Here is a 115,343-nt window from a genome sequence, read left to right as displayed (position 1 = left end):
GGTAATCATCAGAGTCAAAGGTGTGTGATGATGGTTCTTTGCGTTTCATTGATTGACCGTTTTTAGCAACAATAAGTCACTATAGCTCAATACTGCAAGTAATTAGAAGCGTAAGCTAGCACACTTTCTTATTACGGAGGTGACGATTATGTCGTTTTTGCATTCTTCTCGCATAGTCAACAAAGCACTGTTAGTGCTTGGCATATTATTAATCGCTATCAGCTTACGTAGCCCTATTACCGGTGTGGGACCACTACTTGATGCCATAAGAGCTGAACTGCACCTCTCGGCTACACAGGCGGGAATGCTAACAACCTTGCCGTTATTGGCTTTTGCATTTTTCTCACCTGTAGCGTCAAAGTTAGGCGGAAAATTAGGCCTCGAGCAAGCATTAATGCTGTCTTTACTATTTGTCGCAAGTGGACTGTGCGTGCGTTCATTTGGCTCTTCTAGCACATTGTTTCTTGGTACCATTATTATTGGTGCCGGCATTGCCTTTGCAAATGTGCTGTTGCCTAGCCTAATTAAACGCGACTTCCCAACCCAAATTACCACCATCACCTCAATATATGTGTTAATGATGGGGGCAGGTTCTGCTATAAGCGCCAGCTTAGCTATCCCACTAACAGGATTTGCTGAACGCTTGTCGATTAATGTGATCCCTAGTTGGGCCGTTGCACTTGCAAGCCTAGTCGTATTTCCTATTATAGCGATGCTAGTATGGCTACCACAGTTAAAAAATCATACCGCACCAAGCAAAGACACTCTGCAACTGGAAAGCCATAGTTACCTTTGGCGAAACTGCAGCGCATGGCAAATAACGCTCTTTTTAGCTCTGAATTCGTTCCTCATGTATATATTTATCAGCTGGCTGCCAACGATTTTGCTCGACAAGGGCTACAGTCATCATCAGGCAGGCGTTATTCATGGTGTACTACAGCTATTTACTGCCGTTCCCGCTTTAGTGCTTATTCCATTTATGGAGAGAATTAAAGATAAACGTTTACTTAGCTTAGCTCTGACTCTGATGGCGTTTGTCGGCATCATAGGGCTGTTGCTGATACCATCTCAAGCTATGATCTGGGGAATGTTGTTTGGCTTTGGGGCTGGCGGCGGTTTTATTGTTGCACTTGCTTTAATTAGTCTACGCACCTCAAGTGCCTATCAGGCAGCAACATTATCGGGGATGGCACAGTTCTTAGGCTATCTGGTTGCAGCGACAGGCCCAATGATAATGGGAGAGATTCATGAGCAAACTGGTAGCTGGCAATTACCTTTAATGATTTGCGCTGTATGCAGCTTATTCTGGGGTGGTTTTGCCTGGCTCGCGGCAAAAGACGAGGTCATTACCTCAGGCAGAAAACCGCTATCGTTAACGGCATCTGAAAGTCTCTTGTAAATTTTTGAGCAATAAAAAAGGAAGCCGAGGCTTCCTTTTTCTTACTACAAATTAGCGATCAAAAACTGTACATCACTGACACACCGATATTGCGAGGGTCAACAATTGCTGCGTAACCATGATCATAACCACGCCCCGGCGGCTCATTAACTGTCAGTGCTTTTTCATCGAACAGGTTGTTTACAAAGGCACTTATACGCCATTGGTCGGTTTGATAATCAATATTTAAACGGCTTATGATGTAATCTCCTGCAACTCGCTCTGGGGTATTGGCAATATCTGCAAAATACTCATCAACATAATTGCCTGATACACCGAAGGTGATTTCATCATTAAACCAATATTTTAATCCTAAATTGGCGGTAAAATTAGGCGCAGAGTTTAACTCGTTGCCAATAATGTCACCATAACTTGGATCGGCTTGTTTGATTTCAGACTCTAACCAACCCGCTCCAGATACCAATTGCCAATCACTGCCCAACATGGCAATAAATTCTAGCTCTAAACCATAGGTAACGGCTTTATCGATGTTAGTGATCCGACGTAAGCTGTTTGAAGCTTGGTAACCGTCATAGTCGTTATAAAACAAGTTAGCATTCAAGCTGATATTGCTATTATCAAAGCTACTACGCGAACTAAGTTCATAGGTATCAACCGACTCTTCATCGTAATAGTAGTAATCACCACCACCCGGCGTCAGTGCTAATGCACCACCACCAGCGTTATAGCCTTGGCGACCACTTAAGGCTAACGTTGTGCTATCACTTAAACCGTATTGCAGCACAAGTTTAGGTAAAGCAACGGTTTTGGCTTTATCTAAGATCTCATCAACGCTACTGCCGCGAAACTGCATAGCAAAGTTGCGAGTTTGTTCGTCGCGCATAACACGACCACCAGCGGTTAACCACCATTTATCAGCCAGTGCAAACGTCAACTCACCGTAAATAGATGATGAAGTGCTGCTGTCGTCACCACCATAACTAAAACCGCCGACACTGCTAAAGTCTTGTTCCCGCTTGTAATAAGCAAGGCCAACGAAACCATTGAAATCTCTATCATTTAATCCAAAGCTGTACTTACCATCAACCGTGTAGCTTTTATCATTCATTGCCACGGTAGCTTCGTCTGTGGCAATAGGCTCGTAAGAATCAAAACCCCAATCGTAATCCATATAAGCGACAAGCAGATCTAATGCTTGGCCCTCGCTAAGCTGGTAATCAAAGTTGACTGAGTGGGTATTTGATTTAGTTTTAATATAACGCTGAAAAATTGGCTCATAAGCCCAAGGGTCGTCACCTTTAAAGTAGTTACGCCCAGAGTCACCTTGTTCATCGTTATATGCAAAGCTGTATTGAATGCTGAAATCTTCAAGACCTGCCGGCTGCCACAGTAGCTTGCCGCGCCAACGATTGGTGTTCAGTTCGTTTTGATCAAAAGTCTTTGGATTAGTATCGTACACTTCACCTTTGTTATAAGTGTTGCCAGTAACATTTTGCCCTGTAATACGAAAAGCCAGTTGCTCCTCCAGAATCGGGCCCGACAACATCACTGCGCTATCTACAAAGCTATCTTGATCGCGGTAACCTATACGAGCAGCACCTTGCCAATCAAAGGTCGGGTCGGCGGTTTTGATAAACACGGTACCACCAATGCTATTGCGGCCATTAATGGTTGACTGCGGGCCGCGAAATACTTCAATCTGCTCAATATCCCAAAGCCCTGTATCACCAGTAAGGTCAGCAACAAAAGGCTCAGCGACGCCATCAACTAAGGTCGAAACACGCGCTTTAGCACCACCTGTAAAAGAGTTAAAACCTGTCGCACTACCATTACCCGTTACGCCGCGGACATCTGGAACCGCACCAGTGGTGACCACAATATTCGGCACTTCTGACAATGCAGCAGAAACAGACTGATATTGGCCACTATCTAAGGTCTCTTTATCAATAACCGCAACTGATGAAGTGGTATCTTTTAAGCTACGCTCAACCTTTTCACCATATACAGTAATCACTTCAATCCCTGAATCAGGCACCATATTGTCAGCATAAGCTGGCGCAAAAATTGGACTACATAAGATAGCTGTGACGACAAGATTTCTTTTAAACACCCTTAATTCCATGGGTTACCTCTGGTTACAGTTAGTATCAATTTGTTGCGGCAGTAATTTACAGTAAATGATAATAACTCGCAATTGCGAACAATTCACATTTACATTACCATTTACAAAAATCTGAAATATTGATCACAAGAGAGGAAACAAATGGAAGGGTTTCAACTGGCCGCACTCATTCTGACGGCGATTGGTAGTGGGTTGATTTATGCCACCAGTAAGCATCAACGCTTGCTGCGTAAACCACAACCTAAAGTGCTCGCTTGGCTAGGCGCTTGTCTGTTGTTATTTGCACTATTAAGTTGGTGGCAACTACTTACTCCCACAGCGGCAATCTTTACTTGGTTATTTACAGCCGTGACTTTGTTAATCGCTCTGCCGCTTTCTACTTTGTTTGATAGTCGAGAAGAGTGCTAATGCCAAGTGTTCAGCAACACAAGATTCAGCCTCATTGGTGGCGTAAAAGCTTTGTAGCTATCTTTTTAGGCTTAAGCTTTGCTTATGGTAGCGTCGCCCTGTTTGCATGGTTCGGCCCAGGTGGTATCGATGCCCCTGTAAAAGTGCAGTTCAATATGTGGATGATCAGTCTGATCTGGTTACCCATTTTGGCAGGTGTATTTCTCTTTCGCAGTGCGAAAACCGCCTTTATAACGTTATTAGGTGCTAATGCACTGGTTTATTCAATTTTTGCTTGTTTGTGGTGGTTACAATGAAAATTCGCTCAGATGTATTGCGAACTTACCAATCGATTCATACTTGGACAGGGATCACCACAGGACTGCTATTATTCATCGCCTTTTTTGCCGGTGCACTCACCATGTTCAAGCCGCAAATTGAACAATGGGCGACGCCACCTCACACTCAGCTAAGTCCAATTGCGATACAAGACTACGATCAATTGATCGCCAAAGCCGTTAATCAATACGACAAAGCTGCTGATGGCTTTAAGGTAAATTTTGCTGCGGATTTATCGCCACTCACTTGGTACGAAAAAGGCGGAGGGCGTGGCTTTAGACTCGATGATAGCTTACGCCATGCAACATTAGATGATGATGGCAATATTACGACTCAACTAAGTACTAGCAATGAGTTAGGCGAGCTTATCGATCAGCTACATCGCACAGCAGCGATCCCCGGCAAGCTTGGTCATGAAGATATTGGCGTGTTGATTTTAGGACTAGCGGCGCTACTTTACTTTATTGCTTTGGTATCGGGAGTCATTGTATTACTACCAACATTAGTTAAAAGCTTATTTGCGTTACGACAGCATAAAGGTGCCAACCGCTTTTGGTTAGACAGCCACAACCTTGTGGGTGTGGTTAGCTTGCCGTTTCACCTCATTATAGCTTGGACTGTGGTCGTGTTTGCTTTTCACGACCCTTTTTATGGTGGGCTGCAGCAAGTTTATGGTGAGCAAACCATGTTTGAGCCAAGAGCCAAGTCAGACATAGAATACTCCGTCGCTCAGTTACCTTCGATTAATGAGCATATCGAACGGATTAATCAGCTAGCGAGTGATTACCAAATTAAGAGCATGGAATACACTAAATTATCGAGTACCGCTCCCTCCCTCGCTGTCGAAGTTGTTGCCAATGATCGCATGATGCGTGGTGGCTATAGCGATTATATTTATCTTAACCCTTATACCTATAAAGTAGAATTTAGCACCGTTCATCAAGCAACTGATGGCCTATATGGCGATATCGTGAATAGCTTTTTTGCGCTGCACTTTGGTAATTATGGCGGCGGATTTACTCGCTGGATTTACTTTAGCCTTGGTTTACTAGGGGCATTTTTATTTTACAGTGGCAACCTACTTTGGCTTGAAAAGCGGCGCCAAAAACAGCCCCTACAGAAACGTTCTGTGCGCTTTATGTCATCACTCACCATTGGCATTTGTTTGGGCTCTATGCTTGGGGTGAGTAGCGCGATGCTTGCGACTAAGTGGTTGTATTTGTTCAACGAGCAGATTAATCAACACTATTTAAGCTGTTATTACCTGATTTTCTTTGCCGCGCTTATTTATAGCTTTGCACGGGGGGCTGCTGTTGCAGCAATTCACTTACTCAAACTGCTGGCACTGAGCTGCCTATTAATCCCAATAAGCTCGCTATTAACCCTGTGGGTTCCGGGATTAACATCTTGGGCACCTGCTGACTTTAATGGCGGATTAATTGAGCTAATGGCTTTACTGTTTGCAGGGCTCTTTTACCTCGCAGCAATCAAAGCTCAGCGCCGCACGGCACTGGGGGAGCCCAATAGTATTTGGGCTATTGAACCTAAAGTAAGCAGCAAGCTCATGGTTAATGAGATCTAATTTATCTTAAGGTATTAGCCGCTTATCGTGTTACCGAACTAGCGGCTAATGGCTTATACCTGATCACCCGTACTAAAAAGTGGTGCACCAGCCATATCATTAGTGAAGTCACCACCACAGCGACAACAATAGAACTAAAGCGATAGCAGATAGAGAAAAAGGCATCTTGTTGCTCAGGCACAAAACTACTGGTTAATGGCACCGTGAGTGCAGACATTGCCGAAAAGCCAATTCCCGCTTTTATCCCCCCCATCGCCAGCCAACGACAAAAAATCGCCGCAGCAATAGCAAAGCCCAACAAAAACAAAATCATATTGTTCGCTAGGCTATATAAAGTCAGCTGTAATATCATCCCAGCTAAACAGCCTAGAAAAGTGCCTAGTATTCTAATTCTTGCCACTGCCATAGAGCCGATAAACGTCATTGGCGCTAACACTATCAATATTGAAGCTTGCGCTGATAGCGAGTCATTTAGATCGGCTACCTGAAACAAAATAAATGCCGCCATGGCGACTATCCAACCAAGCGCAGCTTGCCTGACCATGCCTAAATGATCTTTACGCTGATTGTCATTATGGGTTTGCGCTTGATTTTGGTTTGCTAAATTCGACAAAGGCTGAATGTTGCAAGGCTCAGGAAATAGGTAAAATGCCAGTGCGACAATTGGCCCAGTTAACAGCGCCGATGCCACCAGCCCCATCACAAAGTCTTCTAAATCAAAGCCCTGATAACTGCCATAGTTGAGCAGAATTGAGCCCATCAGTAATCCAATATAACCAAAAAGATAACTGCTTTTATGGGTCATAGCGATGCACTTACACAACAGCAAAATCGCCACCACTAGCGTCATTAACAAGGGGAATGGCTGAAAAAAACCTATAATGAAGGTCACTTGAATACAGACCCAAATAACAGCAATCACTAACTGTGCTATTAAACCGCTATTCCACCTATCAATTTGAGTTAACACAAACATAGGCAGCAATGCGGCAAACATGCCATTTGACCAGCCAAACACTAAAGTGACCGCGAGCCCGAAAACAGTACCAAACCAGATCCGCTTAGTCTTTAATAAGGTTTCTTGCTGCACAACAACCTCCTTCTCCAACTAAAATCATTAGATTAAGCAATGGATTTAATAGATATAGTGCAGCAGGCTAACAAGATGAATTTGCACTTTAGCAAGCAAGCCCCATAGCCCGTTTTCACTTGGGTATAGCACCACTGTCGCGCGCGATCCGACAAATAGTGGCTTAGGTAACGCATGCTCGCTAGCAAGATTAATTCTGACTCGCTGAGCATCTCTGACCCAACGATTATTGACCTCTACCTGAGTCAATTGCCCATTTGGGCTTTGCTGCGCCGCCGCTACACCAAAGTCTCGACTTTGCACATTAAAAGCAAATACTTCCCCAGGAAAAGCATCAAATACCACTAGTCCGTTTGACTGTTTATTGATCTTAGCCACCGCCTTTTCTCGAAAATCAGCCGCAACCCACAACGAATCAGTAGGAATGAAAGTCAGTAGAGGCATGTTAGCGTTGGCTGTGCTGCCAACTTCAAGCTGCAGGTTAGTCACCACGCCATCACTTGGCGCAAACACTTGTGTATGAGCAAGATCCAGCTTGGCCTGCTTGAGTGCATTTTGCGCCGAAAGAACGCCGTTACTTTGTCCCGGCGCGCGACCAAGTTGCACCTTAAGTGCTAGCAGTTCTTGCTTAGCCGCATCGAGGCTTGAACGTGAGGCATTATTGTCGGCTAAGGCATTATCCAACATAGAAACAGACACCAACTGCCGCTTAGCTAACTGACTAATACGTAAGTACTCGCTATTGGCATTATCAAACGCCGCTTTACTGGTTGCCACATTGGCTTTTGCTGCAGAGACTTTTGCGTACATGGCCTGCTCTTGCTCAAAAGCTTGTTCCAGAGTGAGCTGTGCTTTCTCCACTGCTAGCTGGTATTTCTGCTTGTCGATGCTAAAGAGCTTATCGCCCTTACTGACCTGTTGATTATTATCAACCTGCACGGCAACAACCGTGCCTGTGACCTCAGAAGCTAATTGAATGACATAGCCCTGCACTCTGCTTTCAGTGGTTAACGGCGCAAAACGATCTGCAATCACGATATAGCCGACCAAAATAACAAAAAGAAAAATGAGGCTTTGCATCCAACGACGAAAAGCATGTTCTGCGGTTTGCATGAATCAATCCAAGGTCAATCTGAGGGCTGTGTAGTATAGATATTACTAATTAGATTAAATAGAATGATAAATAGACCACTTGCAACCTATAGGTAGGACAATGAATATTAGTATGGATGACTTGCATCTATTTGTACTGACTGTGCAGCATGGCGGGATCAGTGCAGCAGCTAAACAGCAATCCCTACAACGTTCAAAAGTCAGCAGACGCTTACAAGAGCTAGAAAAGTCATTAGGTTGCCAGCTACTCATTCGCACCACTCGTAAGATAGAGCTCACTGAAAATGGCCGTTTACTGTATCAGCAAATCAATCAACCTTTAACGGGTGTCGCCCAAGCAGCCAAGTTACTGAGTAATCAACAAAAGTCGGTACAAGGCGTGTTAAGAGTGGCGGTACCTGCTGCACTTATTACCTCAAATATGTTCGCTCTCTTATTAGAAAAGTACCTTGAGCAATTTGCAGACGTACAGCTAGAGGTTCTGCATTGCCAAGAGAGCATTGATCTTAAGAGACAAAACGTCGATATTCAGATCTTACCCGATGGGGTAAAAGTGCAGAACGAGGACTATGTGCAGCAAACACTGCTGCGTTTTCCCAGCAGTTTAGTTGCCTCACAACAATACCTGCAAAGTCATCCAAATATCACAGAGCTTAGCGAGCTTACTCATCACCCACTGATGGTTAGCCGTTATAACCAGGCATCTCTACCTGATAACCTTACCCTGAGGTTATGTTCCGATGATCTACGCTTAATTCAGCACATGGCAACCACAGGCAAAGGTGTAGCCTTACTACCGACCATCTTAGTCAAAGATGCCCTTAAGTCTGGCGAGTTAAGCCAAGTCTTAGTCAATGGGCCATTACCTGAAATTAAACTGACACTGATCTACCCTTCTAAGCAGTTTTTACCAGAGAAAACTCGCGCGTTAATAACCTTACTCAGAGACTCTTTTACTGAGAACAATATTAGTTAATAGCTACTCTTAAAACCTAACTTATAAACAAAAAAGCCAGTAGCGATTGCTACTGGCTTTTATCATTCGACTCTTTTTTGCTAGTGAGTTATCGCTAACTCAAATTAAAGTCTGTAGTTTGCACCTAAGAAGAATGCACGACCTGTTGTATCGTAGTAACCGTCACCATCATATACATATGGGTTACGTGGCGGCTCTAGGTCAAATGCGTTCTTGATACCAAAGCGTAATGTAAAGTCATCAGTGAAGTCATATGATCCTGTGAAGTCCCAAACTGTGTGCGATGGAATATCGTTATAGTTGTTGTTCTCAGGCTTCCACTCATTATCAGCAACAGCTGAATGACGGTAGTTAGCGCGTGCTTCTAGATTTAGCGCGTCATACTGCCAGCCTAAGCTAAACATCGCTTTCCAACGTGGATCTTCATATTGACCAACTTCAACTTGTAAATCACTTTCAAATCCAGTTGGGTTAAACTCCCACTGCTCTAAGTACGTTGCGATTACATGAACACGGAAATCACCAAAGCTATCAGTTGGAATGTTGTACTGACTCTCGATATCTAAACCTTTAACGTCAAATGATGCTGAGTTCACAGGGCTTTGAACAAAGTCAACGATATCACCTGAAGTTGCATCACGAGTAAATAGGTCACAATAGATATTGTCTAGTGACTCTGAGTCATAACAATATTTAACAGCAGTACCAACTGTGATGTAGTTAATTGCATCTGAAATTTCAAATGCCCAGTAATCAACTGTAAGCGAGAAACCATCTAGGTAGCTAGGAGTGTAAACCGCACCAATGGTGTAATCGTTTGAGGTTTCAGCTTTAAGATCTGGGTTACCTGCGTTGTATCCAGGGTGGTTACTTAAGTACCAAGAATCGCTAGGGTTCCAACCTTCAGGTAAACCTGCAGCTTGACAGTTTTTCTTACGATTTCCATCGGGACCTAGCTCTACGTTAATTTTGTCACATACATCGGTAAAGCTAGCAAAAGTTTGCCCTTTAGGACTAAATAGCTCGCCAATATTAGGTGCACGTACTGATTTTGATTTAGTCGCACGTACACGTAGATCTTCAATTGGTGCCCAGTTCAAGCCAACTTTCCAAGCATCATCTTGACCAGCAGTGCTGTAATCCATCCAGCGATACGCTAAATCAAGACCTAGGTCGTGTGCTAGGAACATGTCAGATAGTAGCGGGATACTAAATTCAGCTGCAAACTCAGTTACATCATACTCACCGCGCATAGGGTTAGCAGTATTACCAAAAATAGTGCCATCAATTAGCTCTTGATCTGGATTTGTTTCAGACTCTTCTTTACGGTAATCAGCACTGAATGCAGCACTTACATAACCTGCAGGTAAGTCAAATAGTGCACCACTAACAACTAAGCCTGCACTAGTTTGTGTAGTCTTAGCTGTTTGGCCAGCACTTGTGCTAACCCAGTTAATCGCTTCTTGACTCGCCTGGTTTTCACCAAGAAGATTTAATGGTACACAACCTGCTGCACGTGCATCAGCATCACGACATACAATGTTTCCAGCATCATCGAAGATTGCATCTTTAGCTTGATCATAACGATCTGCCCAAATCTCACCTTTCCAAAGACTTGTTTCTTCTAACTGACCGCGTTGAGCGTGGAAAGAGTAATCCCAATCATCATTGATAACACCTTCAATACCAACAAGGAAACGCATAGTTTCACGATCTTGGTTATAGGTACGGTTACCAAACTCTCTATCAATACGGTAAAGGTTTAGCGCGCCCATTCCTGTATCAGCCATTAATTGCTTAGTTTCCTCAGGAAGGAAAGCATTATCAGCCATGATAGGGTTATAAGTGTGGAATACAGGCGTGCTTTCACCGTTTGACTGATAATCTACATAAGTAATTTCAGTGAAAATCTTATGATCATCGTTCAGCTCATAATCAGTATTTAAAGTAAATACCATACGCTCTAGCGGCGTACGAATAAAGCCATAATCTACTGGGTCGTAACCTTCACAGCTTGGACCACAGTAGTTACCATTGTTACCAGGACCTTCGATTAGACCTTCACCATAATCAAACTCTCTCATGGCACCATCGGGGCCGAAGGTATATTGTTTACCGTCCCCACCAAAGAAAGTACCCGCTTCATTAATCCAAGATAGAGGCTTGCGACCTTCATAAGGAATACGTGTTGGTGCACCTTCAGAAGTATCAGGGTTGTAGATACTGCCTACAGGATTATCTAGAAAGTCTCGGTCTGTTGGACGTAATTCTTTTTGCTCAGCATAAGTAAAGTTAAATACTGTTGATAACTTATCATCTAAAAAGTTACCGCCTGCTGTAATAGAGAACTGGCTTTCTTCACCACCACTTTGCTCAGGCTGCGTATAAGATGCGTCAAGTTCAACACCTTGCACATCTGTACGAGTAATAATGTTAATTACACCCGCAATAGCATCAGACCCGTATACTGCTGATGCACCACCAGTAATGACTTCCATACGAGCAACCATTGCAGTTGGAATCGTATTCAAATCGACCGCAGAGTCACCATTTGAACCGGCAACAAAGCGACGACCATTTACTAGTACTAGAGTTCGATCAGAACCTAAACCACGTAAGTCAGTTTTGTTCAAACCACTTGCAAAAATCGTATTATTTGATGTTTCTGGTGAAATACCAACAGTTGACGATGGAAGCTTGTTAAGAATATCAGCTACGTTAGTGATACCCATATCCATCATTTGCGCGCCTGTAATTACTGTTACAGGTGTAGGTGATAACTCACCAATACGCTTAATTTTAGAACCTGTTACTTCGATTCTTTCAAAGCCTTCGTTTTCTTGCTCTTCAGCGTAAACCCCTGTACTTGTCATTAATGCTGCACCGGTAGTTGCTAACAAAGCAACTCTAACAGCTCTAGATAAACTACTTATGCACGTCATAATTATCATTCCCTTTGTTGATTTAGAACTCAATTTCTTTTGATTGAGTTTCTATTTTTATCCAGCTTTACCAGCCAAATACAGCAATGAAATTACAACTTTATTACTACAGCGTCAACATTTAGTATTAATTTACAACAAATTTAAAACATATCTCTCAAGGCAAACTAGATGGTTATGTTTTGAATAATGCTTAGGTTAGCATTCGTAATTCAACGTCAACATAAGCAAAGCTTTAAGTAAACTTTAGTTACGTCAAAAAAAAGACCGCACTGATATTAGTGCGGTCTTTTAAAGCCATAAGATATTTTAAATACAGCATTAAGCCAAAACTAAGAAACCAACAAATGTCATACCCGCTGCAATCAGTGCATAAGGCAACTGAGTGACGGCGTGGCTAACTAAGTTACACCCTGAGCCCTGAGCAGCTAACACTGTGGAGTCGGAGTAGAAACAGGCCTGACTACCAAATGATGATGCCGACAATAACGCGCCAATAACTAATGGGATATTGGCATCAACAGATTGCGCCAACGGCATCACAATCGGAATAGAAACCGCAAAAATACCCCAACTCGAACCCGTTGCGAATGCCAAAATAGACATGCTTAAGAACACAACTGCTGGTAGCAATTGCGGCGTCATAAACGGACTCAAGCTCTCAATCACATATTGAGGTAGCATTAATTTGTCGCACACATCTTTAAAAATAAACGCAGCGATAACAGTACCAATAGCAGGCAACATGCTCTTAAAGCCGTCAATCATCTGATCCATCATTTCTGATAGTGGCATCAGTTTTTGCAAACCATAGTACGGCAATGTAATTGCTAACGTTGCAATCAAACCTTTTAGCACATCAATATCGAAGTACACAGTAAAGCCGACTAACAATAAAATTGGCACAAAGAAGTTATGTAACTTACCGCCGTTATCAGCTTGCTTGAACTCATCTTCAATTGCTTTAAGTGCGTATTCATCTGAAGTTTGTACTTCATCTAAATCCATTTGCTTAATTGCTGGCTTACCTTCAGCCGCAGCAATTTGCGCTTTTTTCATTGGTCCGAATGCCGGCACTATGCCAAAAATAACCAGCAATACCATAGCAACGGCAAGCCATGCATAAAGCATATAAGGGATCGCTTGCATATAAACAGCAATGCCTTGGCCTTGTCCCGCAATGCCGTTATCTACCAATAAACCACCAAAGAATACCGCCCAAGTAGATAAAGGCACTAATACACACACAGGTGCAGCAGTTGAGTCGACCACATAAGCAAGCATCTCACGAGAAACTTTGAATTTATCAGTTACTCGCTTCATGGTTGAGCCAACGGTTAACGCGTTTAAGTAGTCATCAATAAAGATGATTGCGCCCAAGATAAAGGTCATAAATAGTGATGACTTTTGGCCGTTGGCAAACTTTAGCGCATAGCGACCAAATGCCATTGAACCACCAGTACGTACGAGGAGTGCGATTAACGCACCAAAACCACCACATACTAAAATCAACCAACCGATAGTTTCATCGGTCATCACAGATAAAGAGGTATCAGCAAAATTGGTCAGTAAGTTTTCAGGCTCATACATGGCCAAACCAACTAACGCACCGATAATCAAAGAGAGGATTGGGCGGCGTAGCAAAATTGCTAACACCAAAACCACCACTGGTGGAATAAGACTTAATGCTGTCGGTTCAGACATGCGTTAACGTCCTTATAAATAAAGTGCCAAAATGGCAATTAATCACCAAACTCGCGCAATTATTTGCGAAGTTTAATTGCTGCTCTACCGTTGAGATACCTGCCGATACCTTGAATTTTACGGGCTATTTTTAGCGCCCTAGTAAAAACATCGCGCAGAAAATAATCCCCATTTGCCCCTGAGTCAATAATAAATATCCCTTAAGGTTGAATTTTTATAAGACCTAAGCAAACGAAACAGCCAAAACACTGAAAATATTTAAATAAATTTAATTTTATTTGATCAAAAATTATAGGCCATTCTGAGTAAAGTTCACCAAAATCACCGTCTATTTGTATGGTTATCAATCAACAGCAAAACTAACCTATTCGTTGTCTTCCACTTTAGAAATAAACATACGATTTAGGTCTTTATTCCACAATTGAATAATTTTGCGGTTTTTGGCTTTATTCCAAAAACACTTACCGAGCAAAATAATACCTGCTCCTTCAAAATCTCGTCGCTCAGTTAACCCAAAACGCCGCTTTAATTGCTCAGCAAAACCATCAATTGGAATGCCTACATCTTTACTGTCAGCCGGATTAAGCCAAAGGGCGTCTTTATCTGTGTGAGAGATTGTTCCCCAATACATTCTAGGAGCACCTTTTTCTGTTGGCTCTGCATCAGCAAAATTGACGAATAGATTTTTAGCTCGCCAGCGATACTTACTGTCTGTATACACCCACAAATCCGATGTGGCCAACTCACTGCCACGCATCAAGCTACTTAAAATTTTCTCGAGCCCAGTATTAGCAACACGCTTTTCGCTCGTCAGCGGTTGTGAATCAACGTCAATTTCTATGGCCCCCTTGTTCGGTATCATTCCAGCTGCAGATATTGCGGTTTCAAGCTCGGTTTTAGCATCTGCTTTGGGAGCAATTACTGGTTCGGGCTTGTTTTTGACCTCAGGTTTACTGTTGACGAGTGCTTGTTTATTGCGAGGCTTTAGGCGTGAAGCTCGGCTAAAATCAATCATCATTGCATCGCTATCAACAATAAGCTGATTAACTTCAATTGCATGTAACCCTTCACGCGCTTTAGCTGCTGATGGTTTAAATTCAATGCAGTCAGCTTGGTGATAGCGAGAACCAAAACAGGCAGCTTTTCCATCTTTAGAAGCTTTACGGTAATAAGCCTTACCCTGACATGCAGGACAGACTAGCGCTTGACGAAAGCGCTCGATATCAATTTCACTGAGCTTTTGAAATTTAAAAACTGAGTAAGTCTTAGGGTTCAATTCATCGAATAAGCATATCGCATCAAGCATGATAACTGCCTCAAATACATTGTATTTTTATCATAGATAATATTATTTACGACAACAAGGCCAATCAAAAATAGCTTATGTTTACACCCTTAATTAAATTTATTTCGGTATTTATCGAAATTATTTATTGACTATTTTTTTGATAGGTCTATTATTTGCCCAACTTCGTTATTTCGACGATTCTAGAAATAACAAACAAGAGTATTGAGGTAAAGATTATGAGTCCTGAAATCATGGCAATGGCAAAAGACACTGCCGGAATGTTTTTATTCCTTGCTGCCGAACTAACCCTACTATTCATCGCGATTAGCTATATTGTTGGATTGCTGCAGGAATATATTCCACCTGAGAAAATACAATCCATTTTGAGCTCGAAAAAAGGCAAAGGCTATGTCATTGCTGCACTACTGGGATCTATAACACCGTTTTGTTCATGCTCAACAATTCCTTTCTTAAAAGGCTTGTTGCGTGCAAAAGCAGGTTTTGGCCCTATGATGGTGTTTTTATTCTCAAGCCCATTATTAAATCCAATTATCATAGGTCTATTTATTGTGACCTTTGGCTTTAAAGTTGCGTTGTTCTATTTTGCTGTAGCTATGGTGGTATCTGTGACTGCCGGTTATGCACTAGAAAAACTAGGGTTTGAGCGTTACGTTAAACCTGAAGCTTATGAAGCAGCAGATAGTTCAAGTTGTGGTACTAGCTGTGGCGATAAACCAAAAGTAGCGGTCAAAGCTGAAACTAGCTGCTGCACTACAGCGCCAAAAGAAGTGGCTCCTGTAACAAATACAAGTTGCTGCTCAACGCCAGCAGAAGCTGTCACTAGCTGCGGCACAACAAGCTCTTGTGGTTCAACTGCAGTAGTAAAAGAAGACAGCCGTTGGATGCGAGTATGGCGCTCAACTTGGAAGGATTTTAAACAAGTACTGCCTTACTTAATGATTGGTATTTTGCTTGGATCGTTTATCTACGGCTTTATTCCAACTGATTTAATCGCTAAATATGCAGGCGAAGGTACTTGGTATGCGATTCCAATTGCAGCAGTTATTGGTATCCCACTTTATATTCGTGCAGAAGCGGTGATCCCATTAAGTTCAGCTTTAGTGGCTAAAGGTATGGCGTTAGGTTCGGTGATGGCATTGATTATTGGTAGTGCTGGTGCAAGTTTAACTGAAGTTATTTTGCTGAAATCTATCTTTAAAAACCAAATGATTGCTGCGTTCCTTGCTGTGATTTTAGGTATGGCGATTGCTGCAGGCTACCTATACACCATTATCTTCTAAGCCAAATCGAGTTTGACTTAACTAAGCGACGACACTGAAGATAAACTGCAGCTAACTAGCAACACTATTAGTTAGCTGCAAAAAACAGCGTATAATGTAACCTCGACAAAGTATTAAGATTACTTGGTCGGGGTTATTTTTCTATTGTGAATAACTTCAAGGAGCTATTAATGGCTAAGCATCAAAAACTGCTGCAACCACTTGAACATGAAAGTGGCCGAGGCAGCATAAAAGACAACGCTTTGAAAGCGATAGTAACCAGTTCGCTATTTAGAACGCGTACTGAAAAACCTAAAAAAGGTAAAGGGTCATATAACCGCAAACAAAAGGGGCAAACGCTTAAGGGCATTGCCCCTTTTGACTATCTTCAGCTTGTAATCAAGATTCATTAACTTGCAGCTTGCTTTACCTCCCTCTTGGCACTTTTAGTTCTCGACAACTTTCCAATCGATTTGACCTTGAATAATACTCATATTAAAAGCGCTTTCAGCTAGCGTTTATTTAGTCATTGCTTATTGACTATAGTGGGCAACAATTAGACTATTAAGCCTTCGATAACTTCCTATATATTTAAGCGATACATGACACTTTTACAGCTCTCTAATTCGTTAAAACATTGCCTAACACTGCGACTTAATCGCTGTGTGCTTTGGCTATGTTTATTAGCGGAGAGATAAGAGTCGTTTAGTTAGTTCTCGAATCCATACCGCAAAGTAAGCAATGCGGTATGGTTCATCCCCCGCCTTGCTTGCTTTCGGTTTAACTATAGCCATCATTCAGACAGCATTTATCTGTATACGAATGGAGCCGCTCATGGACGATCGTGAGCATTGCAAGGAGGATAATATGTCTACCGCTGCGTTACCTAAATTAGTTCCAATAGCGTTCTTAACCGTTGTGTTAGTTTGGTCTACAACGCCATTAGGTATTGTTTGGAGCAGTGAAACCGTGCATCCAACTTTGGCGGTGTTATTGCGCATGCTGATTGCTCTGGTACTTGGGATCGGTATTTTATTGCTCGCCCGCATCAGGCTCCCTTGCACAGCTACTGCTTTTAAACTTTACTCATTTTCCGCCATTGGTATTGTTGGTGGTATGTCATTGAGCTATTTTGCCGCTCGATATTTACCTTCGGGGGTGATGTCGCTTATTTTTGGCTTATCTCCGCTACTTTCAGGGTTAATCGCCCAACGACTGCTCAATGAAGCCAAATTTAGCATGATGCGTATATCGGCATTTGTATTGGCGTTTATCGGCCTAGCTATAGTGTGTTCATCAAAATTATCAATAGATGGAGGTAGCTGGATAGGACTAGTACTAGTGCTTATTGCTGTCGTGCTATTTAGTCTGAGTGGCGTATTAATAAAAACCGTAAAAATTAATATTCACCCTTTAGCTAGCACAGTTGGAGCCTTGATTGTTTCAACGCCATTGTTTGCATTGATTTGGCTGACATTCGATGGCAGCTTTTCTATTACTAGCTGGCAAGATCGATCAATTGTAGCCATCGTTTATCTGGGCGTATTTGGCTCTTTACTTGGTTTTATTGCTTACTTTTATATTTTGCAGCATCTAAATGCCAGCACGGTAGCCTTAGTCACCCTAATTACCCCTGTATTTGCAATGATATTAGGCGCTCTACTTAATAATGAGGCTATTAGCCAATCGCTAATAATTGGCGCTGGTTTTGTACTAGGTGGCTTAAGCTTATATCAGTTTGGGGAGCTGTTGCTCAAGCAATTGCGGCTGTCACGGCATAGTCACTCGCTACAAGATCGCAGCAATAAATAGTCAAGGGAAATATCCGAGTAACACTTGAGGTTAGCTTAATGCAACGCTCGCTTTAACGTTTGATATGTTTAGATGAGCAATAAACAAAACCACCTATTGAAGTAGGTGGTTTTGTAAGCGGTAAGAGCAACTATTGGTAAGTTTTACCATTATGTTTTAACCAGCCGCCAATGTGTCTGCCTGCGGGGTCATGATGGGTCCAGTGCACAACACCACCGCGCTTATTCCACTCGTATTCACCAAAAAATGTTACCGTATCGCCAATATTTAAAGCAGGGATCCTTGGCGCTAAATCAATATTGTGAGCGATTAGAATGGTTTGGCCATGAGCCAGCTTAACAATGAACTTTTGATGACGACTGCCTTCATTGTCATCGGGTAAAATTCGAGTCACAACCCCAGATGCCTGAACTTGCTGATTACTTTGTTGCTGCTCATAGGCTTGTTGTATTGTAAGGCTAGCAGCCATAACACTATTAGTCGCAAAACTGGCAATAGCCAGTGCAACTAACATCAAAATAATGCGAATAAGCACACCTTTAACGGCTTTGCTGTGCTCAGTATTTGCTGACGTTGCTAACGCACTATCGGCAGGTAGCGCTTGAGAAGATGCTTGCAGAGCAGCGTGTTGATCTATCTGCGCAAACTCAGCCCTTGGACGACCACTATTATCAGAGCAAATATTAAACTCGATAACATCACCTATCAGCGGTCGGCGTTGCTTATTTTGCAATGCTGATACATGAATAAACACTTCGGTATCAGCTTGTGTCTTAGCGTCAGTCTTAGAGTCTGTTTTTAGGTGAATAAATCCAAAACCTTTAGCATCGTTCCATCGTACTAATTGGCCTGTATATCGCATTGATTGGTTCCTTGTAGTCATACGACTTATTGTTATTTTGGCAGCTGTTATCTGCTGCAGTATTTAGTGCTAAGCAACTTTAAAAATCAAACCCAGTTAGCAAGCTAAAATGAATGATGAGAGTTGGCAAATAAGCTTAACAGCCGAGCTCAGCTAAGCGCTGAGATAATGATTTTGGCCATAAACTTTTAAAAGGTGCGATTTGCTCAATCAGCCCATGCAAAATATCTAACGCCACCAATGTATCGGCAGCTGCGTATTGCAGTTGTAATTCGGTTAATGGCTCAGATAAGGGTTTAGCCCAATTCGATAGCGTCACCTTTTTACTTTTCGGTAGCTTTAAGCCTATAACTGTCGCAGCCATCTGCTGGGTACCTAATTGCTTAGGTGCGCCAAGTTGGTTCATTAGCCAATTTAAATCCAGTATATGGCTAATACTGATCCCATAATCACGCTTCATAGCGTTAATATCACTGCGCAAACCTATACCAACTTTCAATTGTTTATCATCACTCAAAATTGGCTTTAATGCCGCTTTGAATACCTCTATATGTTCAGCTTGCATTCTAAACAGGTAACAATGAGTCACTGTGGCAATTTGGATTAATGAAATCGGATTGCTATTACGTCGCCCCTTTTCGAACGTGGCGGCGGTTTCCGTATCAAAACCTATCCAAGCCTGGCTGCTAATATCTTCAATTGCTGTACCTAATGTCGATAAATTTACCACCTCTACCTGGCGTAACTGACCATTGAGCGACGGAGTAACGCTTTGGATGCGTGTTATATCAAAATCATCAAGGCGAGCGAGATCACTATCATCGATACGCGTGATTAAGCGGCTCCGCAATTGCAACCAAGCTAAAGAGTGTTGGTTCTGCTCATTGGTTATTTCAGCGAAAAAGGCTTGTTCAGCAACTTGCATAGCTGCAAAGTATGCCGCGGCATTTTTACCTAACTCGCGCTTAATCATCGCGGATTTATCTGCGCTTAGACCGAACTTAAATAAACTCATGCTGTAACCCTACTGTTCAATCGATTCACTTTACTGCGTTACCCACATTAATCCCAAATCCTGTTCAACCGCTTGAGAAATGCCAAGTTTAAAGCGCTGATAACCTTGCCATAGCTGCTGATATTCTATTGCTTGTGGCTGGTAATCTGGATTATGGATAAACAGCCATGCATCGAATCTATCTCGCACAGTCTGCTCATTTAACTCTGAGAGTAATTGCTGTAACTCAGGTAAAACATGGCTTTTAAACGCAAATGACCCATTGGCTGCATCCATTTTAATTGCGTCGTGATGACTGATATCTAGCCAAGTTTGAAACACACTGCCAGCGCCCTTTACCCGCGCCTCAGTATTATTAACAATATAATGGTGTAAATCGACATTGCGATGATTAACCTCTGGGCCAATCATAGCTATATTGGCTAATGGCCACTCTTTAGGAATCGTTTGCTCAATACCACCTTTAAATAAGCTAATCACTTTACTGAATAAAGTTTGATGTAGCTGAGTAACATCAGGCTGCAGCCCTTGCAAATAAGCATCCAGCATTTGTGGGTTCGCTTTTAAAAATCGAATGTGCTCATTCGGCAATAAAAACATATTTAAGCACAGCGCCATTAACCCTCTCCAATAAGCTTAATCACTATTTAAGTTCAGTGATATAACACTTAAAATTTATATACCTTTTATCATTTGGATAGTAAGGCTTAGCCAATAAAAATGCGAGCATACTCGCTCGCATTTATATGTAAGTGCTGCAAATTATCACTCGTTAATTTGGCCAAAGCGCCCCATTTGATAATCTTCGACTGCCTGACGGATCTCAGCTTGAGTATTCATCACAAACGGTCCCATATGCACCACAGTTTCATTAATCGCTTGGCCTGTTAATAGTAACAACCCTGCACCATCACCACCCGCTTGCAACTGCAGCGGTGTTTGGCTATCTACTACCAGTAATTGCCCGGCTGGAAACTCAACATGTTGCTGGTTTGGCTCACGACTAGTTAACGATGATTGTTGCAATGCGCCGCGGTAAACATATACGCCAACAAACTGATTATCATTGTTATCAGCACCGAGGTTTAAAGCAACTTCAGCATTGGCTTTAAATGTAATATCAGCGATTTTTGCACTACCAGCCAGCTCAGATAAAGGCGATATCAAGGTTTGCTCGCCAAAGTGCCAACTACCGGCCAACACTTTAAAGTGCACACCCGCTTCAGTAAATTCAGGCAAAACTAGCTCGCCAGAGTCTTGATAACGCGCTGGGCGCATTTTGTCTTTTGCAGGCATATTCAACCAAATTTGAAAACCATGCAGCCCATCATTACTGTCGGCAAGTGGCATCTCAGAATGGACCACTCCGCTTCCGGTGCTCATCCATTGCACGTCACCAGCGTGAATCGAATTTACATTGCCAAGTTGATCTTTATGTTCAAAGCCTCCCTTTAAAATATAAGTAAAGGTTTCAATACCACGGTGGGGATGCGGCGGAAAGCCACCGATAAAATCGGACTTATCATCTGATTTGATTTCATCAATCATCAAAAAGGGATCGAGCCCTAGCTTGCTGAAATCGGCGACACGGCGAATATTCACGCCATCACCATCCATTGCTTTATGCGCTTGATGTTGAGTAAGTAGTTTCATTGTTTATGCCCTATTGATTGCAATAACCACAGCATAACAACCACTAATTAGAATAAATAACGCAAAATTGTACAATTAACATTCTAAAAAATAAGACTGTTAACCGCTCAACTGCGGTAATGGGTAAGTATTGGCTGCAAATTACAGTTATTTAATCACTCTCTCGTTATATTTTCGTTTAATAAAAATCAGCTTTCACTACCTCAAGAACCAATAAAAAAATCATCAGATTAGCCAGAAATAAGTAATAGATGTGCGATAACTAATCCCTTAGTTGCTAGAAATTAATCCTACAGCTTCTGAACGTAAACGACTCATTTTTAGGTCTATGCTTAATGACACGCAGCGAATGACACCCAGCGTTAGCAACAAGCACTGCACTTAACCTTTAGCAATTTATATCGCAATAAAAGGATTTAAACCATGACTCGGAACTTCAAGCAATCCACGACACGATTTTTAACATTACTTAGCGCAATCTTGGTCTTATTGGTGTTTAGCCCTATAAAACCATCAGTAGCACAAACTGATGGTGAATATAACGGTCAGGTTGTGATGCAGTCAGGGCAATCTATGGCTTGGCAAGCACAAACCCAACAATGGCTAACTCTCGATGCTTTCTGGCAAATGTGGGCCAATAGCCGCGGTGGAGTGACTTGGGGCAAAAGTCAGCATTACCCGCCTTACGACAAAGTAAAAGAGCAAGACACCTTTTTAGTCGAAATTGATGATGGTAGTTGCATGATGGAGTTTTGGCACGGACGCTGGCGCCGCGCCAATGATGTTAGGCGTTGGGATGAGGCTTTTAATGATTACTCAGCCTGCCCACGCGTATTCGATTGAGGCAGGTTTAATAAACTACTTCCAAAACAATTTGGTTAACAATTTCGCAACATCTGATATATTAAATAACGACATCCGCAGCTTGGTCTGCGGAATTTTTTAATGTCTAACATTTTGTATAAATATGAGTTTATTTATATGTTGGAGGCCAATTTTGACAATATCATTTTCACCTAATCTCGATTGGGATTCACTAAAAAACCAATATAAAAAAGATGATCGAATAAAAATAAGTGATATTTGGCTTCCTGAAGACGCAAACAAAATTAATCAATGCCTTACATCCGAAACAGAATTCTCTCATGCCTACACCCAGAATGGCCGCCCCCTAGTTTCTTCAGATAAAGAACTTAGGGATATGACCAGTAACGCCCAGAAATCACTATTTCAAAATCTATATCAAGATGCATCAAAAGGAGTTGGCTTTTGGTATGGTCGTCACATGGTTACCCCCTCTAGCCCTAGATTACTCAATACTGTTAAAAGCTACTTAAACTCCGATAGCTTGCTAGAAAATATTAGATATATTTCAGATAGACCAGATATTAAATTAGCCAGTGCTCAAGGTACGCGATATACACCAGGAAACTTTCTAACCAGACATCGGGATGTGGTTGAACGAGAAGGTCGAATTCTAGCCTTTGTGCTGGGTTTTACCCCTAAATGGCATCCAGATTGGGGAGGACTGCTACAGTTTTACCAAGATGACGGTACTCCCAGAGATGCTTGGACACCGGAATTTAACTCAATGACACTGTTTGACGTAAAGCATGTGCACGCTGTGACTTATCTAACTCCATTTTGCCCATCGCAACGTTTTTCTATTACAGGCTGGTTCCGTTCACGCTAAAAATAAGAGTGTAATTGTGTAAATTACACTCTTCATTACGCTATAGCTATCCAGCGATTAAAATTAGAGTCGCTGATAACTCTTGCCAGTTCACACCTTTTAACAACTGGACTAGCACTGTTAGTTTGAATGATTAATATTTAGCACCCCATCGCCAGTTTATTGAGTAATGCAACACCATGACTGAAACATCTTTTGCGCGAGTTAAGCACGCTTTTATTAATGCTATTTGGGCAACTCTCGCCAGCGTTTCACTCGGCTTAGCATTTAAGATCTGGCTGGCGCAGTGGGTTGCCAAAAGCGATCTCGCCTTGTATCACACTGTTGTCGACATTATTTCTATGTCGCTGATTCTGCTTAGTGGGTTTAGAGCATCTATGGTGGTGAGCTTTTCACAAACTAAAAATGATGCCGACATTACCAATATTTTCCGTTATTCACTGATCACTATGGTGCTATTTACTTGGGGATTAGTACTGCCCTACATTAAACATCAACTCAATATTGATGTGGAATATATTCAGTTAGTGGGTGTGATTTTGGGGATGGGCTTCAAGGTATATTTTACCAATCAAATTGGTATGTACCGCCTTTATGATATCGCCAATAAAACCACTTGGTTGGAGCCATTACTGCAAGTACTACTGTTTTTAACTTGCTATTATGGATTTGGACAAACAGCGGTTGCCTCTTTGTTTTACAGCTTAATTTTATCTAACTTTGCCGTTGCAGCGTTTATGTTTATTCAGCGCAGAAAACAGATAGCGACAACGCCATTAGCACCAGTGCAACTAGACCCTGATATGCGCAGCTTTGTCAAAAAAAGTGTGATGTCGTCGCTTGAAATGGGCGCTAGTATTTTAATGGTTTACATTACTGTGCTACTGACCATTGGCTACTTTACTATTGATGAGCTTGGCGATTTCCAAGTGGTTGTGCGCCCTATGCTTGCCTACTTTACTATGCTATTTGTGTTCCCAGTTTATCGCTATATTTTACCGGAACTAGCGCAATGTATACGTAATGCTGAGCACCTGCAAGTGGCCTTAATTCGTCGCTGGTTTTTCAAATTAAGCTTTGTAGTTAGTCTAGTATTTTTCTTGGCATTACTGTTATTCAGTGATGAATTCGTCGGCTTTGTTTTTCCTGAAACCTATGCCAACGCTGCACCAATTTTACTCCACTTTGCTATATTCTTTATTTTTATGATGCTTAATGCCTTTCAAATCGCCTACATCAAAGCTCATGGGCAATTTTTACAGAGTTTAGCGATTCGCTTGCTTGGAGTGGGAACATTAATTGTAATGTTCTACATTTTAAGATTGTTTACCGACAACGTAGTCGCTGTGATTTTAGCCTTTGGTTTTGGTTACTTAACCATGTTTATCGCTTCAAGTATTCTTGAACGAAAGTTGCTCTTACAGCATAAGTCAAAGCAACAACCGCCTATTGCTACACTTTAAACTGGTATTTGCTAGCTCAGCCAATAAGCCAATATTTAGACGGCTAATAGCTCGGCTAGCAGCAAGCAATATTCCCCCATATCAGCACAACACCTGCAGCGCTATCAAATCTTACTGGCGTTTTAGGTATCACTTTAGCCAAAAGTTAATTAAATGTTTATTTTTTGATCTGAAAAATTTCCCACTGCGTAATGCTTGACGAACCCAATCAGCAAGGAATACGAAAATGAAATTTTCAGTCCCATTTTCACGATATATATTTATCGCATCTGTTTCAGTATTAGGCCTTACAGCTTGTAATGACGATGATGACAATGTTACCCCGTCTAACCCCATTGAAGTTAGCGAGTCTCAAATAAGGGTAATTCATGCAGGTAGCGACGCGCCACTAGTCAATATTGTGGCCAACGGTAATAGCTTTATCGATGATGTGGATTACGCCGTTTCTAGTGGCTTAGCGACTGTGCCAAGTGGCAGCTACGCTATTGCTGTCGACGCACAGCTTGCAGATGGCAGCACCACAACTGTACTTAGTGCAGATCTTGAAACCGAAGCTGACACAGAGTACACAGCCGTAGCACTTGGCAATGTTGCCGACGACAGTTTAATGCTCAAGCTTATTGCTAACCCAGAGCAAGCCATTGCCGCTAATTATGCTCGCGTTCAAGTTCTGCATGCCTCTCCAGCTGTTGGTTTAGTCGATGTCTATGTCACCGAACCTAATGCAGACCTCAGTGCTATCCAGCCAACATTGTCAGCAAACTATATGGATGCTAGCACGCAACTTGAAGTAGCCGCTGCTGAGTATCAAATTAGAATTACCGCAGCAGGGCTTAAAGAAGCCGTTTATGATTCAGGCCCGGTAACGCTCGATGCTGAGGTCGATTACTTTATCACAGCAATCCCTAATACCTGGTCAGGAATGTCGCCTGTAGCACTATTGGTTGCTTTACCAGAAGGGCAAGTGTTGCTAAATGATGTATCAAGCGGCAGCGACATTCGCGTTGTCCATGCTGTTGCTGACGCTCCGGCTGTGGATGTATTTTTAGATGGCAGTAGCACTGCAGCAGTCACTAACCTAATGTTCAAAGGTATTGCAGGTTACGTCAATATCCCTGAGGGTGAGCACACTGCAACCGTTGCAGCTAGTGCAGATAACAGCGTTGTAGTTATCGATAAAGCACCATTTGAACTCGCTTTAGGTGCTAGCTATTCGATTCTGGCAACGGGTTCTTTAACAGACAACATGATTGAGCCATGGATTATTACTGAAGCGCCGCGCATGGTAGCAACTGAAGCTAAGCTGACTGTTTCACACGCCGCATATTCAGCGCCAAATGTCGATGTTTACTTAACTGCTACAGACGATATTTCATCGGCTACTCCAGCGCTAACTGACGTTCCGTTTAAAGCATCATCAGGTAGCTTGAGTGTTGCTGCGGGCGATTATGTTGTCAGCGTCACTGTTACAGGCACCAAAACTGTTGCCATTGGTCCACTACCGATCACAGTTGAAAACGGTGGAGTTTATGGTGTAGCAGCGGTTGATAGCACAACCAGTGGAGCATTCGACGTCATTCTTTTAGATGATTTCGTGATGGCGAAATAATAATTTGAAATACTAGGCCTTCCTACCAAGTATTGCGACCGTTGTTACTGGCGGTCGCATTTTTGTATGTTGGCCAAAGTTGGACTGCTTAATATCCTAGACGTTAAAAAGTTCCCGATTACTGCATTTTTAAAGTCAGATTGTGAAGTTTGGCAAAATTTAAAATGAAAACTGCTGTTTCCGCTTAAAATCACGTGATAGGTCACACTCTGGCGCATGTATTAGCGGCCGAATTCAGTCATAATTAAGCAATTGGTTTTATTCTTAACAACAATGTAATTTGCTGTAACGGATGAATAATATTTGTATTATTCGTTATCGCTTGACTACTTATTAGACGTCACTTAGAGGACAAAAGTTTGATTAAACATATTGCTTTAGCGTTAACATTAGCCGTTGCTCCATTGAGCAGCTTTGCCGCACAATTTGTTGAAGGTAAGCACTTCACAGTCGTGTCAAATAAAGCACCAAGCACTGAACCTAAGCTAACTGAATTTTACTCTTTCTATTGCGGCAACTGCTTCAATATGGAAAAGATGTACATGGCAGACATCAAAGCCAACCTCAACAAAAAGGTTACTTTTGACAGCAAGCACGTAGATTTTGCTAACACTGAAATTAACACTGAAGTTATGCGCTCTCTTGCGGTTATTCAATCAATGAAGAACCAAAAGCCAGTAACTGACGCTATGTTTAAAGTGATCCAAGGTGAAAATGGCGAAAAGCATGACCATAGCGCACCGGGCCACAAGCATGAAGAACCAATTAAGAGCCGTGACGACATCAAAGCAGTATTTGCTAAGTTTGGTGTTGATTCAGCTCAATACGACAAAGTTGCTGACAGCAAAGAGACTGATGCTAAGCTAGCACTATGGCGTACACAGCAACGTGAATTTAAAGTACAAAGCGTACCTTCTTTCATCGTTAACGATAAATACCAAATCAACATGGGTTCAATCCGCACTTTAGGTGAATTGATTGACCTAATGAACTACCTAGCCCTAGAGCATAAGTAATCTTTACTTGTCAGTTTGCTAGCAAGCTTCCGGCTTGAAAATAGTTAAAGAAAAGGCGCTAATCAGCGCCTTTTTTAATGGAAATTTCCCACCTTAAATAACTCAACAGTTAAGCTAGAAGCGACCCTGCCTCTCAACTTAATCTCTAAACTTATAGGCTTCACTAGTGATTTATTTATGCGTTGCAACCACCTGTTGCAGTAGTTGCTTCCAGCTATCTAATACCGATTCCCATACTCTTTCGCAATATACTCTCTGCTCAGAAGATACTTGTAACGGCTCACCATTAATAACTTGCAAAATAGCCTGTTCAATACCTGTAACTGATAACTCGTCCAGTAATTTAACGACTTGTAGCTCTTTAAGTTGACATGACAAAGATGGAGTAAAAGTTAGAGATGGCGATAGTGAATGACACCGCAAAGCTTCAGCCTGATCAGCTAAGCCATCAAGGTTAGCCACAATTACCGGCTTGCCAGCCGCCACAGCTTCAATACAAGTTAACCCAAATGGTTCCCACCTCGATGGAATAACAACTAGATCTCCCTGAGCCAAAAACCGCGGTACATCTTGCACCTCCCCCACAAGCTCAACATGGCTAAGCCCCTTGGCAAGTTGAACAAGCTCCTCACGCTGCTCACCATCCCCCGCAATAGAAAGCTGCACTTGCTCAGCAGGTAGCTTAGCCATAGCTTTAATCAATAAATCAAAGCCTTTTTGCTTACTTAAACGGCCATATGCCAACAGTTTTATAGGGGGTTTATGCGATTGGGCTGTTGCTAGAGCCGGCGCTTGAGTTGACACTTCCACCGGCTCTGGTGTTATCTCTTTAGCTATAGATTTAGATAAGCTCTCTGCATCAACTTTACTCGGTAATGCAATAAAAGCACTTAACTCTTTACCTTGACCTACCAACACCATTTTATCAGCAGCAATCACATCAAGCTCAGTTAACCACTCCTGCTGAGATTGAGACACCAGCAACACCTTGTGCATTAACTTATAAGTCAGTTGCAACATAAACTCGAAACGAGTTGAAGACTGCACGCAATGACGAACAAATTCTCTACTGTAATGGTGCTCTTGATAAAGTATTGGCGTGCCGATATTGGCAAGTTTCAACGCTAGAAATGCAGGCAGTTTGCGCCAACTAGCAGCCGCATGCAGCACAATAACATCGGCTTGGTAACGCTGAAAGGAACAAGAATTGAATTGACGGTATAGAAGCTTAAAACTAAACGATTGTTGCAATGCGGAGGCAGCAAGACTCTCTAGCGCTAAATTAACGCCGCCGAGCTTAGTATCATCAATTAAATGAACTATGGTTGGCCGCAAAGCAACTCCTTAACTCTAATCCCTTATCTATTAAGTTAAAGACATTACAGCCAATTTAAAAGAATTGTTTTGCGTAAACAGCGCTTAGTTGCGGATAAAGTCCAGTAAGTGCAAACAGGCAAAGACAGCATGTAGCATAATAAATCCAATAAAGCCGTGTGCTGCATCGATATGATAACCGCGCCACATTAATGCAGCACTTGTGCCTTGGGTTGCAAACCAGAGCAGACCTGTCATGCCAACGGCAACAAACAGCAGCATGCCAATGCCTTCGGTAATACTGAATAAACCTCTACCACCTGCAATTGGCACTTTACCTTTAGTTAACCCTACAAGGTCTGCTTTTAACTGCGAGAAATCTGCTACCAGCCAAGGAAAGTACTGACGCCACTTACCTTTAAGGCTGTTAGAGATAAGAAATGTGATAGATAAAAATGCGCCAACCTGGCCGAGATATACATGGCTGGTATCCCAAATACTGGCATTAACCCTAAGACTACGGCCAATAAGCACCCAGCTACTGGTAAAAATAAGATAAGCAGAGGTTAGGATGATTAAAACATGTTGCAAATCAATATATTTTCTCGCCAAGCGTTTAAACATAGACTGCGCCATATACTCTGCCTTTTACAATTTAAGCCGTTAAGTGATTAATATTATCAGCGTAAGCATCAACTTTCTGCCAGTCCGTATACTCAACATTGGTATCGGCGGCAGTAGGACCTTTGGTGATCCACATGATAAAGCGAATGATATTTCTGTCCATTGCGCCATAACTTGGATAATTTAGACTACCACCAAATACTTCAGCAAGCTTAGGAACCCAAGCCGACTTTTCAAAGAAAGCTCGCATATATGGGTTGGTATCTGCGGTATTTTTTAAGGGCTTACGTGCCACTAAGCTAACCGAAAAAAAGCTACTTGGCTTTTGCTCTAATAATGCCTGATTAGCTTCGATAAAATCATAAACAGCTGGATTATGTTTACCATGACGAATGCTGGCACCAATAATCACTTTATCAAACTCAGCCAAATCCACTTTATCAGCAATACCTACAGCGGTGACACTGTTACCCGCAGCCGTTAACTTATCTTCTAGATAAGCGCTAATCTTGCGCGTCTGGCCATGTACACTTGAATAAACAATAACAATTTTGCTCACCAGACATCTCCATGAAGTGTTAATTTTAAAGCGAATGAATTTAGTAAATAAATCATAGGTTATTTAGTTAAAAGATTACATGAAACAGATCACGAGGTTAGGTGTAATAATTCAAATTTGCTTTATCTACCTCACAAAATTAACAGCGGGACTCCTCAAAAGAGGTAGCCCCGCTGTTTTTACTTTTTTTATCAATCTCAGTTATGCATTTTTCAATTACAGTGACATCAAAAAATCAATAACTTGCGTACGTTCCTCAGCAGTTAAAGCCATAAAATCTTGCAGACTCTGCTCCGCTTCACCACCATGCCACAAAATAGCTTCTTCCAATGTTGCTGCGCGGCCATCATGTAAAAATCCAGCTTGCGGATTAACGGTTTGGGTTAAACCTATGCCCCATAACGGTCGAGTGCGCCACTCGTTACCACTAGCTAAAAAGTCTGGTCTACCGTCAGCGAGTCCATCTCCCATATCGTGCAATAGCATATCGGTAAACGGATAAATGGTTTGCCCCATATGACTCGGACTCATTGGACTGCCACCAATATTACCCGAAGTTTTAGTCACAAAACTTGGTGTATGGCAGCCAGTGCAATTGAGCTGCTCAAATAACCTAGCGCCCTCTCTTACATTACTATTAGCAACGTTACGCCTTGCTGGTACTGCTAACGTTTCGGCGTAAAATACCACTGAATCACTAAATTCTGCACTTGCCTCTGGTTCACCGTCTACACCACTGCCCGTGTCAACAAATCCAGTACGAGTCAGATAAGAATCATGCAGCGCCGTACCTGCAATGCTTTCATTCGGAAATAGCGGATTAGTTACACCAATATCACCTCGCAGCGCCCCTAGAGACTGCACTCTTACGCTTGGAGTATTGGCCTTCCAACCAAAACGCCCCAAGGAAACGGGCTTTGCTTCACCCGCTTGCGCTTTAACCGCATCAAACACATAGTTAGCGCGGCCTGATATGCCATCGTTATCAGTATCATTTTCATCAACATTGGCAAGAATATCCGCTTCAGGTATCGCCTCGAGTAATCCTAAACCAAATACCGGCATACCATTACGCCATCCCATCAATACATCATCTTGCAACAAATTAGAGGTGATGTTCGCACTGGCTATCGTTTCGCCTGGGGCGTCATAAGGGTTTTCCACTGCGAATAACGGCTTTTTCAGGGTAACACTGGTGCCATCGTCGTAGGTGATCACTTTAGTTTCATAGGATAAATAAACATCTGCTTGGCCAATAAACTGATTTTGTTGCCAATCAGGGCGGGCTTGTAGCACGCCTCGATGAAATAGTTGTCCACCAAAATCAGGAACCGGGATAGGTGCGCAGTAGTCGTTGCTTAAAGTGCCAGTCACACAAGGCTCTGTTGGTGCCATGCTGATCCGCAAAAAGATGCCTGCGTCAGAGCCAAGCTTTACTCGGCTTTGACCTGCTGGAATTATCGGCGTGGAATTACGCCCATCCCTTTGGTGGCAAGAGTTACAGTCTGCGTTATTAAATACTGGGCCTAATCCATCAAGTTCAGGATGAGCGCTATTGGGCGCCGTAGTAAAGGCGGTCTCAAAGCTTAAATCGCCCTCTAAATGCTGCGCTAATTCTGTATCAGTTAAATTTGGTGCTGGAGTTGAAAAACCGTGACCTGATTCAGATGCATCAAAGGTCGTGGTATCGCCACCACTGGCAGTAATATCGGTATAGTCTGGATAAACTTTCTGTTCAGGTATTGGCGTTTCATCATTACCACTACCACCACAAGCGCTCAAACTTGCAAGGCCCAAAACCAATAAACTCTTGCTAAAGTTAACGACTAATTTTTTAGTGAAATTAATTTTAAAACAACTCTTTGAATGCACTACGTTAATGTCTGTTTTAAGTACGATTGCCATATGCTGTTCCACACTTATTTGTAGATCCCTAGCTCTCAAACATTGAGTTAAAAGTCTATAAAGGTTGATAAACCATGTTAAATACAAGGTTTTTAAATGAGAAAAAGGAGGTCAATTTGACCTCCAATCTATTGAGTTGCTAGATCTTCCACTCTTTTAGCAGTGGCAGTACGTCAGACTCTAAACTGGTTTGCAATGTTGATAATGAGTCAACGGCAGTTTGAATACGCACACGGCCATCGGCATCGCTAATCGCTTGACGGAACGGCATATCATTATCGCCTGCTATCGCTTGAATCTTGCTAATCGCATCATCAATTTCAGCTTTTACACGGGTCGCTAATTCTGGGTTCGCAGCATTTACAAAGTCGATAATCCCTTGCTTGTCTGCCCCCCCTGCAAACTCACCCAAATAGACATTGCGCACACCAATAATGTTATCGCTAAAGTCAGTCAATGAGTTCCACGAATATTGTGATTCCACTTTTGAGGTATCGGCTTTATCGAGTGAATCTCCAAATGGATCAGCAATTTTGCCGTTACCCACTTCATCTACAATACCAATCATGCCGTTAATCAGCTCTTCAACTACACCTACTTCAGAGCTATAAAATGTATTGCCATCAGCGCCTGAGTTTTTCAGTAATTCGCCATAAGCTTTGCCACTTTGGCCGTCATAACTAATTAACCATGCGTCATCGAGTGTTTTTGCATAATCACGGAACACTTCAGCAAGCCCCATTAAATAATCACGTTCATTTGCTGTTAACTCTGAAATATCCTTACTGTTGTCAGCAACACCGTCGCCAAACAGCAGGTATTCCATAGTGTGAAAACCTTGCACATCATCATTCCAGCCCTTGATTGTGTCAGCATCAAATCCGCTGTTGTTCGCTAACACAGTGGTTAAATCAGTGGTGTTTAGTGGCCAGCTATCTAAATGCGGATCGATACCTAAAGAGTCTACCGGACCAAAGATATGCGACTCTCCCTGCTCCCATGGCTGGCGAGCAGCCTTCCATGCTTGTTGCGCGGCGAGCAAATTAGCTTGTGTTGGCGTATTAACTAAGGTTTGAGTGGCCTGAAGCATGGCTTCACCACTGGCAGCAAGATCAGAGTAACCAGCCACAATCACCTCATCGGTCAGATTGGTGATCATCTCAGTGGCTGCAAAGCTAAACCCAGTATCAGGCTCAACGGTAGGTGTATCGTCAGAACCTGAACCTCCACAGGCTGACAGGGCTGAAATTAGGGCAATAGCAAGCGCAGAATGAGTAAAGTGTTTCATAAAAACTCCATTTATTTATGTCTTATTATTTAAAGTGAAAATTGGTAACCAACGCCTAAAGCAAAAAAGTTGGTGTCAGGAATTGCCGAAACGGCAACTTGATGCACACCAGCTTCAGCTTTAATGACAATCTCAGGGATAGGGAAATAGTTAACACCGGCGCTAATCCAGGTATTTTCATAGCGCTTAGTTGCGACACCAGTTTCTACCTCTTTCAATGGATTGGAGTAATCGATGTTGGCAAAAACCGTAATAGGCACAGCAGTGAATTGGCCTAGGTCGACTCCAGCCTCAACAAAAAAGGCTTCTGATTTAGAACCAACTTGCGCAAAGTTGCCCGGCTTAAGTCCTGGAGTGGTTTTATTCGCTTGAGTAATGGCGTCGCTGTCACTTAATGTGCCATATAAGTATTGCCCACGTAGGATCCACGGTCCTTCAACAAATGCACCAGCCACAGACAAAATTTCTACTGTGCCGTCTGCGCTTAATTTGTTGGTCTTATGACGATTCCCACTGGTATTACCGTAATAGTAAGATGCTCCTAACGCAGAGCCTGTTTTAAAGTTGCCATAATCAAGCCGAACAACGTAAGCAAGGTCGTCAGCATTAACATGCTCAAAACGCTTTTGATGACCAGATGCCACCCAGTCATAGGTTCGGAAGTATTCTGAATTTAAGCCACTAACCACTTGCGCTTGATAATGAAAATCTGCGACTTCACCAAAGATCCCTATACCGTTTTCATTCCATACTGCAGGTAGCATGGTTGCTTCACTCTTATGGCGTTGCACCGTAAGATATTGACTGGGTTTGTGTAGCGTACTGCTAAGGCCGACTGGCAAATGGATATTACCGAACTTAACGCCAAAAGCTGCGCTTGGACGATAGCGGATCTCGGCTTTCTCGATCATCACTTCACCGCCAGCTTCAACCTCAGCTTCAAACTCGCCAAACTCATCAAAACCGTCATATTCAAGCGAGGTTCCTGTGCCACCATGCTCATACTCGATTTCGACCTCCATATCCCACTGATCATTAAACTGGTAACCAAACTCAGTAACAATCCGCTCTAGATCGAAACGATTACGTCGCTCAGGGCTAGTATCCTGAACATTGTCGTAATACTCATCGCTGGTATAAATCACGCTGCCATAGGATTTAAATGAAAATTTATCCCAGTGACTTTTTGAAAGTAATTCAGCTTCTTTCTGCTCTGCTGCAATAGCAAGCTGTTCAGCTTGGCTATCAGATAAAGCTTGCTGCTTTTGCTGCTCTGCCAACTGTTGTAACTGGATTTTCAAGGCCGAAAGCTCTGCTTCCTGTTTAGCAATCGCTGCCGCTAAAGCTTCTGGATCGCTTGCTGATAACGCGTTCGAGCTAAATACACTGGCAATAGCTAGCGCTAGCATGTTCAGCTTGGCATGCTTTGAAATGGACTTCATAGATGTCTCTCATTTTTGATTCTGCGCTGTAAGCCAATTAATAAAGTGTTGAAAATAAAGTAGTACATATACTTTCAGGCGATCTCAGCACTCTATAAACCAACTTAAACAGCTCCCCCTAAATTCGCAGACAAACTACACCCAATGAGAATGACTTACATTATCATTTACAGAAAACTTACATTTAGCACAAGAGTACTACTTAGGTATCAAGGCAGGAGGCAATTCAAGACCAGTGACAATCAATGACTCAATAATGACGAGGGCTAAATGGCGAAATATTTCAATCCGTACAGTCTTACTATTTAGCTTATAAAAAGGGGGATCAAACAACTGATGCGTAAATTGTTACTATTGCCACCAGCTTCATTGCTACTCAGGTCTAATAATAAGAGATGACTCATGTATACTGCTCTTTCGCCTAAATCCCCAAGAAAAAGCAGCACTGAAATCAACCGGTTTGCAAGTGACTGATAGGAACTCCAATGAGAAATGATCCTCAAAAACTACTCCTATGGATGACATTTATCATGTCACTGGTGTTTGCTGTATGGCAGGCATTATTAAATAACTTTGTAATCGAACGAGCGCAATTTACCGGTGCTGAAATAGGTATTTTGCAAAGCCTACGCGAAGTACCGGGATTTCTCGCCTTTACCGCTATTTTTGTTTTATTGCTGATCCGAGAGCAGGCGTTTGCGCTATTATCTCTCGCCGTTTTATGTATCGGTGTGGCAATTACTGGCTTTTTCCCTCAAGTATTAGGTCTCTATATCACTACCGTATTGATGTCGGTAGGTTTTCATTATTTTGAAACCGTAAACCAATCTTTGACTCTGCAATGGGTAGATAAACAAGACACCGCAGCGTTTATGGGCAAGGCATTAGCATGGCGCAGCGCCGCCGCTCTTGGAGGCTATGGCAGTATTTGGTTAGTAATGAGCTGGCTAAAGCTCGACTATCAGTGGATGTACGCCATTATCGGCAGCTTAGGGTTATTAATGGTGCTAACGATTAGCTATTACTTTCCTAACTTTAACCAAGGTGAGATGCAGCATAAGAAAATCATCCTAAGAAAGCGCTATTGGCTTTACTACATGCTGACTTTCTTTTCAGGGGCGAGGCGACAGATTTTCATGGTGTTTGCAGGCTTTATGATGGTTGAAAAGTTTGGCTATAGCATCACCCAAATCACTTCACTATTTCTCATCAATTATGTTATTAACCTACTGTTTGCACCTGCTATCGGCCGTTTTATTGGCCGCATTGGTGAGCGAAATGCGTTAACTATTGAGTATGTTGGTCTTATCGCAGTCTTTATTAGCTATGCACTTGTTGAACAAGCTGAATTAGCTGCAGCCCTCTATGTAATCGATCACTTGTTATTTGCTATGGCCATTGCAATGAAAACCTACTTTCAAAAAATTGCAGACCCTAAAGATATTGCAGCAACTATGTCTGTTAGCTTCACCATTAATCATATTGCAGCAGTCGTGATCCCCGCGTTACTCGGTTTTTTATGGTTAACGTCATCGCAAATGGTATTTTATATCGGTGCAGGGTTTGCTGTTTGCTCACTGATTTTAGCGCTTAACGTACCGCGCCATCCCGACCAAGGTGAAGAAGTTGCCCACTTTGGTAAAGTGAGACCAACTGCAGCAAATTAACTGCTATCAAGAATTAATAGTGATGGCCGATAGTTTAATTAGTATCGGCCATAGTTAGCCGAGTATGAGTTAACTGTTTTTAGATAACACAATTGGCGTGATAACAATTATTGATAATGGCGAATGGCTTCATGGTTGAAACAGCAACAGACGGCGCGGTGGCGCATGCAACAAAAGATAGTAATAAAGCCACTGATGCATCAGCTCGAAAAAAGGCTTTGCTGCTAGGGCGAATGTTAGGGTTAGCAAGTGAAGATGACTACCGGGCAAGCAATGCATCGATTGCTGAACGGGCAACATTTCGCGCGCAAAAGTTAGCCTGCCAATACCAAGAAAACTTAGAAACCATTTACAAAATTGCCATTAGCCATACTCCATCAGATGTCACTGGTGTCGATCTTGATCCTGACTGGGCACACCAGTTTTTCCAGCTAGCAGAGCAAATTCATAATCGAAAAATGCAGGAGTTATGGGGGCGAATTTTAGCTCATGAGATCACTTCACCGGGAAATTTTAGTCTCCGTACATTAAGCACGCTGAAACAACTAACCCACAAAGAAGCGCAAATTTTAGAAAAAGCCTTAGGTATGTCAGTGCTTATCAATAACGAAAGCCGTTTAAAGCTCATTATAGGCTTTAGGCATGCAGGTGGATTTGGGCAATTATTTAAAAAAGCCACTTCGAGGAATATTGGTTTATCGCAGTTTGGCCTCCCTTACTCTAATATCCTCACCTTAGTAGATGCAGGCCTGCTACATCGCAGCGAACTAGAAACCGGGCTCCTTAGCTGCAAAACGCCAATCCATTTTGCACTTGGCGACAATAAACTCAAGCTAACGCCTAAAAGCGGTCAACTGTTTTTTAGCTATTATCGCTTTACCCCTATCGGCGATGAACTGGCTCAATTAATCCATTTCAACACAGATAAAAGCTATATAAAGGCAATGAAAGCCCTGTTTTCACATGATTTTAAGATTGATTAACTTCATTCAAAGCGCATAAAAAAGGCTGCATCGATGCAGCCCTTTTATTTTAACTTCTATAAATCGCCGTCTAAACGACCGCTTTTAGCTTTTCAGAATCAATCACTTGAATCGCTGCTAAATAGTCAAGCAATGCTCGTACCTGATTGGTTAAATCACCTTTACTGGTGTCAATCGTAAGCTCCGCAGCAGTCGGCACTTCGTAAGGTGCAGAGATCCCGGTAAAGTCTTTGATTTCACCAGCACGCGCCTTACTGTACAAGCCTTTTGGATCACGCGCTTCGCACACTTCAATCGGCGTAGAAACATGGACTTCGATAAACTGGCCGTCTTCAAATAATGCTCTTACACGCTCACGCTCTTCACGGGTCGGTGAGATAAAGGCCGACAGCACAACTAAGCCTGCATCTACCATCAATTTAGCCACTTCACCTACACGGCGTAAGTTTTCATCTCGGTCATCCAAGCTAAAACCTAGATCTTTGCATAAGCCATGGCGCACATTGTCACCATCGAGCAAATAAGTATGAAATCCGGCATCAAACAGTGCACGCTCAAGTGCGCCAGCTAAGGTCGATTTGCCAGATCCCGACAGCCCTGTGAACCATAACAAAATAGGGTTCTGCCCTTTTTGCTCCGCACGCGATTGCTTATCGATACTATGTTGGTGCCAAACAATATCCGACATAAAAACTCCCAAAAATCTTATTTATAAATACAGGCTATAAAACTCGCTAAGATCCATATTTAATGTTCAAAACATCACTATCTACTGCACTTAACTCAGCCCAGCTTAGCGTTAACTAAAAAGGAAAAAATACTGGAACTAATAACACTACAATGGCGGAATAAAGCAGTGACAAAGGCAATCCCACCCTAACAAAATCACTAAATCGATAATTGCCCGCGTTATACACCATCAAGTTAGTTTGATAACCGTAAGGTGATATAAAGCTAGCACTTGCACCAAATACTACAGCTAAAATAAAAGGCCTAGTATCTACGCCGTAACTCATTGCGATAGCATAGGCGACCGGGAAAGACAGTGCCGCCGCGGCATTATTAGTTATGAGCTCTGTCAGCAATAACGTCATTAAATACACTGCGACAAAAGCAGCAAACACACCGTAGCCATTTATTGAACCAAGAATAAAAGTAGCAATATCATCAGCAAGTCCTGTTGATAGCATCAGATTTGCCAAACTCAGTGCGCTGCCCACAATGACCACCAGCTCAAATGGAAAACGACGTTTTAGCTCAGACAAACTAACCGCACCAATCGCTATATAGCTCATAAGCAGCAAGATAAGCCCTTTCACTAACGGAAGCAGGCCTGTCAGACTAGCTAAAATGGTAACCAGAAAGCCAGCAAGCACAAATTGACTGCGACGAGGATCAAGCCTAACGCTTAAGTCCAAACCACTTACCGCCGCAAACTCAGATGCCAACTTAGTATTGCGGCTAAAGCTATCACCAGGTGTAATCAACAACACATCGCCCGCTTGTAACTCTATATCGCCTAGACCGCCTTTAAGCGGATGATGACCGCGACGAATGGCCAGTACTGCACCATCAAATTTCTCTCTAAAGGTCGATTCTTTTAACGAGCGACCAACTAGGCTAGAGCTTGGTGCCAGCACAGCCTCAATCAGGTTTTGCCCTTTAGCTTGCTGCTTACCAAACCATTCTAAACCATCAAATTGGTGGAGTAATTCCACCGATTCTACCGCGCCACTAAAACGCAATATATCTTCACTTTGTAGCACTAAATGTGGCGGCACTGGGCAGATACGAATGCCGCTGCGCTCAAGCTCTACAAGATACAACTTCTTCAGTGCGCGTAAGCGGTTATCTTGCACACTGTGACCAATCAGTTGTGACTCTTTCGCGACTCTTGCCTCAAGTAAATAAGGTAAGGTTTCATCAGCCGCTTCTTCACGTCTATCTGGCAACCAGTTAGCAAGCAAAACGAGCAAACCAACACCAGCGCTAACAATAACGATACCTATCATCGAGAACTCAAAAAAACCTAGCGGTACAAGGCCGGCGTTTTCAACAAACGAGTTAACGATAAGGTTAGTTGAGGTACCAATTAAGGTTAATGTACCACCTAAAATTGCCGCATAAGACAGCGGTAACAATAATTTAGCCGGTGCATGTGCTTGGTTTCTTCTCACCACCCCAATAAGCGACGCAACCACCGCGGTATTATTGGTAAAAGATGATAATAACGCTGTTGAAACCCCAAGCTTTGCCATGGTTGACGCTAAAGAGCCGCGACCAACCATTTGGCTTAACTTACCCAGTAAAGAGGTTTTCTCCAGTGCTGCTGTCGACATAATTAGCAGCACCAAAGTGACTAAACTGGCATTAGTAAAGCTTGCAAGCGCAGTTTCTAGCTCAACCATGCCTAATAGGTAAGTTGTTAATGAAGCAATAAAAAACAATGCAGCAGGTGTCCATAGTCCCGCCATTAAGGCGGCGACTAAGGCAAATAATATGCACGACAACACCCACAAATCAGCCATGATTAACGTTCAACCTTGCTGATATCGATTGCTTGCCAGTGTGGATATTGCTTACGAATAAGCGCGTTAAGCTCTAACTCAAAATCACTGTATTGTTGAGTACTGCTCTGCTGTCTCGTAGTCGACACGGCCATAACTGCTGCAACTGTGGCATTTGATAAACGGTCGATTAAGATCATACCGCCGGTATCACGTACTAACGTATAAGGATCAATTGCTATCGACTCATTAAGCTCAAGCGTCACCCGCGCCATATCGTTTAAGCCAATATCATTGCTTTGATTGCGTTCAAGCGTATTAATATCAACTACGTAATCAACTTTAGCTACGCTAGCTTGTAATTTTTTACCCGCCACTTTTAAATCGTATAGCTGACCAACCTGTAATGGCTTTTCATCCATCCAGGCAATGTCTGCGGTCACTTGGTTAGCTAGTTCAGGTGCATTATCAACTTGTGATAGTAAGTCACCTCTTGAAATATCAATCTCATCTTCAAGAGTCAAAGTTACCGCTTGCCCTGCAATCGCTTGTTCAAGATCACCGTCAAAGGTCACTATGCGTGCAACCTTGCTGCGCTTACCCGATGGCAGCGCCACTAACTCATCACCGACATTAATTACGCCAGATGCTAATGTGCCAGAAAAGCCACGGAAATCTAAGTCAGGACGCTGGACATATTGCACAGGAAAGCGCACTGGTAGTTCGGTTAACTCACGACGTGTATCTATGGTCTCTAAAAGGTGTAGCAATGTACCGCCGTCATACCAAGGCGTGTGCTCACTACTATCAACAATATTGTCGCCTTTAAGTGCTGATAGCGGCACATAGCGAATATCCAAGTCACCTAATTGTTCAGCAAACTTGGCAAATTCAGCTTGAATGTCGTTAAAGACTTTTTCGTCAAAATCGAGTAAATCCATCTTGTTTACAGCAACAATAAAGTGACGAATACCTAGCTGTGAAGCAATAAAGGCATGGCGACGAGTTTGAGTTTGTACACCATAACGCGCATCAACCAAGATAACCGCTAAGTCACAGGTTGAGGCGCCGGTTGCCATATTACGCGTGTACTGCTCATGGCCTGGCGTATCGGCAATAATAAATTTACGCTTGTCACTTGAGAAGTAACGGTAAGCAACGTCAATGGTAATACCTTGCTCACGTTCAGCTTGTAAACCGTCAACGAGCAGAGCTAAGTCAACTTCTTCACCTGTGGTACCAAGTCTAGCACTATCACTTTTTAAGCTTGCTAACTGGTCTTCATAAATTTGGGCGCTGTCATGTAATAAACGGCCAATTAAGGTGCTTTTACCGTCATCAACACTACCGCACGTCAAAAAGCGTAATAGGCCCTTATTTTGCTGTAATGACAGGTACTCTTTAACACCTAAATCTTCAAGTTCTGCCGCTAAGCGGGCGTTATTGGTTACTGCTTGGTTCATAATGATCCCTTAGAATTCTTTAGCCACATCCCTTACGGGATATTAGAAATATCCCTGACGCTTTTTAAGCTCCATAGAGGCACTTTGATCAGCATCGATAAGACGTCCTTGACGCTCACTTGAGCGAGTCAACAGCATCTCTTCAATAATCTTTTCTAGCGTGTTAGCCTCTGAATGCATAGCCCCCGTTAGTGGGTAACAGCCTAAAGTTCTAAAGCGCACTAACTCTTGCTTTGGTTGTTCACCTTCAGCTAATGGCATTCTGTCATCGTCTACCATAATCATCATGCCATCACGCTCAACAACTGGGCGTTTTTGAGCAAAATACAGTGGCACTAACTTAATATCTTCTTGATAGATGTATTGCCAAATATCAAGCTCAGTCCAGTTTGAAAGCGGGAATACACGAATACTTTCGCCTTTATTCACTGCACCGTTATAAGTACGCCATAGCTCTGGGCGTTGATTCTTTGGGTCCCAAGTGTGGTGCTTATCGCGGAACGAATACACACGCTCTTTAGCACGCGACTTTTCTTCATCACGGCGTGCACCACCAAAAGCGGCATCAAAACCGTATTTGTTTAGTGCTTGCTTTAATCCTTGAGTCTTCATTATGTCGGTGTGCTTAGCACTGCCGTGATCAAATGGGTTAATCCCAAGCTCTAAACCTTCTGGATTTTTATGTACTAACAGATCAAAGCCAAACTCTTTCGCTTGCTCATCGCGAAACGCGATCATCTCTTTAAATTTCCAATCTGTATCGACGTGCAACAATGGGAAGGGGATTTTTCCTGGGTAAAATGCTTTGCGAGCAAGATGAAGCATCACAGAAGAGTCCTTACCGATGGAATACATCATCACAGGATTATCAAATTCAGCCGCCACTTCGCGAATAATTTGAATGCTCTCAGCTTCCAGTTGTTGCAAATGGCTTAACTCTTTTGCGCCCATGCTAGTTCTCCGTGTTCTTCAATCAATTATTTAAGTTGTGCGGCTAACTCAGGGTTATTGAGTTGGCTATTATCTGGGGTAAACCAATTTAGGCTTCCGGCAAGCTCTACGACCTCGCCAATCACCATTAAGGCTGGCATGACTAGGTCTGGATGATTGGCTAATTCATCAATATTGTTTAGGGTGCCAATAAAGGTTTGCTGCGCCGATGTGGTCGCTTTCGATACGATAGCAACAGGAGTCTGAACACTTCGCCCGGCCCCCATCAGCCCTCGCTGAATAAGCTCGGCGTTAAGGATCCCCATATACACTACTAAGGTATTGTTAGGGTTAGCGTATGCTTGCCAGTCCATAGGACGACTTTCAAGCTTGCAGTGCCCAGTGATAAAACTGACCCCTTGAGCATAATCTCTATGGGTCAATGGGATCCCTGCATAAGCAGCGGTACCGCTAGCTGCGGTGATCCCCGGGACAACTTCAAACTCGACACCAGCAGCAACAATAGTTTCAAGTTCTTCGCCGCCGCGACCAAATATAAAGGGGTCACCGCCTTTTAAACGAACCACATTTTTACGAGTGTAAGCTTTGGTCACCAACAGTTGGTTAATTTCACTCTGGGCAGCACTGTGCTTACCCGCTCGCTTACCTACTGCTATCTTTTCTGCATGTTTTGGAATAAGCGCGAGGATATCTTCACTGACTAGCGCATCATATAGCACTGCATCGGCACTTTGCAGAACTCTAAAGGCTTTAACTGTCAGTAGATCAACATCACCAGGCCCCGCGCCAACTAGCCAGACTTTTCCTGTGGCGGCTTGACCGGGTAAAGCTACAATCTCCATAACGCTTCCTCACTCTTATTCGTTATGCTGAAATATAGCCGCCTCCTTATTCCATAATAAATAGAAAATTATTACTTTTTATAACTTTTTGTTATTTAGCCTACTGACATTAATTCTCTACAACACATAAAAACCCCATAACTAACTGTAAAATAAACACTTAACTATTTCTGTTATGTATCATAGTTAAGCCATACCCACTAATTTGTGTTTTTTAGCACTAAGTTATCGCATTTCAATCTAGTCAAAACCGGATCGATTACTACCGTTCAACAACTCAAATACCTAGGCATAAGTGTTACTAACTTGCTTAATCACTGTTAAAGCAACTTGTTGCTAGGTAGAATCACTTACAAACAATAAAAGCTGTAATTCAACTAAAAATTCAGGGAATGTTATGAACAAATCAGCTGCGCTATTGTTAGCAGTAGGTTTAAGCTGCGCGTTTAGCCTACAGGCGCAATCTAAAACAGAATCCGCCGCAACAGAGATAGAAGTTTCGCCAAAAAAGCCGCAATCATTAGTAGATGAGCGGATCTCCGATGAAAAAGCCACTGGCGATCTGCCCTATGTGATTACCCCACATAAAGTGAATTATATTCTGCCAGTAACCTACAGTAAGTCACCAAACATGGCGCCGTTTGAGGAAGAAGCGAGTGAGCAACCATTTACCTTAGATAACATGGAAGCTAAGTTTCAAATCAGTTTTAAATTCCCGCTTTGGCACAACGTATTTGGCGATAATGGCCACCTGTTTGCCGCGTACACCAACCAATCCTACTGGCAGGTATATAACAAAGATATCTCTTCGCCTTTTCGAGAAACCAACCACGAACCAGAAGTATTTATGGTCTTTACCAACGACTGGCAACTAGGCCCATTAACCAACTCGTTTTGGGGAGTCGGTGCAGTACACCAGTCTAATGGTCAATCAGGCTCGCGCTCACGTAGTTGGAATCGATTATACGGCATGATGGTATTCGATAACGGCCCATTCGCATTAGAGGCTAAAGCTTGGTGGCGTATTCCTGAAGATGAGAAGGAAACGCCTGAATCACCACGTGGCGATGATAATCCGGACATAAACGACTACATGGGCAATATTGAATTCACTGGGGTATATGGGCTCGATGAACATAGGTTTACGTTAATGCTACGTAATTTTATTCAACATCCAAGCCATGGTGCAGTGGAGTTTACTTGGAGCTACCCTATTTTGGGCAACTTACGTGTATATACCCAGTACTTTAATGGCTACGGTGAAAGTTTAATCGACTACAATGTACATAACCAACGAATTGGTATCGGCGTGTCGATTAACGACATTTTGTAATAAATATTAAGTTGTGGCGCATAAAGCTCGATATCAACAACATCTAAATCAGGTCTGAATATTTTTTAGCGTTAAAGCTGAGCTCGCAAACATATAGAGCCCGCAATAAGAGATACGCTATAAAAAGCACCTAAAAAAGTGCAACAGAGCTGATTTTTAGGGTGGATTATGACTTTGAGCTTTAAGGGAACCATTTGCGCTTTTGCGGTACTCATTTGCATGAGTGCCGCTCAGCTTCTTTACCTGTCAATTTCGCCATCCGGCATAAAAACCGAGTTAACCAAGCAGCAATACCAGCAAGATATCGCATTGTTTTTAAATGCCATTAATCAGTACTCAGCATTTGCAGCATTAAAGCCAGCAAGCTTAGAATCTATCACTCGAGCAAGTCAAAAGCTTGCTAAAACAGCACCTCAGCTGAGCCAAACTATAGAGCTAGAACACGTATTACAAAGCATTATCAGTCAACTCAATGACCCAGGGGCCAGCGTCACACGCCCAGCGGTAAATGAGTCAGCTTTGCTATTACCGTTAACCCTGCGCTTTGATGGTCAAAACTGGCATGCCTTATCAGTTAGCGGAAATGAGCCTAGTGAAATAAACAAATCAGAGAAGATAAATGAATTAGATAAAGCAAATCACTCAGCTATAGCCCAAGAGTTAGATCTCGACTTTCCCTACATCACTCATATCGACGGCCTTCCGCTACAACGCTGGGTAATTGCTAGTCAAGCATACCTAGCAGATTCAGTGAAACTCTCTAGTGCGGCTCAGGTACACTGGTTACAACAAATCTCCAAGCTAAGACAAGATATAGGCCTCCCCCACAAAACAGACAGCATCATTACCTTAAGTAACGGTGATAATCATATACAACGTACCGTTAAACTGACTCGCGCCATCACTCACCCTGCAGCAATAACTAAGCAGCTGCATTCACCAGAGACTCGTTCACTTGAATCCCAAATAGCTCACAAGCTCATCCACTTAAACGACAATATCGCCCCTTCCACTCTTAATGTACTAACCGAATTATTAGCAAAACCTATTGCGCCAAATACTCAGCCTTTAGCTATAGATATTCGCGCCATTAAACAGCCGCAACCACAACTAATGGCGTGGCTAAAAATGCACTTTGGTCAGCCCAAGCAACAGCAAACAATTGGGGTACTGCAATACAAGCGCCACTCACATTCTCGTGCTGAGCAATTACCCAAACATTTTACTGCGCTTAATAAACTCAACTTTTTTGAACAAACTAATCTTATTAATCAAGGCTTTGATAATCAGCTCAAACAATCCACGGCATTGAGTGACTTTCAGGCTCGTTTGCATATTGCCCCTAAAAAAAAGACTAAGCCTAAAATAAGTGCTCAAACTAAAGCAGCCACATCAGAGCAGGTTCAGCTTAGTTTGTTAATCGATAGCGACTGCGAACAAGAGTGTGAATGGATAGCCCTAGCGGCTCAGAAATGGCCCAATGTTGAACTTGTTGGCAGCACCACTCGCGGCAGCTTAAGCCCACGTTATAAAGTAACATTGCCTCACAGCGGCATTGAGCTCGAATTAAGCACTGGCATAGTGTATGGCGCAGATGGTCAACTGATCTCGGGCATTGGTATAGCGCCAGCAATTCAGCTGCACCAATTTGCTTTTGAAGACAGTAATGTCGGGGCTATTATTTTGGCTCAGAAACTTAACCGCTCACTTGCGCCACTAAAAGGTACTGTAGCCGTTGCGACAACCGAAAAGCGTTAACAAAATCCCCTTAGTATTAGCGATAAATACCCTTTTTTTCAGCGATAATAATTCAATCCTTTCCATCGCTGGGCCAACTAAGGTATAAGAGCGCTATGAAAACCCCAAAACGACTCCAACCTCTGGTTGATGAAGGACTAATTGACGAAGTAATTCGTCCATTAATGAGCGGCAAAGAAGCCGATGTATACATTGTAAGATGTGGTGATGACGTTCGTTGCGCCAAGATTTATAAAGAAGCAGATAAACGCAGCTTTAAAAAAGCGGTCGAATATAGAGAAGGACGCAAAAGCCGTAACTCTCGCCGTGCAAGAGCCATGGAAAAAGGCTCTAACTACGGCCGACAAGAACAAGAACAAGCCTGGCAAAGTGCTGAAGTTGATGCGCTGTTTAAACTTGCCTACGCAGGTGTAAGAGTACCGACGCCTTACGGCTGTTTTGACGGCGTATTGCTAATGGAGCTCATTACCGATGAAGCAGGTTACGTTGCGCCGCGACTAAACGATGTCACCCTGACGCCAGAAGTCGCTATCGCTCACCATGCAATGGTAATGAAAGATGTGCAGCGAATGCTATGTGCAGGCCTTATTCACGGCGACTTATCTGAGTTTAACGTGTTGCTGGATCATAGCGGCCCTGTGATTATTGATTTGCCGCAAGCCGTTGATGCTGCCGCAAACAATAACGCTAAGCGAATGCTGCTGCGTGATGTGAATAATATGACCCAATATTATGGTCAATTCGCGCCGTCGCTGCGCAACAGTAAATACGCGCAAGAGATGTGGCTTAAGTTTGAGTCAGGTAAGTTAACACCTGATACCGAGCTCACTGGTGAGTTTGTTGAAAGTGAACACAGCGCAGATATCGATTCAGTGCTAGCTGAAATTCAAGCAGCATTCGAAGAAGAACAAGAGCGTAAAGCCCGTGTTCAAGGTGAAACTGAAGACGAGTATTAAAAATCGACTTAATTAGCCGCAAGAGAAGCTAATACCAAACAGTATAAAGCCCCGTAATAGCGATATTACGGGGCTTTTTGTTGTATATTTCAAGCGACTAGCTGCAGAGCTTGTTCAACTTGAGGTTTTTCAACTTGAAGTTTTTCAACTTAAGTTTATTCAACTTGAGCAGTTTCACTGTTGTTTGGCTCTGACTCTTGTTCAGCCTTTTCGATATTTAGCTCAGCTAGAGTTGCCGCAATATCTTCAGCCGCAGTTTTGGCGTTGATGTCTTCATCAATCTTTAAGATCTTGCCATCTTTACCGATGTAAAATGTCACTCGGCTGGCAACACGTACAAGGTTGAGCACATCGTAAGCCTTAGCAGTTTCTTTAGTCGGGTCGCTCAGCATTGGGAAATCTGCTTTTTGCTCACGAGCAAATGCTTGATTGTCTTCTAAGTCGTCCACGCTAGCCATCATGTAAACCGCGTTATATTCACGAATAAGATGACCCTTTTCCACTAGCGACTTACACTCTAAAGTACAGCCTCGGGTGTTTGCCATTGGATACCAAGCCAGTACTAGGTTTTGCTTACCTTTGTAATCACTCAATTGATAAAAGTGACCATCAGTTGCTTGCAGTTTAAAATTGGGCGCATCATCGCCAACTTGTAAATCAGTTGCTTGAGCCACTAATGGCAATAACAAAAGCGCCATTAAAGTAAGTTTTGAAAGCTGTTTGATCATTGTTTGCCACCTATCCTTTAGAAATTTATCCATTTTGTCTTAGCTAAGCTCTTTAAACACTAACGCTACTCTCGCGAGCTATTTGAGCAGCGGTTATTTATGTATCAAGTCATTTAGTAATAAAGCACTTGTTATTAAGCCCATATTTTAACTTGGATACGCGGCGCATCCTCAATGGATCATTATTTTAATTGGCTAAAGATTCAAATGCCAAGTCAAATGCTTTGCCTAAATCGACGGTTGTCGGCTTAAGAGATTTCAATTCACTACAACGTTTATCTGTGGCTCTAAGGGTTGCAGGGTGAACAAACTCTACCGCAACATCAATACTGGCCAAGATCGCCCCTTCCATTAAAAACGTCCCTGCACCGCCTGCGCCCTGCCCAGTCGTTGCTCGTCGGTTCAACACCACTTTCTCAACATTATGTTCAACCAAATAAGTTTGTAGCTGGGCTATAAACTGTTTTACATCAGCCTGTTCAGGGTTTTTAAGCAAACTGAATTTATTCACTTTAGGTGCAATAACTTGGTGCTCGCCACGGCTGCCTGACAAGCTCACTACTCTCACTTCATTGGCTTTTAAAAATAAACCACTTACTACTTGTGCCACCATCTTTGCTCCAACCAATCACCGTGCTTAAAATGTAAAACGCCAGCCTCTTAGGGCTGGCGAGTAAGCTATTATGACATAAGCTTTTTACTTAGATGAACGTGAATTCATATGGGTGTCAATTTCAAAGCCTTCTGGAGCAACATCGACAGTGAACTTAGTGCGAATATCATAGTTCTGCATCGCCTCTAGCTCTTCAGGAATTGGCTCGCCAGTCATTTCGATAAAGGTTAACAGTGGATCGAACATTTTCATGTAATCAGCTGAAACCACCAACATACCATTATTAACCAGTTGCTCACTGGCTAGGCTGTCAGCAATTGCCGCGCCTTTATCACCCGAGAACAACACCAAATGCTTACCTTTTAACGCCAACTTAGGTGAAATATTCATTTCAGGCGGAATAGGCAGTATGGTTTTTAAATCAATAGCATCACCATTTTCTGGCAATTGAATACTGGCCATTTCTGGTACAAAAGACTTCGCCATATTAAATAGCATGGCAGGGTTATCAGCTGATAAGCTCACTACTGCATCTAAGCTTTCTAGCTGAGGAGAATTGACATCATCGCTAATTTTATAATCAATGAGCGAGACACCTACGCCTTTAACGCCATTCGCCATACCAGTAAACATACCTAGCATTGCCGGGCTTTGCTGGCTCATCTGCATTTGCATTGAAGCTAGCGCAGCACACTGATATTCAGGCGTAAGCATATCGTCCCAAATAGCAGTTAAAGATGGCACCATTTGAGTCACATCAATACCTAAACCAATATTAAACACACTATTGTCTACATCTTGAGTATAAGCAGGTAGGAAGCCGCGCAGCTTTTGATAAGCATCAAGTAGCAGTTTGTTTTCCCCCTCAATTACCGTTCTAAAACCAAACGAACTACTGTTTTCTGTAACGTTTAGCTCGTCATAACCGGCAACGGTACGTGGCCAGTTGCTAGCAATGGCAGCAAGCTCCGAACTACATGCCGGCGACTTTAGATCTTGAATAGGATCTTCACCCATGATGCCATAAAGCTTTGATAACTGACCCGCCAGTTGGTTACCGTCGGTACTAGTTAATCCAGTAACAATCTCTTGATGATTAATGTAGGTAACACCGTCATTTGTGAAGCCATGTTTTTTGATGATGCCGTCAATAATTTTGGCATCAACAATAGAGTTATCTACCGGGGTCACTCCAAGTGCATTCTCAAGTACGCTGGCATCAATAAACGAGGTGCTGAGAGTGGTAGTAAACATACCATCGTGTACTGCAAACACTAAACTAATCTGTTCCCGCTCTTCTGGGTCAGTAATCAGATAACTGCGGTAATCCACACCTTTTAAATTAGCTGGGGTATGAGCTAAGCCACTTTCTGCTTCAGCTTTATCAAGTAATGCCCAAATTGCATCTGCATTTTCAACCTCGATTTTAAGCACTGGCATAGCGCCGAGAGTATAAAAATAACTGCGAATATCTTCAGCAAGACCAAAGGTTTTAATGAAAGTGTCGCCGTCTTGCATCGAGTCTGCGTATGATTTTAGTAAGCTAACAAAAAACTGCGCTCGCTCATCAGGTTCATTTTCCAGCTCGCTAAACGCACCTGCTGGGTACTGTCGATAAGCTTCTGATAGAGAATTGATATAAGACTTAATAGGAAACGGCTGTAATTGCGCAGAAAATACAGGGGTGTCAGCCGGTACGTAGCTAAGGACTACGTCATCGCTTGTCGACAATGGTGCCGATTGCTGGCTATACCAATATCCACCAGCACCTGCAGCAACAACTGCTGCCGCGATAAGCATCTTATTCATTCAAAACTCCATTTATAATTCAATTAATCCAGTAAAAATAAAAACAAGCCATTAGCGCTGCAATACTACAACATTATTCCTACTTAATACCAACTTAAGCAAAATCACATTTAGCTTTTCAGTATCTACACAGTGCCAATATAAAGCACCTAACATACATAGTCGTTAGCATGGGGGAATGGGTGACCACCAGCTAATGCTATAGAAGGAGGATAATCGCGGGGGAGGCATACAAATTCGCATGAGGAAGCTAGCAGCCCTATAAAACAAAACCCCAGGTAACTCTGCAACTGCGAGTTACCTGGGGATAGTTTGCTTGAAAAGCTAGCGCCAGCAAGCCAATCAATATGTTCGATTCTAACATCTGGTTACTGCCAAAATGTGACGTTTACAATCGAACTTGGTTTATTCGATACTGACAGCTCTGCCTGTAATTTCTAGCTGATTAAGCTTGTATGACTTAATCAGTGGAAGACTAAAAATTACTGAATCTATTTAGACCTGATACAGAACAGTTTCCTAAAACCATCTACGGGAACTTTGAACTATAGCCTAAAAAAAACGTCTGTGCATAACCTTGTGAGTAATAATGTACAAAAATAAACAAAGATTAATACTTAAGAACTAAACTTATTTTATTACAAAAACTTACAAAGCAACTTTAAATGTCGAAAACGCGAGTAAAGCTTAAAAGACAAACCAACTTAAGTAGCACATTGGTACTACTTAAGCATTACTGAGTAGGCTTGTTTCTAAATCATAAAAGAACAGAGTAAGCTTTCGTTAAATATCAAAGTGCAAACCACATTCACGCTTTAAGCCGTTGAAGCGCGTCTCTTCCTCACTCATACCCAACTCAAGCGGTTTGCTTGAATGGGTATCGCCTACAGAAACGTAACCTTGATCCCATAACGGGTGATACGGCAACTCAAATTGAGTTAAGTATTCGTGTACCTGCTTATTACTCCAATCAATAATCGGCAGAATTTTATAACGCTGACCATGAATCGCTAATACAGGTAAGTCTTCACGGGTACTCGACTGCGAACGTCTCAACCCAGCAAACCAAGTGCCTACTGCTTGCTCTTTTAAAGCTCGCTGCATCGGCTCAACTTTATTGATCTGGTTATATTTATCTAACCCATCAATATCTTGCTCCCATAGCTTTCCAAAGCGCGCTTCTTGCCAAGCAGCACTAAAAGGTGAAGCATACACTTTAAGGTTTAAACTGAGTCGCTCGGTAAGCTCATCAATAAACTGATAAGTCTCGCTAAACAGATAACCAGTATCGGTTAGCAACACCGGGATATCGGCTTTTTCAGAACTCACCATATGTAGCATCACCGCAGCTTGAATACCAAAACTTGACGATAACGCATGATTACCCGGTAGATACTGCAACGCCCACTTCACTCGCTGGACAGGAGTCAACGCTGCTAAAAAAACGTTAACCCGAGCAAGTTCAGCTTGTTGCTCAACTTTAGGTGCGCTGAGTAAGGCTTGCAGCTCATCAGCGCTAATCACAGTTTCTGCTGATTCAGCGTTAACTATGGGTTCAAAGTTAGCCATGAAAGTCCTTAGCAGCATCAATGACTGCCGTAACCACACCACTTCGTACAGTGTAATTACCAAAAGTTTCGCCACTTTCGCGCTCTTTCACATATAGTGCGAACAGGGCATCTAGTTCCGCAAGGATCTCCGCTTCTTGGATATTCTCACGGTACAATTTATTCAAACGTGTACCTTCAAAACTTGCGCCTAAATACAAGTTATAGCGACCAGGTGCTTTGCCCACTAGACCAATTTCGGCAGCAAATGGTCTAGCACAGCCATTAGGACAACCCGTCATACGAATAACAATGCCTTGGTCTAAGAAACCATGCTTATCTTGCAACGCTTCAACTTTACTCAAAAAGTCAGGGAAATAACGCTCAGCTTCTGCCATTGCTAACGCACAAGTCGGCAATGCCACACAAGCAATTGAGTGACCACGGGTTTCAGTAATAAGCTTACCCATTAGCCCATGTTGTCTTGCTAATGCTTCAACTTGTTCTTTATCTGCAGCGGGAACGCCTGCAATAATGATGTTCTGGTTAGAGGTCATACGGAAGTCACCTTTATGGATCTTGGCAATTTCTCGTAAACCGGTTTGCAATGGCTGACCTGGTAAGTCTTTAACACGGCCGCCTTCAATAAATAGCGTTAAGTGCCAGTTATCATCAACACCTTGCTTCCAACCGTAACGATCACCGCGATCGCCGATCACCACATCACGCTTTGGCTCAAACTTGATCCCTGTGCGGGCTTCAACTTCCGCTTTAAACTTATCGAAACCATGTTTAACTATGGTGTACTTAAGACGCGACAGTTTACGGTTTTCACGGTTACCCCAATCACGCTGAATGGTCATAACTGCTTCAGCAAATTTCAACGTATCTTCGGCTTTGATATAACCAAAGTCATCGGCTAAACGCGGGAAGGTAGCCACCTCACCGTGGGTTGAGCCCATGCCGCCACCAGCAACCATATTAAAGCCAATTAGCTCATCACCATCGGCGACAGCAACAAAACCAAGGTCATTAGTGTAAACGTCTACATCGTTATCTGGCGGTACTGCAACGGCCATCTTAAATTTACGTGGCAGGTAAGTTTTACCATATACAGGCTCAACTTCTTCACCTTCGGTAGTAATGAGCTTTTCATCATCTAACCAGATCTCAGCGTAGGCTTTTGTGTGCGGCAGCATATTGTCTGACAACTGCTTTGCGTAAGCATAAGCCTGCTGATGTAGCTTAGATTCAACCGGATTTGGGTTACACATTACGTTACGGTTAACGTCACCACATGCGGCAATTGAATCTAGCGCTTCACGATCAAGATCTTGAATAATGGTTTTTAGATTGCGCTTTGGAATGCCATGGTACTGAAACGTTTGACGCGTGGTTAAACGAATACTGTTTGAGCTAGTAAGGTTTGACGCAATTTTATCAACCGCTAACCACTGCTCTGGCGAACATACACCACCTGCAACACGGGCACGCAACATGAAGCTATATAAAGGCTCTAGTTTTTGCTCTTTACGCTCATTACGTAAATCGCGGTCATCTTGCTGATAAAAGCCGTGGAACTTAATTAACTGCTGATCGCCTTCACTAAAAGCACCAGTCACGGCAGTATTTAAGCCCTCTTGAATCGTGCCGCGCAGGTAATCACTATCGGTTTTTAAATATTCGTTTACTGCTAACTTTTGCTCACTCATAGCAAGGTACTCTCTTAAAATTCTTTTTGTATTGCGCCCGCTTTTGCATGGCGTCACTCATCATTGCGCTTCAGCTACAAGCTGGCCTTAATAAACGTCTTTTTGGTAGCGTTTAGCAGCTCTTAAATCTTCTAAATATTGCTCGGCTTGCTCAGGGGTTTTATTACCAAACTTAACCACCACATCTAGCAGGGCTTGGTGCACATCTTTGGCCATGCGCTCTGCGTCACCACAAATATAAAAATGCGCGCCGTCTTCTAACCACTGCCACAATTGCTCACCTTGCTCAGCAATCTTGTGCTGTACATAGACCTTATGTTGTTGATCTCGAGAAAACGCTAAGTCGATACGCGATAACTCACCGCTTTGCAGGTATTGTTGCCACTCAGTTTGATACAGGAAGTCTTGCTCAAAATGTGGGTTCCCAAAGAACAGCCACGCTTTACCTTCAACACCTTGCGCCGCACGCTCTTGCATAAAGGCTCTAAATGGCGCCACGCCGGTACCCGGACCAACCATAATCACTGGTGTGTCTGGATTTTCAGGTAAACGGAAGTGATTATTTGGCTCAACATACACTTGCACTTCTTGACCTTCTTCTGCACAGGCAAGGAACTGCGATGCGCCGCCAAAACGAGCTACGCCGTCACGCTCATCTTCAACCAGCGCCACAGTTAAGTGCACTTCTGATTCAACTTCTGACTGGCTGGATGCAATTGAGTAGAGTCTTGGGGTAATGCCACGCAGCAACCCAACAAACTGCTCAGCCGTTGCTTTTGCTGGATATAAACGTACTAAATCGGCAACTTGATGGTTATTTACAAACTCGCGAGTCAATGCCTTATCAGCACTTAAGCTTAATAGTTCTGCGTTTTGGCTTAGCTCAGCCCAGCCACTAACCAAACCAGGATACAGCTGGGTTAGCTCTTTTTTATTGGTTAACGCATCGCGTAGGCTTAATGACTCCTTCGCCACCGTTACTTGCTCGTTTTCATCAAGAGATAACGCACTGATAAGCTCTGAAACTAACGCTTCAGAGTTGGTAAACCATACCCCTAGCGCATCACCCGCTTGGTAATTAATACCTGATTCGCCAAGCTCTATTTCCACATGGCGTACATCACGGTCAGAATCTCGACCCGTTAGTTTTTGGCTCACTAACAACTCGGCTGTATAGGGCTTTTGTTTGGTGAAGCTTGATGTTGCCGCTTGGCTGCTAGCTATAGACACCACACTCGCACCCGCGCTTTGTACCAATGGCTTAACCGCCTCTAGTACATCAGCTTGCCACTGATCCGCTTGCTCTTGATAATCGACATCACATTCAACAATTGGCGCAATCGCTTTGGCACCTAATGCGCTTAAGCGAGAATCAAAGTCTTTACCTGTTTGGCAGAAAAACTCGTAACTTGAGTCGCCCAGTGCCAACACTGAATAATTTAAGTTATCCAGTTTAGGGGCGCGTTTAGAGCTTAAGAATTTGTGCAGTTCAATAGCATCATCCGGCGCTTCACCTTCACCATGGGTACTCACCACTAACAACAATAAGCTTTCTTGCTTCAATTGACGAGTCTTGTAGTCTCCCATCGAAGTCAGATTAACCGCATAACCCTGTGCTTGTGCTTTTTCAGCAAGCTCAGTTGCTACACCACGGCCATTACCCGTTTGGCTGCCATAAAGAATCGTAATAACTTGCTCTGTACCCGCCTCGTTGCTTCCCGCAACTTGAGGTACACCTGCCGCCCCCTGTTCAGACGTTGCAGCAAGATAGCCGCTAACCCAAGCAAGTTGAACGGCACTCAGCTCTGCAGTGAGCTGCTTTAACTTGTCCACTTGACCAGCAGAAAGCGGTGAAGCGAGTGATGAAAGCTCTTTTAACAACATGGAAACGGCCCTGTATCAGTGTAATGTTGCCAAGCTTAGCCCCTCGCTAGATAAAGAAAAAAGAATAAAAGATAATTTTTAATTCGATTTAGGAATATACAAAGCTCAAAAATTAAGCTACAAAAGTAACAGGCGAATCAATAAATCCGTTTGCTGTAGGGTTTGCTAGCGCAAACTTCTATTCAAAAGTGTGGCGCAGCGCAAACTTTTCAGTCTGACCAGTCCAGAAAACAGGATATTGAAAAATATGCACTTGTGTCTGAATTTAGAGTCGCCACAATAAGCACCCTGACAAATTAATGACATCTGTTCATACGAATGTCCTCAACTGAGAGGTTTACCTTTGTGAAGCTAGGTCTACCCAAAGAAAGTCATGCTGGTGAAAGTCGCGTAGCGATCATCCCAGCCAATGTGACTCGACTGCTTAAAAATAACTTACATGTTCTTGTCGAAAGTGGTGCAGGCAGCAATGCCGGCTTTACTGATGAGGATTATGTTCAGGCTGGCGCCACAATTGTGAGCCGCGAACAGGTTCTCAGTGACGCAGACATCATTACAGTTGTAAACGCCAAAGACGAGCAACTTGCAGAACTATCAGCAGCGATTAAACCGCAGCAAATCGTTATCGGCATGATGGACCCATTGGCGCACCCAGAAAACGCTCAAGCGATTGCAGCAACAGGGGCAACCGCTATCGCGCTTGAACTGGTGCCACGTATTACTCGTGCGCAAAGTATGGATATTTTGTCATCAATGGCGACAATCGCTGGTTACAAAGCGGTGCTGTTAGCCGCCCATAAAGCGCCGCGCTTATTCCCTATGATGATGACAGCAGCCGGTACTTTAAAACCAGCACGCGCCTTTATCATGGGTGTGGGGGTTGCAGGCCTGCAAGCTTGTGCGACAGCTAAGCGCTTAGGTGCTGTGGTTGAGGCTTACGATATTCGCCCTGCCGCGCGCGAGCAGATTATTTCAGTAGGTGCTAAGCCTGTTGAGCTCGATCTTGAAGCTGAAAACACTGAAACCAAAGGTGGTTACGCTGCCGAGCAGTCTGATGATTTTCTAAAGCGCCAGCAGCAAGCTATGGCTAACGTGTTAGCTCAGCAGGACATTGTTATTACTACTGCGGCGATTCCAGGCCGTAAAGCACCTATCTTGATCACCAAAGAGATGGTTGATGGCATGAAAGCCGGCACCATTATTGTCGACCTTGCAGCAGAAACGGGTGGTAACTGTGAACTAACCGAGCTTGATAAAGAAGTGGTTTACAACGGTGTGACGATTCTTGGTCCATCAAATGTACCAGGATCGGCTGCAAATCATGCTAGCCAAATGTACGGCACTAATATTGAAAACTTGCTCAAGCTATTAGTTAACAAAGACGGCGAGCTAAACCTCGACTTTGACGATGAAATCGTTAAAGACACAGTCGTTGCTCACCAAGGTGAAGTGACCAGTGCCCGTTTGCGCGACCTATTAGGCTTGCCAACACTTGAAGTGAATGAGCCAAGCGCAAGTGCTGATGACTCAAACACGACTTCGGAGGCTAAATAATGGAAATTCTACTGCTATTAACCCTATTTGTGGTTGCAGTGTTCTTAGGCGTTGAGATGATCACTAAGGTGCCACCAACCCTACATACACCATTAATGTCTGGCTCGAACGCTATTTCAGGGATCTCCTTAGTTGGTGCACTGCTGTCAGCGGGTTCTGGCGCAGGTATTTGGGTCAACGTGCTGGGCTTTATTGCCGTAGTACTTGCCACCATTAACGTTGTGGGTGGTTACATGGTAACTAACCGCATGCTAGCCATGTTCAAAAGGAAATAAGCCACTATGAGTATGACGATTATTTACCTCGCCTACCTTGTGGCTGCCAGCCTATTTATTTTAGGTATTAAAGGGCTAACTAAGCCTAGAACCGCAGTGCGTGGTAACCAGCTTTCAGCACTGGGTATGTTTATCGCTGTAGTTGTAACCCTGTTTGACCAAAACATTTTAAGCTATGAATGGATTATTGCAGGTGTGCTACTTGGTGGTGCCATTGGCGCAGTAATGGCAACCAAAATCCAAGTAACATCAATGCCGCAAATGGTAGCGATGCTTAACGGTTTTGGTGGCGGTGCGTCACTATTTATTGCACTAGCTAACTTCCTTGATCCAAGTTCAGCGACTCATACCGTTGCGCTTATCTCTATCGCAGCAACAGTGATTATTGGTGCGGTGACACTATCAGGTTCGTTTGTTGCTTTCGCTAAGCTGCAAGAGCTGATCTCAGGCAACCCAATTAAAGTACCGGGCAATAAAATCCTTAACGCGATTTTACTTATCAGTGCCATCGGCCTTGGTATTGCGATTGTTATGGATCCAAGCAACATCAACCTCATCTACGCTTTAGTTGCGGTATCGCTAGTTCTTGGTTTGCTATTGGTAGTGCCAATTGGCGGCGCCGATATGCCAGTGGTTATTGCACTACTTAACTCATACTCAGGTATTGCAGCTGCAACAACAGGTTTCATTACTGGCAACACAGTACTGATTGTATCGGGTTCACTCGTTGGTGCATCAGGTATTATCCTGACGCAAATCATGTGTAAAGCCATGAACCGCTCACTGTTTAACGTACTATTTGGCGTAATGGCTGAAGGCGGCGAAACAGTTGATGCTGATGAAGTTTACGCAGGTAAAGTAACCTCTTCATCACCTGAAGAAGTGGCAATGCTACTAGAAACTGCAGAGCGGGTTGTCATTGTGCCGGGTTATGGTTTAGCTATGGCGCAGGCGCAGCACGCGGTGCGTGAGTTGGCTTCTGTGATGGAAGCGCGCGGCACTCAAGTATTGTACGCAATCCACCCTGTAGCAGGTCGTATGCCAGGTCACATGAACGTACTACTAGCCGAAGCTGAAGTGCCTTACGAGCAGCTCATCGAAATGGATGAAATCAACCCGCAGTTTGAGCAAACAGACGTGGCAATTGTGATTGGTGCAAACGATGTAACCAACCCAATGGCGCGTGAAGATAAAGGTAGCCCGATTTACGGCATGCCAATTCTAAACGTTGATAAAGCTAAAACTGTGGTGGTAGTTAAGCGTTCATTGAGCCCAGGTTTTGCTGGATTACCTAACCCATTATTCGCATTAGATAACTCATTAATGTTATTTGGCGACGGTAAAAAAGCCATTGTTGAATTAACTCAAAGCTTAAAAGAAGCTGATTAATCCTGAGTTGATAACCTTTAAAGGTCGCGAATGCGGCCTTTTTTATTGCCAATTTTGTCTGCTCAAACTGGCCACTTGCATTCAATGTTTAAGTCCTGCTTAACCCGTTGTTGTTAAAATTATGTGCCTGATGGTTAAAAAGCAGTATTCTTATCTCTAGTACCCTGCGCTAACAAGAAAATAATATGACACTTAAAGTACTTACTCCCCTATGCTTGAGCTTAAGTTTGAGCTCACTCATCCCCCTTGCCAGCTTGCAGGCGGCAGAAGATCAAAACCAAATGCCACCGCCTCCAGTAAACCTTGGCGAAGAAGTCGTTAGCTCATGGCCTAATAATTGGGGCATAGGTATTGGTGTACGCCGAGGCGATATTCCTTATGCTACAGAACAAGATGAGGTCTACGATACCTTACCGCTGATTTACTTTAAGAATGACTATTTCTATATCAATGGCATGGAAGCTGCTGGGCATATTTGGAAAAACGACAACCATCAAGTCAACCTCTACACTCGCTTTCGCTTTGTCGATATTCCCAAAGAACTGCAAAATGAATCCCAAAGTCAGGCCTTTGATTTTGGTTTACAGTACCGCTTTGTAAAAGATGATTGGGATTTCGATATCGCCTTTTTATCTGATTCAAACAAGCGCAGCTATGGTTATAGCCGCACCCAATACCATTGGCAATCTGGCGATTGGACTCTTAAGCCTTATGCAGAGTTTCAATGGAAAAGTGCAGACTTTAATGACCACTATTACGGCCTAGATAAGTATGATGTTGGTGGCGGTATCGCTTTTAATGCAGGCGTCAAAGCCCGTTATCATGTGATCAGTAACCTATATTTACTCGGGCAATTTGGCGTCGGGCGTCTTGAAGACGACGTCTACCACTTACCGACAATCAATAACCGCTTTCAGTATGAATCATTCTTAGGTTTCGGCTTCTATCCCGATCCCAATAAAGAACAGTATTCAGCGCAGCCTGTGTCGCCAAAGCGTAAAACAGGTAGCGAGTATTTGCGGATTGCCCATGGTTGGGCAACACCGTCGAACCTCAACGCCATCTTAAAGTGGCAAACAAAAACTGACCCTTACAATAACCAGTTTACCTCTGCATTTTACGGTACTCAGTTAACCGACAGTCTGTTTAACCTGCCCATCGATTTATACCTCACTCCCGGTGTGGTGTGGCACCACGACTCAGAAGTACAGGACAATTTAGCTGAAGCGGTTATTGCGATTAAAGCTTATTACACCTTTGAGCTTGGGCCGCGCTTCAGATTAGGTGTTGCAGAAGGTTTATCTTATGTCAGCAGCGTGACTCATATTGAAGGCTCTGAGCTTGATGTTAAAGGATATAAACCATCTAAATTACTTAACTATTTAGACTTCTCCCTAGATGTAAACTTAGGCGATGTATTCAACTCAGCCAAGATGGATAACCTATGGCTAGGTTACAGCATTCATCATAGGTCAGGGATCTTTGAGTCTAGCTCAGCCTTTGGCCGTATTAGCGGTGGCAGTAACTACCAAAGTGTTTATCTGCAATGGCACTTTTAACTCATAACTAAAAGCACACAAAAACCACAAAGGCCGCAATTGCGGCCTTTTTAACGAATATCAATCGCTTAATACTAACGCGCGACTTTAAGCTCTTGCGAGTTAAGCATGGCTAAAATCGGGTTGGCTTGCATAACTTTCTCTTTCAAGCCAAAACCAATAATTAAGCCAGCAACAAAACCAGCGATGTGCGCCCAGTAAGCCACTCCGTCGCCACCGACGTAAGCACCAAATAGATTCATCGCTAACCAAATCGCAAAAAAAGCCATTGGCGACAGCTTTTTCTGGTACACGATAAACATAAAGGTCAGGCTTGCATGCCTAAACCACAGTAAGTACATACCAAACAGACCCGCAATCGCGCCACTTGCGCCAACCATATAGATTGATGAACTTGGCTCAGAAATAATGTGCCCAGCCGCTGCGGCAAAACCACATATAAGATACAGCGCCAAGAAGCGATTGTGCCCAAGTGCATCTTCAAGGTTGTCACCCACAACGTATAAGAAATACATATTGCCAATTAAATGCATCCAGCCGCCATGCATAAACATATGGCTAACTAAGCCAGTAATGTTCTGGCCTTGCATTAAATCTACTGGCTTAAGTGCAAAGGTTTCATAAATCCACTCAGTTGCACTAGGCTGCAATACTGTAGCTAAGAAAATCAACGTATTGATGACAATCAAACTATAGGTCACCCAAGGCGTGGTCTTAGGCTTTAAGTTGTATTCCATTGGCATCTGCATCAAAAACTGAAATACCCAAGTTTTAACGTTAACCTTTTGGTTCAAATGCTCTAAAGCAGCTTGGATCTGCGGAGACTGCACCACTTTTTCACGCTCATGCTCATCAATCCATACGCCTGTACAAGAGTGACAAACATCAACCTCAACCTGAAAACCATCCATCAAGTTGTAATGCTCTAACTTTACGTCACAATGACTACAGCTTTTATCTGACGCGCCTTTGTGCGCGCCTAACGAGTTCTCGATAACGACACTGTCGTTACCATTATCGGCAGCTGAAAGCGCCGCATTTAATTCGCCACTGTCAAACCAAATACCACCGCAAGATGTACAACTATCGACCTCTTCGCCATGGAAAAAAGATACCCGCACCTCTTCGCTAGCGCATCCTGGACATTTCATACTCATCGTTGTTCCTTACTCGACAATAATGCCGTTTTCTTTTAGGTGTACAGCTAAATCTTCAAAACTCTTTTTTAGCTTAGGCAAGGTATTGGTTTCGACTTCTGCAGTCAGCTCTGTTAACTTTTTAGCGCCCAATTTACGGCCGTAGTATCGTGCTTCTAACTTTTTAACCAAGTCATCAGATAGCATATAAAAACGGCGAGTTTCGGTGAGAATTTCAGTGGGGGTTTCTAAGGTATTTTGAGAATAACGCATGTTTTCCCAAACAAAAGTTGAGATTGTTGGCCGCACATTTGCTAAGTCATAGGCACTGACTGTGCTATTGGCGATAAGCTCTGCGTACTCATTTATCGTCACAATGTTATCTTTAACTTCATCATATAGCGCATGACGCAAATAATAGTTATTTTGTTTGTTGTTTAAATCGTCAAACTTAATTGCCTGACTTAAACCTTCTTGAGCCGCCAAATAAACACCGGCAACAGTCGCCACAATCATAAAAATCTGACTGATCCAAAAACTGGTTTTAACCAACTCTTGATTATCTAATTTGGGTAAACGCTTAACTGATTCTGCCGCAGGGGGCGTTTTAGGGGTGACATCCATTTCGTGCTAACTCCTTATTGCTGCACAAATTATGACTTCAGATATAGCAGGCCTGCAAAACTTCCACTGATTGCAGTGACCATATTAAATTGACTATACCGAATTGATTTAATCGAGTTCATACCAATCAGTATAAACATTTGGTCGCTCAGCGAGAATTTAGCGGCTTTGAGGCAAGGCAACGAATGAAGAGCATAGTTATTCTACGTTCAAGTTCGTTAACACAGCATCAAAGTCGCTAAAAATCGCCATTCTGGAGCGTTTTTGGCTGCCTACTTCAGCGTTGAATAACTTTAAAAGGGAGCGACCATTCTTTCAGTTATTCGCCTTGAATTAGTTTGCCCAAAACGCTCTGAGTAGATCAAATTCTTATACTGATTGGTATAGTTTGTATGTCCGGATAGTCCGAAGCAAAGGAGTGTACAGCGATAAGAAGTGAGTTTCTAGAGTGTTATGTAATTTAATTACATAAGTTAACACGCATAAACAGGTATAATTAAACCGATATAAAACAAACAAAGAGGCAGCAGCCTCGATGTTTATTGGGTTATATAGCTAAGCGGTTTGTTTGGTAGTTTATTAACTTGCAGCTTAATTTAAATCACTGGTCAGCCCAGCACTTCGCCTTCAACCACACCACAAAGCACTAACGCACTTTGCCCCACCAAAGCGTTCACTAATAAGCGCCCTTGATCGCCCATTTTGGCGAATGCGTTCTCACTGGCTAAAGAGATTGCTTGATAACGATTAATATTGATTTTCTGCGAGCCACACAAAGAAAAGAACAAACGGATAATCGCCCTAAAATTGGCAAGTTCAAGCGACTGTTTCCAAGTGGTTTGCAGTGCTTGCACCGATGAAAAATCTAAGCGTTCAATAAAGACCTCGGCAATTCTGCTATCAAGCCGAGTAAGAAAATCAATCTTACGTGGAAAGTGATGACTAATACCGGTGCGGCTAATGCCTGTTGCGGCAGATAAGGTTGAATAGGACATAGCATCATAGCCATGATCCAAAATTTGTTTCATCGCCTCGTCGAGGATCTGCTGCACTGTTTGCTTAGTTTGAACTTTTGAGCGCTTCGCCATAACTACACTTAACCAAAATCACCATGCAATGACTGTAACAAATGCCTAGATTAAAAGCCTTAGCATGTCAGCACTATCTAAAGTTCATTCAGGAAATATTCAGCAAACAAGTGATGATTGTTAAGGCCTGTTAGCAAATCTCCTTATGCTCGCTAATAAAGGCTCGCTCCTTTAAATCTCAGTTGCCATTAATACTGACCACTAATACTGGCTATTAAAAATAGTCTGAGCCTGTCGCACCATCCATTTGCTGCTGCGCCAACCATTTTTTAGCCGCGTCTTGGCCCATTAAAGCAATTAAGGTCGGCTTTAAATACTCGCCAAGTTTAGGCTTACGCCAATACATATACCCCGGCAAAGGCTGCACCGTTCCCGCACCAAAAGTGCGTTGGATTAAACTAGAAAACTCACTGAGCGTATCTTGATCTTGTAGCTCGAGTTTTACTGAGACATCGGCATAAAATTGCCTAAAGTTTGAAAATCCAGCCAATTGCTCAGCCGAGTAAAGTGCCAACACCTGCGCCAATACAGGTACCGACCAGTGCGACATAAACTCGCTATCTGCCATCATCGCTATATTACGCCTATGATATTGCTGCCAAGCAAGTTCAGTACTTTGAGTCTCAACGGCAATTCGCCACACAAGATACAGATCCGCCAACCATTCATGCTGATACTGACTTTTAATGACTTCACCTTCCTGACTGAGTGCATCAATAGCGTACAGATGACCAAGCTCATGCCAGTAAGTAAGCTCTGCTTGGCGCTTAAGTGGCAAAGAGAAATGTCCTACGCCCCAGTTGATTGTTTGCTGGCTAGGTAACTGTTTGAAATCGGTGAGCACTACTCCTGCGACTTGAGCATGGCGCAACGGCAGAACCATTGCGCCGCGCTTACCAAGCAACTGAGTGTAGTGTGAAGCAGGAAGTGGCAATAAAGCCCTAGCAGAGTCGGGCAACTGCGCTAAGCAAAGAGAAAACTGATGAAGCTCGCACACTAAGGCTTTTTTAGACGCTATTTCAGTCCAAATAAAGCCGTTATTAGTGCCGGCCTGAACGCTATTAGTTAGCTCATCCGTTAACTCATCAGCTAAGGCTGCCCTACTAAAAGTCAACGTCAGTGCGGTTGAAAAAGCTAGTGCAAAAGCTAATACAAAAGCCAATGTTAGAGCGATTCTCAGCATAAGCGAGCTTATCATTTCAGCTAAACCTTTACTGAGTCGCCCTATCGGCTAACCACTACTGATTAGCCATAATATTTTGAATAATTGCCGTGGTTGAAATGCCATCTTCAAAGCAAAGCACTTTAACTTGGCCACCAGCAGCAATCACCTCTTCGCCACCAGCAATATCTTCCACTTTGTAGTCGCCGCCTTTTACTAATAAGTCTGGCAGTAAGCGACCAATTACTCGTTGTGGTGTATCTTCACTGAACGGCACCACCCAGTCTACAGACGCGAGTGCAGCAAGTACTGTCATACGGCGATCTTCAGAGTTAACAGGACGACCTTCGCCTTTTAAGCGTTTAACCGAGGCATCAGTATTAACCGCCACAATTAAGCGATCACCTAGAGCACGAGCCTGCTGTAAGTAACTCACATGGCCTGCGTGCAAAATATCAAAGCAGCCATTAGTCATAACCACGCGCTCACCGCGCAGTTTTGCTTGCTCAAGTGCGTAAGCGAGTTGATCTTCACTTACAACGCCAAAACCCGACTCACCGTGATTAAGTGATAATGCTTCAATCAATTCAAGGCGCGTTACAGTTGAAGTACCAAGCTTGCCAACAACAATACCTGCCGCAGTGTTAGCAATAGCGCAGGCTTGTGGTAAATCACTGCCCGCAGCAATAGCAGTGGCTAGTGCCGAAATAACCGTATCACCCGCACCAGTTACATCATAAACCTCACGGGCAACCGTTGGAATATGCAGTTCAGGCTGATCGCGCGTAATCAAAGTCATGCCTTTTTCTGAGCGAGTGACTAGCATGGCGTTGAAATCATAAGCTTCAAGCAAACCTTGGGCTTTAGCCACTAAGTCGGCTTCTGATTCAATTTTACCCACAACGACTTCAAACTCACTCATATTTGGAGTCAGCAAAAATGCGCCACGATACTTAGAAAAATCGCTGCCTTTAGGATCGACCAGAACTTTTACGCCTTTAGCATTTGCTGCAGCAATAAAGCTTTGTGGTGAAATAAGCGCGCCTTTGGCATAGTCAGATAATACCGCCACATCGACGTTATCTAAACTCGCTAGGCTTTGATTTAGCAGCGCATCACTTTCGGCTTGCGAGTAGCTTTCTTCAAAATCTAAACGCAGTAACTGCTGGTTGCGCGACATCACCCGCAATTTAGTGATGGTTGGCTTACCCGCCACTTTATGCCAATTTGGCTCAACACCTAGAGTTTGAATACCCAAAGTCAGTGCGTCAGCGGTTTCGTCTGTCCCCACAATGCCAGCAAGACTCGCCGCACCGCCCAAGGTAGCAATGTTAATAGCCACGTTGGCAGCGCCACCGGGTCTATCTTCCAATTGCTCGACCTTAACAACAGGAACTGGCGCTTCAGGAGAGATGCGCGCAGTCGGCCCCGCCCAGTAGCGATCTAACATCACGTCACCTACAACAAGAACCTTAGCTTTTTCAAATGCTGGCAGAGAAATCTTCATAACGTCTTATCTTTCACAAAATTTAATAGTGATTGTACCTAATTTTAATCGAATTTGAGTTAGAATAATGAGTAATTTTTCAATGGATTCGAGAATTACGTGGTAGAAAAAGCTCAATTTTCATCTCACCTTTATCATCCTAAGTACTGGCTATTATGGTTAGGCGTGGGATTTATGCGGCTGACGCAAATGCTACCGCTAGCCATTCAAATGAAACTGGGCGCAGGACTTGGCCGACTGGCAATGAAGCTAGTAGGTAGCCGAGTGAAAACCGCCAGACGTAATCTCGAACTGTGTTTCCCCGATATGCCTGACAGTGAAATACGGCAACTGCTCAAGCAAAACTTTGAAGAAACAGGTAAAGCAGTATTCGACACCGCAAACGCTTGGTGGTGGTCGGATGAAAAAATCCAAAAGCACATGACCATTAAAGGCAAGGAGCATGTGGAGCAAACATTAGCCAATGGTCAAGGCGTTATTTTGTTTGCCGTGCACTGTTTACCACTGGAAATGGGCGCTCGAATTTTTGGACAATTCCAACCCGGTGTTGGGGTTTATCGGCCCCACAATAATCCGCTAATGGAATACCTGCAGGTTAAAGGTCGCCTGCGTTCAAACAAGGCCTTAGTCCCCAAACGCGATTTACGCCAAATGGTGCGCAGCCTACGCGAGCCCAATGTTATCTGGTATACCGCCGATCAAGATTTTGGCCGCTCAAGCGCTATTTTCATTCCTTTCTTTAATGTCCCAGAAGCTGCCACCATTACCGGTGCAACTACTCTTGCCAAACTAGGCAAAGCCAAAGTGTTACCTTTCTTTGTTGAACGCAATAGTGATGACTCCGGCTACAATATCGAGATCCAACCTGCACTAGATAACTTCCCAGGTGAAAACGAGGTGGAAGACGCTAAGCGTGGTAATAAGATTATTGAGCAGACCATTAGCCGTAATATGTCACAGTATATGTGGTTGCATCGACGTTTTAAGACACGGCCTAATAAAGGTGATGCTTCGTTGTATCGATAACTCTTGGTTACCAAGCTGCGCTTGAGTTTGGAGTTAGACTTCGTCTAACAGTTGAAGTAGTGGCTTTGCCACATATCAGGCTGCGCCTGACTAGGGTCGTGAGCTTCCAGCTCACACTCGGGCAAAAGGGGGACAACAGCTTTCCCCTCTTGGCCATTTCTTTCATAAAAAGTCCGAGCCGCCCCGACGAAGTTGTTGATCCTCATACTTATTCAAAATCGTCTAACGCTTCCGATGGGACATCTGATGTGAATGGATTCACAAATGCCATGGTGGAATGGATGCCAAAGAGCGGCCAGTCCCGTGAAAGCTATGCCACATCCATGATAGTTCTACTGCATTATGTGCAATAAAGAGTTACCTACGTACTTCGGCAACTTCGATGGGGAATAGGTGTTTTCTGTTAGCCTACGAGTTCATCCTGCTTTTGATGTGATAACGAAAGCCAGTTCCAACTCACTTTTGGACAGAAATTGGTTAGAGGCAAATAATAACTGGCTAAAATTGGCAACGCAGGAGCAACAGCCAGTTGTTGTTTGTCCTGCTTGATTGACTTGTTAGCAATATTTTAATCCGATGAGAACGTTTTTATATGCTTCATATTTTGTATCGAATCATTAAACTCTTGAAGTGATGAGTCAAGTTTATACATGCTAAGTGTTTTGAGGTTATATCCGGCTTCAAGTTGTTTAGGGCTAGGAAACTCAAACTCCATCTTAAAAGCATTATCTTTTTCTGAGATGTAAAAAAACTTTAAATCATCAAAACAGTATGCCGCATTATCAATAATTAAACTATTTGAAGTTAAATCAAATATAAATGATTTAGGGTGTTTTAATACTTTATAAATGCGGTCAACTAACCAAATTAATAGGAACGGTATCCCCCCTATAAAAAAAATAACTCTCCCCCACTGGTCATCAGGAATACTATCTTTAAAGAGCCAAAATGGAATACATAAAAACAGACATAATAGCGGCTCAATCAACGGACGAATATAATAATGTTTTTTAAATTTATATAGACCCAACTATGCCTCCAGCAATATTGTTAACGCCCGCTTAACAGGTAAATACTGGTTGGCTATAATCCGAAGCGCAGTGAAGGAGCCTACCAGACTTTGTCCTTGTTGAAGTCCTTGTTAGCTTGCGATATTTAAGATTTACTAACCTTTGAATTATTTACTTTATTTGCAGTAAATAAAAAGCTAGCAGTTGTTGCAAAAACAGCAAAAGAGAAACTACCAACTAATTTGATAAGAGGTTGCACCTAAAATTATTGCAGTAAAATAACTAGCTGCAAATGTGTTACTAAAAATACAAAAAACAAATAAAACCTTACTGGTTTTGAACATTGATTTATACATTTTTCGCAAATTCCTTTTACTTCCAACTTCCTAAAGCAAGATAACGCCCTGCTAATAAGTGAGCCTAGTGCTGGCGGGCGATTTGCTCAGCAAATGGCATGACAGCCTTGGTGAATCTGAATTTAGCAGCTTGTTATGTTTACAGTCGACCGATAACTATCGGGGCAATAAATGCAAACAAAACTACCAAATATCCGCCAATTAACAAAACTCTTAGCAAGTTACCCTTCTTTAATAAGGTATAATCATTAAGCGACCTATAGTCGGCTTTTAGTATAAATACCATAAACTTAAAAGAATTGCTGATAGTGTTATTTTTGATAATTTGAAGCTTTCCAAGTTCAAGCCAAACCTGTGGGTGATTGGACTTAATGAGCTCCAAAACACTTCTTGCTTCCACCAAATACCAGACTGATAAAGGAAGCATCGAAAGACAGAGTAATGGCCAAATTGCGGTAATAATTTCACTCAAACTGTTCCATCCTTAGAAACATAACAGTATATTAGGCTGAATTCCGAATAAGAACGGTCTTAATAAGAACGGGTCCCCAATACTTTAATCACTCAAGACTAACAGCAAACTAGTTTGTTAACAATTAGTTGAAACATGGGAGAGCTGATTCCTTGTTTCTTTATCTGAGTGAAACAAAGAACCTCCTACATTACATAAAGTGCAATGTTCACACAGGAAGCATACATAAGGGGTCGGAACGAATTAGCGACAGATACGGATAATAAACTAGCATCATAGCCATTACTCCGTGCCACCAGAATCATGCTTGCCTAACCTAGTGCAGATACGGCTGAAGCCGTCGAAAACAAGGTGAGAGATAACGAAGTTATCAAGCTATCGAACGAGAGGCATGGATGCCGAACTGGCGTTTAAATAGGGATGTTGTTTGTTTTCGTTGAGCCTACACGGCCAATTCAGTTCCATACTGAATTTGGCATTCCCTCCGTCCATGGAGGTCAAACGTACTTGCGGCGAGCTTCAGCAGTATCTGCACATACCCAGCCGGAGGCGATTGATAGCTATGAAGCTGAAACTCATAACTTGCTATCAGATAGCACTCCCCAAAAAAATGTAATCAAGCTTCATTCCAAAGCTAAGTCACTTTGGGGGATTTCCTAGTCAGAAACCAAACTCAATAACCTAAATGAGTACACCAATTACTCTGTGTAGATACGGCTGCGGGCTTCGATGACATGGATGTCATCGCAGAGCATACAGGGATTGTACTTGCTGCGTCTCGCAGCAATGTCTGCACATACGCCCGCTGCAGGTGATTGATAGCAATGAAACTACTAGGCGCAGCCGCTGATAGTGATACAATCTTCGCATCAGAATTACCGAGAAACGTTATGTATATCCATCATGTTAACGGCATCGACTGGCTAGTGATTACCGCTTTTGAAGAATTGAAGCCTATGTTTATCGAGGATGCTGGTGCGATCCCTTCTTGCTTCTCTAGAACTAGTGAATTGAGCCTGATTGATCAAGCCAAACGCACTTATGGATACTTGCCTGCACTCGACGGCGTCATCACAGATACTGGAGTTTTTCAAAGTCAGAATAACGCAGAAGATTTGAACCCACAGCTTGCCTGCGTAGTTGAGGGGCGTGGCCGGATATTTATCTATCACGGCGGCTTTGTGGCTTTTGTGGATGACGAGCAAACCTTTATTACCCAAATGAACGGATAATTATTCAGTAAGTTAACACCGGAAAATGAGTAGCAGATAACAAACTCTTTAAAGCGATCCCCATAGGCTGACTTAACATTTTTGCTTATATGGTCATATGTCCATTTGAAAACCATCGCATAAATTCAGAAGAATAACGATTGCCCTAGATTTATAACGATCACAGCAACAAAGCCTAACTTAAGTGTCCACATAATTAGCGGCGTTGTGATCAACAATAAACCTATTTCAAATCCTACCCCATGCCCCACACGCAACAACAAACGGCGAGCAATCCGGTTCGAGCCAAATACCTTATCAAACCCCAAGTTATAAATGTAAATTCCAAGTCATCGCGCTCAATGAGAGCATGATAGTCAAACCACCAACTGATAGTGAGTTGTAATCACTCACGACCTGAGAAAAGCCAATTAGTAAGGTTAAGGCAATCTATCTTTATTTATGAGCATAGCGAGTAAGTTAGCATCATTTTTGGTGATATACGTATAACCTTGAACAACTAAAAATGTTCGTCTTCTCTACCAAGCTTGATTCTAGAACCAAAAATAATGCCAATCAGATTAACTGACTGGCATTATCAACTCGATTACTATTGGATTAACGCATCATGCTTGTTACTAGGTTTGAGCTTTTACGCGGAAGAACATGGCGTAAAACAGTGGAATCACCACCAGAGTTAAAATCGTAGCAAACAGTAAACCAAACATAATCGTTACTGCCATACTTTTAAAGAATGGATCTATCAGCAATGGAGCAACACCTAAAATAGTGGTGAATGCCCCCAGTAGCACAGGGCGGGCACGGCTCAATGCTGCGTCAATGATAGCGTAATAAGGCAGTTTCCCATCTCGAATCTCCACATCAGCTTGATCCACCAATACAATCGCGTTCTTCACCATCATGCCGATCAAGCTTAAGAAGCCGAGAATAGCCATAAACTCAAACGGCGTCTGGAAAATAACCAAACCAATGGTCACCCCCACGATAGCAAGTGGTGCCGTCAACCAAATGACTAATGGCTGACGAATAGCGTTAAACATAAAGATTACAGAAAGAATCATCGCCGCAAAACCATAAGGAGCAGAAATGACCAAGCCTTCATTGGCATCTTTTGAAGCTTTATATTCGCCATACCATTTTAGTTCATAACCTGATGGTAGTTGTATCGCTTCAATCTGGCTTCGTATTTGATAAAACGCATCAGCCGTTAATATACCTGGCGCGGGATCCGCTTGCACAAGAATGGTTGGCGTTCGGTCAATTCGACGAAGAATGGCATCTTGATACACAACGTCTACTGTTCCAACTACTTGGCTCACTGAAATATAAGCACCGACTGTTGGACTAAATACTTCTGTATTTTCGATTGCACGTTGATGGTTACGCTCATTTTCTGGAGAGCGAACCACAATCGGGATCAGATCGTCATCCTCACGATACACGCCAACATTACGCCCAGTTAACGTTTGTGCAATCGCTTGGTTAATCTCCATCGTTGTTAACCCATAACGTTGTGCTTCTTCTGCTGAATACTCTGGACGAAGCACTGGAACCTGTTGACGCCAATCGTCTTGGATTGCAATCAAATTAGGATCGGCGAGCATTATTGCTTTCGCTTGCTCTGCCAGTTGTCGGAGCACTGCACTATCAGGTCCTTTAAAGCCTGCCTCTATTTTTTTCCCGCCACCACGACCCAGCATGAACTTCCAGACTTTGATTGAGGCATCAGGATATTTCGTTTCAAGTTCGCTTTGTAACTCACCTAGTAAAGGGGCGATCTTGATGTAGTCATCAATATCGATGAGCAATTGGCCATAGCTAGGATTACGAGCTTCCGGTGCATAGGTCAGCATAAAGCGTAAACCACCGCCGCCGATGAAGCTGGTAATATTCGTAATTCCCTCTTTAGCTTTAACGTCCTGCTCAATACTTGCTATTACCGATTCGGTGCGTTTAATGTCTGAGCCTTGGGGTAAGTAAACATCCACCACAAATTGCGGACGTTGAGACTCTGGCATAAAGCCTGGTGGCACAAACTTCACCCCCCAGATAGCTACAACCATCATGCTTAACAGCAAAACACAGCTAATGATGCGATATTTCAATACCCATGATAGCAACGCTTTATAGCCGCTAACCATTCGGCTTGGCTTTTCATCACCGCTTATTGCTTTTACTTTAAGGAAATCATGGCAAAGCATTGGCGTTACCGTAACCGCAAATAACCAACTTAAAAGCATCGAGTATAAAATTACCCAAAATAGCGAGCCTGCGTATTCCCCCATGTCCGAAGGTGATAAACCAATGGCACTAAATGCACAGATACCAACTATGGTGCCGCCTAAAAGTGGCCATTTTGTTGCATCAACCACTTCTGACACTACCACTTTGCGGTCTGCTTGTGGCTCTTGCTGCAAGCGAACTAAAATGCCATCAGTTACCACAATTGCATTATCCACCAACATGCCTAGCGCGATGATCAGTGCCCCTAACGAAATGCGCTGCATAGCAATATTTTCAATCAGCATAATGCATAGCGTACCAGCCACTGTTAGCAGCAGTACAAAGCCGATAATGACGCCTGAACGTACCCCCATGAATAAAAGCAAAACAATAAATACAATCCCAACTGCGGCGATCAAGTTATCGATGAAGTTCGCTACCGATGCCCGAACAGAATCTGACTGCATGGAGATAATATTTAATTCCATCCCCAAAGGACGCTGACTATCCAATTCAGCCAAACGTGCTTTTACTGCATCCCCCATATCCACCACGTTACCGCCAGAAACATTGGAAATACCAAAGCCAACGGCTCGTTGATGGTTATAACGCATCAACATTGTTGCCGGAGTTTGGTAACCACGAGTGATGTCAGCAATGTCTCCTAAGCGTAAAACGGTATTATTGCTTCCTAAACCAACTTGTAGATTTTTAAGATCCGCGACAGAATCAATATTCGAGATTGGGATTACAGGAATACGCATCTCATTGGTTTCGATACTGCCAGCTACGGTCACTAAGTTCTGCTTTTGTAATACTTGGAATACTTTTTCCGCCGAGACGCCGAACTCAGCTAAACGCTCACTGGAGATCTCAACAAAAATAGCCTCTTGCTGCTCCGCTAACGTTGCAGTTTTAGCCACGCCCGGTACCAAAACGATCTCGCGGCGCAAGGTATCGACATAATCTTGCAACTGCTTATCGCTGAAGCCCTCTCCTGTAACCGCAAAAAATAGTGCGTACACATCTGCAAAATCATCATTTACAATGGACGCCCCTGCTCCAGGCGGGAGCATTCGCTGGGCATCAGCGACTTTACGCCTCAGTTTGTCCCAAACCTGTTGTAGTTCTGCAGCACTGCCGGCAAACTCGAGTTTAACCTCGACCGTGACCTCCGACATTCCCTGCATTGAGACAGATTTGACTTCTTTCACTTCTTGCAGAGCCTGCACGGCTCCCTCAATCACATCCGTCACTTCATCAGATACTTCCTGTGCGGTAGCCCCAGAGTATGGTGTCGCGATAACGGCCTGACGAATCACAAATTCAGGATCTTCAAAACGACCAAGCTTTAGATAACTAATATACCCACCGAGCAAAATAAGGGCGATAAGCACCCAAATGCTAGTGCGCTTAGCAATGGTATAGCGTGCAATATCCATCATTTATGCTCCAGTACGATGATCGGTATAAGGGCGCACTTCCATCCCCTCTTTTACACTGGACACCCCTGCTATGATCACTTTTTCGCCTGGCAATAGATGCTCTGTCACTATGATGCGGTCTTTGTTTAATGCACCTATTTCGACATAACGTTTTTGTGCTTTATTGTCATTGGTCACCACCCAAACAAATTGCTTACCTTGATTGTCAGGCACAATTGAAGTCAAAGGTAAGGTAATTTGCTGCGCTTGCGTAGTATTCGTACTCATGACGGGTAATACCTTTACCGCCATTCCGGGTAATACGTGGAAACCATTTAGGTTTTCAAAGCCTAGTACTACCGGATACGCCTGAGAAATAGGATCGGCTACGGTTGCAACCGTACGTAATCGCAGTGGAAAAGATTGCCCCGGTATAGATGATATTTCAGCAACCGCACGCGTTTCATCTTTACCAGACAGCATGACTTTATGAGGAATATAAATAACGACCTCAAGATCATTAAGATCATGTACGGTCAATATCGGTGCATTTGCTTGTACTTGAACATAGTTATCAACGAGTTTACGTCCAACTATACCGTCGAAAGGTGCAAAGATCTGAGTGTATTCCAAGCGGCGTTTTGCATCTTCAACCCGATTATGTGCAAGGTTGTAACGCGTGCTTATTGCATCAAGATCAGCTTTCGAGATAGCTTGGCTTTTCTTGTAGACAGCCTTTGCACGCTCATATTCAAGCGAAACATTTTCAAACTCTAACTGCGCAGAAGTCAGTGCATTTTTTGCATCTCGAGCATCTAAAGAAGCTAAAAGTTGACCTTTAGTTACTTCATCTCCTTCTTTTACCGCAATATTGGTTAATTTACCTGCCACCTGAAAAGCTAAATCAGCGCGTTCAGCTGCACGTACAATGCCATTAAAGCTCAGCTCCGCCTTTCGTTGCTTTGATACCACTTCAATAAGTGCTGGTTGCACGACTTGTGCAATCGGTACTTGCTGAATTTGGTTATCACAGCCGTTCAGGCTAAGAAATGAGATTAAAAGTGCTGATATTAAACTCAATTTAAGAGTTTTTTGGCCAACTTGTACTAAGACCATATAAATTCCGCTCCAAGTATTTGTTCGCTTATTTTGCCGCACACAAATAATGAACAATGATGCTAAAGGGTAAACTATTGAGTTTATTCTAGGCTTTGTTCACCAGTAGGTAAACTGGTAAGTTTACCTACTGATGTAAATTTGTTAGATTGCGCATAGAATAGTTACAGTTTATCAATTTCCTTTGGAGTAGCCTTTGGCATTCATAGAAGAAAAGCGCCTTGCGATCATCGCAGCCGCAAAAGAAGAATTTATTCAGTATGGGTTTACTGGGGCCAATATGGATCGGGTTTGTGTCTCAGCTGAAGTATCAAAACGTACTCTATACCGCTACTTTACAAGTAAAGAAGTGTTATTCGAGTCCATACTTAGCATTATAAAATCATCGATTGATGAAAGGCACTGCTACCCATTTGACAAACAAAAAAGCATACGTGAACAACTGATTGCGATTACCCGTAATGAAGTTGATATCCTTTATCATACATACGGTATCCCTTTCACCCGTGTCATCATGTTTGAGTTTTTGCGCCAACCCGCAATAGCACAACAAATTATCGCTAAGCTTTATCATTCTAAAGTGTTGACGCTATGGTTTGAACAAGCTCAACAGTCCGGTGCAATAAAACATATTAATATCAACTTGCTTTCAGATACCTACTCCAGTATTTTCAACGGCTTATTCCTGTGGCCATATGTCTTCAACATACAAGAGCAGCCATCAGAGGCTGAAATTGAACAAAAAATAGAACATTTAGTTTTTGTTATTACAAGTACTTGTGAAATAGCCAACGCTCAGTCAAGCCCTGCTACAAATAATTAATCGATTTGGCATAGAGGCTGTTGTCGAAAACTCAGTGAATCGACGATACTTAATATGTTTGAAAGTTATGCTCGCTCTATGCCACGCGCCGATTCTCGCACAGCAATCAGTTTGGAGCACTTAATACGCTTCATCGCAAACTTAAGTTAGATAAATCAATGTAAGCACATGGGATTATCCACTCAAAGATGAACCTTTATTAAATGCCACGCTTTAAACTAGCTTAAAAAGACTATTAGGCCCATTGCTAACAGCCCATTTAATAACGACAACAGTCTTAAGGCTATAAATACTGGCTTAACTCTTTTGTCGCTAGCAAAAATCTATTTTGATGGTTGTAATGGCGGTAACATCCACGAACCATTTAAAATCGCTTCCCGTGGTTGATAAAATCTTGCCACAAAATTCCAGCCTGGCTCTATCGCTAGACAATTTTCTAGTCTTGTGTCACAACCACCAAAATAAATGGTAAAGCTACCATCTGCATTCGGCTTAGCTGTCACACTATTGATATTAGAAAGGCCATGCTTTGACTTAAAAAAGTAGCCATCTTTATTATATAAACTGAAAGACCAAAAACCGTCAGCAGGGACATCTTTTAAAGTCAGCTCATACTTATCGCCTGTTAGCCCCGGACTGACGTTAGCATAAAATGCATCTTTTGCAGGTAACCCCCCATAGCCTCCGGCGGTACCCAGCACAAAACGGACCGGATCAACTTCACCCTTGGAACCAAAAGCATTGTCTGCATTGGGTAACATTTTAAATAAGCTCGTCAATGCTACATAGATATTGTTATAGCTTTTTTCATCCCACTGTTTAATTTCAAACAGCTTGTCACGCTTAGCTTGAATATTAAGCTCATCTTGTAACTGATTAACTTGCTTAACATCTTCTGGGTCGTTAGCGTCAACAAAAGTACGAACCAACACCAAAGCATAATCACTACCTACGACCTCTGGTGTGAGTTGATAAGTCCCCTCACCATACCAAACTTTATTGGTATAGCCATTTTCGTTTACTAACATCAATGATTGGTAGCGGCCATTAGATTTAGGAAGTGTAATGCTTGCCCCTGCTGATGCATCAACAACCGCAAAACTATATAAAGTATCTCGGTTCATTCTGATGGTTGGTTGTTTATCGATAGGTGTTGGAGTCCGAAAGTGAAGCCATTTATTCACCCCACTTGCCAAACCTTGATAGCGTTCGATTTGCTTAGAGGACTCCACATTTGAAAAATTATCAAAGGTAACGATGTTGGTTGTTTCCTCTGCTTTCACGCAAAAAATACCTAACGCCATAAACGGTATCAGACTTAGCGTAGATAATTTCATAACATCTCCTTGTTTAACTAAAATTGTTACAAGTTTAAGGTACAAGTCATAAAGTACCTGTAACGACTATCAGGCTATTTATGCTTCATTATTAGTCTAGTTCGTCAATTTAGAAATGGTCTTATTTGATAACATTTGACATGGGATATACTGATTTTTAATCATATAAATTGATTACAAGGAGTGGTTAACCCGATACTTAAACAAATTTAAAAGGAGGATAGTTTTAATTGTGAAGAAAATTAACATAGGTTATCTCGACAGAGCGGCATTAAAGATGCTGACTATGCTTTGTAGCCTACCTATATTAGCTTTCTCTATTAATGCATACAGCAGACTTGCATTTGAACCCTGCGACCTCAATGCACTAGTAAAACCGCTTTATGATGCGGAGCAGCAAATTCAATATCGCCTGCTTGATAACGGCCTTCAAGTGCGCACTTTAGCCCTTGAAAACACTCAAGCGGTATCAATCGCCAGCCAGTTTGATGTGGGATCTCGCAATGAAGTAAAGGGCCAAACCGGTTACGCCCACCTGTTCGAGCATATGCTATTTAAAGGCAGTCAGCACGCTCCCGGTGACAGCTACACGCAAACCATGAGTGCTATCAGCGGCCAGTTTAATGCCAGCACCTTTTTTGATTTCACTAACTACTACCTGACCATTCCTTCACAAGCGCTCGAACTGAGCCTGTGGCTAGAGGCCGACCGCTTTCGTTATCCTGTGCTCAACCAAACCACAGTAAAAAATCAGCAAGGCGCGGTGCTCGAAGAGATGGCTACCAGCATAGATAACCAACCCTATGTGCGCAAAGCGATGGAGTTTTTATTAGCACAGGTTGAAGGTACGCCCTATGGCCATGCTGTAATCGGCAGCGTTGCCGATGTTAAAGCAGCCACGCCTGAGAGTTTAACTGCCTTTCATCAACACTATTACCGCCCAGATGCGATGCAGTTGAGCCTAGTGGGCGATATTCCAGAGCAAACCCAAACATGGATAGATAACCAGTTTGGCGACTGGCAAGCACCGGAGTTTGAGCAGCCTAAGCTCAGCGATCTCCTTGTTGAGGCAAAATCGCTACACAGTGAAATTATTGATGAGCGCGGCCCATGGCCTGCGGTATTGCTCGCTTGGCATACGGCCGGCAGCGGTTCTGCCGATGCTGCAGCCCTAACCTTACTTGAGGCATATCTGTTTCAAAATAAAAGCAGCTTACTCAAGGCAACCAGCCTTAACGATCCTGATCAACTTCTCAGTTACTCCATTCCGCTGACGATGACTCACCATGGTGTCACTAATTTACTACTTGTGCCTAGAGCGCGAACGTCACTGGATACCCTCACTAAAAACGCAGAATCCTTAGTGGCTCAAGTCGGTAATAATCAAATCACCGAGCATCAGCTTTGCCAACTTAAACAAATATGGCTAAACCAAGCCTTAGCACGATTAGATTCACCCTCCTTGTTATCAAGATACCTGTCTGCCAGCCAACCCCGCGATAAGATGCAGCCATTAACAGGTCCTTGGCAGCGGATTAATGCGGTAACAGCTGCTGATTTACAGCGAATAAGCCAACAATATTTTATTGGTAAAACCGTGCGCCTCGATCTGCTCCCCCCTTGGTATATTCGCGCCACTAAATCGATTTTAGAGTTCTTGCCTAAAGGCATGTCAGATAGCCTTGAAGAGAGCGTAATGTAATGCAAACAATGTTCATGTTTCGACAAGCTCAACCAAAGCAAATGCCACAAACTCTAAGCTATCAAGCAGTGTTTCTTGGATTGTTATTGGTCACTCTTTTTGGCTTACTCGGCTGCCAGCAAACGCAGATTGAATTTACTGCAGCAGCAGAGCCAAGCTTACCGGTTTTTAACTCGCTGCAAGGCGCTCCTATTGTTACCCCTTTAACATCAACTTCAGCGACCGCTTTATCAAATGAGGCTTTATCGATTGAGTCGCTAGAAAAAAGCCCATTTAACTCTGAGTTAAAGCGGTATTCACTCAATAACACCTTATCAGGGCTTAATCACATCTCATTAGTCGCCTATAGCCAACAACCGCTGCAAAATTTAGATGTGCTACTACAAGCATTTATAGAGAAAACTACTTGGCTAGCGCAGCAATCAAACCTTGCCTGTAGCGAAAGCTTGCGCATTAGAGCAAGCATGCACAGCCTAACGATGAGTATTGATTGCCCTGATTCACCGGAGCTCGCAAGTTCGCTGTTACTCCAGTTTTGGCAAGCTAACAGCTTTAATGAAATAGATATTGCCAATGTACGCCGTCAGCTTAAATTAGCTAAACATATTAATGCTTACAGCGGCGCCGAAATTGATGATGTATGGGCGAAGAAAATTCTTGGTGAGCAGCATATTTATAACCAAGCGCTAAATGACACATCACTGGCTGCCGAACTAGACTTAACCAAGCTTAATCAAGTTAGAGATAAGATTATCAGCCAGTCTAAATGGGCGCTGCTAACCAACCAAAGCTTGGCTAAAAATAATGAGTTTAGTGCAAAACTAGCACAAGATTTAGCGGCATTAACGGCTAAATCTCAACAAGTTGCCCCCCAACCTTTAAGCACATTCAAGCTAAAAGTGCCTGCCAGTAATAGCCAAAAAACCTTGTTTATTATCGATGCTCCCGGCAGCGTACAAACTCAAGTCCGTATTGGTTATCCTTTAGCTGTTGACGAGCCAAACCAGCAACAAACAGCTGACGATATTCAAGACTGTAAGCTACTTGCCAGCTGGCTGGGGCGCAGCTTTTCAGGACGCTTGTATCATGACTTACGCGAAGTTCGCGGCTTAACCTACGGCATTTATGGCCGCTGTTTTGATAATCCATTATCACGCACACTAAAATTTTACGGCAGCACTAAACTTGAACATAGCGGCGCATTTATCAGTGGCGTACTAGACCACCTCGCATTAGCCACAGAGTCCAGTGCTTCAATTGATGAGGTAAACGCATTAAAAACTTACCTCACTAGCCAAAAGATCCTCCGCCAAGCCAACTATCGCGCCATCGAAGCCGATACGATTAAACAACTTATTCGTGGCAGCTCTACCGAGCAACAACAGGCGCAAAATCGACGGCTCGATGCATTAACACCAGAGCAATTACAAGGCATTGCGCAAAGCGTATTTTTAAACACTCCGTATATTGTGATCCGCGGTGACAGAGCCAAGATTGAAAGCGATCTGAAACAAAAACTACCAGAGTGGACGTTAGTAGCTGTGTCAGCTGATGACTAAAGCAAAATGACCAAATAAAAAAGCAGAGCTTAGCGCGAATAAATCGGCCTAGACTCTGCTGTTTTGTATTGAGCGACTATTAAAATTAACTAGCTGATTGCACCAAGTATTTCGCCATTTCAGCGGCGGGTACCATTCCGCCGCCCGTGGCCCATACAACATGAGTTGCATTAGCCATCATATCGCTCGTTAATCCCATACGAACTTGGTATTGAGTATCTCTACTTACTCGTAAAGCGCCCGGCATACCCGCAAGTGCAGATGGCTCGAACTCAATAGCTTCACTCTGAGCCAAGCTGTTTGTAGATTGGCTAAAACAACAAGCAAAAACAACAAGCAAAAACAACAAGCAAAAACAACAAGCAAAAACAACAAGCAAAAACAACAAGCAAAAACAGCTAAATGATAGCCCGTTTTCGCTTTTGAGCCATCGGACTTGATTAATTCAACAACAAATCTATTGCTTGCAATAAGCTTGCGGCATAATAGCGGCAATGACATTACAGAGCAGTAAAAATGGAAAACCAGCAAGACAGCTACATGACTGAAGAAACCTTAATTGAAACAGTTGAAAATCAAATTGCCGATGGCGAGCCGAAAAAAGTCAAAGAAACGCTAATGCGTTTAGTGATGACAGGCACGCCACGTGAAGAAGCGATTCAATGGATGGCGTGCGCCCTAGCTATTGAAGTCAGTGATGTAATGCTAAATGGCGCATCCTTCAACGAAAAGCGTTACAACCAGCATTTAGATGCCATGCCAAATTTAGATTGGATGGAAGATTGATCGTTAGCTTATCTCGGCTGTTAATTGGCGCCGCAGTCGCCATGTTGCTCGGGCTTTCTACTACAGAAAGCTCAGCTCAAATAACTGAAATCACTGATATAACTGAGCCTAAGGCACAAACAAAGGGAGAATTGATCGTGAGCCAGCCGCATATACTCACATTAAAAGATGTATCTTTCGATAAAGAGCAAGGCAGCATTGATGCCTATAGGGGCAAGCATAAACACATTATCATCCCTGATAATTTTGACGGTATCCCCGTCACCGAGATCTGGGATTATGCTTTTTCAGAGGTTGAAGACTTAAGCGAAGAATTCGAAGAGGCCCCACAGAACCCAATAGCCAGCGTGGTGATCCCTAATACTGTCACCGAAATTGGCGAAGGTGCCTTTCAGCGTAACGCCCTTACCGAGATAGTGATCCCAAGTTCTGTGACTCGTATTGGTTACAATGCCTTTGCTGAAAACGCCCTTACCAGCGTTGATATCCCAGATTCAGTGGTTGAAATTGTCGAAGGTGCATTTCGTGATAACGCTATTGAGCAGCTCACTCTCGGTAAGTCGGTGTCGATCATTGAAGACTATGCCTTCGCTAACAACGCCATTAACAAGTTAAACCTGCCAAGCTCATTGAGTGAGATTGGCAATGAAGCCTTTGCTAACAATGCCATCACTCAGGTGTTAATGAGTAAAAACATCACCTATATCGGCTATGACGCTTTTGTTGGCAACCCACTAATTGGTCGACCAATAAGGCAATTTGGTGAGAAAAAGCCCCCAAGAGAGCTGACTGATGAAGAGTGGCTCGAAGCGCTTGGTGACTTGTAAGCTAAAGCATTGCTGCGCGCACATCTAACATCTGATTGCGCCTAACCTTGTGAGCTTACTGCTCACAAGGTTTGCAGCAGAGAAGTAACTGTACTCCCCTTTTATATAGCCTAAATAGCTTCGAGTTAATCGTATTCAGCAACGAGCATGACTTTCTTTAACTCTGGCTGGTAAAACACCATAAACTCACCGGCAAAGCCCAAGTACTCACTATCTCTAACCAAGTAAGCTTCATCTTTAAAGCTGCCTATGAAGGTATATTCTTTATTGTCTTTCTCATCCACATAAACAATATCGCGAGTGCTCATATGTTCAAATTCAGGATGATTAAGGCTGCAGGTCACTTCATAGTAATGATCTAACTCTGGGTTCTTTGCCAGTTCATTATATAAACATGAAGCCCAGTTCTGGCCAAATCTAGGTTGGCCACCCAAAGTGATTAATGGCAGCTTTTTGCCACGACGCATCAAACACTGATTGGCAGCAAATTCGTCCTGCGCTTGCTGGTAGTTGTCTAAGTACTCGTCTTGTTCCTCAAGCGTATCATCATTGGCGTACTCGTCATCTAAGCACCAGCCTTGTTGCTCATCAATATACGAATAGGTGATAGGACCATAATCGCCATCGGGAATGCCTTGCAGATTAGGTAGTGCAATGAGTATTTTATCGTCAACGCCTGCATCAAACATATTGAATGACAACAACCCAATTGGAATTAATTTCTCACGGTCAAAAGTCACCGACTCCGCAGTTGGAAATGCAGCATAACCAGCTTCATCATGGAAAATATCGGTTTCAGCCACATTTAACTTAGTATCTTTAATTACAAATGCCATATCTAATAATACTTTCCTGTTTATTATTAATGCTTTAGATTTTATACTTTGCAAGTTTGCTATAAGCTTATCGGCCAGCAGTATACTCTGTTTCAATCGTAAAATAGTAATGGCACAACTGATTTAGTGACATGTAACAGCTTCCCAATATACCGCTGCTAGACAATAAATAAGACCTATGTTCCTTTGAATAATGGTCAAAAAAAAGGAACGCTTAGGCGTTCCTTTTCTAAACCAATCGATAAAATATTTAATCGCTCTAAGTTGATTAAATTCTTATGCTAATTGCTATTAAACCTGCTCGCTCGGGTGTCCCCACATTAATGGGTTAGCGTAAGGTCCGGTAATACTCGATGTCGACTCACCAACGCCATCAAGCGCGCCAGGTGTTAATGCCTTAGCAAACCAGCATTCCAATGGCGCTTGAGTGCGTACAGGTGGCAATACCTGATGCGGCGTATTGTAACGATTACCATAATGGAACGGCTCACCCATTACAAAGATCACGTCGGCATCTAATTGCTTTTCAGCTTCATCCATCAATCTTGATGCGTAACGCTTACCTTGGTGCTCAGGCAGTACCGCTAAAGGCGCTAGCACATAACACTTAAGGTGCGGCGCTGCATCAATAGTAATTGGCGTGTAGCACGCATGGGCTACGTCCTCAAAAACGATAGAAAAGCTACCGTCACTAATCAAATCGTCAGCTAGGCTTGCATAAAGTTTGGCGTGGCGCTCGTCATAAAGTCCACCAGCAGCAGCGAAAGCTTGATATTGAATTTCATAAGGTGTTTTCACTTGAAACACTCCTGATTAAGTTTTCTGTTTCAGATTAGCCATGCCAGCTATAAGCCTAGCAATAGCAAATACTTATTAATAAAACGTTGTTTAATTTGCGCTAGAGGATAATCCTCTCCTGCAAACAAATAGTTCAGTGCAATGCCGTCGATTTCAGCAATAAGCATATGGCTATCGACGGGATAATTAGCGGTTGGGATCTCAGTCAAAATCACTTCAAAAGACGCCATCATTAGCTGGTAGCGCTCATCTAACAGATCTTGCAAAATCAATCTCATCGAAGGCTGACACTTAACCTGATAATCAAACTGGTAAAACAGCTTTTGCTTTGGATCAGCCATAGATACAAAGATATGTTCAAACAGATTAATCAATCGTTCTTTTACCGATAAGCCTTGGTTAGATGCATCGACATTACTCCCAACTTCGCTAATGATTTCAGCCATACGAACAAAAACTTGCCTGAGCAAATCATCTTTATTTTTAAAATGATGAAACACCAAGCCCTTTGATACGTTGGCGGCTTCACACACTTGTGCAATAGATGTTTTTTCATAGCCTTGTGTAGCAAACAGCTCTATCGCCGCCTGCATCGCTTGTTGTTTTTTGTCCATATTGTTCACCTAAAATTGATCACTTCACCCCGACATACCGACCGTCCGGTCTGTATTTTTGGCGATAATATAGATCATCTATTTTGATCGCAAGATCTTTTATTAAGCAGAGTAAAATTTTGCTGAAATTTGCAGAAGAAGTGGGAGGTAATAGCTCAGGTAAGTAGAGCCCTTGCTCCCAATCGCAGCGCTTCAAGTTCCTCCACAGTAAACATCATGGGCGGTAAATCTGAGCTAGGCTTTAAAATGTAGCCAACGCCAGCCTCTCCACGAATGTCAGCCCTTTGCGCCTGTAAAATCGCACTTCGAGACATTGCGGATCCAAAAAATCAGTTACACATTGCGAACGATAAAGCTGTCACGGTTTGAGGTCATCTGCAAATACATCAGATAAAGGACGGGTATTAATACTAAAGAGAACACCACCAAAGCCACAATCAAAAACAGGTGCATTGTTGGTTTGATAACAGCTGTGTTGGGATTACTGGGTTTATAGTGGACTAAGATCTTTTTATCACGAGGAAACTCAGCCACCAAAGCTTCGGCTTCTTCCAAAGAGTAACCCGGAATAGCGCCTGTAATATCGGTCTTATTGCTCTTGTGGTAGATTTTGCCGTCAACAGCATAAAAGTACTCAATAGCCACTTCGTAATGCGATTCAGCGCTGCTTCTTTCATGATAGCGCTCAATGAGCCAACAATTTACCACCATGCCTTTAGCCGTAGGCCAATTAAAAGCAGCATGAGACTGATGCACAGCATAGGTTGCCACTCCTACAGCAGTGGAGAACATGGTAAACATAAACCACATTAACATTGAAATCTGCGACAGCTTAAACCGCTTCACTATTATCACCCTTTGTATCCGCGTAACTATTCATCAAGGCTTGATAGCCTTTCACAAGTTTTATCAATGGCCATATCATGCTAATAATCAGCAACACCAACGCCAACAAACCTAAGCCAAGCAGATAAAGAAAATCATCACCTCCGCCTCCGGAAAACAGCCCGCCACGATTAAATATGCTGGCTCCCCAAGCTGAGGCAACAGCCGCCAAATTCAATGCTAGATGTAAGCCGAATGATTGCAATATTACCCAATAACCTTGTTTTAAAACCGGCGATTGGATGCGGTACCAGTTAACTCCAACCCAAGCAAGCCAGCCTAGCCATAGTGTCGCCGCAGGCAGCCAAAGCACGCCAAGAATATAAATCACCGGCACAGCAAAGTAACTGTAGCGCAGCTGCGTGAGTTGAGAGTGTCTTGATAAGTCCATTTTAAATCCTTATTTACAGCGACTTTAGATAAGTGGGTATTAGACTCAAGCGACTCTAGTTAGTCTTGCTGTAATACATCTTGGTTTTGTTCAATAAGCAGAGCTAAATGTATGCCAATTACCTTGAAAAACACCTAGTCAATCTCAGGCCTATTTTTTATAACTCCGCTAGCCTGTTTGTTTAGATTCGCTAGGTAATGGACATAAATAATCTGGCCGATTGCCGCTGCGGTAACTGACACAGGTAATAACCAGTCTTCAATGCCTTGAACCAGTGAATATACATATCCGCCACACCAGTCAGCAGGTTGAGGCCAACCGCAAGAATAGCTATTGACGTAATAATCGATAGGCTCCCAAACCGTATAAAAGAGTAAGCCGAGCATATAGATGCCGTAACACGCCAACAGGCGATTAAAGGTCACCCCTTTAGTCCACGCTTTGCCATACGCAATCTTGTCGTGGATCAAGGTAAATAGGGCTGGAGCAGCATAGATAAGGACAACAAAAAAATAGTAGATCATGCAACCTCTTTGCTTGGCAAAATACATATTGGGAACCACCCCCTTAAGCAGCCCCTGATGTTACATGGAGCCAAGCGTTAACGGTATAGAAATTAAGATTATTTTAAGAAAAGTAAGAACTAAGGATTGTACATTGATATCTACAGTCGTTTGGCAACTGCGATGGGGAAGTGGTGTTTATGTCAGTTCATTCGCACCAAATTAGCGATTGAAATATACAATGTGTTTAACAACAATAGAACCAGTCGATGCCCATGAATATTTAAACAGGAAGTTAATTGATGAGAAAACGGCATATAACTTTGTTTGTAACTCTCATGGGGCTTATTAGTTACATGATATTCAATTCATTAACTAGTAAAGCTGTGAATTTTGAGCAAACTAAAAATGACGACTATGAAGAACAGGTACTAACAGAGTCAATAAATACACAATCAGTCGCTGCGAAAAAATCAACTGCCGCAGAAGCGGCAATAAAACGTTTTGATAGTGGTTGGTGTGTAGAGGATTTAGAACTCAGTTCAGCAGATCGCTTACTAGCCGAAAGTCAAATAGAAGATTGGGATGAATATCGAGGGCGCGCAAGAGTAAAAACGGCAAGCTCGATCAACTTAGATGATGCTGATTATCCAAATAACTTTTTTGTTGCCCCCTATCAAGAGCTAGCAATTTCGGAGCTAGAAGCACTTGCTATGAGCGGGGACAAATGGGCTATGGTAACCCTAGTTCAAGTATCTCAAGGTGACCTAAACCTTAAGCACAAAGTAGCCAAGCAGTTACTGATACAAGGCGCATCATATTACGCACTTGAATATTTAGTCATTGAAGCATTAAGTGCAGCAAAAAACAGTTACCGCCAAACAGGAAACATAGAACAAAGCCATGAACACATCATTGATGCCTTGAGCTATGTGTACTTTGGGTTAAACACCTATAGCACCGCAGCGCTAACGCCTTATTTAGCGATCACGTCATCAGGATATTATAAAGAGAATATTTCGTCATATATCGATATTAAAGGTTTACAACCTCAAATAGAAGGCCGTTATTTAGCATTATCTAACAAGGTTAAGCGTGACCAAAATAACCTATCCATTCAAACTGCTCAGCCTTCACGTGCCATTAAAAACGAGTTTTACAGAAGTATCGCCATCCATGAATTATCTTACGATAAAGTACTCGCGGAAATTGCTTTCTCGCCTATTGGTGATACTGCAAGCATTATGAGTGCTCCCTGCTTAAAAGAGAATTCAGCGAAGTTACAGCAAAAACTACAACAGATGTCTATTGACACTAAAAATGTAAATTAACATTAACGCTGCCAACTTTAAATGCATTCATTTAGCTAGTTACAACAAGTCTGCAAAGATCAAAAAAGCCGAAACACTTACATGTTTCGGCTTTTACGTGCAAAAGACCATAGTAAAAAGTTGGGTCATAAAAAGTTGGGGCAGGGGAAACTTTCTACAAGACTCACAGAAAACACCAATCCCCATCGGAGTTACCGAGGTCATTGAAGAACTCTTGTAAACATTAGCCGCTTGAGCGAGTCAGGGATGGCGAATATGAGGCGATAGCGATTTTCGAAAATGAATGAGAATAAATCGGGTCAGGGTAAACTTTCCACAAGACTCACAGAAAACACCAACCCCATCGAAGTTGCCGAAGCACGTAAATAAAAATGCCGTAGAACCATCATGGATGATGGTTCAGGCTCGGGGGGACATGGATGTCCCATCTGAGCCGTTAGGCGATTTTTATTGGAGTATGAGGATCAACAACTTCGTCGGGGCGTCATGGTGGATGCAAGGAGGATAAGGACGAGCAGTCCTCCTTGCCCGGGTGTGGGATGGAATCCCACGACTTTGGTCAGGCACAGCCTGATGCATTACCAATGTGGGGCGAAGCGCCACGACGTTAATTGTTAGACGCAGTCTAACTTAAAGCTCAAGCGCAGCTTGGTAAAAACAGTTTTTAGACAGCGTCTAAATAAACATCGCAATCATGCCACCAACCGTGGCCGCGGCTTTCACATATTGGCCAGCCGAATACGATGGGTCGCCGTTCTCATCAATCTCTTCAGGATGGTCTAACCCTAACGCGCCAAATACAAACGATTCAATATCACCGCCGTCTTCATCTGCAGCCTTTTCGGCTTTTGCAGGCTCTGCCGCTTTGTCAGTGTCTTGCGCATTATCGGCTAAAGCAGGAGCTACAGGCGCCTTAGCCGTGCCTTGCTCGGCTGCTAACTTATCTTTAGCTGTGTTAGATAGGGTAACCGTTGTGCTATCACCAGTATTAGGCAGTGGCTTACTGCCAGCATCAGCGGCAACTGCTGAAGTTGAGCTGGTGCTAGTGGCACTTTGCTGCGCCGCTAAATCTGTGGTTTTGGGAGCGATATTTGCTCCGGCACTCATATTAGTACTATTGGCTGCACTGCTAATAGACGTCATCGAACAATCCCCTAATGAATCCCATTACAACATTGGGACATACTGCGCTGATATTAAGCAGTTTTTGGATTTCTACAAAGCAGTATCTGCTGAAAACATGATACAAAACGTATCAAAAGTGAATCACGATTAAGCGTTAAAAATCATACTGCGCTCGCTGTACCCATAGCGGCTCATAATACTCACCTTGCATGTAAATTATGTCGACTTGTAATTGAGTGAGGTTTTGCAATAACCCGATAAAGTCGCCGCCAGCGTGGCTCTTAGTTAAGTTAGTGGTATACAAAGAAAGCTGGCTATTAGGTGTAAATTGCTGAGCAAATGTGGCGAGGCTATGCTGATGCTCAAGCAGGTAATCTTGATCGATCCAGCGGCCGCCTAAGTAAATAGCAGAGCTTGATGCCTTGGCAATAATAGTGACTCGAGAATACAGCGGCTCGCTTGCTAGCACTTGGTTTATTTGCGCAAAAGGCTCTTGATCTTCTTCTAGAATAAGTAAGTGCAACTCGCCTGTAAAATCGGCCAATAGCGTGTCAGCATATGCTACTGAGCGGTCGACGATGACCAAGTCTGGTGTTTGTTCCGCACTTTGAACAAAGCTTTGTTTTGAGCTTACGGCAGTCGCTGTTAACTTATTTAGCTGAGCCTCGGCTGACGTTGCAAACAAACAATTGATAACCAGTAATAAACCTAAAAACGCGATCCAGTACCAAGGGAATTCATGACAGCGCCCCAATTTATACTGCTTAGCGTTAGCCCGCACGCCACGCAAACGGCAAATGCCTGCTAGGAAATTCTTAATCGTTTTGTCACAGTAACTGGCTTGTTTAAAGTTCATAGTTACGCCCTCTACAACGCTGTGCTTAATGCCGCACTTAATGTGAACTGTGCATATAACGAACCATATTGAGCTATCGATACAAATTCAAAGCCTTACAAAGCAAATAAATCACCAATCTTTGCCTTATCTTTGCTGACTCTAGATCTGCAGTGCATTTTGCATCTATCAACACCAACAACATAGAGTGGCGCCGCTAATAAAAAGGCCTGTTCACATTAAAATGTAAACAGGCCGATTTTAGCTATTAGCTATAGCAAACAAGCAGGGGTGTTTATTTACTCTTGATCTTACCCTAACACTTGCTGGTAAATCATTTCGACTAAGTGGGTATGCGCCTGAACATCTTCAATCGGCACCACTGACTTTTTCTGCTGCAGGGTTAATCTATGGCTTTCATCGCGCAGATAACAATACGCTTGAGTTAGCGCCTGCGCATTGGCTAGTGGCAGCAATTCTAATTCAGCTAGATCGGCAAAGATCCGCACATTATCCGACCAAAACGATAGCCGTTTATGCTCATGGCTATTCGCCAGCACTAGGTATTGCGCGATAAATTCAATGTCGGCAATACCACCACTGCTTTGCTTAAGATCGAACATTCCTTGATCGACTTTTAACAGGTGATCGCGCATCTTAATTCGCATTTCACGTACATCTTTTGCTAACGCGGCTTTATCCCGTGGGCTTTGTAAAACTTCGGCTCTTAGCTCATTAAAGCGCATAGACAATGCTGTATCACCAAACATAAAGCGAGCACGCACTAGTGCTTGATGCTCCCATGTCCACGCCTCATCACGCTGATACTCACCAAAGTTTTCAATCTCGCTCACTAGTAAGCCCGATGCTCCCGAAGGTCTTAAGCGCATATCCACTTCATATAACTCGCCCGAGTTAGTACGGGTTGAGAAAAAGTGCAGCACCCGCTGAGCCAGCTTTAAGTAGAAATGGCCGATATCAATAGCTCTATCGCCATTGGTTTGCCCCGCTTTGCTGCCGTTATGCAAAAACACTAAATCGAGATCTGAGCCATAGCCAAGCTCAATACCGCCCGCTTTGCCGTAACCGACAACCGCAAAGCCCATTTCATTGTCTTTTAGGTTATCTGGTACACCGTGGCGGGCACTCACTTGCGCCCACGCCTGATGCACAACTTGCTCAATAATCGCTTCGGCTAAGAAGGTTAAGTGATCGCTCACCTCCATCACAGGCAGCACGTCGGTGACATCGGCTGCTGCGATCTTTAGCTGCTGCGATAACTTAAATTGGCGCAGTGCTTCCATCTGCTGCTCTAAATCATCTTCAGGCACTCGCAGCAAGTATTGACGTAGCTCACTGCCATAATCGTCTAGCGATGTGGTGTCATATAACTGCGCCGGATCAATCAATTCATCAAGCAGCATTGGGAACTTTGCTAATTGCTGACCTATCCATGGGCTGGCAAGACACAAGCTCACTAGCTGTTGTCTCGCGCCAGGGTTTTCACACAACAGCTCTAGGTAAGTTGTACGAGTTAAAATCTGATCTAATACCTTTGATACTGGCTCAAATGCTTTAGAGGGATGAGCAATATTGGTAAATTCACACAACAGCTTAGGCATTAACTTGTCTAAGGTTTCCCGTCCCCGCGGACCAATGGTGCGGCGAACAACCGTGCTATGCCAGCTATTTAGCATCGGCCATAGCTTTTCATCATCTATGCCCTGCTCTTCTAGTATCGACTGTGCATGGTCATCTTCATAGGCATTCCACAGTTGCTGGGTCCAAGTTTCGGTTTGCTCTTCTTCGTTGTTACCACCCACGGTTTCTTCAAAGTGGCGATGGATCTGCTGCATTGCTGTGGCGATCTGCTCGCGCAGATCCATTTCAGTATCGGCGTTTAACGCATAACATAAGCGCTGCCAATCTAGGGCTTCACTTGGCAGGGTTTGAGTTTGCTCATCATTTATCGCCTGCAGTAAATTCTCTACTCGGCGTAATAATAAGTAGCTGTTTTTCAGCTCATCTACCGCCAGATAATCAAGCTGCCCCAACTCGAGTAAGGTTTTTAGCGATGCAAATAGGCTTTGGCTGCGTAGCGCTGGCTCGCGGCCGCCGCGAATAAGCTGGAAACTCTGTACGATAAACTCAACTTCACGAATACCGCCTGCACCAAGCTTAATATTGTCGGTGAGTTTTCGGCGGCGCACTTCCTGAGTAATTAAGCCTTTCATCTTTCTTAATGATTCAATTGCCGAGAAATCTAAATAGCGACGATAAACAAAGGGTCTTAATAAGTCGTGCAGTTCGTCTGATTCTGCAGTCCATGGCCCAAGTGCGCGCGCCTTGACCATGGCGTAACGCTCCCAATCTCGCCCCTGCTCTTGGTAATAATCTTCAAGACCACTAAAACTGACCACCAGCGGCCCACTTTCGCCATAAGGGCGCAGACGCATATCGACGCGATACACAAAGCCATCAACGGTGACTTGATGTAATAAGTTGACTAACCGCTGACCCATGCGGATAAAGAATTGCTGATTTTCTAATGAGCGTCTGCCGCCAAGGGTTTCGCCATGCTCTGGAAAGGTAAAAATGAGGTCGATATCTGAGGAAAAGTTAAGCTCGCGGCCACCGAGTTTTCCCATACCTAAAATAAGTAGCTTTTGCGGCTTACCTTGTTTATCACTTGGAGTGCCAAGCGAGGCGCACATTTCACGATATAGCCAATCGCGGCCAGCAATAACTAACGCTTCAGCCAGTGCCGATAAATCCAGTAATGATTCCTCTAACTGGCTGTAACTAAGAAAGTCGCGCCACGCCATGCACACCATTTGCTTGTTACGATATTGGCGTAATATCCGCTTAGCAACTTCTTCGTCGGTAACTGGCTCAAGTAAATCAGCGAGCTCTTTATCAAATACTTGGCGATCAAAATTCTGTAGGTTCTGACTAAATAGCTCAGGGATCCACTTGCTATGGCGACAAAGCTGCGTGGCAATAAAATCACTAAGGCCAAAGACCTGTTTTAACTCTTGTTGCTGCTCATCAGTTAAAGATGCAACTAGCTCGGCGGCATTATCTAACAGCCTTTGCCAATACAAATCTGCCGTTTCCAGCATTTGAGAACTAATTTGCTTATTACCCTGTGTCGCCGTGCGCATAATAATCCCTAACAATTTAGTACATCGACATATTATGTCGTTAATGATATAGATAGAGCGTAATAAAGGTGAGCAATTTTTATCACGGATGTTGAACATTTAGATAAATTGACCAAATCAAGGCCTTATAAACAGGATCCTTGCTTTTTTTATGCTCTAATAGGCAATACTATACTAATTACGCCGCAGCCAAATAATTTCTCTTGCGAATTCAATGTTTCAGCAAGCAATTGCGCGGTATAAGCCTAGCAAGTATTTTGGCTATATTTAGTATTTGTCGTTTGGCTGAGAGCCACTAAAAGTAACATAACCGATTTTGGAGAGACTATGGCAGGAATGCTAATGCGCGTTCTCACCGTCTTAATGGTATTCGCCCTTGCAGGATGTGGCGATGATAGACCAGAGCAAATTGCCAAGTATCAGCAGCTAACACAGCAGCGCTTAGATACCCTGAGTAATATGCTTAATGACGGGCAGGTACGTAATGCTAATTTGCTTAAACAATACGTCCAAGTATTAGAAAAGCAAAAGCCCGAATTAAGCCCGTTACTTAATGAGCTAGCGACCGACGCCACTAATCGCGGCCCGATGTTTACCTCGTTAACTCGGCGCTTAACCGATACCCAAAATGCGGCGAACTATGTCGATCTCGATCAGCAACTCGCTGAAGTCGAAAACCTCTACCAAGCCGCTGACCCAAGTCTTTTCAACGATATGTTGTCGGATCCACTTAACGTGGTCGCCGATATGTCTGATGGTGCACTCGCAAGAGTTAACTCTATTAGCCGTGAAGCTGCAGCACTTGCCAACGGTTCTGAGGACTTTGGCGCAGGTAGCCAGTTAGTCGGTAACCCTGCTTACGGTAGCTGGCAAACGGGCTCTAATGGCATGTCGTTTTGGGCATGGTACGGCATGTACTCTATGTTCTCTAATCTCACTCGTGGCCCAATTGGTTATGACAGATGGTCGAGCCGCCGTAATTACAGTTACTACAACGACGTAGGCCGTTACCGCTATACCTCGCCTAAACAGGCACGCGCGCAGACCCAAACCTACGAGCGCACCAAAAAGCAATTTAGCTCTCAAGGTAAAAAGTTTGATAGCCCGTATGCAAAATCGCGTACCGGTTCAACCAGTCTTTCAAGACAAAGTAGCAGTACCCCAAAAGCTAGCTCAACAGGACGCACTGCGAGCAGTAAGAGCAAGTTCCGCTCAAACTACTCTAAGGACAGCAGCTTCCGTAATTCCAGCAGTCGTACTACTCGCGGTGTTCGCCGAGGCAAATAATTAAGGAACTTTTATGACATTTTTAGACAACTACGGCCTCACTCAAGAGCTACTAATTATTCTGGCAATCGATATCGCCATTGCAGTGTTACTGCTAACACTCATGCGTTATTTGCAGGGGTGGACGGTAAAAGTAAACAGCCGCCATGAACTGGCTGAAAACGATAACTTTGCTTTTGGTATTAGTACTGCTGGCGCGGTAATGGCGTTAGGTATTGTATTAACCGGCGCGATTACAGGCGAAGCGGCAGAGTCTTATTTGGTCGAAGCGATTGGCATGAGTGCCTACGGCTTATTTGGCCTAGTGCTGATCAAGCTTGGACGCTTTTTACATGACAAAATTGCCCTAAATAACATTGATAAAAACGCGCTAATTATTAAAGGTAATGTATCGGTAGCTATTGTTGATGCGGTTGCAGCTATTGCCACTGCGATTATCATTCGCTCGGTATTATTGTGGGCAGAAGACTTAACCATTTATACCTTTATCGCCATCTTTAGTGCTTTTGCGATTTCACAACTGATGTTGGTGCTACTGACTCGCGCTCGTGAAAACCGCTACGCGAAACGCAACCAAGGCGCGTCAATGCAAGATGCATTAGCCCAAGGCCATACTGCGTTAGCGATTCGTCACAGCGGTTACATGTTAGCAATGGCGTTTAGCTTTAATGCTGCTAGTCACTTCATTATCTTTAATCCAGAAGCTTATATCGCCAACTTGATTGGTTGGTTAACCTTCTCGATTGTGATGTTAGTGTCGTTGTCACTGTTGATCACTTTGATCAAAAAGCTGGTGCTTGCCAATATCAACTTATGCGAAGAAGTTGAGCAGCAACACAATATTGGTCTTGCTGCTGTTGAAGTGGCGATTAGCGTCTCTATCGCCATCATTCTGGCCGCATTAATGGCTTAATGGTTATAAGGGAGCACTTTACAGGCTCCCTTTTTCTTCACTGTTTACACTCTTTTATTACTCTCTAAGCAACAGACACTCAATGCAAACCGACTCTAATAACGCCGTTAGCGACAATCAATCTTTGCAGCAACAACAAGCTGCAGCCAAGCACACCACAGCCAATAATTCCGGCACCGAGCAAACTATCGAGTCAGGTAAACTTGGCTGGTTTGATGATATTTTGCTGCTCGGCATTATGGCGGTACTTGCTGGTTGTGGTCTAATTTATGAATACCTTTTATCCCATTATGCTGGGCGTATTTTAGGCGCGTTAGAAGCGGCGATTTATACCATGATCGGCCTAATGATCGTCTCTATGGGTTTAGGTGCATTTGCCGCGCGTAAAATCCGCTGCGCCTTTACTGGCTTTGCAGTTTTAGAGCTGTGTGTGGCTTTATGTGGCTCACTCGCGATTTTAATTACCGCCGCTGTTATCGGCTTTGGTCAGCAGTTACCACTGATTATTGCTAACACCTTAGGCTTGCCTGCTGATCAGCTGCCCGATGGCGGCTTTATTGGCACCCTGCAAAAGCTAGCCGAATACTTGCCATACGTATGGGGCGTTTTACTGGGGCTAATGATAGGTATGGAAATTCCACTTATCGCCCGGGTGCGCCAAGCAATGTCTGAAGCTCACCTAATGCATAACGCTGGCACCATTTATGGCGCCGATTACATTGGTGCGGGCATTGGCGCTGCGATTTGGGTTGGCTTTATGTTAGCCATTGATATTCAACTCGCTGCAGCATTAACCGCCAGCTTTAATCTGCTGGCCGGCTTTATTTTTATCTGGCGCTTCTGGCAGCAAATTCGTCACGTAAAACTCCTACTCGTTGGCCATGTTGTGGCCAGCGGTATTTTAGTGTTGCTAGCTTTGCACGGCCCATCTTGGGAGCAAAACTTCAATAACCTGCTGTATAAAGACAAGGTGGTTTATGCCAAGGCGACTCGCTTTCAGCAATTAACCTTTACCGAGCGTTTACGCGGTAATGGCTTAGGGCCGGTGCATTCCTTGTATATCAATGGTCGCTTGCAATTCTCTAGCAGTGACGAGCATATCTATCACTCATTTTTAGTACACCCAACAATGGCCGCTAGCGCACGCCATGACAAAGTATTAATTATTGGTGGCGGTGATGGTTTAGGCCTAACCCAAGTATTGCAATGGCAACCTAAGCAAGTCACCTTGATGGATCTTGATGAAGAGCTCGTAAGGCTATTTATGGAGCCTGCCAGCGATATGCCAGAGTATTTAAGTGATGCATTACTGGCGCTTAACCAAAATGCACTGAATGATCCTCGAGTACGCATTATGTATGACGATGCCTTTAATGGCGTGGACAAACTGCTAGCTAAAGAAGAAAAGTTTGATGCGATTATTGTCGACTTGCCCGATCCAAGCCATCCGGATCTTAATAAGCTTTATTCCGACGCTTTCTATTTGAAGCTTAAGGAACTAATGAGTAACGATGCTGCCTTAACCATACAGTCGACCTCGCCTTATCATGCACCAAAAGCATTTATTTCGGTGGCGAATACACTGGAACTGGCAGGCTTTAATGTGGATCAATACCACCACAATGTGCCAAGTTTTGGCGAGTGGGGTTGGAGCATTGCCACCTTAAGTGGTAAAAGTGCACGTAATAGATTAAACAATATGCAACAGCTACCAGTGAATGATCCTTGGCTAACTCCAGGACTTATTCACGCAGCTTTTGAATTTCCGGGCAATTTCTACCAAGATAAAGCCCAGATTAAGCCCAATGTTTTAGGTTCAAGCCAGCTGTATCAATACCATCAGCAAGCTTGGTTAGAAAATCAGTAGAGTTTATTTTTGAATCGTAAAGATAGCCCTTGACATATTATGTCTCGGTGTTATCTTTAATCACAGACATAATATGTCAATAAGGACAAATATGAATATCCACACAATTGCCAACCACCTAAATGCGCTTGGCGACAACAGCCAAACTGGCTTTCAGTTCGATTGTTATCCAATTGCTGGTGACGTGGAAGTCTTACAAGTTAATGTTGTTGGCCGAGAAGAAATCCCGGTATTTGTATCGGTAACGGACAACCAAGTGCTTTGCATCAGCTATTTATGGGGCGAAGACGAAGTGAATCAAGAACGTCGCGCTGAAATGTTTGAGACCATGTTAGAGCTCAACATTCCAATGCCACTCTCATCATTTGCAAAAATCGATGACAAGTATGTGGTTTACGGCGCGCTGTCAGTGCAATCAAGCATGCTAGAGATTGAGCAGGAACTGTCTGTTCTATCTGATAACTGTCTCGAAGTGATCGACGAACTCGTCGATTACCTAAAATAAAGGAGCCACATTATGGGTATTCTAAACAAAATTCTTACGGCCTTCCGTGGCGGCGCTACTGAAGTTGGCCAAGGCATCGTAGATGCAAACGCAACACGTATCTTTGAGCAAGAGATCCGTGATGCTGAAAAGCACCTCACTAAAGCTAAGCGTGACCTAACTGAAGTCATGGCGAAAGAGATGCAAGCAAGCCGTGAAGTGGACCGCTTAAAGCGCTCTGTTGCTGAACACGAAGGTTATGTGACTCAAGCACTTGAAAAAGGTAACGAGCCACTAGCACTTGAAGTCGCTGAAAAAATTGCAGAGCTTGACCAAGAGCTTAGCGATCAACAAGCGGCAAACGAAAGCTTCAGTGCTCATGCGACTCGCCTAAAAGAGCTAGTACGTAAAACTGAGCGTCAAGTCGCTGATTACCAGCGCCAGCTTACTATGGTGAAAACCACTGAAAGCGTGCAAAAAGCCACTGCGACAATCACTGATTCGTTTGCAGGTAGCAACTCTAAACTGCTTAACGCTAAAGATTCACTAGAGCGCATCAAGGCACGTCAGCAGTCATTTGATGACCGCCTAAAAGCGTCTGAAACGCTAGCGGAAGAGAACAGCGACAAGGCACTGCACGACAAACTTGCTGAGGCAGGTATTGGTGAGCAAAAGTCTAACGCTAATGCGGTACTTGACCGTATTAAAGCACGCAAAGGCTAAAGGAGACTGACGTGGGATTTCTAAGCAGCCTATTTGGCAAAAAAGAGGAACCTAAACGTCAACTCGATCACCCAACAAAACTCAATAAGGGAGACATGATCTCCCTTGATGACAGTTTTGCTTTGCCGCCACAACTGCGTGGGCAGCAATTGCGAGTTGAAGCAGTGAATACATACGAGTATCAACGCAAACAACAAACTGAGTGGGTGTTAAAAGGTCACGGTAACGACACCATCTTTCTCAGCCTTGATGAAGATGATGAAACTTACCTTGGCCTCTCGATTAAACTTAATCGAGGCCTAGTTGAAGCGCTGTTCGATTTAGATCAATTTAGTGAGATCTTCGAAGAGCCAGGTAAAGCAGAGCTAACGACTAAAACATTGTCGGCTGACTTGCATGATTATGAGCAGTGGTTATCAGCGCACTACCATCAAGTGAGTTCAGGTGATTTTGGCTATTTCCACCGCCAAGACTACCGTGGCCAAAAGCCACCTCAAGATGCCGATGGCGCAACTGGTGATGCCTTTGAGGCATATCAATTACTCGACGATGATGAAGATAAAGCCATTGACGTTGAAGTCTATGAAGGCGGCGAAACCGATGTGATGTTAACCATCTATCGCCCACTTTCAGATATCAGAGATTATTGGCCTGGCGCATAAATAAATGGTTTTAATACCAATAAGTATAAAGATTTGGTCGCTCAGCGAGAATTTAGCGGCACTGAGACAAGGCAACAAGTACAGAGCATAGTTGCTCTACGTTCAAGCTTGTTAACGCAGTATCAGAGCCGCTAAAACTCGCCATTCTGGAGCGCTTTTGGCTGCCTACTTCTGCGTTGAATAACTTCACAAGGGACTAACCATTCTTTCAGTTATTCGCCTTGAATTAGTTTGCCAAAATCGCTCTGAGTAGATCAACTTCTTATACTAATTGGTATAACACACTATTGTTTTAGAACCATTTTTGTTTCAGCTCCTATGAGTGGTAGCATGGGGCATATTCCGTTCGTTCGATGACGGATAAGTAAATTTTAGGTACCGCACGCATGACCAAACAAAAAAATCCCTTACCCGCGCAATGGCAGCAAAACCAGAAAGCCGCCAAGGCAACTCAAATTGCTTTTGATATGGATGAAAAATTCCAATATGCAATCCGTAAGGCGGCACTTGATGCAGGCGTGAGCCCTTCTGATCAAATTAGAGAAATACTGGGTCTGAGCGTAACCAAAAGACCAAAGCGTCCACGCTTAACCGTGTCACTCAGCCCAAGTGATTACGAGATCTTAGCTGAAAAGTATCAGTTAACTGCCGAGCAACAGCTGGAAATTAAAAAGCATGTGCTAGACGACTTGATTCAATTTAGCGCCGAGAAGTAACGCCACTAGGTATTTATTGAACCAATAAGCTGCACCGACAAAGATGGACCGCGATAATGGCAAATACTAAGCGCTGGTTAATACAACCTGATACTCCCCCCACGCCACTGCAATTGGCGATGATGTTGCTATCGCTGCTATCTGTAATTCTGGTGTTGGTGATTACATTCGGTCGCATTGATGGCGAAACCCGGCGCTTACTGTTTTTTATCGACACCTGCATCTGCTTGGTGTTTATGTCTAATTTCTTCTATGAACTATTCAAAGCCGGCAGTAAGCGCGAATACCTCAGGCACCATTGGATAGACTTTGTAGCTAGCATTCCCGCCATTGAAGCACTACGAATGGCACGCCTGTTTCAAATTTTACGTGTTGTTAGGCTTATTCGCACCACCCGCTCGTTGATTGTGCCCATGCTAAAACAACGGCGCCAAGCTACCGTTGCAAGTTTGCTGGTAGCATTAATCACCATTTTGACCTTTGCCTCTGTATTAGTACTGATAGTTGAAAGCGGCGTTGAAGGTGCCAATATCGACTCCGCTGAAAGCGCTATTTGGTGGGCCTTAGTGACTATTTCTACCGTGGGTTATGGCGATTACTACCCGGTAACCACTGCAGGGCATATTATTGGTGGCGTAGTGATTGTGTGTGGCGTGAGCTTCTTTGGTGTGATTTCTGGTTATATGGCGTCTGTGTTTGTTTCGCCCGATGAATCAGAAAAACTTGATAGTCATGCCGAGGAGATCCGCTGTGAGCTAAATAATAGTCTGCAGCGAATGGAAGCCAATCAGAAAAAGCTGTTGGCTGAAATCGATGAGTTAAAACAAACTATTGAAGAAAAGATCGAAGACAAAATTGACGACAAGCTGGAAGGTAAATTAGAGAGCCACCTAGAAAATAGGCTTAACGCAGATAAATAGTTAAATACCCTTAGAAGAACTGACAGTAAAAAGCCCACAGTGATGTGGGCTTTTACGTTTATATTGCTGGGTGCTATTAACAGCTAACGCCAGTAAGGCTCATTTTTCAATGCGCTGTGGCGAGAAAACTCCATCGCTTGCACTAAGCTTTGCTCTTTATTCTCTAACCACTGGCTTATATCTAAATAGGCCAGCTCGCTAATAGTTTTAAGTTGACGATATGCAGCCAAGGTTCTGATTCCTAGCGCTAAGTCTTGCCAAGGCGCTCTGAATTGATCCCGCGATTTTTCAGGATAGAGACCACCGTAAGCCACACCAACAAAAATACTGTCATCCAGCGCTTTAGCTACTGACAGATAGTCAGAGGTGCTGAGGTCATTATCTTGTGGCATCACATCTAGAATCTTCTGCCAGGAATTTTCTTGCATTTGATCGGCGAAATGTTTCAAATCTAACTGTCTATCAATCGCCACAGAGCCATCAATCAATTGGGTTAATAGATCAACTAAATGCACCTGCAGTCTGCCATAACAAATATCGGCAATGAGTTGCTCAACCTCGCCAACAATATCGAGCTGCTGCAGTTTATCTACGGCCACATCCACTAAAGCTTGATACTGCGGCAGTTTCGAGACTAAAGCCGCTCCCTCATCAATAATGCCAAACAAACTTAGCACTTCTTCAATAAAGTTAAGTTGCTGCTCAATGTAATCAAAATCGGTTTGAAACGACTCTTCAAGTAAACCAAATTGTTTGAGCGTGTTTTTAAGCAAACGAATGCATGCTCGTAAGCGATAACTCAACATAGGTAGCGCGAATGGATCTTGCTCAGGATCGAGCAACATAGACTCTATGGTTTGCCAGCGATCTAGCCCCAGTGTTAATAGGTTAATCGCTACCTGCTTTAAACTTTGCTGCGGCTCGATTTCAATAAACTTAAGTGGGTCTATGGTATCTGGCGTATATTGCCCAGCCAATCGATAACCTCTTTGAGCTTTACTTGCTTTACCCAAACGCACAGGTATTTCGCGGCTAACAATTCCCGCAAGCGCCAGTAACGCACTGGTATCACCGGCTAATAATTCAAATTCGAGTTCGCAAATGGCATCAACCGCTTCATCAACTCTTATCTCACCAATGTCTAACGCAACCTCAACTAAACTATCTTCAACAAATATATGCCAACGCTGACGAGTGAAGTCGGTATTGAATAAACAGTATAAATTTGCCTGAATTTGCTCCACATTGGCATCATCTGGCCAAATATCAGTTGGGAACAAATTTAATTGCGGGAAATTTTGATCTACATCAACATTGTATTCAGGACGTGAATGGATCCCGCCAACAACCTGACCTTTTGTCTTAATTGTCTGCTCTAAATGCTGATTAATCCCTCTAATTCGCAACCCCATGTCTAACTTTCTTAACGCTAAATCAGCGGTGTCAAAGTAACCATTGGTGAGTTCCTCTGTACCTTTCGCATCACAATTAGGCAAGCTATCTAATAGTTTTATAAGGCTTTTCTTGTTATTTTCGTTTAAGAAAAGTTTGAGTTCGATCTCAGCTTCCATCGATGCACCATTCACCTTGTCATCAAAAATTAATCAATCTGTCATCAAAGTTACATACTGTAATATTTCTGCAATAATATCCCCGTAGGATCCGCTTTGCAGTTAGGATATAACTAGCTAGAATAAAAAACTGTCAATTTAAATCGTAAAACACAGTTTTAATACGCGGCCGCTTGAGTTAACATGCGCCCGCTTTTTCCAATAGTGGAATAACCAAAATAGGTACACGGCAATGCCAGTAAACTCTATTTTAGGCGTGTTTGCAAAATCGCCAATTAAGCCTCTTCAAGAGCATATCGACAAAGTATACGACTGTGCGTCATTACTTGTCCCATTTTTTGAAGCTACTGTCGCAGGAGACTGGGACAAAGCCGTTCAATTACGTAAGCAAATTAGCCTTACAGAGCAAGAAGCTGACTCACTAAAGCGTGAGATCCGTTTAACTCTGCCAGGTGGCTTGTTTATGCCTGTTGAGCGTACTGACTTACTGGAGCTACTTACCCAGCAAGATAAGATTGCTAACAAAGCAAAAGACATTTCAGGCCGTGTTATTGGCCGACAACTTGAGCTACCTCAAGCTATTCAAGAACCATTTATCGCTTACTTGCAACGCTGTATCGATGCAGTTTCGTTGTCAAAAGAAGCAATTAACGAACTTGATGATCTGTTAGAAACAGGTTTTAGAGGCCGTGAAGTGGATCTTGTGGCAAAAATGATCGGTGAACTCGATTCTATCGAAGAAGATACCGATGATTTACAGATTAAGATCCGTAGACAGCTTTACGCTATCGAATCGGAACTCAATCCGGTAGATGTCATGTTCCTCTACAAGATAATTGAGTGGGTTGGTGACTTGGCAGATCTTGCTGAACGAGTCGGTTCTCGCTTAGAGCTAATGTTAGCTCGCGTCTAATCAAAAGATTATCAAGGTAACAAAATGGTTGATGTATTAGTCACCAACGGCCCATGGCTTATTGGTATTGCGGCTGTATTTGGATTTTTAATGGCATGGGGTATTGGCGCAAACGACGTTGCTAATGCTATGGGAACCTCTGTAGGTTCAAATGCTATTACAATTAAGCAAGCGATTATTATCGCTATGATCTTTGAGTTCGCAGGTGCGTATCTTGCTGGTGGTGAAGTTACCAGTACTATTCGTAAAGGCATTATCGACTCAGCTTACTTTATTGATTCACCAGAACTACTAGTTTACGGCATGATCTCTGCGTTACTTGCTGCTGGTATTTGGTTGATCGTTGCGTCAGCACTAGGCTGGCCTGTATCTACAACTCACTCTATTGTTGGCGCTATCGTTGGTTTCGCGGCAGTGGGTGTTGGTACCGATGCAGTTGCATGGGGTAAAGTTGGTGGTATCGTAGGCTCTTGGATTGTAACACCTGCAATATCTGGCTTTATCGCCTTTATGATATTCCAAAGTGTGCAAAAGCTTATCTTCAACACAGATAACCCATTAGAAAACGCTAAGCGTTATGTGCCTTTCTATATGGCTCTTGCTGGCTTTATGATGTCACTAGTGACAATCACTAAAGGTCTTAAGCACGTTGGTCTACACTTCAGCACAGCTGAGGCGTATGGCTTAGCAACATTGATTGCCGTTACTGTTGGTTTTGGCGGTATGATTGCGATTAAGCGTCTTAAAATGGACACTAGTGCAGACCGTCAAACTCAGTTCGGTAACGTTGAGAAAGTATTTGCTATCTTGATGGTTGTAACTGCATGTTGTATGGCATTTGCTCACGGTTCTAACGACGTAGCTAACGCGATTGGCCCTCTAGCAGCAGTTGTTTCTGTTGTTGAAAGCGGTGGTCAAATCAATAGCACTGCAGCACTTGTTTGGTGGATTCTACCTCTTGGTGCTATCGGTATTGTTATGGGTCTAGCTATCTTTGGTCAGCGCGTAATGCAGACTATTGGTAAGAACATTACTCACTTAACGCCAAGCCGTGGTTTTGCTGCTGAGCTTGCAGCTGCATCAACTGTTGTTATTGCTTCTGGTACTGGTCTACCTATCTCGACTACACAAACGCTTGTTGGTGCGGTATTAGGTGTTGGTATGGCGCGTGGTATTGCAGCAATTAACATTGGTGTTGTACGTAATATCGTTGTTTCTTGGGTTGTTACCCTTCCAGCTGGTGCTGGTCTTTCAATCATGTTCTTCTTCATGATTAAAGGTATCTTTAACTAACACCTAAGCACGATGAGTACCTCTGGTACAGCGTGATGATGAGGGAAGTTTGATATTTTTTGTATCAAACTTCCCTTTTGCGTTTTATCCCCCTTTTTGCTACTTGCATTAGCCCCCTGAAATCCCTAGCATGTGGGCTAAATTTCGTAGAAGAGAATAGATTAGTGTTAAGAATTCTAGTTATTGTGGGAATGATGTTGCTTTCCCCTTCTTTACTTGCTGCAAACCAAACGCGCTACATCTCTGATGATGTTTATATCTACCTTCATGGTGGACCGGGAACTCAATTCCGCATATTGGGTAGTATTGAAGCTGGGCAACAAGTGACTTCTCTTGAAGAAACTCAAGGCGATTACAGCAAGATTGTTGATCACAAAGGTCGTGAAGGCTGGATCCAATCAAAAATGCTCAGCAAGTCGACTAGCTTGCGTGTTCAGCTACCAGCAATTCAAGCTGAGCTTGAGCAAACTAAAGCTAAACTTGAAACAGCACTAAATACTAGCGACAACAATGCTGAAGAGCTAAGCCAAGTGAAGTCTCAATTGGCAGCAGCAGAAAAAGCACTTTCAAGCGCTAGCTTAGAGCGTGACAACGCCAAAGCAACACTGGCAAACATGCAAAAGAATGAACGCTTTGAAATGTGGAAACAAGGTGGTTTTATTGCGGCTGGCGGTTTACTTCTAGGTATTATTTTAGTGTACCTACCAAAGCCACAGCGTAAGCCTAAAAATCGCTGGTAACCCCATAGAGTGACTGCCAGAATAATTGGCTAAATAGTCTGAAAATGAAAGCCTGTGTTGTTAACATGGGCTTTTTTATTGCCGCTAATTAAGCAGCGAAACAAACTAACAACAAGTCGTTACTAACGAATCTTAATTCAAAGCGCCCTTTTGCTCGTATTAAACGCCGTAGAAAATATCAATCCAGCTCGACCACAGCTAAATATTAGTAAAACCACTGATAAAAACCGCAAAATTCAATCGTTCAGCATTTTCGTTAACATTAGCGCAACCCTTTACACAACTGGGCTAGCGCACTTTTCACCCAACAAAAATCAAACGTTAATCACATCGGATGTCACAAAGGTGTCCCCCGTCACATTTTGTATGTATAATCGCCGCGAGAACGCCTTAGATTGTATACAAAAGAAAAACAGTCAAGGCCAATCGACACAATTATTCAAGCAATTTTGCCCATATGGCCTAGATGGAAGTGATTAATATGTTCAAAGCGAGTGAAGTACTAACTGGGCGTTATGACTCAGCCGATCTCAACGAACTGTTCCAAGCGATCAGCGATAACTATATTGTCGATGAAGAGCAATATTTATCAGATTTGATCAAGTTGGTTCCTTCGAGCAATGAAGAGCTCAATCGTGTGACTAACCGTGCACATGAGCTAGTTAATAAAGTCCGTCAATATGACAAAAAAGGCCTAATGGTCGGTGTCGACGCTTTCCTGCAGCAATATAGTTTGGAAACCAACGAAGGCATTATTTTAATGTGCCTAGCTGAAGCCCTATTACGTATTCCAGATTCTGATACTGCCGATGCACTTATCGAAGATAAACTGTCGGGTGCCAAGTGGGATGAACACATCAAGAAGAGCAACTCTATTTTGGTGAACGCTTCAACTTGGGGACTGATGTTAACCGGTAAAGTGGTTAAACTTGATCATGATATTGATGGCAAGCCAAGTAGTCTGCTTAATCGCTTGGTCAACAAGGTCGGTGAGCCAGTTGTAAGAAAGTCGATGTTAGCTGCCATGAAGATCATGGGTAAGCAATTTGTACTTGGGCGCACCGTAAAAGAAGCGCTTAAAAACAGTGTCGATAAGCGTAAGATGGGTTATACCCACAGCTATGACATGTTAGGCGAAGCTGCGCTCACTAAAAAAGATGCCCAGAAATACTTTGATGAATACTCGAATGCGATTGCAGCCTTAGGTAGCCAAAATTACGATACCAGTAATGCGCCGCGCCCAACTATCTCAATTAAGCTTTCAGCTTTACATCCACGCTATGAAGTGGCCAATGAAGATAGAACCCTGACCGAGCTATATGACAGCTTAACCCGTCTGGTTCAGCAAGCTCGCAGCCTAAATGTTGGCGTTTCAATCGATGCTGAAGAGATGGATAGATTAGAACTATCACTAAAACTCTTCCAAAAACTATATAACTCAGATGCAGCAAAAGGCTGGGGTCTGTTAGGCATTGTAGTTCAAGCATACTCAAAGCGTGCATTACCCGTTCTATGTTGGCTAACGCGCTTATCAAAAGATCAAGGTGATGAAATACCTGTACGCCTAGTAAAAGGCGCGTACTGGGATAGCGAGCTAAAGTGGTCGCAGGAAAACGGTGAAGCTGGCTACCCACTTTATACTCGTAAAGCGGGTACCGACGTTTCTTACCTTGCTTGTGCAAGATACTTACTATCTGATGCCACAAAAGGCGCTATCTATCCGCAGTTTGCCAGCCACAACGCGCAAACTATTGCCAGCATCACAGATATTGCAGGCGATCGAGATTATGAATTCCAGCGTCTACATGGCATGGGTGAAGAACTTTATGACACGCTGCTAGCAGAGAGCGGCGTTAAAAAAGTCCGTATCTACGCCCCTGTTGGTGCCCATAAAGACCTACTTCCTTACTTGGTTAGACGTTTACTTGAAAACGGCGCTAACACTTCGTTTGTTCACAAGTTAGTCGATCTAAATACACCAATTGAGTCGTTAGTGGTTCATCCTTTAAGAACCCTTAAAGATTACAAAACCTTAGCTAACACGAAAATTGTATTGCCAGAGGATATATTTGGTCCTGAGCGTAAAAACTCTAAAGGGATCAACATGAATATCCTTTCTGAGTCGACGCCGTTTTTTGCCGAGCTAGATAAGTATAAAGATGTCACTTGGAATGCAGGTCCTTTGGTTAACGGTACAACACTAACCGGTGAAACTAGAGAAGTTGTTAGCCCATTTGATACCGACCGCTTTGTTGGCAATATCGCTTTCGCTGATGAACAAGCCGTTGAGTTGGCGTTTGCTAGTGCTCAGGCCGCTTTCCCAGCTTGGTGTAATACCCCAGTAGAAGTGCGCACTAACGCACTATTTAAACTGGCTGATTTGTTAGAAGAACACCGCGAAGAACTGATTGCACTTTGTACCCGCGAAGCAGGTAAGAGCATTCAAGACGGTATTGATGAAGTCCGCGAAGCCGTTGATTTTTGCCGTTACTACGCAGTCAATGCTAGAAAGATGATGGAAAAGCCAACACTGCTACCTGGACCAACAGGTGAGCGTAATCAGCTATTCCTTGAAGGTCGCGGGATCTTTATTTGTATTAGCCCTTGGAACTTCCCACTGGCAATCTTCTTAGGTCAAGTGACAGCCGCGCTAGCAGTGGGTAACACGGTTATCGCTAAACCTGCCGAGCAAACTTCAATCGTTGGTTACCGCGCCACACAGCTTGCCCATGAAGCAGGGATCCCGAAGGAGGTATTACAGTTCCTACCGGGCACTGGTGCTACTGTTGGCGCAGCAATTACCTCAGATGAGCGTATTGCAGGCGTATGCTTTACCGGCTCTACCGCCACAGCAAAACAGATTAACCGCACACTGGCTATGCGTGAAGGGCCAATCATTCCGATTATCGCAGAAACTGGTGGTCAGAATGCAATGGTGGTGGACTCAACGTCACAACCTGAACAAGTGGTAAATGATGTCGTGTCATCCTCATTTACCAGTGCAGGCCAGCGCTGCTCAGCACTGCGCGTATTATTCTTGCAAGAAGATATTGCCGATCGTGTACTCGATCTGATGAAAGGTGCCATGGATGAGCTCACTATTGGTGATCCACACTTTATAAAAACTGATGTCGGCCCAGTGATTGATGCGACAGCTGCAGCTAACCTAAATGCCCATATTGAGCATATTAAGCAAGTCGGAAAGTTGATCAAGCAAGTCGAATTGCCTGCTGGTACTGAAAACGGCCACTATGTTGCGCCAACAGCTGTGGAAATTGACTCAATCAGAGTATTAGAGAAGGAGCATTTCGGTCCGATTTTACATGTGATCCGTTATAAGTCTTCTGAGCTAGAAAGGGTAATTGAAGAGATTAACTCGACCAACTTTGGTTTGACCTTAGGGATCCATAGCCGCAACGAAGCTTACGCCTTAAAGCTAGCAGCAAAGATCCGTGCTGGTAACGTTTATATCAATCGTAACCAAATTGGTGCGGTGGTTGGTGTTCAACCATTTGGTGGTCAAGGCTTATCTGGTACTGGTCCTAAAGCCGGTGGCCCTCACTATTTGACTCGCTTTATTACCGAAAAGACTCACACCAATAATATTACCGCTATTGGTGGTAACGCGACGTTATTGTCTTTAGGTGATAGCGACGAGTAACCAACATAAACCATAGGTTAATAACTCAAGCCGGTTACTTTGTAGCCGGCTTTTTATATTTAGTTAACCCTAAAACACTCCGACCGAATATTCAAACAAACCACAACCAACATAATACACACCTTAATACACTATATATTTAATAAAGTTGGTTATTATTTGAGATAACTCTCTCAATATACTGCACACTCTATATACTCAACTTTAACTATTGCTCTATAATGCAGCGGATTTTTCTAGCGTTCCTTTACGCTAAATATTTACTATTTACTGGCCTAATCAGCGAGTAAACCTTAATTTTATCAGTGATAAAACAATGAATCTTTCGATAAAGAACAAGATCCAACTTGCTGTATTAATCATAATTTTAGTGATTAGCACTACCCTAGCCAGTATTTCGACTCGTCAACTAACTCAAGATACTGAAGTTGCTATTGCGGACCGTTTTAGACTACATGCTGAAGCCGTAAGTAATAATATTTTTAGTTGGCTAGAAGATAAACGCCGCATCATTATTGCTAACGAAGACAGAATTAGTCGCGGTCATGACAGCGATAGAGAACTATTGTTAACCCTAAACGGCGGTGGCTTTATTGACGTTTATGCCGGTTTTGATACTGGCGATATTATCTCTGGCGATAAAACTCAGCCTTGGCCTGAAGATTACGATCCACGTACCCGCCCATGGTACAAGTTGGCGTATAACAGCAATGAAATGATCGCCACTCCGCCTTACTTGGATATTACCGGCGCAGCTGTAGTGACCTTAGCCCAGCGCTTTAACGGCGTAATGAATGGCGTACTAGCAGCAGATTTAAGCATTGGTTATATCACAGAGCAAATTAACAACCTCAACATTGATAATGCAGGTTTTGCATTTTTGCTTGATGAAAACAATCAAATCCTAGCGTTTCGCGATAGCAGTTACGCCCAAAAGGACGCTTCTCGTCTCGCAAAAGTGCTAACCCCAGCTCATATTGAAACCTTGCTTAATCAAGGCGAAATAAACACCATTGAATGGCAAGATGGCACAGAGAAACTAGTGCGCCTAACCAACTTACAAGGTACTAAATGGACCTTAGGTATTGTTGAAGATAAAGCTCTCGCCTATGAAGCGATTGAGCAGCAAGTGCTGCAGTCATTAGCCGTAGTTGCTGTACTAGCGTTGCTTATTCTGTTGTTGGCGTCGTTTATCGTCAATCACATGTTCAAGCCACTACAGCAGCTAACCGATGCCATTGAGACCCTGTCTAAAGGTAATGGTGATTTAACTCAGCGTTTTGCTGCGACCAAACAAGATGAAATTGGCCTACTTGAAAGCCATATGAACCGTTTCTTAGAAAGCTTACAAGTGATGGTTAAAGCTATTTCAAGCGATACAGAGCAGCTGATTAAGCAAATTAATGAGTCGTCAGATATTGCAGCAAAAGCCAGTGAAGGGGTTAATGGTCAGCACCAAGATGTGGATCAGATAGCAACTGCGATTCATGAGATGTCAGCGACTGCCAGTGAAGTGGCAAACCATGCTGAAATGACCGCAAACGCTGCGCAAGTATCGACTCAAGCATGTATTGAAGGTAGCGATGTTATTAGCAAAAACAGTGAATCGATTGAGCAGTTATCACTGCAACTAGGTGATGCATCATCAGTGGTCTCCGCTCTCGAGCAGAATGCAACTGACATCAATCAAATTCTATCAACTATCCAAGCAATTGCTGAGCAAACTAACTTGCTTGCATTGAACGCAGCCATTGAAGCAGCCCGAGCTGGTGAACAAGGTCGAGGCTTTGCCGTTGTAGCTGATGAGGTTCGAGTATTAAGTCATCGTACCCAAGACTCTACCGAAGAAATTAGAACCATGATTGCGACCTTGCAGCAAAATAGCCAGCAAGCAGTAAGCTCTATGGCATCAAGCACTGATATCGCTAAATCGAGTGTTGAATTTGCAAACCAAGCTAAACAAAGTTTAGAGCGCATTACTAACTCTATTACTGAGATCAATGATATGGCGACCCAAATTGCCAGCGCAGCTGAAGAGCAACGCGCAGTGTCAGAAGATATCAGCCGCAATACACAAGCGATTAACGATACCTCAAACGAGCTGTCGTCGCAGACTCAAGAGGTCAGCGACAACGCGCAGATGATGCTGCGCACCTCGGGTGAGCTGAGCGATCGCGTATCACGTTTTAAAATTTAGCCCATCTCAATGCTAAAAGCCCTGCAATAGCAGGGCTTTTAGTCGTTACTGAAAATAAATACTCTACCCAAAATATACAATGAACCTTACGATAAAAAACAAGATCCAACTTGCCATACTCATGGTAATTTTAACGATTACCGCAACCCTAGCGGTGATATCTGTAAACCAGTTACAGCACAATACCGAGCAAGCCATTTCTGATCGTTTCACCCTGCAAGCCGATGCAGTCAGTAATAACATTGCTAGCTGGTTAGACAGCAAAAATCATATTATCGATGCCAACGAAACCCGCTTAGCCCAAGGCGTTAGCAGTCAAAGCGATCTAGAGTTAAGCATAGAATCTGGCGGCTTTATTAACTTATACATGGGTTTTGATAACGGCTTAGTGGTATCAGGAGACAAATCGGTCAACATCCCAGCTGATTTTGATGGTCGCAGCCGCCCTTGGTATCAAGATGCTTATCGCAACCATGGCATTATCACTACTGAGCCTTATGTTGATATTTCTGGCGATATCGTGGTGACCTTAGCTAAGCGTTTTAGCGGCAGCAGTAACGGTGTGTTAGCAGCCGACTTAAGTATTGGCTACATCACAGAGCAGGTGAGCAATTTGAATATTGCCAATGCTGGCTTTGCTTTTTTGCTGGATGAAAATAATAAAATTCTCGGCTTTAGAGACAGCAGCTACACCCAGCAAACAGCCAGCAGACTCGCTAAAGGGCTCACACCTGCTTATATCCAGCAGCTGCGTCAAACTGGTGGGATCAGCACAATTGAATGGCAAGATGGTAAAGACAAGTTACTGCGCTTAACTCCTCTTAAAGGCACTGCTTGGACACTAGGCTTAGTTGAAGATAAATCTTTAGCCTATGAGGCAATCCAAGAGCAAGTGATGCAATCTATCTTTGCAGTCGCTTTACTGGCTTTTATCATTTTGGTTATCGCTACATTAATCGTCAATAGCATGTTTAAACCACTGCAACAGCTGACCAAAGCGATTGAAACCTTATCCAATGGTAATGGCGATCTGACACAACGTTTTCCAGCTAACAGACTAGATGAAATTGGTGAACTAGAGCGCCATATGAACCGATTCATCGAAAGTTTACAGCAGATGATCAAAGCTATCTCTAATGATGCCGAGCAGTTGATCAACCAGATCCATGACTCATCAGATATCGCCGCTCAAGCAAGCAATGGGGTTAATGCTCAACATCAAGATGTCGATCAAATTGCTACCGCTATCCATGAAATGTCAGCTACCGCGAGTGAAGTGGCTAATCATGCTGAAATGACCGCTAATGCAGCGCAAATATCAACTCAAGCCTGTATTGAAGGTAATGAAGTGATTAGCAAAAATAGCCAATCTATTGGACAATTATCAGAGCAATTGGGTGATGCTTCACAAGTGGTGTCAGCCCTTGAAGCTAACGTCACCGAGATAAATACGATCTTGTCTACCATTCAGGCGATTGCTGAGCAAACTAACTTACTTGCGCTAAATGCTGCGATTGAAGCTGCGCGAGCTGGTGAGCAAGGGCGGGGCTTTGCCGTTGTTGCCGATGAAGTACGAGTATTGAGTCACCGCACTCAGGACTCTACCGAAGAGATCCGCAATATGATTGCGACCTTACAGCAAAATAGTCAGCAAGCAGTAGCATCAATGGCATCGAGCACGGAAATTGCCGATAGCAGTGTTGAACTTGCCAACCAAGCCAAGCAAAGCCTAGCGCGTATTACCGATTCAATTACCGAGATCACAGATATGGCGACCCAAATAGCCAGTGCAGCTGAAGAGCAACGCGCAGTGTCTGACGATATCAGCCGTAATACCCAAGGTATTAGCGAAACCTCGCATCAATTGTCGGCGCAGACCCAAGAAGTTAGCGACAATGCTCAGATTATGCTGAGCACCTCTAACGAACTTAGCGAGCGAGTATCGCGCTTTACGATTTAAAGCACGCCCCAACAAAAAGCCCAGTCATCGACTGGGCTTTTACGTAAATGAGGCTAAGCTAAGCGTTTAAATAAACTTGCGTAGTATGCATCATTTGCCAGTAATTCGGCATGGCTCCCACTAACGCGGATTTCACCTTGCTCCATTAAATGGATACTATCCATTTTATTCATTGCCGTTAAACGGTGACTAATCATTAGCATGGTTTTGTCAGCGGCAAACTCAAACAATAAACGCAAAATCTCGCGCTCTGTGCGTTTATCTAAGCCCTCTGTTGGCTCATCTAACAATAAGATAGGAGCATCGCGTAATAACGCTCTAGCCACACCGATACGGCGCTGTTCACCACCAGATAACTGACGACCGCCCTCACCCAACCACATATCTAACGGCTTATCACCTTGTAGTAAGCTTTGTAGGCCAACTTTTTCAAGCACAGCAATCAGCTTATCATCATCTTTTCGGGTAAAGCCTGTAATGGCCATGGCTAAGTTGTCCCGCAGCGTACCGCTAAACAGGTAAATACGCTGACTCACTACCGACATAGACTGACGTAATTGTTGCTCGCTATACTCGCCAGCATCGCGACCATCGATGCGCACTTGCCCGTTATTCGGTAACCACTCACGTGTTAGTAACGATAACAGGCTCGATTTACCGCAACCGGTCTGCCCGAGTAGCGCAACTTTTTGCCCTGTAGCAATCTCAAGGTTTAAGCCATTGAGCACCTTTTGCTTGTCGCTGTAACCAAACTCAATATTGCTAACGCTAATATTACCAGCGCTAACATTGCTACACTCACCATTTGCAAAAGTCACACAAGGTGCTTGTTCAACCACTTCATTAAGCCGCGTTGCTGCAGCTGTGCAAGCCGATAAATGTTGGAACGCCCCCGCCAACGGCATCATCATTTCAATGGTTGCCATGGTTAAAAATACAATCATCGCAAGTCTTGGCCCTGGCGGCACTGAGCTACCAACACCCGATGCTGCGAGATACAACATCAACAACACCGCAAAACCATGGCATAAAATCAAACATGCTTGGCTCAATGCTGTGACTCGATTCATCGCATTTTGGCTGCTGATCATCGCGGTTTGCGCTTGCTCTAAGCGTGTTCTATAGGCCTGCTGCGCGCCAAACAAGGTAATCTCGGCTTGACCTTGAATATATTCCAGCACTTGTACCCTAAGTGCTCGCTTGGTCTCTAGTTGTGCCATCCCCGGCTTACGGCCAAGAAAATAGAAAGTCGTTGGCAATAAGATCCATACCGCTAACAGTACAGCACATAGTGTGCGGGCCAGTTCAATATCAAAGTGACCGACAAAGAAGTACAGTGCAATCATCATTAACAGTGATGCTGCAAGCGGGGTAATCAAACGTAAATACAGGTGATCTAAAGTATCAATATCGGCAACTAAGCGATTAAGCAGATCGCCTTGGCGCACACCTTGAAGATTCTTAGCGCTTAACGGCAGTAACTTATTCCACACCCAGCAGCGCAGATCGGTTAACAAGCTGAAAGTAGCCTCATGGGTCGCAAGACGTTCACCATAGCGACTTGCTGTGCGCACTATTGATAAAAAGCGCACCCCACCAGCGGGGGTAAAATAATTGAACATTTGCGCCGACAGCACAGTTAAACCTGCGACTGCAGTGGCCGATAAAAACCAACCTGATAACGATAACAGCCCGATCCCCGCCATCAGGGTTGTGACACTTAAAAATAGGCCAATAAACATCATAAAAGCTTGGCTTTTAAAACGTTTAATATAAGGAAATAGTGCTTTCATTACTTATCTCCTTCTGGTGCTAAAGTGGCTAAATCATTGCTATCGCTATTAATATTAGTATCTGCATCGATATCAAATTCACTCACACTGCTTGCTTCATCGAGCATCTGTTTAAATGTGCCTTCTTGTTCAAGCAATACTGTATAACTGCCTTGCTGCACCAACGCACCTTTATCGATAACTAAAATGTTATCCATAGTGCTTAAACTTTCGAGTCTATGGGTCACCATAATGCAGGCCTTGCCTTGCATCGCTGTTATCAGCGTAGCTTGCACCGCTTGCTCGCTTAAGCTGTCCAAACTTGCAGTAGGTTCATCAAGAACAAATAACGATGCTTGCTGCGCTAATGCTCGCGCCAGAGCAATACGCTGTGCTTGCCCTACCGATAGCCCTGCAGTCTGCTCTTGAATAGGGTAATCCAGCCCTTGAGCTTGTTGTTCAACAAAATCGACAATCTGCGCTTTGCTTAGTAAAGCCATAATCTGCTCATCACTAAGCTGTCGCCCCATCGCCACGTTGTCTCTAAGCGTGCCATGGAACAACTGTGGCTCTTGACCTAACCAAGCTAAATGCTTACGCCAATCACTTGCTGACAAGTCCTTCAGCTCAGTACCGGCAATTAATAGCTGGCCTTGATAAGGTAAAAATCCCAGCAAGGCATTGAGTAAACTCGTTTTGCCTGCACCACTTGGACCAACAACGGCAACATGTTCATGTGCACCGATTTGAAAACTAATCGGTCCAAGCAATAAACTGCCATCTAGGCTGTACACCGATAAATCCTTAGCTTCTATCGTTACCGCGCCATCAACTAACTTATCACCACCAACCTGCTCTGTAGGGTGATCAAGCAGTGCCATTAACTCTTCTGCTGCGCCAATAGCCTGCGCTTTAGCGTGATAGTGAGTGCCCATATCACGTAGTGGCTGATAAAACTCAGGGGCTAAAATCAGTACAAAAAGACCAGTGAATAAACTAATTGGTGCACCATAATGGCCAAAGTCGAGGTGATGTAGGTAACTAAAACCGAAGTAAACCGCCATAACCGCAATCGACACCGCCGCAAAAAACTCCAGTACAGCTGAACTTAAAAATGCCATGCGCAGTACAGCCATTGTACGTTCACGGAATTCTTCTGAGGCCTTTTTGATCACTCTGGCTTCTTTCTCGCCCTGATTAAACAGTTTTAGCGTCGATAACCCTTTAAGCCTATCCATAAAATGGCCACTTAAACGAGCTAATGCGCTAAAGTTTTTACGATTGGCATCAGCAGCGCCCATACCAACCAAAATCATAAACATAGGAATAAGTGGTGCAGTGGCGAGTAAAATGAGTCCAGCGGCCCAGTTAATCGGGAAAACAGCTACCAAAATGATTAAAGGAATGAATCCGGCAAGTACCACTTGTGGTAGGTAACGAGCGTAAAAGTCTTGCAGATCTTCTACCTGCTCAAGCACTATGCTTGCCCAGCTGCCTGCGGGTTTACCTTTGATAAATGCAGGCCCTAATAGTGCAAGCTTGTCGAGCACCGCGGCGCGCATCTCCACTCTGAGTTTGGCACCAGCTTGAAAGCTGGCACGCTCACGGGCAAATGCCAATATACCTCGAACAATAGTCAGTGCTAACAGCGCCCAGAAATGATTAATAAAATCACTCTTTGGTAGTTCGTCAATGATAATCCCTTGTAAAACCGTGGCAATTAACCATGCCTGACACATCAGGCTTAGCCCGGTTAACACTCCGA

Annotated in this window: 98 protein-coding genes (2 of these 98 cut by a window edge); 44 read left to right on the top strand and 54 right to left on the bottom strand. The window is 43.3% G+C overall.

The window, feature by feature from the left end:
- Nucleotides 1-49, bottom strand: the beginning of a protein-coding gene (locus tag L2740_RS03785) for an AraC family transcriptional regulator (protein WP_248948791.1). 737 nt of this gene lie to the left of the window's left edge; the window shows 49 of its 786 coding nt (coding positions 1-49); it begins with the start codon at nucleotides 47-49; its stop codon lies beyond the left edge, outside the window.
- Between the two features lie 99 nt (nucleotides 50-148).
- Here L2740_RS03785 and L2740_RS03780 point away from each other — a divergent pair, with 99 nt between their 5' ends.
- Nucleotides 149-1,399, top strand: coding sequence for an MFS transporter (locus L2740_RS03780; protein WP_248948789.1), 1,251 nt, complete (start codon nucleotides 149-151; stop codon nucleotides 1,397-1,399).
- A gap of 58 nt (nucleotides 1,400-1,457) precedes the next feature.
- Here the strand turns inward: L2740_RS03780 and L2740_RS03775 are convergent, their stop codons facing one another.
- The gene (locus tag L2740_RS03775) at nucleotides 1,458-3,521 is read right to left on the bottom strand and encodes a TonB-dependent receptor (protein WP_248948788.1); all 2,064 of its coding nucleotides are present in this window, start codon (nucleotides 3,519-3,521) and stop codon (nucleotides 1,458-1,460) included.
- Nucleotides 3,522-3,662: 141 nt separating this feature from the next.
- Between L2740_RS03775 and L2740_RS03770 the strand changes: the two genes are divergently transcribed.
- The 3 genes from L2740_RS03770 to L2740_RS03760 are packed head-to-tail and all read left to right on the top strand — an operon-like array spanning nucleotide 3,663 to nucleotide 5,829.
- Nucleotides 3,663-3,929 carry a hypothetical protein gene (locus L2740_RS03770; protein ID WP_248948786.1) on the top strand — a complete coding sequence of 89 codons (267 nt, stop codon included), beginning with the start codon at nucleotides 3,663-3,665 and terminating at the stop codon, nucleotides 3,927-3,929.
- Nucleotides 3,929-4,225, top strand: coding sequence for a hypothetical protein (locus L2740_RS03765; protein WP_248948784.1), 297 nt, complete (start codon nucleotides 3,929-3,931; stop codon nucleotides 4,223-4,225). The genes L2740_RS03770 and L2740_RS03765 overlap by 1 nt, the downstream gene beginning before the upstream one ends.
- Nucleotides 4,222-5,829: a PepSY-associated TM helix domain-containing protein gene (locus L2740_RS03760; RefSeq protein WP_248948783.1), complete on the top strand. Its 1,608-nt coding sequence runs from the start codon at nucleotides 4,222-4,224 to the stop codon at nucleotides 5,827-5,829. The genes L2740_RS03765 and L2740_RS03760 overlap by 4 nt, the downstream gene beginning before the upstream one ends.
- A 22-nt stretch (nucleotides 5,830-5,851) precedes the next feature.
- Here L2740_RS03760 and L2740_RS03755 read toward each other — a convergent pair whose 3' ends face one another.
- Both L2740_RS03755 and L2740_RS03750 read right to left on the bottom strand, forming a co-directional pair.
- Nucleotides 5,852-6,919, bottom strand: a complete 1,068-nt coding sequence (locus L2740_RS03755; RefSeq protein ID WP_248948781.1) for a DUF2955 domain-containing protein — start codon at nucleotides 6,917-6,919, stop codon at nucleotides 5,852-5,854.
- 45 nt (nucleotides 6,920-6,964) lie between these two features.
- Nucleotides 6,965-8,032 carry an HlyD family secretion protein gene (locus tag L2740_RS03750; RefSeq protein ID WP_248948780.1) on the bottom strand — a complete coding sequence of 356 codons (1,068 nt, stop codon included), beginning with the start codon at nucleotides 8,030-8,032 and terminating at the stop codon, nucleotides 6,965-6,967.
- A gap of 100 nt (nucleotides 8,033-8,132) precedes the next feature.
- On the opposite strand from L2740_RS03750, the gene L2740_RS03745 reads away from it, so the two are divergent.
- Nucleotides 8,133-9,008, top strand: a complete 876-nt coding sequence (locus L2740_RS03745) for a LysR family transcriptional regulator (RefSeq protein WP_248948778.1) — start codon at nucleotides 8,133-8,135, stop codon at nucleotides 9,006-9,008.
- Nucleotides 9,009-9,112: 104 nt separating this feature from the next.
- Here the strand turns inward: L2740_RS03745 and L2740_RS03740 are convergent, their stop codons facing one another.
- The 3 genes from L2740_RS03740 to L2740_RS03730 form a co-directional block, all read right to left on the bottom strand.
- The gene (locus L2740_RS03740) at nucleotides 9,113-11,950 is read right to left on the bottom strand and encodes a TonB-dependent receptor domain-containing protein (protein WP_248948777.1); all 2,838 of its coding nucleotides are present in this window, start codon (nucleotides 11,948-11,950) and stop codon (nucleotides 9,113-9,115) included.
- 321 nt (nucleotides 11,951-12,271) lie between these two features.
- Nucleotides 12,272-13,654, bottom strand: coding sequence for a Na+/H+ antiporter NhaC family protein (locus L2740_RS03735; RefSeq protein ID WP_248948775.1), 1,383 nt, complete (start codon nucleotides 13,652-13,654; stop codon nucleotides 12,272-12,274).
- A gap of 364 nt (nucleotides 13,655-14,018) precedes the next feature.
- Nucleotides 14,019-14,960 (bottom strand): hypothetical protein, encoded by a 942-nt coding sequence (locus tag L2740_RS03730; protein WP_248948773.1) that lies wholly within the window; start codon nucleotides 14,958-14,960, stop codon nucleotides 14,019-14,021.
- A gap of 218 nt (nucleotides 14,961-15,178) precedes the next feature.
- On the opposite strand from L2740_RS03730, the gene L2740_RS03725 reads away from it, so the two are divergent.
- From L2740_RS03725 to L2740_RS03715, 3 genes are all read left to right on the top strand, one after another.
- Nucleotides 15,179-16,243, top strand: a complete 1,065-nt coding sequence (locus L2740_RS03725; RefSeq protein ID WP_248948772.1) for a permease — start codon at nucleotides 15,179-15,181, stop codon at nucleotides 16,241-16,243.
- A gap of 170 nt (nucleotides 16,244-16,413) precedes the next feature.
- Nucleotides 16,414-16,635 (top strand): ribosome alternative rescue factor ArfA, encoded by a 222-nt coding sequence (locus L2740_RS03720; protein ID WP_248948770.1) that lies wholly within the window; start codon nucleotides 16,414-16,416, stop codon nucleotides 16,633-16,635.
- A 454-nt stretch (nucleotides 16,636-17,089) separates the two neighbouring features.
- Nucleotides 17,090-18,034 carry a DMT family transporter gene (locus tag L2740_RS03715; RefSeq protein WP_248948769.1) on the top strand — a complete coding sequence of 315 codons (945 nt, stop codon included), beginning with the start codon at nucleotides 17,090-17,092 and terminating at the stop codon, nucleotides 18,032-18,034.
- A gap of 130 nt (nucleotides 18,035-18,164) precedes the next feature.
- On the opposite strand, the gene L2740_RS21495 is transcribed toward L2740_RS03715, so the two are convergent.
- The 4 genes from L2740_RS21495 to L2740_RS03690 form a co-directional block, all read right to left on the bottom strand.
- Nucleotides 18,165-18,896 carry a DUF3465 domain-containing protein gene (locus L2740_RS21495; protein WP_338056224.1) on the bottom strand — a complete coding sequence of 244 codons (732 nt, stop codon included), beginning with the start codon at nucleotides 18,894-18,896 and terminating at the stop codon, nucleotides 18,165-18,167.
- A gap of 136 nt (nucleotides 18,897-19,032) precedes the next feature.
- Nucleotides 19,033-19,911: a 3'-5' exonuclease gene (locus tag L2740_RS03700; protein ID WP_248948767.1), complete on the bottom strand. Its 879-nt coding sequence runs from the start codon at nucleotides 19,909-19,911 to the stop codon at nucleotides 19,033-19,035.
- A gap of 30 nt (nucleotides 19,912-19,941) precedes the next feature.
- Nucleotides 19,942-20,529, bottom strand: coding sequence for a hypothetical protein (locus L2740_RS03695; RefSeq protein WP_248948766.1), 588 nt, complete (start codon nucleotides 20,527-20,529; stop codon nucleotides 19,942-19,944).
- 147 nt (nucleotides 20,530-20,676) lie between these two features.
- Complete coding sequence (locus tag L2740_RS03690) at nucleotides 20,677-21,564, bottom strand: pirin family protein (protein WP_248948764.1); 888 nt, start codon at nucleotides 21,562-21,564, stop codon at nucleotides 20,677-20,679.
- A gap of 423 nt (nucleotides 21,565-21,987) precedes the next feature.
- On the opposite strand from L2740_RS03690, the gene L2740_RS03685 reads away from it, so the two are divergent.
- The 5 genes from L2740_RS03685 (at nucleotide 21,988) to L2740_RS03665 (ending at nucleotide 27,345) form a co-directional block, all read left to right on the top strand.
- On the top strand, nucleotides 21,988-22,407 hold the full coding sequence (locus L2740_RS03685; RefSeq protein WP_248948762.1) for a hypothetical protein: 420 nt from the start codon (nucleotides 21,988-21,990) through the stop codon (nucleotides 22,405-22,407).
- A 154-nt stretch (nucleotides 22,408-22,561) separates the two neighbouring features.
- Nucleotides 22,562-23,257, top strand: coding sequence for a 2OG-Fe(II) oxygenase family protein (locus L2740_RS03680; protein WP_248948760.1), 696 nt, complete (start codon nucleotides 22,562-22,564; stop codon nucleotides 23,255-23,257).
- Nucleotides 23,258-23,436: 179 nt separating this feature from the next.
- Nucleotides 23,437-24,720, top strand: a complete 1,284-nt coding sequence (locus L2740_RS03675; protein ID WP_248948759.1) for an MATE family efflux transporter — start codon at nucleotides 23,437-23,439, stop codon at nucleotides 24,718-24,720.
- Between the two features lie 226 nt (nucleotides 24,721-24,946).
- Complete coding sequence (locus tag L2740_RS03670; protein ID WP_248948757.1) at nucleotides 24,947-26,329, top strand: DUF4397 domain-containing protein; 1,383 nt, start codon at nucleotides 24,947-24,949, stop codon at nucleotides 26,327-26,329.
- A gap of 359 nt (nucleotides 26,330-26,688) precedes the next feature.
- On the top strand, nucleotides 26,689-27,345 hold the full coding sequence (locus L2740_RS03665; protein ID WP_248948755.1) for a thiol:disulfide interchange protein DsbA/DsbL: 657 nt from the start codon (nucleotides 26,689-26,691) through the stop codon (nucleotides 27,343-27,345).
- Between the two features lie 171 nt (nucleotides 27,346-27,516).
- Here the strand turns inward: L2740_RS03665 and L2740_RS03660 are convergent, their stop codons facing one another.
- The 6 genes from L2740_RS03660 to L2740_RS03635 all read right to left on the bottom strand — a co-directional run bounded on the left by L2740_RS03660 (nucleotide 27,517) and on the right by L2740_RS03635 (nucleotide 34,477).
- Complete coding sequence (locus L2740_RS03660; RefSeq protein ID WP_248948753.1) at nucleotides 27,517-28,680, bottom strand: glycosyltransferase; 1,164 nt, start codon at nucleotides 28,678-28,680, stop codon at nucleotides 27,517-27,519.
- 84 nt (nucleotides 28,681-28,764) lie between these two features.
- A complete protein-coding gene (locus L2740_RS03655) occupies nucleotides 28,765-29,295 on the bottom strand; it encodes a cytochrome b/b6 domain-containing protein (protein WP_248948751.1) in 531 nt (176 codons plus the stop codon).
- Between the two features lie 19 nt (nucleotides 29,296-29,314).
- Nucleotides 29,315-29,842: a menaquinone-dependent protoporphyrinogen IX dehydrogenase gene (gene hemG, locus L2740_RS03650; RefSeq protein WP_248948749.1), complete on the bottom strand. Its 528-nt coding sequence runs from the start codon at nucleotides 29,840-29,842 to the stop codon at nucleotides 29,315-29,317.
- 216 nt (nucleotides 29,843-30,058) lie between these two features.
- A complete protein-coding gene (locus L2740_RS03645) occupies nucleotides 30,059-31,747 on the bottom strand; it encodes a di-heme oxidoredictase family protein (RefSeq protein WP_248948748.1) in 1,689 nt (562 codons plus the stop codon).
- 139 nt (nucleotides 31,748-31,886) lie between these two features.
- Nucleotides 31,887-33,035 (bottom strand): imelysin family protein, encoded by a 1,149-nt coding sequence (locus L2740_RS03640; RefSeq protein ID WP_248948746.1) that lies wholly within the window; start codon nucleotides 33,033-33,035, stop codon nucleotides 31,887-31,889.
- Between the two features lie 29 nt (nucleotides 33,036-33,064).
- On the bottom strand, nucleotides 33,065-34,477 hold the full coding sequence (locus tag L2740_RS03635) for a porin family protein (RefSeq protein ID WP_248948744.1): 1,413 nt from the start codon (nucleotides 34,475-34,477) through the stop codon (nucleotides 33,065-33,067).
- Nucleotides 34,478-34,962: 485 nt separating this feature from the next.
- Between L2740_RS03635 and L2740_RS03630 the strand changes: the two genes are divergently transcribed.
- Both L2740_RS03630 and L2740_RS03625 read left to right on the top strand, forming a co-directional pair.
- Nucleotides 34,963-36,144: an MFS transporter gene (locus L2740_RS03630; RefSeq protein ID WP_248948743.1), complete on the top strand. Its 1,182-nt coding sequence runs from the start codon at nucleotides 34,963-34,965 to the stop codon at nucleotides 36,142-36,144.
- A 131-nt stretch (nucleotides 36,145-36,275) separates the two neighbouring features.
- On the top strand, nucleotides 36,276-37,127 hold the full coding sequence (locus L2740_RS03625; protein ID WP_248948741.1) for a TIGR03899 family protein: 852 nt from the start codon (nucleotides 36,276-36,278) through the stop codon (nucleotides 37,125-37,127).
- 70 nt (nucleotides 37,128-37,197) lie between these two features.
- Here L2740_RS03625 and cysC read toward each other — a convergent pair whose 3' ends face one another.
- The 5 genes from cysC to cobA form a co-directional block, all read right to left on the bottom strand.
- Complete coding sequence (gene cysC / locus L2740_RS03620) at nucleotides 37,198-37,815, bottom strand: adenylyl-sulfate kinase (RefSeq protein WP_248948739.1); 618 nt, start codon at nucleotides 37,813-37,815, stop codon at nucleotides 37,198-37,200.
- A 115-nt stretch (nucleotides 37,816-37,930) separates the two neighbouring features.
- On the bottom strand, nucleotides 37,931-39,655 hold the full coding sequence (locus L2740_RS03615) for an SLC13 family permease (protein ID WP_248948738.1): 1,725 nt from the start codon (nucleotides 39,653-39,655) through the stop codon (nucleotides 37,931-37,933).
- 2 nt (nucleotides 39,656-39,657) lie between these two features.
- Nucleotides 39,658-41,097: a sulfate adenylyltransferase subunit CysN gene (gene cysN, locus L2740_RS03610; RefSeq protein ID WP_248948736.1), complete on the bottom strand. Its 1,440-nt coding sequence runs from the start codon at nucleotides 41,095-41,097 to the stop codon at nucleotides 39,658-39,660.
- Between the two features lie 42 nt (nucleotides 41,098-41,139).
- Nucleotides 41,140-42,048 carry a sulfate adenylyltransferase subunit CysD gene (gene cysD, locus L2740_RS03605; RefSeq protein WP_248948734.1) on the bottom strand — a complete coding sequence of 303 codons (909 nt, stop codon included), beginning with the start codon at nucleotides 42,046-42,048 and terminating at the stop codon, nucleotides 41,140-41,142.
- Nucleotides 42,049-42,074: 26 nt separating this feature from the next.
- Complete coding sequence (gene cobA, locus L2740_RS03600) at nucleotides 42,075-42,890, bottom strand: uroporphyrinogen-III C-methyltransferase (RefSeq protein WP_248948733.1); 816 nt, start codon at nucleotides 42,888-42,890, stop codon at nucleotides 42,075-42,077.
- A 397-nt stretch (nucleotides 42,891-43,287) separates the two neighbouring features.
- Here cobA and L2740_RS03595 point away from each other — a divergent pair, with 397 nt between their 5' ends.
- From L2740_RS03595 to L2740_RS03585, 3 genes are all read left to right on the top strand, one after another.
- Nucleotides 43,288-44,223: a phospholipase A gene (locus L2740_RS03595; protein WP_248948731.1), complete on the top strand. Its 936-nt coding sequence runs from the start codon at nucleotides 43,288-43,290 to the stop codon at nucleotides 44,221-44,223.
- A gap of 168 nt (nucleotides 44,224-44,391) precedes the next feature.
- Entirely contained in the window at nucleotides 44,392-45,981 is a 1,590-nt protein-coding gene (locus tag L2740_RS03590; RefSeq protein WP_248948729.1) for a S41 family peptidase, read from the top strand.
- A gap of 95 nt (nucleotides 45,982-46,076) precedes the next feature.
- Complete coding sequence (locus L2740_RS03585) at nucleotides 46,077-46,937, top strand: PA4780 family RIO1-like protein kinase (RefSeq protein WP_248948728.1); 861 nt, start codon at nucleotides 46,077-46,079, stop codon at nucleotides 46,935-46,937.
- Nucleotides 46,938-47,092: 155 nt separating this feature from the next.
- Here the strand turns inward: L2740_RS03585 and L2740_RS03580 are convergent, their stop codons facing one another.
- The 6 genes from L2740_RS03580 to L2740_RS03555 form a co-directional block, all read right to left on the bottom strand.
- Entirely contained in the window at nucleotides 47,093-47,665 is a 573-nt protein-coding gene (locus L2740_RS03580) for a peroxiredoxin family protein (protein WP_248948726.1), read from the bottom strand.
- Nucleotides 47,666-47,852: 187 nt separating this feature from the next.
- Nucleotides 47,853-48,278 (bottom strand): DUF3010 family protein, encoded by a 426-nt coding sequence (locus tag L2740_RS03575; protein ID WP_248948725.1) that lies wholly within the window; start codon nucleotides 48,276-48,278, stop codon nucleotides 47,853-47,855.
- Nucleotides 48,279-48,362: 84 nt separating this feature from the next.
- Nucleotides 48,363-50,087, bottom strand: coding sequence for a hypothetical protein (locus L2740_RS03570; RefSeq protein WP_248948723.1), 1,725 nt, complete (start codon nucleotides 50,085-50,087; stop codon nucleotides 48,363-48,365).
- A 783-nt stretch (nucleotides 50,088-50,870) separates the two neighbouring features.
- The gene (locus L2740_RS03565) at nucleotides 50,871-51,656 is read right to left on the bottom strand and encodes a phosphoadenylyl-sulfate reductase (RefSeq protein WP_248948721.1); all 786 of its coding nucleotides are present in this window, start codon (nucleotides 51,654-51,656) and stop codon (nucleotides 50,871-50,873) included.
- Entirely contained in the window at nucleotides 51,649-53,346 is a 1,698-nt protein-coding gene (cysI, locus tag L2740_RS03560) for an assimilatory sulfite reductase (NADPH) hemoprotein subunit (RefSeq protein ID WP_248948720.1), read from the bottom strand. The genes L2740_RS03565 and cysI overlap by 8 nt, the downstream gene beginning before the upstream one ends.
- An 87-nt stretch (nucleotides 53,347-53,433) precedes the next feature.
- Nucleotides 53,434-55,230: an assimilatory sulfite reductase (NADPH) flavoprotein subunit gene (locus L2740_RS03555; RefSeq protein ID WP_248948718.1), complete on the bottom strand. Its 1,797-nt coding sequence runs from the start codon at nucleotides 55,228-55,230 to the stop codon at nucleotides 53,434-53,436.
- Between the two features lie 345 nt (nucleotides 55,231-55,575).
- Between L2740_RS03555 and L2740_RS03550 the strand changes: the two genes are divergently transcribed.
- The 4 genes from L2740_RS03550 (at nucleotide 55,576) to L2740_RS03535 (ending at nucleotide 60,007) form a co-directional block, all read left to right on the top strand.
- Nucleotides 55,576-56,784, top strand: a complete 1,209-nt coding sequence (locus L2740_RS03550) for a Re/Si-specific NAD(P)(+) transhydrogenase subunit alpha (RefSeq protein ID WP_248948717.1) — start codon at nucleotides 55,576-55,578, stop codon at nucleotides 56,782-56,784.
- Nucleotides 56,784-57,059, top strand: coding sequence for an NAD(P) transhydrogenase subunit alpha part 2 (locus tag L2740_RS03545; protein ID WP_012153916.1), 276 nt, complete (start codon nucleotides 56,784-56,786; stop codon nucleotides 57,057-57,059). The genes L2740_RS03550 and L2740_RS03545 overlap by 1 nt, the downstream gene beginning before the upstream one ends.
- A gap of 6 nt (nucleotides 57,060-57,065) precedes the next feature.
- Nucleotides 57,066-58,448, top strand: coding sequence for an NAD(P)(+) transhydrogenase (Re/Si-specific) subunit beta (locus L2740_RS03540; protein ID WP_248948715.1), 1,383 nt, complete (start codon nucleotides 57,066-57,068; stop codon nucleotides 58,446-58,448).
- 185 nt (nucleotides 58,449-58,633) lie between these two features.
- Nucleotides 58,634-60,007, top strand: a complete 1,374-nt coding sequence (locus tag L2740_RS03535; RefSeq protein WP_248948713.1) for a MipA/OmpV family protein — start codon at nucleotides 58,634-58,636, stop codon at nucleotides 60,005-60,007.
- Nucleotides 60,008-60,081: 74 nt separating this feature from the next.
- Here L2740_RS03535 and L2740_RS03530 read toward each other — a convergent pair whose 3' ends face one another.
- From L2740_RS03530 to hldE, 5 genes are all read right to left on the bottom strand, one after another.
- Nucleotides 60,082-61,164, bottom strand: coding sequence for a rhomboid family intramembrane serine protease (locus L2740_RS03530; RefSeq protein ID WP_248948712.1), 1,083 nt, complete (start codon nucleotides 61,162-61,164; stop codon nucleotides 60,082-60,084).
- A 9-nt stretch (nucleotides 61,165-61,173) separates the two neighbouring features.
- On the bottom strand, nucleotides 61,174-61,767 hold the full coding sequence (locus L2740_RS03525) for a hypothetical protein (protein WP_248948711.1): 594 nt from the start codon (nucleotides 61,765-61,767) through the stop codon (nucleotides 61,174-61,176).
- A gap of 608 nt (nucleotides 61,768-62,375) precedes the next feature.
- Nucleotides 62,376-62,855 (bottom strand): TetR family transcriptional regulator, encoded by a 480-nt coding sequence (locus L2740_RS03520; protein ID WP_248948710.1) that lies wholly within the window; start codon nucleotides 62,853-62,855, stop codon nucleotides 62,376-62,378.
- 214 nt (nucleotides 62,856-63,069) lie between these two features.
- Nucleotides 63,070-64,038: a hypothetical protein gene (locus L2740_RS03515; protein ID WP_248948708.1), complete on the bottom strand. Its 969-nt coding sequence runs from the start codon at nucleotides 64,036-64,038 to the stop codon at nucleotides 63,070-63,072.
- 55 nt (nucleotides 64,039-64,093) lie between these two features.
- On the bottom strand, nucleotides 64,094-65,524 hold the full coding sequence (gene hldE / locus L2740_RS03510) for a bifunctional D-glycero-beta-D-manno-heptose-7-phosphate kinase/D-glycero-beta-D-manno-heptose 1-phosphate adenylyltransferase HldE (RefSeq protein WP_248948707.1): 1,431 nt from the start codon (nucleotides 65,522-65,524) through the stop codon (nucleotides 64,094-64,096).
- A 99-nt stretch (nucleotides 65,525-65,623) separates the two neighbouring features.
- On the opposite strand from hldE, the gene L2740_RS03505 reads away from it, so the two are divergent.
- Entirely contained in the window at nucleotides 65,624-66,550 is a 927-nt protein-coding gene (locus tag L2740_RS03505) for an LpxL/LpxP family Kdo(2)-lipid IV(A) lauroyl/palmitoleoyl acyltransferase (RefSeq protein ID WP_248948705.1), read from the top strand.
- A gap of 568 nt (nucleotides 66,551-67,118) precedes the next feature.
- Here the strand turns inward: L2740_RS03505 and L2740_RS03500 are convergent.
- Together L2740_RS03500 and L2740_RS03495 are read right to left on the bottom strand one after the other, a co-directional pair.
- Nucleotides 67,119-67,580, bottom strand: a complete 462-nt coding sequence (locus L2740_RS03500) for a hypothetical protein (RefSeq protein WP_248948704.1) — start codon at nucleotides 67,578-67,580, stop codon at nucleotides 67,119-67,121.
- Nucleotides 67,581-68,055: 475 nt separating this feature from the next.
- Nucleotides 68,056-68,388: a hypothetical protein gene (locus L2740_RS03495; protein WP_248948702.1), complete on the bottom strand. Its 333-nt coding sequence runs from the start codon at nucleotides 68,386-68,388 to the stop codon at nucleotides 68,056-68,058.
- 890 nt (nucleotides 68,389-69,278) lie between these two features.
- On the opposite strand from L2740_RS03495, the gene L2740_RS03490 reads away from it, so the two are divergent.
- Nucleotides 69,279-69,620 (top strand): cytosolic protein, encoded by a 342-nt coding sequence (locus L2740_RS03490; RefSeq protein ID WP_248949076.1) that lies wholly within the window; start codon nucleotides 69,279-69,281, stop codon nucleotides 69,618-69,620.
- Nucleotides 69,621-69,745: 125 nt separating this feature from the next.
- Here the strand turns inward: L2740_RS03490 and L2740_RS03485 are convergent, their stop codons facing one another.
- From L2740_RS03485 to L2740_RS03475, 3 genes are all read right to left on the bottom strand, one after another.
- On the bottom strand, nucleotides 69,746-69,871 hold the full coding sequence (locus tag L2740_RS03485) for a chlorhexidine efflux transporter (RefSeq protein ID WP_248949075.1): 126 nt from the start codon (nucleotides 69,869-69,871) through the stop codon (nucleotides 69,746-69,748).
- Between the two features lie 366 nt (nucleotides 69,872-70,237).
- Nucleotides 70,238-73,285 carry an efflux RND transporter permease subunit gene (locus L2740_RS03480; RefSeq protein WP_248949074.1) on the bottom strand — a complete coding sequence of 1,016 codons (3,048 nt, stop codon included), beginning with the start codon at nucleotides 73,283-73,285 and terminating at the stop codon, nucleotides 70,238-70,240.
- A gap of 3 nt (nucleotides 73,286-73,288) precedes the next feature.
- Nucleotides 73,289-74,383: an efflux RND transporter periplasmic adaptor subunit gene (locus tag L2740_RS03475; protein WP_248948701.1), complete on the bottom strand. Its 1,095-nt coding sequence runs from the start codon at nucleotides 74,381-74,383 to the stop codon at nucleotides 73,289-73,291.
- Between the two features lie 196 nt (nucleotides 74,384-74,579).
- Here L2740_RS03475 and L2740_RS03470 point away from each other — a divergent pair, with 196 nt between their 5' ends.
- Nucleotides 74,580-75,206 carry a TetR/AcrR family transcriptional regulator gene (locus tag L2740_RS03470; protein WP_248948700.1) on the top strand — a complete coding sequence of 209 codons (627 nt, stop codon included), beginning with the start codon at nucleotides 74,580-74,582 and terminating at the stop codon, nucleotides 75,204-75,206.
- Between the two features lie 323 nt (nucleotides 75,207-75,529).
- Here the strand turns inward: L2740_RS03470 and L2740_RS03465 are convergent, their stop codons facing one another.
- A complete protein-coding gene (locus tag L2740_RS03465) occupies nucleotides 75,530-76,543 on the bottom strand; it encodes a DUF1214 domain-containing protein (protein ID WP_248948698.1) in 1,014 nt (337 codons plus the stop codon).
- Between the two features lie 286 nt (nucleotides 76,544-76,829).
- Between L2740_RS03465 and L2740_RS03460 the strand changes: the two genes are divergently transcribed.
- Both L2740_RS03460 and L2740_RS03455 read left to right on the top strand, forming a co-directional pair.
- On the top strand, nucleotides 76,830-78,245 hold the full coding sequence (locus L2740_RS03460; protein ID WP_420833508.1) for a M16 family metallopeptidase: 1,416 nt from the start codon (nucleotides 76,830-76,832) through the stop codon (nucleotides 78,243-78,245).
- Nucleotides 78,245-79,804 (top strand): M16 family metallopeptidase, encoded by a 1,560-nt coding sequence (locus tag L2740_RS03455; protein WP_248948695.1) that lies wholly within the window; start codon nucleotides 78,245-78,247, stop codon nucleotides 79,802-79,804. Before L2740_RS03460 ends, L2740_RS03455 begins: the two co-directional genes overlap by 1 nt.
- A gap of 85 nt (nucleotides 79,805-79,889) precedes the next feature.
- Here L2740_RS03455 and L2740_RS03450 read toward each other — a convergent pair whose 3' ends face one another.
- Nucleotides 79,890-80,099 carry a hypothetical protein gene (locus tag L2740_RS03450; RefSeq protein ID WP_248948694.1) on the bottom strand — a complete coding sequence of 70 codons (210 nt, stop codon included), beginning with the start codon at nucleotides 80,097-80,099 and terminating at the stop codon, nucleotides 79,890-79,892.
- A gap of 221 nt (nucleotides 80,100-80,320) precedes the next feature.
- Between L2740_RS03450 and L2740_RS03445 the strand changes: the two genes are divergently transcribed.
- Nucleotides 80,321-80,590, top strand: a complete 270-nt coding sequence (locus tag L2740_RS03445) for a hypothetical protein (protein ID WP_248948692.1) — start codon at nucleotides 80,321-80,323, stop codon at nucleotides 80,588-80,590.
- A gap of 137 nt (nucleotides 80,591-80,727) precedes the next feature.
- Complete coding sequence (locus L2740_RS03440; RefSeq protein ID WP_248948691.1) at nucleotides 80,728-81,417, top strand: leucine-rich repeat domain-containing protein; 690 nt, start codon at nucleotides 80,728-80,730, stop codon at nucleotides 81,415-81,417.
- A gap of 125 nt (nucleotides 81,418-81,542) precedes the next feature.
- On the opposite strand, the gene L2740_RS03435 is transcribed toward L2740_RS03440, so the two are convergent.
- From L2740_RS03435 to L2740_RS03405, 7 genes are all read right to left on the bottom strand, one after another.
- On the bottom strand, nucleotides 81,543-82,253 hold the full coding sequence (locus tag L2740_RS03435; protein WP_248948689.1) for a hypothetical protein: 711 nt from the start codon (nucleotides 82,251-82,253) through the stop codon (nucleotides 81,543-81,545).
- 291 nt (nucleotides 82,254-82,544) lie between these two features.
- On the bottom strand, nucleotides 82,545-83,051 hold the full coding sequence (locus L2740_RS03430; RefSeq protein WP_248948688.1) for a GNAT family N-acetyltransferase: 507 nt from the start codon (nucleotides 83,049-83,051) through the stop codon (nucleotides 82,545-82,547).
- Nucleotides 83,052-83,098: 47 nt separating this feature from the next.
- Nucleotides 83,099-83,665, bottom strand: coding sequence for a TetR/AcrR family transcriptional regulator (locus tag L2740_RS03425; protein ID WP_248948687.1), 567 nt, complete (start codon nucleotides 83,663-83,665; stop codon nucleotides 83,099-83,101).
- Between the two features lie 155 nt (nucleotides 83,666-83,820).
- A complete protein-coding gene (locus tag L2740_RS03420; protein ID WP_248948686.1) occupies nucleotides 83,821-83,979 on the bottom strand; it encodes a hypothetical protein in 159 nt (52 codons plus the stop codon).
- A 19-nt stretch (nucleotides 83,980-83,998) separates the two neighbouring features.
- Entirely contained in the window at nucleotides 83,999-84,511 is a 513-nt protein-coding gene (locus L2740_RS03415; RefSeq protein WP_248948685.1) for a DUF3592 domain-containing protein, read from the bottom strand.
- Nucleotides 84,498-84,941: a hypothetical protein gene (locus L2740_RS03410; protein WP_248948684.1), complete on the bottom strand. Its 444-nt coding sequence runs from the start codon at nucleotides 84,939-84,941 to the stop codon at nucleotides 84,498-84,500. The genes L2740_RS03415 and L2740_RS03410 overlap by 14 nt, the downstream gene beginning before the upstream one ends.
- A gap of 134 nt (nucleotides 84,942-85,075) precedes the next feature.
- Complete coding sequence (locus L2740_RS03405; RefSeq protein WP_248948683.1) at nucleotides 85,076-85,465, bottom strand: hypothetical protein; 390 nt, start codon at nucleotides 85,463-85,465, stop codon at nucleotides 85,076-85,078.
- Between the two features lie 335 nt (nucleotides 85,466-85,800).
- Between L2740_RS03405 and L2740_RS03400 the strand changes: the two genes are divergently transcribed.
- A complete protein-coding gene (locus L2740_RS03400) occupies nucleotides 85,801-86,775 on the top strand; it encodes a hypothetical protein (RefSeq protein ID WP_248948682.1) in 975 nt (324 codons plus the stop codon).
- A gap of 675 nt (nucleotides 86,776-87,450) precedes the next feature.
- Here L2740_RS03400 and L2740_RS03395 read toward each other — a convergent pair.
- The 3 genes from L2740_RS03395 to glnE all read right to left on the bottom strand — a co-directional run bounded on the left by L2740_RS03395 (nucleotide 87,451) and on the right by glnE (nucleotide 91,899).
- Nucleotides 87,451-87,918: a hypothetical protein gene (locus L2740_RS03395; RefSeq protein WP_248948681.1), complete on the bottom strand. Its 468-nt coding sequence runs from the start codon at nucleotides 87,916-87,918 to the stop codon at nucleotides 87,451-87,453.
- A 136-nt stretch (nucleotides 87,919-88,054) separates the two neighbouring features.
- Nucleotides 88,055-88,756, bottom strand: a complete 702-nt coding sequence (locus L2740_RS03390) for a DUF4347 domain-containing protein (protein WP_248948680.1) — start codon at nucleotides 88,754-88,756, stop codon at nucleotides 88,055-88,057.
- 290 nt (nucleotides 88,757-89,046) lie between these two features.
- The gene (glnE, locus tag L2740_RS03385) at nucleotides 89,047-91,899 is read right to left on the bottom strand and encodes a bifunctional [glutamate--ammonia ligase]-adenylyl-L-tyrosine phosphorylase/[glutamate--ammonia-ligase] adenylyltransferase (protein WP_248948679.1); all 2,853 of its coding nucleotides are present in this window, start codon (nucleotides 91,897-91,899) and stop codon (nucleotides 89,047-89,049) included.
- A 327-nt stretch (nucleotides 91,900-92,226) separates the two neighbouring features.
- On the opposite strand from glnE, the gene L2740_RS03380 reads away from it, so the two are divergent.
- The 6 genes from L2740_RS03380 (at nucleotide 92,227) to L2740_RS03355 (ending at nucleotide 97,835) form a co-directional block, all read left to right on the top strand.
- A complete protein-coding gene (locus L2740_RS03380) occupies nucleotides 92,227-93,186 on the top strand; it encodes a hypothetical protein (RefSeq protein WP_248948678.1) in 960 nt (319 codons plus the stop codon).
- Nucleotides 93,187-93,199: 13 nt separating this feature from the next.
- Complete coding sequence (locus tag L2740_RS03375; protein ID WP_248469612.1) at nucleotides 93,200-94,099, top strand: DUF350 domain-containing protein; 900 nt, start codon at nucleotides 93,200-93,202, stop codon at nucleotides 94,097-94,099.
- Between the two features lie 82 nt (nucleotides 94,100-94,181).
- Nucleotides 94,182-95,966, top strand: coding sequence for a polyamine aminopropyltransferase (locus L2740_RS03370; protein ID WP_248948677.1), 1,785 nt, complete (start codon nucleotides 94,182-94,184; stop codon nucleotides 95,964-95,966).
- Between the two features lie 91 nt (nucleotides 95,967-96,057).
- Nucleotides 96,058-96,471: a YjfI family protein gene (locus tag L2740_RS03365; protein WP_248948670.1), complete on the top strand. Its 414-nt coding sequence runs from the start codon at nucleotides 96,058-96,060 to the stop codon at nucleotides 96,469-96,471.
- A 12-nt stretch (nucleotides 96,472-96,483) separates the two neighbouring features.
- Nucleotides 96,484-97,173, top strand: a complete 690-nt coding sequence (locus L2740_RS03360; protein WP_248948669.1) for a PspA/IM30 family protein — start codon at nucleotides 96,484-96,486, stop codon at nucleotides 97,171-97,173.
- A gap of 11 nt (nucleotides 97,174-97,184) precedes the next feature.
- On the top strand, nucleotides 97,185-97,835 hold the full coding sequence (locus L2740_RS03355) for a DUF4178 domain-containing protein (protein WP_248948668.1): 651 nt from the start codon (nucleotides 97,185-97,187) through the stop codon (nucleotides 97,833-97,835).
- 52 nt (nucleotides 97,836-97,887) lie between these two features.
- On the opposite strand, the gene L2740_RS03350 is transcribed toward L2740_RS03355, so the two are convergent.
- Nucleotides 97,888-98,025, bottom strand: coding sequence for a hypothetical protein (locus tag L2740_RS03350; protein ID WP_248948667.1), 138 nt, complete (start codon nucleotides 98,023-98,025; stop codon nucleotides 97,888-97,890).
- A 196-nt stretch (nucleotides 98,026-98,221) separates the two neighbouring features.
- Between L2740_RS03350 and L2740_RS03345 the strand changes: the two genes are divergently transcribed.
- On the top strand, nucleotides 98,222-98,551 hold the full coding sequence (locus tag L2740_RS03345) for a hypothetical protein (RefSeq protein ID WP_248948666.1): 330 nt from the start codon (nucleotides 98,222-98,224) through the stop codon (nucleotides 98,549-98,551).
- 56 nt (nucleotides 98,552-98,607) lie between these two features.
- Complete coding sequence (locus L2740_RS03340; RefSeq protein ID WP_248948665.1) at nucleotides 98,608-99,471, top strand: potassium channel family protein; 864 nt, start codon at nucleotides 98,608-98,610, stop codon at nucleotides 99,469-99,471.
- A gap of 83 nt (nucleotides 99,472-99,554) precedes the next feature.
- On the opposite strand, the gene L2740_RS03335 is transcribed toward L2740_RS03340, so the two are convergent.
- Nucleotides 99,555-101,042: a CYTH domain-containing protein gene (locus L2740_RS03335; RefSeq protein ID WP_248948664.1), complete on the bottom strand. Its 1,488-nt coding sequence runs from the start codon at nucleotides 101,040-101,042 to the stop codon at nucleotides 99,555-99,557.
- 232 nt (nucleotides 101,043-101,274) lie between these two features.
- On the opposite strand from L2740_RS03335, the gene L2740_RS03330 reads away from it, so the two are divergent.
- The 6 genes from L2740_RS03330 to L2740_RS03305 all read left to right on the top strand — a co-directional run bounded on the left by L2740_RS03330 (nucleotide 101,275) and on the right by L2740_RS03305 (nucleotide 111,806).
- Complete coding sequence (locus tag L2740_RS03330) at nucleotides 101,275-101,955, top strand: TIGR00153 family protein (protein ID WP_248469604.1); 681 nt, start codon at nucleotides 101,275-101,277, stop codon at nucleotides 101,953-101,955.
- Nucleotides 101,956-101,979: 24 nt separating this feature from the next.
- Nucleotides 101,980-103,248, top strand: coding sequence for an inorganic phosphate transporter (locus tag L2740_RS03325; RefSeq protein WP_248948663.1), 1,269 nt, complete (start codon nucleotides 101,980-101,982; stop codon nucleotides 103,246-103,248).
- A gap of 164 nt (nucleotides 103,249-103,412) precedes the next feature.
- The gene (locus tag L2740_RS03320) at nucleotides 103,413-103,988 is read left to right on the top strand and encodes a TIGR04211 family SH3 domain-containing protein (protein WP_248948662.1); all 576 of its coding nucleotides are present in this window, start codon (nucleotides 103,413-103,415) and stop codon (nucleotides 103,986-103,988) included.
- 466 nt (nucleotides 103,989-104,454) lie between these two features.
- Nucleotides 104,455-107,649 (top strand): bifunctional proline dehydrogenase/L-glutamate gamma-semialdehyde dehydrogenase PutA, encoded by a 3,195-nt coding sequence (gene putA / locus L2740_RS03315; RefSeq protein WP_248948661.1) that lies wholly within the window; start codon nucleotides 104,455-104,457, stop codon nucleotides 107,647-107,649.
- Nucleotides 107,650-107,965: 316 nt separating this feature from the next.
- Nucleotides 107,966-109,846: a methyl-accepting chemotaxis protein gene (locus tag L2740_RS03310; protein WP_248948660.1), complete on the top strand. Its 1,881-nt coding sequence runs from the start codon at nucleotides 107,966-107,968 to the stop codon at nucleotides 109,844-109,846.
- Nucleotides 109,847-109,925: 79 nt separating this feature from the next.
- On the top strand, nucleotides 109,926-111,806 hold the full coding sequence (locus L2740_RS03305; RefSeq protein ID WP_248948659.1) for a methyl-accepting chemotaxis protein: 1,881 nt from the start codon (nucleotides 109,926-109,928) through the stop codon (nucleotides 111,804-111,806).
- Between the two features lie 53 nt (nucleotides 111,807-111,859).
- Here L2740_RS03305 and cydC read toward each other — a convergent pair whose 3' ends face one another.
- Entirely contained in the window at nucleotides 111,860-113,599 is a 1,740-nt protein-coding gene (cydC, locus tag L2740_RS03300; RefSeq protein WP_248948658.1) for a heme ABC transporter ATP-binding protein/permease CydC, read from the bottom strand.
- Nucleotides 113,599-115,343 carry the 3' portion of a heme ABC transporter permease/ATP-binding protein CydD gene (cydD, locus tag L2740_RS03295; protein ID WP_248948657.1) on the bottom strand. It continues 88 nt past the right edge of the window, so 1,745 of the gene's 1,833 nt are visible here — the last part of the coding sequence; its start codon lies beyond the right edge, outside the window; the stop codon is at nucleotides 113,599-113,601. Before cydD ends, cydC begins: the two co-directional genes overlap by 1 nt.

The sequence above is a fragment of the Shewanella pneumatophori genome, from assembly GCF_023283895.1.
Classification (GTDB): Bacteria; Pseudomonadota; Gammaproteobacteria; order Enterobacterales; family Shewanellaceae; genus Shewanella; species Shewanella pneumatophori.
Note: the sequence above shows the minus strand (reverse complement) of the source record. Positions and strands in the feature narration are given on the sequence as shown.

Bases quoted from the DNA above. Each gene is read 5' to 3' on its own strand.
- L2740_RS03735 (WP_248948775.1), bottom strand. From the start codon at position 13,654: ATGTCTGAACCGACAGCATTAAGTCTTATTCCACCAGTGGTGGTTTTG.
- L2740_RS03305 (WP_248948659.1), top strand. From the start codon at position 109,926: ATGAACCTTACGATAAAAAACAAGATCCAACTTGCCATACTCATGGTA.
- L2740_RS03720 (WP_248948770.1), top strand. From the start codon at position 16,414: ATGGCTAAGCATCAAAAACTGCTGCAACCACTTGAACATGAAAGTGGC.
- L2740_RS03530 (WP_248948712.1), bottom strand. From the start codon at position 61,164: ATGAGTATGAAATGTCCAGGATGCGCTAGCGAAGAGGTGCGGGTATCT.
- L2740_RS03380 (WP_248948678.1), top strand. From the start codon at position 92,227: ATGGCAGGAATGCTAATGCGCGTTCTCACCGTCTTAATGGTATTCGCC.
- L2740_RS03425 (WP_248948687.1), bottom strand. From the start codon at position 83,665: ATGGACAAAAAACAACAAGCGATGCAGGCGGCGATAGAGCTGTTTGCT.
- hldE (WP_248948707.1), bottom strand. From the start codon at position 65,524: ATGAAGATTTCTCTGCCAGCATTTGAAAAAGCTAAGGTTCTTGTTGTA.
- L2740_RS03445 (WP_248948692.1), top strand. From the start codon at position 80,321: ATGGAAAACCAGCAAGACAGCTACATGACTGAAGAAACCTTAATTGAA.
- L2740_RS03360 (WP_248948669.1), top strand. From the start codon at position 96,484: ATGGGTATTCTAAACAAAATTCTTACGGCCTTCCGTGGCGGCGCTACT.
- L2740_RS03525 (WP_248948711.1), bottom strand. From the start codon at position 61,767: ATGGATGTCACCCCTAAAACGCCCCCTGCGGCAGAATCAGTTAAGCGT.
- cysI (WP_248948720.1), bottom strand. From the start codon at position 53,346: ATGAGTGAGCAAAAGTTAGCAGTAAACGAATATTTAAAAACCGATAGT.
- L2740_RS03370 (WP_248948677.1), top strand. From the start codon at position 94,182: ATGCAAACCGACTCTAATAACGCCGTTAGCGACAATCAATCTTTGCAG.
- L2740_RS03675 (WP_248948759.1), top strand. From the start codon at position 23,437: ATGACTGAAACATCTTTTGCGCGAGTTAAGCACGCTTTTATTAATGCT.
- L2740_RS03630 (WP_248948743.1), top strand. From the start codon at position 34,963: ATGAGAAATGATCCTCAAAAACTACTCCTATGGATGACATTTATCATG.
- L2740_RS03745 (WP_248948778.1), top strand. From the start codon at position 8,133: ATGAATATTAGTATGGATGACTTGCATCTATTTGTACTGACTGTGCAG.
- L2740_RS03770 (WP_248948786.1), top strand. From the start codon at position 3,663: ATGGAAGGGTTTCAACTGGCCGCACTCATTCTGACGGCGATTGGTAGT.
- L2740_RS03670 (WP_248948757.1), top strand. From the start codon at position 24,947: ATGAAATTTTCAGTCCCATTTTCACGATATATATTTATCGCATCTGTT.
- L2740_RS03460 (WP_420833508.1), top strand. From the start codon at position 76,830: ATGCTTTGTAGCCTACCTATATTAGCTTTCTCTATTAATGCATACAGC.
- L2740_RS03325 (WP_248948663.1), top strand. From the start codon at position 101,980: ATGGTTGATGTATTAGTCACCAACGGCCCATGGCTTATTGGTATTGCG.
- cobA (WP_248948733.1), bottom strand. From the start codon at position 42,890: ATGGAGATTGTAGCTTTACCCGGTCAAGCCGCCACAGGAAAAGTCTGG.
- cysC (WP_248948739.1), bottom strand. From the start codon at position 37,815: ATGTCGGATATTGTTTGGCACCAACATAGTATCGATAAGCAATCGCGT.
- L2740_RS03345 (WP_248948666.1), top strand. From the start codon at position 98,222: ATGACCAAACAAAAAAATCCCTTACCCGCGCAATGGCAGCAAAACCAG.
- L2740_RS03395 (WP_248948681.1), bottom strand. From the start codon at position 87,918: ATGACGTCTATTAGCAGTGCAGCCAATAGTACTAATATGAGTGCCGGA.
- L2740_RS03575 (WP_248948725.1), bottom strand. From the start codon at position 48,278: ATGGTGGCACAAGTAGTAAGTGGTTTATTTTTAAAAGCCAATGAAGTG.
- L2740_RS03570 (WP_248948723.1), bottom strand. From the start codon at position 50,087: ATGAATAAGATGCTTATCGCGGCAGCAGTTGTTGCTGCAGGTGCTGGT.
- L2740_RS03615 (WP_248948738.1), bottom strand. From the start codon at position 39,655: ATGGCTGATTTGTGGGTGTTGTCGTGCATATTATTTGCCTTAGTCGCC.
- L2740_RS03635 (WP_248948744.1), bottom strand. From the start codon at position 34,477: ATGAAGTCCATTTCAAAGCATGCCAAGCTGAACATGCTAGCGCTAGCT.
- L2740_RS03400 (WP_248948682.1), top strand. From the start codon at position 85,801: ATGATATTCAATTCATTAACTAGTAAAGCTGTGAATTTTGAGCAAACT.
- L2740_RS03390 (WP_248948680.1), bottom strand. From the start codon at position 88,756: ATGAACTTTAAACAAGCCAGTTACTGTGACAAAACGATTAAGAATTTC.
- L2740_RS21495 (WP_338056224.1), bottom strand. From the start codon at position 18,896: ATGCGATATACAGGCCAATTAGTACGATGGAACGATGCTAAAGGTTTT.
- L2740_RS03340 (WP_248948665.1), top strand. From the start codon at position 98,608: ATGGCAAATACTAAGCGCTGGTTAATACAACCTGATACTCCCCCCACG.
- L2740_RS03685 (WP_248948762.1), top strand. From the start codon at position 21,988: ATGACTCGGAACTTCAAGCAATCCACGACACGATTTTTAACATTACTT.
- L2740_RS03595 (WP_248948731.1), top strand. From the start codon at position 43,288: ATGAACAAATCAGCTGCGCTATTGTTAGCAGTAGGTTTAAGCTGCGCG.
- L2740_RS03410 (WP_248948684.1), bottom strand. From the start codon at position 84,941: ATGGACTTATCAAGACACTCTCAACTCACGCAGCTGCGCTACAGTTAC.
- L2740_RS03690 (WP_248948764.1), bottom strand. From the start codon at position 21,564: ATGAAACTACTTACTCAACATCAAGCGCATAAAGCAATGGATGGTGAT.
- L2740_RS03580 (WP_248948726.1), bottom strand. From the start codon at position 47,665: ATGATCAAACAGCTTTCAAAACTTACTTTAATGGCGCTTTTGTTATTG.
- cysD (WP_248948734.1), bottom strand. From the start codon at position 42,048: ATGGGCGCAAAAGAGTTAAGCCATTTGCAACAACTGGAAGCTGAGAGC.
- L2740_RS03540 (WP_248948715.1), top strand. From the start codon at position 57,066: ATGAGTATGACGATTATTTACCTCGCCTACCTTGTGGCTGCCAGCCTA.
- L2740_RS03760 (WP_248948783.1), top strand. From the start codon at position 4,222: ATGAAAATTCGCTCAGATGTATTGCGAACTTACCAATCGATTCATACT.
- L2740_RS03520 (WP_248948710.1), bottom strand. From the start codon at position 62,855: ATGGCGAAGCGCTCAAAAGTTCAAACTAAGCAAACAGTGCAGCAGATC.
- cysN (WP_248948736.1), bottom strand. From the start codon at position 41,097: ATGAACCAAGCAGTAACCAATAACGCCCGCTTAGCGGCAGAACTTGAA.
- L2740_RS03740 (WP_248948777.1), bottom strand. From the start codon at position 11,950: ATGACGTGCATAAGTAGTTTATCTAGAGCTGTTAGAGTTGCTTTGTTA.
- L2740_RS03310 (WP_248948660.1), top strand. From the start codon at position 107,966: ATGAATCTTTCGATAAAGAACAAGATCCAACTTGCTGTATTAATCATA.
- L2740_RS03625 (WP_248948741.1), top strand. From the start codon at position 36,276: ATGGTTGAAACAGCAACAGACGGCGCGGTGGCGCATGCAACAAAAGAT.
- L2740_RS03375 (WP_248469612.1), top strand. From the start codon at position 93,200: ATGACATTTTTAGACAACTACGGCCTCACTCAAGAGCTACTAATTATT.
- L2740_RS03565 (WP_248948721.1), bottom strand. From the start codon at position 51,656: ATGGCTAACTTTGAACCCATAGTTAACGCTGAATCAGCAGAAACTGTG.
- L2740_RS03480 (WP_248949074.1), bottom strand. From the start codon at position 73,285: ATGGATATTGCACGCTATACCATTGCTAAGCGCACTAGCATTTGGGTG.
- L2740_RS03640 (WP_248948746.1), bottom strand. From the start codon at position 33,035: ATGAAACACTTTACTCATTCTGCGCTTGCTATTGCCCTAATTTCAGCC.
- L2740_RS03645 (WP_248948748.1), bottom strand. From the start codon at position 31,747: ATGGCAATCGTACTTAAAACAGACATTAACGTAGTGCATTCAAAGAGT.
- L2740_RS03750 (WP_248948780.1), bottom strand. From the start codon at position 8,032: ATGCAAACCGCAGAACATGCTTTTCGTCGTTGGATGCAAAGCCTCATT.
- L2740_RS03715 (WP_248948769.1), top strand. From the start codon at position 17,090: ATGTCTACCGCTGCGTTACCTAAATTAGTTCCAATAGCGTTCTTAACC.
- L2740_RS03490 (WP_248949076.1), top strand. From the start codon at position 69,279: ATGTATATCCATCATGTTAACGGCATCGACTGGCTAGTGATTACCGCT.
- L2740_RS03655 (WP_248948751.1), bottom strand. From the start codon at position 29,295: ATGGCGCAGTCTATGTTTAAACGCTTGGCGAGAAAATATATTGATTTG.
- L2740_RS03475 (WP_248948701.1), bottom strand. From the start codon at position 74,383: ATGGTCTTAGTACAAGTTGGCCAAAAAACTCTTAAATTGAGTTTAATA.
- L2740_RS03435 (WP_248948689.1), bottom strand. From the start codon at position 82,253: ATGGCATTTGTAATTAAAGATACTAAGTTAAATGTGGCTGAAACCGAT.
- L2740_RS03465 (WP_248948698.1), bottom strand. From the start codon at position 76,543: ATGAAATTATCTACGCTAAGTCTGATACCGTTTATGGCGTTAGGTATT.
- L2740_RS03365 (WP_248948670.1), top strand. From the start codon at position 96,058: ATGAATATCCACACAATTGCCAACCACCTAAATGCGCTTGGCGACAAC.
- L2740_RS03695 (WP_248948766.1), bottom strand. From the start codon at position 20,529: ATGGCGCTGTGCTTAAATATGTTTTTATTGCCGAATGAGCACATTCGA.
- L2740_RS03590 (WP_248948729.1), top strand. From the start codon at position 44,392: ATGACTTTGAGCTTTAAGGGAACCATTTGCGCTTTTGCGGTACTCATT.
- L2740_RS03335 (WP_248948664.1), bottom strand. From the start codon at position 101,042: ATGGAAGCTGAGATCGAACTCAAACTTTTCTTAAACGAAAATAACAAG.
- L2740_RS03420 (WP_248948686.1), bottom strand. From the start codon at position 83,979: ATGTCTCGAAGTGCGATTTTACAGGCGCAAAGGGCTGACATTCGTGGA.
- L2740_RS03515 (WP_248948708.1), bottom strand. From the start codon at position 64,038: ATGCTGAGAATCGCTCTAACATTGGCTTTTGTATTAGCTTTTGCACTA.
- L2740_RS03780 (WP_248948789.1), top strand. From the start codon at position 149: ATGTCGTTTTTGCATTCTTCTCGCATAGTCAACAAAGCACTGTTAGTG.
- L2740_RS03455 (WP_248948695.1), top strand. From the start codon at position 78,245: ATGCAAACAATGTTCATGTTTCGACAAGCTCAACCAAAGCAAATGCCA.
- glnE (WP_248948679.1), bottom strand. From the start codon at position 91,899: ATGCGCACGGCGACACAGGGTAATAAGCAAATTAGTTCTCAAATGCTG.
- putA (WP_248948661.1), top strand. From the start codon at position 104,455: ATGGAAGTGATTAATATGTTCAAAGCGAGTGAAGTACTAACTGGGCGT.
- L2740_RS03765 (WP_248948784.1), top strand. From the start codon at position 3,929: ATGCCAAGTGTTCAGCAACACAAGATTCAGCCTCATTGGTGGCGTAAA.
- L2740_RS03700 (WP_248948767.1), bottom strand. From the start codon at position 19,911: ATGAGTTTATTTAAGTTCGGTCTAAGCGCAGATAAATCCGCGATGATT.
- L2740_RS03775 (WP_248948788.1), bottom strand. From the start codon at position 3,521: ATGGAATTAAGGGTGTTTAAAAGAAATCTTGTCGTCACAGCTATCTTA.
- L2740_RS03585 (WP_248948728.1), top strand. From the start codon at position 46,077: ATGAAAACCCCAAAACGACTCCAACCTCTGGTTGATGAAGGACTAATT.
- L2740_RS03725 (WP_248948772.1), top strand. From the start codon at position 15,179: ATGAGTCCTGAAATCATGGCAATGGCAAAAGACACTGCCGGAATGTTT.
- L2740_RS03405 (WP_248948683.1), bottom strand. From the start codon at position 85,465: ATGATCTACTATTTTTTTGTTGTCCTTATCTATGCTGCTCCAGCCCTA.
- L2740_RS03730 (WP_248948773.1), bottom strand. From the start codon at position 14,960: ATGCTTGATGCGATATGCTTATTCGATGAATTGAACCCTAAGACTTAC.
- cydC (WP_248948658.1), bottom strand. From the start codon at position 113,599: ATGAAAGCACTATTTCCTTATATTAAACGTTTTAAAAGCCAAGCTTTT.
- L2740_RS03330 (WP_248469604.1), top strand. From the start codon at position 101,275: ATGCCAGTAAACTCTATTTTAGGCGTGTTTGCAAAATCGCCAATTAAG.
- L2740_RS03545 (WP_012153916.1), top strand. From the start codon at position 56,784: ATGGAAATTCTACTGCTATTAACCCTATTTGTGGTTGCAGTGTTCTTA.
- L2740_RS03535 (WP_248948713.1), top strand. From the start codon at position 58,634: ATGACACTTAAAGTACTTACTCCCCTATGCTTGAGCTTAAGTTTGAGC.
- L2740_RS03555 (WP_248948718.1), bottom strand. From the start codon at position 55,230: ATGTTGTTAAAAGAGCTTTCATCACTCGCTTCACCGCTTTCTGCTGGT.